The 115343-nt window shown below is 41.9% G+C and carries 99 protein-coding genes (2 of these 99 cut by a window edge); 46 read left to right on the top strand and 53 right to left on the bottom strand.

All coding sequences use genetic code 11. The annotated features are described in order from the left end of the window. Positions 1–355, bottom strand: the 5' portion of a protein-coding gene (locus tag FGG15_RS15060; RefSeq protein WP_138837675.1) for a DUF1697 domain-containing protein. It extends 179 nt beyond the left edge of the window; the window shows 355 of its 534 coding nt (coding positions 1–355); it begins with the start codon at positions 353–355; the stop codon falls past the left edge of the window. A 69-nt stretch (positions 356–424) separates the two neighbouring features. Between FGG15_RS15060 and glpK the strand changes: the two genes are divergently transcribed. Both glpK and FGG15_RS15050 read left to right on the top strand, forming a co-directional pair. Beyond that, on the top strand, positions 425–1921 hold the full coding sequence (gene glpK / locus FGG15_RS15055; protein ID WP_138837673.1) for a glycerol kinase GlpK: 1497 nt from the start codon (positions 425–427) through the stop codon (positions 1919–1921). Between the two features lie 34 nt (positions 1922–1955). Next, positions 1956–2684, top strand: a complete 729-nt coding sequence (locus tag FGG15_RS15050; RefSeq protein WP_138837671.1) for an MIP/aquaporin family protein — start codon at positions 1956–1958, stop codon at positions 2682–2684. 3 nt (positions 2685–2687) lie between these two features. Here the strand turns inward: FGG15_RS15050 and FGG15_RS15045 are convergent, their stop codons facing one another. Beyond that, positions 2688–3962, bottom strand: a complete 1275-nt coding sequence (locus tag FGG15_RS15045) for a BaiN/RdsA family NAD(P)/FAD-dependent oxidoreductase (RefSeq protein ID WP_138837669.1) — start codon at positions 3960–3962, stop codon at positions 2688–2690. Then, positions 3962–4714: a glycerophosphodiester phosphodiesterase gene (locus tag FGG15_RS15040; protein WP_237561831.1), complete on the bottom strand. Its 753-nt coding sequence runs from the start codon at positions 4712–4714 to the stop codon at positions 3962–3964. The genes FGG15_RS15045 and FGG15_RS15040 overlap by 1 nt, the downstream gene beginning before the upstream one ends. A 186-nt stretch (positions 4715–4900) precedes the next feature. Here FGG15_RS15040 and FGG15_RS15035 point away from each other — a divergent pair, with 186 nt between their 5' ends. Then, complete coding sequence (locus tag FGG15_RS15035) at positions 4901–5320, top strand: hypothetical protein (RefSeq protein ID WP_138837666.1); 420 nt, start codon at positions 4901–4903, stop codon at positions 5318–5320. Between the two features lie 52 nt (positions 5321–5372). On the opposite strand, the gene FGG15_RS15030 is transcribed toward FGG15_RS15035, so the two are convergent. The 3 genes from FGG15_RS15030 to FGG15_RS15020 all read right to left on the bottom strand — a co-directional run bounded on the left by FGG15_RS15030 (position 5373) and on the right by FGG15_RS15020 (position 10629). Then, positions 5373–7241: an alpha-amylase family glycosyl hydrolase gene (locus FGG15_RS15030; protein ID WP_138837665.1), complete on the bottom strand. Its 1869-nt coding sequence runs from the start codon at positions 7239–7241 to the stop codon at positions 5373–5375. After that, entirely contained in the window at positions 7238–9541 is a 2304-nt protein-coding gene (locus FGG15_RS15025; protein ID WP_138837663.1) for a glycoside hydrolase family 65 protein, read from the bottom strand. The genes FGG15_RS15030 and FGG15_RS15025 overlap by 4 nt, the downstream gene beginning before the upstream one ends. Before the next feature lie 68 nt (positions 9542–9609). Beyond that, on the bottom strand, positions 9610–10629 hold the full coding sequence (locus tag FGG15_RS15020) for a LacI family DNA-binding transcriptional regulator (RefSeq protein ID WP_138837661.1): 1020 nt from the start codon (positions 10627–10629) through the stop codon (positions 9610–9612). A gap of 375 nt (positions 10630–11004) precedes the next feature. Here FGG15_RS15020 and FGG15_RS15015 point away from each other — a divergent pair, with 375 nt between their 5' ends. Both FGG15_RS15015 and FGG15_RS15010 read left to right on the top strand, forming a co-directional pair. Further along, positions 11005–14118: a SusC/RagA family TonB-linked outer membrane protein gene (locus FGG15_RS15015; RefSeq protein ID WP_138837659.1), complete on the top strand. Its 3114-nt coding sequence runs from the start codon at positions 11005–11007 to the stop codon at positions 14116–14118. A gap of 17 nt (positions 14119–14135) precedes the next feature. Continuing rightward, the gene (locus FGG15_RS15010; protein ID WP_202619562.1) at positions 14136–15704 is read left to right on the top strand and encodes a RagB/SusD family nutrient uptake outer membrane protein; all 1569 of its coding nucleotides are present in this window, start codon (positions 14136–14138) and stop codon (positions 15702–15704) included. A gap of 342 nt (positions 15705–16046) precedes the next feature. Here FGG15_RS15010 and FGG15_RS15005 read toward each other — a convergent pair whose 3' ends face one another. Continuing rightward, on the bottom strand, positions 16047–17699 hold the full coding sequence (locus FGG15_RS15005) for a solute:sodium symporter family transporter (protein ID WP_138837657.1): 1653 nt from the start codon (positions 17697–17699) through the stop codon (positions 16047–16049). A gap of 184 nt (positions 17700–17883) precedes the next feature. On the opposite strand from FGG15_RS15005, the gene FGG15_RS15000 reads away from it, so the two are divergent. Genes FGG15_RS15000 through FGG15_RS14975 form a run of 6 tightly spaced genes read left to right on the top strand, consistent with a single transcriptional unit; the run spans position 17884 to position 30886 of the window. Continuing rightward, positions 17884–21177, top strand: coding sequence for a VCBS repeat-containing protein (locus FGG15_RS15000; protein ID WP_138837656.1), 3294 nt, complete (start codon positions 17884–17886; stop codon positions 21175–21177). 2 nt (positions 21178–21179) lie between these two features. After that, positions 21180–24530 carry a CRTAC1 family protein gene (locus FGG15_RS14995; RefSeq protein ID WP_417936061.1) on the top strand — a complete coding sequence of 1117 codons (3351 nt, stop codon included), beginning with the start codon at positions 21180–21182 and terminating at the stop codon, positions 24528–24530. Beyond that, complete coding sequence (locus FGG15_RS14990; protein ID WP_138837654.1) at positions 24523–27765, top strand: VCBS repeat-containing protein; 3243 nt, start codon at positions 24523–24525, stop codon at positions 27763–27765. The genes FGG15_RS14995 and FGG15_RS14990 overlap by 8 nt, the downstream gene beginning before the upstream one ends. Before the next feature lie 10 nt (positions 27766–27775). Beyond that, positions 27776–29101: a vanadium-dependent haloperoxidase gene (locus tag FGG15_RS14985; protein ID WP_138837652.1), complete on the top strand. Its 1326-nt coding sequence runs from the start codon at positions 27776–27778 to the stop codon at positions 29099–29101. A gap of 29 nt (positions 29102–29130) precedes the next feature. After that, positions 29131–30033, top strand: a complete 903-nt coding sequence (locus FGG15_RS14980) for a GyrI-like domain-containing protein (protein ID WP_138837650.1) — start codon at positions 29131–29133, stop codon at positions 30031–30033. Then, a complete protein-coding gene (locus FGG15_RS14975) occupies positions 30026–30886 on the top strand; it encodes an NHL repeat-containing protein (protein ID WP_138837648.1) in 861 nt (286 codons plus the stop codon). Before FGG15_RS14980 ends, FGG15_RS14975 begins: the two co-directional genes overlap by 8 nt. Here the strand turns inward: FGG15_RS14975 and FGG15_RS14970 are convergent. Beyond that, on the bottom strand, positions 30883–34587 hold the full coding sequence (locus FGG15_RS14970; protein ID WP_138837646.1) for a metallophosphoesterase: 3705 nt from the start codon (positions 34585–34587) through the stop codon (positions 30883–30885). The genes FGG15_RS14975 and FGG15_RS14970 overlap by 4 nt on opposite strands. Positions 34588–34640: 53 nt before the next feature. Between FGG15_RS14970 and FGG15_RS14965 the strand changes: the two genes are divergently transcribed. Next, positions 34641–35831, top strand: a complete 1191-nt coding sequence (locus tag FGG15_RS14965; RefSeq protein WP_138837643.1) for a Pycsar system effector family protein — start codon at positions 34641–34643, stop codon at positions 35829–35831. A gap of 11 nt (positions 35832–35842) precedes the next feature. On the opposite strand, the gene FGG15_RS14960 is transcribed toward FGG15_RS14965, so the two are convergent. After that, positions 35843–38224: a GAF domain-containing protein gene (locus tag FGG15_RS14960; protein ID WP_138837641.1), complete on the bottom strand. Its 2382-nt coding sequence runs from the start codon at positions 38222–38224 to the stop codon at positions 35843–35845. Positions 38225–38340: 116 nt separating this feature from the next. Between FGG15_RS14960 and FGG15_RS14955 the strand changes: the two genes are divergently transcribed. Both FGG15_RS14955 and FGG15_RS14950 read left to right on the top strand, forming a co-directional pair. Next, the gene (locus FGG15_RS14955) at positions 38341–39237 is read left to right on the top strand and encodes a metallophosphoesterase (protein WP_138837639.1); all 897 of its coding nucleotides are present in this window, start codon (positions 38341–38343) and stop codon (positions 39235–39237) included. Between the two features lie 265 nt (positions 39238–39502). Continuing rightward, positions 39503–40144, top strand: coding sequence for a hypothetical protein (locus tag FGG15_RS14950; protein ID WP_138837637.1), 642 nt, complete (start codon positions 39503–39505; stop codon positions 40142–40144). A 107-nt stretch (positions 40145–40251) separates the two neighbouring features. On the opposite strand, the gene FGG15_RS14945 is transcribed toward FGG15_RS14950, so the two are convergent. From FGG15_RS14945 to FGG15_RS14935, 3 genes are read right to left on the bottom strand one after another with little or no spacing between them, the layout of a single operon-like run. Then, a complete protein-coding gene (locus FGG15_RS14945) occupies positions 40252–42402 on the bottom strand; it encodes an acylase (RefSeq protein WP_138838327.1) in 2151 nt (716 codons plus the stop codon). Positions 42403–42429: 27 nt separating this feature from the next. Further along, positions 42430–42639, bottom strand: coding sequence for an alkylphosphonate utilization protein (locus tag FGG15_RS14940; RefSeq protein WP_138837635.1), 210 nt, complete (start codon positions 42637–42639; stop codon positions 42430–42432). A gap of 43 nt (positions 42640–42682) precedes the next feature. Beyond that, positions 42683–43738, bottom strand: a complete 1056-nt coding sequence (locus FGG15_RS14935; protein WP_138837633.1) for a TPM domain-containing protein — start codon at positions 43736–43738, stop codon at positions 42683–42685. Between the two features lie 128 nt (positions 43739–43866). Between FGG15_RS14935 and FGG15_RS14930 the strand changes: the two genes are divergently transcribed. Then, complete coding sequence (locus FGG15_RS14930; protein ID WP_138837630.1) at positions 43867–45603, top strand: ABC transporter ATP-binding protein; 1737 nt, start codon at positions 43867–43869, stop codon at positions 45601–45603. Between the two features lie 63 nt (positions 45604–45666). On the opposite strand, the gene FGG15_RS14925 is transcribed toward FGG15_RS14930, so the two are convergent. The 7 genes from FGG15_RS14925 to trmB all read right to left on the bottom strand — a co-directional run bounded on the left by FGG15_RS14925 (position 45667) and on the right by trmB (position 50515). Next, positions 45667–45999 carry a 2Fe-2S iron-sulfur cluster-binding family protein gene (locus tag FGG15_RS14925; protein ID WP_138837628.1) on the bottom strand — a complete coding sequence of 111 codons (333 nt, stop codon included), beginning with the start codon at positions 45997–45999 and terminating at the stop codon, positions 45667–45669. A gap of 2 nt (positions 46000–46001) precedes the next feature. Continuing rightward, the gene (locus FGG15_RS14920; RefSeq protein ID WP_138837626.1) at positions 46002–47060 is read right to left on the bottom strand and encodes an NAD(P)/FAD-dependent oxidoreductase; all 1059 of its coding nucleotides are present in this window, start codon (positions 47058–47060) and stop codon (positions 46002–46004) included. A gap of 70 nt (positions 47061–47130) precedes the next feature. Beyond that, entirely contained in the window at positions 47131–47370 is a 240-nt protein-coding gene (locus tag FGG15_RS14915; protein ID WP_138837625.1) for a NifU family protein, read from the bottom strand. A 2-nt stretch (positions 47371–47372) separates the two neighbouring features. Beyond that, positions 47373–48512, bottom strand: a complete 1140-nt coding sequence (locus FGG15_RS14910; RefSeq protein WP_138837623.1) for an Mrp/NBP35 family ATP-binding protein — start codon at positions 48510–48512, stop codon at positions 47373–47375. A gap of 269 nt (positions 48513–48781) precedes the next feature. Beyond that, a complete protein-coding gene (locus FGG15_RS14905; protein ID WP_138838325.1) occupies positions 48782–49108 on the bottom strand; it encodes an MGMT family protein in 327 nt (108 codons plus the stop codon). A gap of 105 nt (positions 49109–49213) precedes the next feature. Continuing rightward, entirely contained in the window at positions 49214–49843 is a 630-nt protein-coding gene (locus FGG15_RS14900) for a LysE family transporter (protein WP_138837620.1), read from the bottom strand. Positions 49844–49846: 3 nt separating this feature from the next. Further along, positions 49847–50515, bottom strand: a complete 669-nt coding sequence (gene trmB / locus FGG15_RS14895; protein WP_138837618.1) for a tRNA (guanosine(46)-N7)-methyltransferase TrmB — start codon at positions 50513–50515, stop codon at positions 49847–49849. Positions 50516–50594: 79 nt separating this feature from the next. On the opposite strand from trmB, the gene FGG15_RS14890 reads away from it, so the two are divergent. Continuing rightward, positions 50595–51707 (top strand): glycosyltransferase, encoded by a 1113-nt coding sequence (locus FGG15_RS14890; protein ID WP_138837616.1) that lies wholly within the window; start codon positions 50595–50597, stop codon positions 51705–51707. On the opposite strand, the gene FGG15_RS14885 is transcribed toward FGG15_RS14890, so the two are convergent. Next, positions 51632–52687: a sensor histidine kinase gene (locus FGG15_RS14885; protein WP_138837614.1), complete on the bottom strand. Its 1056-nt coding sequence runs from the start codon at positions 52685–52687 to the stop codon at positions 51632–51634. The genes FGG15_RS14890 and FGG15_RS14885 overlap by 76 nt on opposite strands. Further along, positions 52687–53373, bottom strand: a complete 687-nt coding sequence (locus FGG15_RS14880) for a response regulator transcription factor (protein ID WP_138837612.1) — start codon at positions 53371–53373, stop codon at positions 52687–52689. Before FGG15_RS14880 ends, FGG15_RS14885 begins: the two co-directional genes overlap by 1 nt. 181 nt (positions 53374–53554) lie before the next feature. Here FGG15_RS14880 and FGG15_RS14875 point away from each other — a divergent pair, with 181 nt between their 5' ends. The 6 genes from FGG15_RS14875 (at position 53555) to FGG15_RS14850 (ending at position 61837) form a co-directional block, all read left to right on the top strand. Further along, positions 53555–56494 carry a TonB-dependent receptor gene (locus FGG15_RS14875; protein WP_138837610.1) on the top strand — a complete coding sequence of 980 codons (2940 nt, stop codon included), beginning with the start codon at positions 53555–53557 and terminating at the stop codon, positions 56492–56494. Between the two features lie 51 nt (positions 56495–56545). Next, complete coding sequence (locus tag FGG15_RS14870) at positions 56546–58651, top strand: hypothetical protein (RefSeq protein ID WP_138837609.1); 2106 nt, start codon at positions 56546–56548, stop codon at positions 58649–58651. Between the two features lie 139 nt (positions 58652–58790). Continuing rightward, positions 58791–59873, top strand: coding sequence for a thrombospondin type 3 repeat-containing protein (locus tag FGG15_RS14865; protein WP_138837607.1), 1083 nt, complete (start codon positions 58791–58793; stop codon positions 59871–59873). A gap of 142 nt (positions 59874–60015) precedes the next feature. Beyond that, positions 60016–60324: a T9SS type A sorting domain-containing protein gene (locus FGG15_RS14860; RefSeq protein ID WP_138837605.1), complete on the top strand. Its 309-nt coding sequence runs from the start codon at positions 60016–60018 to the stop codon at positions 60322–60324. A 143-nt stretch (positions 60325–60467) separates the two neighbouring features. Next, complete coding sequence (locus tag FGG15_RS14855; protein ID WP_138837602.1) at positions 60468–60791, top strand: T9SS type A sorting domain-containing protein; 324 nt, start codon at positions 60468–60470, stop codon at positions 60789–60791. A gap of 59 nt (positions 60792–60850) precedes the next feature. Then, the gene (locus FGG15_RS14850) at positions 60851–61837 is read left to right on the top strand and encodes a long-chain-fatty-acid--protein ligase (RefSeq protein ID WP_138837600.1); all 987 of its coding nucleotides are present in this window, start codon (positions 60851–60853) and stop codon (positions 61835–61837) included. Here the strand turns inward: FGG15_RS14850 and FGG15_RS14845 are convergent. Both FGG15_RS14845 and tyrS read right to left on the bottom strand, forming a co-directional pair. Continuing rightward, entirely contained in the window at positions 61834–62208 is a 375-nt protein-coding gene (locus tag FGG15_RS14845) for a hypothetical protein (RefSeq protein ID WP_138837598.1), read from the bottom strand. The two genes, FGG15_RS14850 and FGG15_RS14845, sit on opposite strands and share 4 nt — an antisense overlap. A gap of 55 nt (positions 62209–62263) precedes the next feature. Further along, entirely contained in the window at positions 62264–63559 is a 1296-nt protein-coding gene (gene tyrS / locus FGG15_RS14840) for a tyrosine--tRNA ligase (RefSeq protein WP_138837596.1), read from the bottom strand. 85 nt (positions 63560–63644) lie between these two features. On the opposite strand from tyrS, the gene FGG15_RS14835 reads away from it, so the two are divergent. Next, positions 63645–64643, top strand: a complete 999-nt coding sequence (locus tag FGG15_RS14835) for an NAD-dependent epimerase/dehydratase family protein (protein WP_138837594.1) — start codon at positions 63645–63647, stop codon at positions 64641–64643. On the opposite strand, the gene FGG15_RS14830 is transcribed toward FGG15_RS14835, so the two are convergent. Genes FGG15_RS14830 through FGG15_RS14820 form a run of 3 tightly spaced genes read right to left on the bottom strand, consistent with a single transcriptional unit; the run spans position 64640 to position 67138 of the window. Beyond that, entirely contained in the window at positions 64640–65071 is a 432-nt protein-coding gene (locus tag FGG15_RS14830; RefSeq protein WP_138837592.1) for a DUF4296 domain-containing protein, read from the bottom strand. The genes FGG15_RS14835 and FGG15_RS14830 overlap by 4 nt on opposite strands. A gap of 2 nt (positions 65072–65073) precedes the next feature. After that, positions 65074–66408: a dihydroorotase gene (locus FGG15_RS14825; protein ID WP_138837590.1), complete on the bottom strand. Its 1335-nt coding sequence runs from the start codon at positions 66406–66408 to the stop codon at positions 65074–65076. 1 nt (position 66409) lies between these two features. Continuing rightward, positions 66410–67138 (bottom strand): polyprenol monophosphomannose synthase, encoded by a 729-nt coding sequence (locus FGG15_RS14820; RefSeq protein WP_138837588.1) that lies wholly within the window; start codon positions 67136–67138, stop codon positions 66410–66412. A gap of 121 nt (positions 67139–67259) precedes the next feature. Between FGG15_RS14820 and FGG15_RS14815 the strand changes: the two genes are divergently transcribed. From FGG15_RS14815 to FGG15_RS14805, 3 genes are read left to right on the top strand one after another with little or no spacing between them, the layout of a single operon-like run. Beyond that, positions 67260–68930, top strand: a complete 1671-nt coding sequence (locus FGG15_RS14815) for an ArnT family glycosyltransferase (RefSeq protein ID WP_138837586.1) — start codon at positions 67260–67262, stop codon at positions 68928–68930. Next, the gene (locus FGG15_RS14810) at positions 68917–69573 is read left to right on the top strand and encodes a DUF4271 domain-containing protein (RefSeq protein WP_138837584.1); all 657 of its coding nucleotides are present in this window, start codon (positions 68917–68919) and stop codon (positions 69571–69573) included. The genes FGG15_RS14815 and FGG15_RS14810 overlap by 14 nt, the downstream gene beginning before the upstream one ends. Positions 69574–69579: 6 nt before the next feature. After that, positions 69580–70323, top strand: a complete 744-nt coding sequence (locus FGG15_RS14805) for a uroporphyrinogen-III synthase (RefSeq protein ID WP_138837582.1) — start codon at positions 69580–69582, stop codon at positions 70321–70323. A gap of 55 nt (positions 70324–70378) precedes the next feature. Here FGG15_RS14805 and pckA read toward each other — a convergent pair whose 3' ends face one another. Beyond that, positions 70379–71995 (bottom strand): phosphoenolpyruvate carboxykinase (ATP), encoded by a 1617-nt coding sequence (gene pckA / locus FGG15_RS14800; RefSeq protein ID WP_138837580.1) that lies wholly within the window; start codon positions 71993–71995, stop codon positions 70379–70381. A 72-nt stretch (positions 71996–72067) separates the two neighbouring features. Continuing rightward, positions 72068–72451, bottom strand: coding sequence for a DUF423 domain-containing protein (locus tag FGG15_RS14795; RefSeq protein ID WP_138837578.1), 384 nt, complete (start codon positions 72449–72451; stop codon positions 72068–72070). A gap of 79 nt (positions 72452–72530) precedes the next feature. Here FGG15_RS14795 and FGG15_RS14790 point away from each other — a divergent pair, with 79 nt between their 5' ends. From FGG15_RS14790 to FGG15_RS14770, 5 genes are all read left to right on the top strand, one after another. After that, complete coding sequence (locus tag FGG15_RS14790) at positions 72531–73904, top strand: saccharopine dehydrogenase family protein (RefSeq protein ID WP_138837576.1); 1374 nt, start codon at positions 72531–72533, stop codon at positions 73902–73904. 47 nt (positions 73905–73951) lie between these two features. After that, positions 73952–74422: an Lrp/AsnC ligand binding domain-containing protein gene (locus tag FGG15_RS14785; protein WP_138837573.1), complete on the top strand. Its 471-nt coding sequence runs from the start codon at positions 73952–73954 to the stop codon at positions 74420–74422. A 7-nt stretch (positions 74423–74429) separates the two neighbouring features. Further along, positions 74430–75350: a lipid A deacylase LpxR family protein gene (locus FGG15_RS14780; RefSeq protein WP_138837571.1), complete on the top strand. Its 921-nt coding sequence runs from the start codon at positions 74430–74432 to the stop codon at positions 75348–75350. Positions 75351–75359: 9 nt separating this feature from the next. Further along, positions 75360–75737 carry a hypothetical protein gene (locus FGG15_RS14775; protein ID WP_237561830.1) on the top strand — a complete coding sequence of 126 codons (378 nt, stop codon included), beginning with the start codon at positions 75360–75362 and terminating at the stop codon, positions 75735–75737. Between the two features lie 125 nt (positions 75738–75862). Continuing rightward, positions 75863–76381, top strand: a complete 519-nt coding sequence (locus tag FGG15_RS14770) for a ferritin (RefSeq protein WP_138837569.1) — start codon at positions 75863–75865, stop codon at positions 76379–76381. A 69-nt stretch (positions 76382–76450) separates the two neighbouring features. On the opposite strand, the gene FGG15_RS14765 is transcribed toward FGG15_RS14770, so the two are convergent. From FGG15_RS14765 to leuS, 3 genes are all read right to left on the bottom strand, one after another. Further along, positions 76451–77152, bottom strand: coding sequence for a zinc metallopeptidase (locus FGG15_RS14765; protein WP_138837567.1), 702 nt, complete (start codon positions 77150–77152; stop codon positions 76451–76453). A 105-nt stretch (positions 77153–77257) separates the two neighbouring features. Continuing rightward, positions 77258–77512 (bottom strand): SemiSWEET family sugar transporter, encoded by a 255-nt coding sequence (locus FGG15_RS14760; RefSeq protein ID WP_138837565.1) that lies wholly within the window; start codon positions 77510–77512, stop codon positions 77258–77260. A gap of 37 nt (positions 77513–77549) precedes the next feature. After that, the gene (leuS, locus tag FGG15_RS14755) at positions 77550–80351 is read right to left on the bottom strand and encodes a leucine--tRNA ligase (protein WP_138837563.1); all 2802 of its coding nucleotides are present in this window, start codon (positions 80349–80351) and stop codon (positions 77550–77552) included. Between the two features lie 88 nt (positions 80352–80439). Here leuS and FGG15_RS14750 point away from each other — a divergent pair, with 88 nt between their 5' ends. From FGG15_RS14750 to FGG15_RS14730, 5 genes are all read left to right on the top strand, one after another. Then, positions 80440–81318, top strand: coding sequence for a cell division protein FtsX (locus FGG15_RS14750; protein ID WP_138837561.1), 879 nt, complete (start codon positions 80440–80442; stop codon positions 81316–81318). Positions 81319–81327: 9 nt separating this feature from the next. After that, positions 81328–81591 carry a DUF3098 domain-containing protein gene (locus FGG15_RS14745; protein WP_138837559.1) on the top strand — a complete coding sequence of 88 codons (264 nt, stop codon included), beginning with the start codon at positions 81328–81330 and terminating at the stop codon, positions 81589–81591. Between the two features lies 1 nt (position 81592). Then, complete coding sequence (locus tag FGG15_RS14740) at positions 81593–82387, top strand: undecaprenyl-diphosphate phosphatase (RefSeq protein ID WP_138837557.1); 795 nt, start codon at positions 81593–81595, stop codon at positions 82385–82387. A gap of 47 nt (positions 82388–82434) precedes the next feature. After that, the gene (gene truB, locus FGG15_RS14735) at positions 82435–83133 is read left to right on the top strand and encodes a tRNA pseudouridine(55) synthase TruB (RefSeq protein ID WP_138837555.1); all 699 of its coding nucleotides are present in this window, start codon (positions 82435–82437) and stop codon (positions 83131–83133) included. A gap of 77 nt (positions 83134–83210) precedes the next feature. Next, positions 83211–83930 carry a hypothetical protein gene (locus FGG15_RS14730; RefSeq protein ID WP_138837553.1) on the top strand — a complete coding sequence of 240 codons (720 nt, stop codon included), beginning with the start codon at positions 83211–83213 and terminating at the stop codon, positions 83928–83930. Here the strand turns inward: FGG15_RS14730 and FGG15_RS14725 are convergent. From FGG15_RS14725 to FGG15_RS14700, 6 genes are all read right to left on the bottom strand, one after another. Then, on the bottom strand, positions 83913–84545 hold the full coding sequence (locus FGG15_RS14725; protein WP_138837551.1) for a thioredoxin family protein: 633 nt from the start codon (positions 84543–84545) through the stop codon (positions 83913–83915). The two genes, FGG15_RS14730 and FGG15_RS14725, sit on opposite strands and share 18 nt — an antisense overlap. A gap of 127 nt (positions 84546–84672) precedes the next feature. Further along, on the bottom strand, positions 84673–85572 hold the full coding sequence (locus FGG15_RS14720; protein WP_237561829.1) for a YitT family protein: 900 nt from the start codon (positions 85570–85572) through the stop codon (positions 84673–84675). 9 nt (positions 85573–85581) lie between these two features. Beyond that, positions 85582–86994: a TolC family protein gene (locus FGG15_RS14715; protein WP_138837549.1), complete on the bottom strand. Its 1413-nt coding sequence runs from the start codon at positions 86992–86994 to the stop codon at positions 85582–85584. Next, positions 86978–88330 carry an HlyD family secretion protein gene (locus FGG15_RS14710; protein WP_138837547.1) on the bottom strand — a complete coding sequence of 451 codons (1353 nt, stop codon included), beginning with the start codon at positions 88328–88330 and terminating at the stop codon, positions 86978–86980. Before FGG15_RS14710 ends, FGG15_RS14715 begins: the two co-directional genes overlap by 17 nt. A 4-nt stretch (positions 88331–88334) precedes the next feature. Beyond that, positions 88335–90002 (bottom strand): peptidase domain-containing ABC transporter, encoded by a 1668-nt coding sequence (locus tag FGG15_RS14705; RefSeq protein ID WP_138837545.1) that lies wholly within the window; start codon positions 90000–90002, stop codon positions 88335–88337. Beyond that, positions 89999–90679 (bottom strand): TetR/AcrR family transcriptional regulator, encoded by a 681-nt coding sequence (locus FGG15_RS14700; protein WP_138837543.1) that lies wholly within the window; start codon positions 90677–90679, stop codon positions 89999–90001. The genes FGG15_RS14705 and FGG15_RS14700 overlap by 4 nt, the downstream gene beginning before the upstream one ends. A gap of 145 nt (positions 90680–90824) precedes the next feature. Here FGG15_RS14700 and FGG15_RS14695 point away from each other — a divergent pair, with 145 nt between their 5' ends. From FGG15_RS14695 to FGG15_RS14675, 5 genes are all read left to right on the top strand, one after another. Next, the gene (locus tag FGG15_RS14695) at positions 90825–91166 is read left to right on the top strand and encodes a hypothetical protein (protein ID WP_138837541.1); all 342 of its coding nucleotides are present in this window, start codon (positions 90825–90827) and stop codon (positions 91164–91166) included. 33 nt (positions 91167–91199) lie between these two features. Then, complete coding sequence (locus FGG15_RS14690) at positions 91200–91583, top strand: hypothetical protein (protein ID WP_138837539.1); 384 nt, start codon at positions 91200–91202, stop codon at positions 91581–91583. Between the two features lie 270 nt (positions 91584–91853). Next, the gene (locus FGG15_RS14685) at positions 91854–92417 is read left to right on the top strand and encodes a DNA-3-methyladenine glycosylase I (protein ID WP_138837537.1); all 564 of its coding nucleotides are present in this window, start codon (positions 91854–91856) and stop codon (positions 92415–92417) included. Next, entirely contained in the window at positions 92404–92988 is a 585-nt protein-coding gene (locus FGG15_RS14680; protein WP_138837535.1) for a hypothetical protein, read from the top strand. Before FGG15_RS14685 ends, FGG15_RS14680 begins: the two co-directional genes overlap by 14 nt. Continuing rightward, positions 92969–93658: a DUF2490 domain-containing protein gene (locus tag FGG15_RS14675; RefSeq protein WP_138837532.1), complete on the top strand. Its 690-nt coding sequence runs from the start codon at positions 92969–92971 to the stop codon at positions 93656–93658. The genes FGG15_RS14680 and FGG15_RS14675 overlap by 20 nt, the downstream gene beginning before the upstream one ends. Here FGG15_RS14675 and aat read toward each other — a convergent pair. Genes aat through FGG15_RS14660 form a run of 3 tightly spaced genes read right to left on the bottom strand, consistent with a single transcriptional unit; the run spans position 93647 to position 96106 of the window. Next, positions 93647–94309, bottom strand: coding sequence for a leucyl/phenylalanyl-tRNA--protein transferase (gene aat, locus FGG15_RS14670; RefSeq protein ID WP_138837531.1), 663 nt, complete (start codon positions 94307–94309; stop codon positions 93647–93649). The genes FGG15_RS14675 and aat overlap by 12 nt on opposite strands. Positions 94310–94345: 36 nt before the next feature. Further along, on the bottom strand, positions 94346–95722 hold the full coding sequence (locus FGG15_RS14665; protein WP_138837529.1) for a short-chain fatty acid transporter: 1377 nt from the start codon (positions 95720–95722) through the stop codon (positions 94346–94348). A gap of 6 nt (positions 95723–95728) precedes the next feature. Next, a complete protein-coding gene (locus tag FGG15_RS14660; protein WP_138837527.1) occupies positions 95729–96106 on the bottom strand; it encodes a DUF3127 domain-containing protein in 378 nt (125 codons plus the stop codon). Positions 96107–96229: 123 nt separating this feature from the next. On the opposite strand from FGG15_RS14660, the gene FGG15_RS14655 reads away from it, so the two are divergent. Together FGG15_RS14655 and FGG15_RS14650 are read left to right on the top strand one after the other, a co-directional pair. Continuing rightward, positions 96230–97378, top strand: a complete 1149-nt coding sequence (locus tag FGG15_RS14655) for a sensor histidine kinase (RefSeq protein WP_138837524.1) — start codon at positions 96230–96232, stop codon at positions 97376–97378. A 5-nt stretch (positions 97379–97383) separates the two neighbouring features. Further along, positions 97384–97734, top strand: a complete 351-nt coding sequence (locus tag FGG15_RS14650) for a hypothetical protein (RefSeq protein WP_138837522.1) — start codon at positions 97384–97386, stop codon at positions 97732–97734. On the opposite strand, the gene FGG15_RS14645 is transcribed toward FGG15_RS14650, so the two are convergent. Together FGG15_RS14645 and greA are read right to left on the bottom strand one after the other, a co-directional pair. Further along, positions 97727–98119: an HIT family protein gene (locus FGG15_RS14645; RefSeq protein WP_138837520.1), complete on the bottom strand. Its 393-nt coding sequence runs from the start codon at positions 98117–98119 to the stop codon at positions 97727–97729. The genes FGG15_RS14650 and FGG15_RS14645 overlap by 8 nt on opposite strands. Positions 98120–98195: 76 nt before the next feature. Next, positions 98196–98672: a transcription elongation factor GreA gene (greA, locus tag FGG15_RS14640; protein WP_138837517.1), complete on the bottom strand. Its 477-nt coding sequence runs from the start codon at positions 98670–98672 to the stop codon at positions 98196–98198. 185 nt (positions 98673–98857) lie between these two features. Here greA and FGG15_RS14635 point away from each other — a divergent pair, with 185 nt between their 5' ends. Then, positions 98858–99295: a Rieske (2Fe-2S) protein gene (locus tag FGG15_RS14635; RefSeq protein ID WP_138837515.1), complete on the top strand. Its 438-nt coding sequence runs from the start codon at positions 98858–98860 to the stop codon at positions 99293–99295. Here FGG15_RS14635 and FGG15_RS14630 read toward each other — a convergent pair. Together FGG15_RS14630 and FGG15_RS14625 are read right to left on the bottom strand one after the other, a co-directional pair. Then, positions 99292–100287 carry a Gfo/Idh/MocA family protein gene (locus FGG15_RS14630; RefSeq protein WP_138837513.1) on the bottom strand — a complete coding sequence of 332 codons (996 nt, stop codon included), beginning with the start codon at positions 100285–100287 and terminating at the stop codon, positions 99292–99294. The genes FGG15_RS14635 and FGG15_RS14630 overlap by 4 nt on opposite strands. A 46-nt stretch (positions 100288–100333) precedes the next feature. Further along, complete coding sequence (locus tag FGG15_RS14625; RefSeq protein WP_138837511.1) at positions 100334–102556, bottom strand: TonB-dependent receptor; 2223 nt, start codon at positions 102554–102556, stop codon at positions 100334–100336. Positions 102557–102922: 366 nt separating this feature from the next. On the opposite strand from FGG15_RS14625, the gene FGG15_RS14620 reads away from it, so the two are divergent. After that, positions 102923–105385, top strand: a complete 2463-nt coding sequence (locus FGG15_RS14620; protein ID WP_138837509.1) for an ATP-binding protein — start codon at positions 102923–102925, stop codon at positions 105383–105385. Here FGG15_RS14620 and FGG15_RS14615 read toward each other — a convergent pair. The 7 genes from FGG15_RS14615 to FGG15_RS14585 form a co-directional block, all read right to left on the bottom strand. Further along, positions 105360–106706, bottom strand: a complete 1347-nt coding sequence (locus tag FGG15_RS14615; RefSeq protein WP_138837507.1) for a sigma-54-dependent transcriptional regulator — start codon at positions 106704–106706, stop codon at positions 105360–105362. The genes FGG15_RS14620 and FGG15_RS14615 overlap by 26 nt on opposite strands. Positions 106707–106839: 133 nt before the next feature. After that, positions 106840–107145 (bottom strand): hypothetical protein, encoded by a 306-nt coding sequence (locus FGG15_RS14610; protein WP_138837505.1) that lies wholly within the window; start codon positions 107143–107145, stop codon positions 106840–106842. Between the two features lie 661 nt (positions 107146–107806). Then, positions 107807–109345, bottom strand: a complete 1539-nt coding sequence (locus tag FGG15_RS14605) for a DUF4301 family protein (RefSeq protein WP_138837503.1) — start codon at positions 109343–109345, stop codon at positions 107807–107809. Next, on the bottom strand, positions 109342–109908 hold the full coding sequence (locus FGG15_RS14600; RefSeq protein ID WP_138837501.1) for an AAA family ATPase: 567 nt from the start codon (positions 109906–109908) through the stop codon (positions 109342–109344). Before FGG15_RS14600 ends, FGG15_RS14605 begins: the two co-directional genes overlap by 4 nt. Further along, positions 109863–110501: a nicotinamide riboside transporter PnuC gene (pnuC, locus tag FGG15_RS14595; RefSeq protein WP_138837499.1), complete on the bottom strand. Its 639-nt coding sequence runs from the start codon at positions 110499–110501 to the stop codon at positions 109863–109865. The genes FGG15_RS14600 and pnuC overlap by 46 nt, the downstream gene beginning before the upstream one ends. Next, a complete protein-coding gene (locus FGG15_RS14590; protein WP_138837497.1) occupies positions 110485–110745 on the bottom strand; it encodes a YkoF family thiamine/hydroxymethylpyrimidine-binding protein in 261 nt (86 codons plus the stop codon). The genes pnuC and FGG15_RS14590 overlap by 17 nt, the downstream gene beginning before the upstream one ends. A gap of 45 nt (positions 110746–110790) precedes the next feature. After that, entirely contained in the window at positions 110791–111432 is a 642-nt protein-coding gene (locus FGG15_RS14585; RefSeq protein WP_138837495.1) for a 4'-phosphopantetheinyl transferase family protein, read from the bottom strand. A 74-nt stretch (positions 111433–111506) separates the two neighbouring features. Between FGG15_RS14585 and ahcY the strand changes: the two genes are divergently transcribed. After that, positions 111507–112823, top strand: coding sequence for an adenosylhomocysteinase (gene ahcY / locus FGG15_RS14580; protein WP_138837493.1), 1317 nt, complete (start codon positions 111507–111509; stop codon positions 112821–112823). 74 nt (positions 112824–112897) lie between these two features. Here the strand turns inward: ahcY and FGG15_RS14575 are convergent, their stop codons facing one another. After that, positions 112898–114790 (bottom strand): M61 family metallopeptidase, encoded by a 1893-nt coding sequence (locus tag FGG15_RS14575; protein ID WP_138838320.1) that lies wholly within the window; start codon positions 114788–114790, stop codon positions 112898–112900. Positions 114791–114875: 85 nt separating this feature from the next. Then, positions 114876–115343, bottom strand: the 3' portion of a protein-coding gene (locus tag FGG15_RS14570; RefSeq protein WP_138837491.1) for a LytR/AlgR family response regulator transcription factor. The gene runs 288 nt beyond the window's last position; only the last 468 of its 756 coding nucleotides appear in the window; its start codon lies beyond the right edge, outside the window; it ends in the stop codon at positions 114876–114878.

Raw genomic sequence — 115343 nt, 5'->3', positions numbered from 1 at the left:
AATTAAAGCTATCCATTAGATCTTTCTCTGGTTCGGATTTAAGTAACACAAAATAGAGGCTTTTTTCTTCTTCCCCTGCGTAGGGATTTTGATCTATGATGCGTTTTAATTCCTCCTTGGTAAGTACCAAGGTAGGAACATCAAATCCAAAATGTTTTAGGATTACCTTATGCACTTCAATTTCCACCGCCTTTGCCGTAAGACCATCCTTCTTGCAACTTAAATTCCCGCTTTGAATATAGGTTTCAACATCCTGAAATCCAGATTGGGTAAGACATTGCCTTAAGTCTGCCATTTTTATTTTCTTTTGACCACCCACATTGATTCCCCTAAGGAGTACGATAAAAGTTTTCATCTTTCTTAATATGCATTTCGAAACTACACAGATTTATTTTACTAAATTGAGGGGCATCAAAAAAAACTTATGGACCAATATATCTTAGCCCTAGATCAGGGAACAACAAGTTCCAGAGCCGTAGTGGTTGATCAGCAGGGTACCATCGTAGCTGCAGCCCAAAAAGAATTTACACAGATTTTTCCAAAACCAGGTTGGGTGGAGCACGATGCCAAGGAAATCTGGGCTACGCAAGCCGGCATGGCAGCAGAAGCTGTTAGCCAGAAGGGATTGAAAGCGGAACAGATTTCGGCCATTGGAATTACCAACCAACGCGAAACCGTAGTGGTTTGGGATAAGCAAACAGCTGAGCCAATTTACAATGCCATAGTTTGGCAGGACAAACGAACGGCAGGATATTGTGACGAGCTAAAGTCCCAGGGGAAATCGGAAATGATCAGAAACAAAACAGGATTGGTCATCGATTCCTACTTTTCCGGCACCAAGGTGAAGTGGATTTTGGATCATGTTGATCGGGCTAAGGAAAAAGCAAAATCGGGAGATCTGTTAATGGGTACCATTGATACGTGGCTCATTTGGAAAATGACTGAAGGCAACTTGCACATTACCGATGTAACCAACGCTTCACGTACCCTTTTGTTCAATATCAATACCATGGATTGGGATGCAGAACTATTGGAACTCTTCGGAATTCCGAAGGAAATGCTGCCCAAGGTAAAGCAGTCCAGCGAGGTATACGGGTACACCAGTCCCAACTTTTTCGCTTCCAAAATTCCGATAGCCGGGATAGCTGGTGATCAGCAGGCCGCTTTGTTTGGGCAAATGTGCACCCAGGAAGGTATGGTGAAAAACACCTATGGAACAGGTTGTTTTATGTTGATGAACATTGGGGACAAACCCATTGTTTCCAAAAACAATTTGCTGACTACGGTAGCTTGGAAAATTAATGGGAAAACGACCTATGCACTAGAAGGTAGTGTCTTCATTGCCGGTGCAGTGGTGCAATGGCTTCGTGATAGTCTCAAAATCATTAAGACCTCTTCCGAGGTGGAACAATTGGCGGGTTCCGTGGTGGATTCTGACGGCGTATACCTTGTTCCCGCTTTTGCAGGTTTGGGGGCGCCCTATTGGAACCAACATGCCCAAGGTACGGTATTCGGGTTAACCCGTGGCAGCACGGATGCCCATATTGCCAGGGCCGCTTTGGACTCCATTGCTTATCAGACCATGGATATTCTAAGGGCCATGGAGGCTGATTCCGGGATTACCATAAATGAACTAAGGGTTGATGGAGGGGCAACGGTCAACAACCTTTTGATGCAATTCCAAGCCGATGTACTGGATACGGTTACGGTAAGACCCAAGGTGGTTGAGACCACGGTAATGGGTGCAGCCTATTTAGCTGGATTGGCGGTGAATTATTGGAAAAGTCCCGAAGAAATTCAAGATATTTGGCAGACCGATGTTCATTTTAAACCTTCAACAGAACGGGAAACCATTGACCAAAAAATCAAAGGCTGGTACAAGGCCATAAAAGCTTTGGAATATTGGGCAAACGAAGCTTAAAATTCAATCCTAACAAATAACCAACCCACTTAATATGACTCCTTTTATTTCTGAAATTGTTGGAACCTTTCTACTAATCTTAATGGGATGCGGTGTTAATGCCAACGTATCCCTACAAAAAACCTATGGTAGCGGTTCTGGATGGATTGTAATTACCACTGGATGGGCATTGGCCGTATACACAGGTGTAGTGGTAGCAGGCCCCCACAGCGGTGCACATTTGAACCCGGCCGTTACAGTTGGTTTGGCCCTTGCCGGGGAATTTTCCATTTATGATGTTCCTAGTTATGTGTCTGCTCAAATGATTGGGGCTATGCTGGGAGCCTTTACCGTCTGGTTATTAAATAAGAAGCACTTTGATGCTACCGAAGAAGGTGGTACAAAACGTGGTGTTTTTTGTACCGCGCCAGCAATTCCCAATACGGTACTAAATCTTTTTAGTGAGCTTATTGGCACTTTTGTTTTAATATTCGCCGTGCTTTATTTCACGGATGCCATAAATACTTCGGATAGCACTATAATTGGTCTTGGCTCTCTTGGTGCCCTACCTGTTGCCTTGATTGTGTGGGGTATAGGCCTTTCCTTGGGAGGTACTACGGGCTATGCTATAAATCCAGCCAGGGATTTGGGCCCGCGAATTATTCACGCATTGGTTCCCATAAAAGATAAAGGATCCTCTGGTTGGGGCTATTCATGGATACCCATTATCGGTCCCATTTTGGGAGCAGCTGTGGCAGCCGGATTGGCCATAGCTCTCGCCTAACAGCTATTTTTTGGAACCAATGGCTTGGGCGGCAATATAAGCCCCAGTCCAGGCATTTTGAAAATTAAAGCCACCGGTAATGGCATCAACATTGATAATTTCTCCAGCAAAGTAAAGGTTGGGGTGTATTTTGCTCCCAAACGTTTTAAAGTTGATTTCTTTGAGATCAATACCACCAGAAGTAACAAATTCTTCCTTGAACGTGCTTTTACCAATAACTCTATAGGTACCCTCTGTAAGTTCCTTGGCAAGACTTTGTAACATTTCCTTGGTCACCTCAGCCCATCTCACGTTGGTCTGGATTCCTGCAGCATGAACCAACTTGGCCCAAAGCCTTTTGGGAAGATTGACAGCCCTTGTACGAATTACGGTTTTTCTCGCCTCCACTTCCTTGATTTCCCTAAGAAATCCTTCCATGGAGCCCAAGGTGTATTCCGGAGTCCAGTTAATTTTAATCTTAAAGTTATATTGATATTCATTCAGGATGTTGGCTCCCCAAGCGGATAATCTTAATATGGACGGACCACTTAATCCCCAGTGGGTCACAAGCACATCGCCTTCTGCTTGTAAAACTGGTTCTTCCCTAGGAGCACTTTTTAAATTTAGTCCCTCCTTGGAGGAAAATATCTTTTTAGGAGGCACCTGTACAGAAGCAAAAGTACTTACTCCTTGGATTTCGGCCAATCTGGGATCTCGAACATTAAAGGTGAACAAGGATGGAACCGGAGGAATAATGGTATGTCCCAAATCTTCCAAAAACCTCCATGCCTTGAGACTGCTCCCCGCAGCGACCAACAGGTTTTTACCTTGGTAATGTTTGTTCATTGTGGTCACCTGCCATCTTCCATTATCTCGAAGTTTTGAAAGTTGCTTTACCGCGCTATTTTTAAGTACTTGCACGCCCAATTTTTGAGCTTCGGTAACCAAACAATCTATAATGGACTGGGAATCATCACTAACCGGAAAAACCCGACCATCCTCCTCTATTTTGAGCGGTACTCCTCTTTGTTCAAAAAAATCCATGACATCACCAGGTCCATGAACATGGAAAGGACCCAATAGCTCTTTTTTGCCTCGTGGGTAGTTTAGAACGAGTTCGCTTGGAGAAAATTCGCCGTGGGTTACATTGCATCGTCCACCCCCTGAAACTTTTACCTTGGAAAGCACATTCTTTCCTCTTTCAAAAATGGCAATTTTTAATGTAGGGTCAATTTCTGCAATATGAATTGCAGCATAGAAGCCAGCGGCACCCCCTCCAACAATGATTACATCGAACATTAATGTACCCGTTCCGGATAATTTGTGATAATGCCATCCACCCCAAACGTCTTCATTTTCACAATATCCGAAGGTTCATTTACCGTCCAGGTATATACTTTTAATCCCTCATCCTGCATCTTTGATGTATTTTCTTCTGTAAGGGATTGAAAATTGGGATTAATGGCAACCGCATTTAATTCCTTGGCCACGGGAATCGCTTCCAAGGGATCGTCCTCTGTTAAGATCGCAATCTGCACATTCGGGTTCAATCTTCTAATTTCCCTTAACTCATCCCATCTAAAACTGGAAATAAGGATATTATTGGCGGCCCAACCTCTTTCCCTTATGTAATAGTCGGTAATGAAGTTTACCCGATCGGCGGTATCTGCTCCCTTCAATTCTATGTTGAGTGCCACCTGGTTATTGATAAGTTTGAGTACATCCTGAAGCATTGGAATACGATGATTGCCTTCCAGGATAAGCTGTTGCATATCCACAACATTATATTCTTCTATGTTACCTCCCCCATTGGAAAGTCTCTCCACCCTTTCATCATGGAAAACCACTATCTCACCGCTCTTAATCTTGAACACATCAATTTCAATCATATCCACCCCCAAATCCAATGCTTTTTGCACAGAAGCCAAGGTGTTTTCCGTTTCGTGGCCCATGGCTCCCCTATGACCAATGACCAAGGGATTGGATTCGAACATTCCGCAACTATTGATTAGAAAAATTGTAAAAGAAAGCAATAGTAAAATTTTTTTCATTCTAAGTCATTTTGGTAGCTAAAAATACGATTTGAAAATGAAATTTAGGCGGTAAATAGGTTCAATAAAATCCTACAAAAAAAACATCGAATTTATGCATTCAATATTGATTGATATCAGTTTTTATCAATATGTTAAATTTATTTTGATATTTTTATCATATTAATAACCAATAAATTAACTCGCATGTTTTCAAAATCCAATTTACTGGCTACGGTGGTAGCTACAATTGTTATGTTTCTGCTTGGATACCTTTTATGGGGAATAGCAGCTGAGAGTCTTATGGATGGTCATGTTGTAACAGACATCTTTAAGGAAGAACCCGATTTTGTTTTTATCATTTTGGGGAATCTTGTTGCTGCATTTGCCTTGAGCAATCTTTATGGTAAATGGGCCAGAGGTCACCACAGCGCCAAAGAAGGTGCGCAATTTGGAGCCTGGATAGCACTTTTTGCAGGACTGGGGACGGCATTGATTCAGTATGCCACAGCCAACATGTTTGATTTAACCGGTCATTTAATGGACTTTGTTTTGGCCTTGGTTTACTTTGTGGTAACAGGTGTGGTTATCGCGTTGGTTTATCAAAAAACATCTGCTAAGGAATAAAGATAATTAACCGACCTCTAAACTTTGGCGGCCCACCTTGTGGGCCGCTTTTTTATTGCACGCTAAAAACATACGACTCCAATGGGGGTAGTTGTAGCCTAACATTGCCTCTTCCTTCCTGGATTGTCAGTGTTGCTTTTTCTTTCCCATACAACTCTTCCTTTAAGAGGTAGGTAGGATTTTCCAGGTGCCACTTGGCAATTACATCCTCTGGAATTTTCAAATCTAGGGTATACGTTTTTACATCGTCAAAATTGGATATGACAATCAATTTCTCCCCATCTTTCCACCGTACAAATGAGAGTATCTTATGATCATATCCTTCCGTATGGTCCTTGTTATAAAAATGGATTTCCTGATAGTCTCCCATCAGGGCATTGCTTGAAATGGTAAAATTGAGCAAGCGCTGGTAAAAGTCTCTCAAGTTTTTCTCATCCTCGGTAAGTTGCCCGCCATCAAAATGTCCATGGTTCATCCATCGCTGATGGTGCGGCACCCCAACATAATCAAAAATGGAGGTGCGACTGGGTTTTCCAAAGCCAGCGTTCTCAGCTCCGGGCTCACCAACTTCTTGTCCAAAATAAATCATTGTTGGAGATGTGCTCAAGGTTGCAGAAACCACCATAGCCGGCTTTCCCATTTGGGCATTTCCAGCAAACTCCGGACTTGCAATTCGTTGTTCGTCATGATTTTCCAAAAAATGGAGCATATGGTGTTCAATATCTGCCATTCTTTTTTGAACTACCGGGATATGGTCTGTCCAGCCATAGCCCTTCATAACATGCTTTATACTATCATACAACTCCACCTTGTCATAGAGATAATCCATTTTTCCTTTATGGATATAATTCCGGTATAAATCTGGGTTGTATACCTCGGCCAACAAAAAAGCGTCCGGATTTTTTGTTTTGATATTGGAATTGAGGTAGCTCCAAAATTCCACAGGAACCATTTCGGCCATATCATAACGAAATCCGTCCACTCCAAAATCCAACCAATAGAGGGCAATGTCCTTGAATTTATCCCAAGAATTGGGGACGGTTTTGTTTTCCCAAAACTGAAAATGTTCAATATATCCTTGTTTTTCCATTCCTGATGGGAGTTCCTCAAAATCCTTGGATCCATCGGGTCGTAAGCCATAATTTACCTTAACGGTTTCGTACCAATCGTTAAAGTTAGGTTGTGCCAGCCGTGAACCGTTGCCTGTCCATTTTGCGGGATTCTCCACAAATTTTCCATCAACCAAAACCGATTCCTCTCCACCAAGAGGCAAATATCCATCCCGCCATTCCGGAACCTTAAAAGTGCTTCCTGGGATGTAGTAAAAATTATTGTTGACATCGTACTCCTTGGAAACATCATCATGGGCTCCAAAATCCATGGTGCCTTCGGGATTGGTCAAACCCTGGTAGCTTCTGGCCACATGGTTGGGAACAACATCTATGATTACCTTCATTCCGGCTGCGTGGGTACGGTCAACAAGTGCTTTGAACTCCTCAAGACGCTTAACTGGATCAACGGCCAAATCCGGATTTACATTGTAATAGTCTTTTACCGCATAGGGAGATCCCGCCCTTCCTTTGACCACATCGGGGTCGTCATTGGAAATTCCATAGGCCGTATAGTCATTGACCAATGCATGGTGAGGCACCCCAGTATACCAAATATGTGTTACCCCTAACTTTCTGATTTCCGACAGAGCCTTTTCTGAAAAGTCAGCAAACTTGCCCACACCGTTCTCTTCCAAGGTCCCCCATGGTTTATTAGTAGTATTGGTATTGCCAAATAGGCGGGTAAAGACCTGGTAAACAACTGCTTTCTTCTTCATTTCTTGTTTTGGATTGGCTTGGTCAGGTTTAGATTCACAGGAAAGCACTGCCCCCATCAGCAATAACAGTACTATTCCCAAGTTGCGTTTCATCCTTCTATCTTTTCGCCCGGAACCAAAGTCACGGGTTTACCGTTTACTTGGATTTTTAAATCGGTATCTCCTGTTAATTCGAAAACTGATCTCGTTTTAGAGACAGAGATGGTAACAATTTGGTTCCTATAGTTAATTTTAAAGGCGTAGGAATCCCATTGCTCAGGAATTTGCGGGTTAAAAGATAGCTGTCCATCCGTTATGCGCATTCCTCCAAATCCTTCCACAATACTCATCCATGTTCCAGCCATTGAAGTAATATGCAGCCCTTCTTCCACTTCCTTGTTATAGTCATCCAAATCCAATCGCGAAGTCCTCAGATAGAACGTATAGGCCTGCTCCATTCTACCCAGCTTTGCCGCCTGAATACTATGGACGCAGGGAGATAGTGATGATTCATGCACCGTAAAGGGTTCGTAAAAGTCGAAGTGCTTTTCCAAAGCTTCCTGACTGAAATGATCTTCAAAAAAATAGAATCCCTGAAGGACATCCGCTTGCTTGATATAGGGTGAGCGCAAAATTCGGTCCCAACTCCATTTCTGGTTAATAGGGCGTTCCGATTTGTCCAACTCGGACACTTGCACCAAATCCTTATCCAAGAAGCCATCTTGCTGTAAAAAGACTTGGTGTTTTTCAGCGTATGGAAAATACATTTGGTCTGCAACCTTGGCCCAATCCGAAGTTTCTTCGGTAGTGATTTTGGTTTTGGCCTGAATTCGTCTATAATCCTGTGGATATTCCTTTTCAACGACTTCAATTTGCTCCAAGGCATAATCCATGCACCATTTGGCCAAATAATTGGTATACCAGTTGTTGTTTACATTGTTTTCATACTCGTTGGGTCCAGTTACACCTAACATGACGTAGCGCTGTTTGTCCTCGGAAAAATTGACACGTTGATGCCAGAATCGGGCAATCCCGATCAGGACTTCCAACCCCATTTTTGGAATATAGCTGTAGTCCCCCGTAAAACGGTGGTAATTGAAAATAGCAAAGCTTATGGCTCCGTTTCTATGGATTTCCTCAAAGGTAATTTCCCATTCGTTATGGCATTCCTCCCCATTCATGGTTACCATGGGATAAAGGGCGGCCCCATTGGTAAAACCAAGTTTTTCAGCATTTTCAATGGCCTTCTCCAGGTGGTTGTATCGATACTCCAAAAGATTCCAGGCCACCTCTTGATTTTTGGTCGCCATATAGAAAGGAAGGCAATAGGCTTCAGTGTCCCAATAGGTGCTTCCTCCATATTTTTCGCCGGTGAATCCTTTAGGCCCGATGTTTAGTCTGGAATCCCTCCCCAGATAGGTTTGGTTCAGCTGAAATATATTGAACCGGATACCTTGCTGTGCCTTTATATCCCCAGCAATAGTGATATCGCTCATCTCCCATATTTTGGCCCATGCCTCCTTTTGTTTTGCAAGTAATGCTTCAAATCCCAAATCGGAGCCCTGTTTCAATACCTTCTTGGCGACATTGACCAACTGGGTTTTATCATGATTTCTTGAAACCGTATATCCCCCTAATTTGGTCAAGGTTATTTTTTCTCCTTTTGCTACTTCCTGTTCGAATTCAATAGAAGCGTAGGTTTCATTTATTGTTCCTGTTTTTGAGTTTACTGAATTTCCATTGTAAGCTGCTTGGGCCTCCATAAAGGTACAAGTGGCAAAATTGGTCTTCATGGTGTGGGCTTCAATAAATGCCTGATTGCCAATGACATCGAGCTTAGTAGTATTCCAAAACTTATCGTCCCAATTACTGTCCTCATTAGTGATTCCGCTGTCCAAATAGGGCACAAACTTGATCTGACAATCCAGATTTACAGGTGCAACCTCATATGCAATGACTCCCAATTCATCCAAATCCAGACTTAAAAACCGGGTTGTCTTAACTTGTAATTCAATCCCGTTGGCCATTTGGGCCACAAAACTGCGCTGGTACCAACCTTCACGCATATTGAGTTCCCTTTTAAAATTCTTTACAGCTTTGCAGGTGTTCAAATCCAGTTGCTCCCCATTCACAAAAACGTCAATCCCTATCCAGTTGGGTGCGTTAAGGACCTTGGCAAAATATTCAGGGTATCCATTTTTCCACCATCCTACCCTGGTCTTGTCGGGGTAATACACCCCTGCTATATAACTCCCCTGAAAGGTTTCGCCAGAATAATGTTCTTCAAAATTGGCTCGTTGGCCCATGGCACCATTTCCAATGCTAAACAGGCTTTCGGATGACTTTACCCGTTCTTTATCAAAGCCTTCTTCAACAATAGACCACGCGTCCGCCTTTATATAATCCTGATTCATAATCTGCGCTGATTAATTGGTAAGTAAAAGTTAGTTTCTAATTCTGCAGCCCTAGAGCAGGTGCAAAATTAGTTAATTGTAGAATCCCTTACCACCAAAGTAGGTTCCAAAATTTTGGTCTGGTAAGTTTCCTCTTCTGCTTCGCTCTCCACTTTTTCAATAAGCATTTGGGCAGAAATCTCTCCCATCTTTTGCCCATGCTGGGCAATTACGGTCAAGCTGGGGTTGGCGTATTCAGACAAAAATCCATCTGTAAACCCAATAAAAGAGATGTCCTCCGGAATTCTTAGTCCATTCCTTTGGGCCAAGCGCATAGTATACACGGCAAAAATTTCATTGACACAAAGAACCGCATCCATTTCTGTGGATTCAAAAAACTGTTGAATGAGCTCTTCATCCATATCCATGCTGGACAACTTAAGGATTCGGGATTCATCCACTTCCAAATTATGCTCGGTTAAGGCCTTTCGGTATCCCTGGGTGCGAGCCTTACTAACGCTTAGATAATCCGCAGTTGTTATGAGTCCAATTTTTTTCCTTCCTTGATCGATCATTTTCTTAGCCGCCATATAGGCTCCAAGTTGATCGTCAATAATCACCTTATCGCATTCTACCTCGTTGGTAATCCGGTCAAATAGCACCACGGGAATCCCCTGTTCCGTGACCTCTTTTAAATGGTTATAGTCATTTTTTTGCTGGGTTTCTGAAGCCAAAGACATGATAAAGCCGTCAATACTACCATTGGCCAACATTTCCATATTGATCACTTCCCTGTCGAAGGATTCGTCTGAAGAACATACAATTACATTGTATCCCCTTGCATTGGCATATTTTTCTATGCCCCTGATTACGGTTGTAAAAAAGTGATGCACAATATCAGGAATGACCACCCCAATATTCTTGGTTCTTTTGTTCTTAAGACTAATGGCTATATTGTTGGGACGATAGTTGTAAAGTTTGGCGAAAGCTTGGATCTTTTCCTTGGTATCCCTACTGATCTCCTCACTGTTCTTCAAGGCCTTTGAAACCGTGGATATGGAAACCTCCAATTCTCTTGCAATATCCTTTAATGTTATCTTTGATTTCAATGCGCGCCGTCTTTTCTTCCCAGTAATTTTTTGAAGTTAGCCAATATACATCAGTTCTCAACTTTAGTCAAACTTTTTTAACAAAATTGACCGCTTGGCCTTAGGTTAAATTTTAACTAAAAAAAGCGCAAATTTCGGTAAAAAATAAAAATAGTATATTAGCTATAGGATTGCATAAACTTCCAAATCTTCAAGGGAAAATTGCGAATTGACTAATTAAAAGATAAAAGCTTTACTAAACTCGCAAAATCCTAAAGTTATTAACACGAAACCGTTTTCGTTGCGAATCATACTCTAGCTAACTACGGATTAACTTTATTTTTATATATGTTTAACAATTGAATTGAAATTAACTAAACTTAAAATTAATTATTTATGAAGATTACGCTACTAAAAAGCATTTTGCTTTCTGGGGCATTTTTATGCTTTGGATTGGCAAAAGCTCAGACGGTATCTGGTACTGTTACGGATGTAAACGGTCCATTACCGGGAGCAAGTGTCCTTGTAAAAGGCACTACCAATGGTACGCAGACCGATTTTGATGGTAATTATACCCTAAGTGGTATTGACGATTCTTCGGTGATGGTGTTTAGCTACATTGGCTACACCACCCAAGAAATTGCCGTAAATGGACAGACTACCATTAATGTTACGCTTCAAGAAGATGCCCAAGCATTGGATGAAGTTGTAATCATTGGTTATGGTACCACTACGGTTAAAGATGCAACGGGAGCTGTGGCATCAGTTACCGCTGAGGACTTCAACGGAGGTGTAATTTCATCTCCTGAACAGTTGATTCAGGGTAAGACCGCAGGTGTCCAGATTACGCAGACCAGTGGTGAACCGGGAGCCGGAGTTGAATTCCGTATTCGGGGTACAAACTCTGTGCGTTCGAACAACAATCCACTTTTTGTGGTAGATGGTGTTCCACTTGCTGGAGATGATACCTCAGCCACCGGACAGGGAAGTTTAGGTTTGGGGTCCAGTGCGGCCAAAAACCCATTGAACTTCTTGAACCCTTCTGATATTGAGAGCATCAGTATTTTGAAGGATGCTTCTGCAACAGCAATCTACGGTTCCAGAGGTGCAAACGGGGTTGTGATCATTACTACCAAGAGTGGTAAGGCTGGATCTGATGGGGTTTTCGAGTTTTCTTCAAGCCTCAGTTTCTCCAAACCTGCTAACGAGTACACCTTATTGAACCGTGAGCAATTCCTGGCTGGTGTTGCACAATTCGGTGGGGTTGCAGCAGATCAAGATTTTGGTGCAAATACAGATTGGCAAGATATCGTGACTAGAAACGCTACTTCTCACAACCAAAACATTTCTTGGTCCAAAAACTATGGCAAGGGTAATATCCGTGCCACTTTTGGTTACCAGGATCAGTTTGGTGTTATTGAAGAGTCTTCCTTGGAAAGAATTACCGGAAGAGCCAACTGGACACACCGCTTTTTGGATGACAAGCTTAGACTTAATGTACAAGCTACTGTATCCCGTGTAAATGATGAATCACCACCAATTTCTGGTAGTGCCGGATTTAACGGGGATTTATTGGGTGCTGCATATTCTGCCAACCCAACTTGGCCCACTGATGTTGATTTTGCTCCGGGTGGAGGTCTTTTAAGCCCTTCCAACTTGTTGCATGTAACACAAAGTACAGCTTTTACCAACAGATTCTTGGCTAACGTTTCCTTGGAGTACGACTTTACTCCAGAGCTAACCGGTAAGGTTACCTATGGTTATGACACTTCAGAGTCTACTAGAAAATCTGGAATTAGCCGTGATGTAGTTGGTTTGTCCAACGGTACAAGTGGTAACGGTCGTGCTGCAGTAAACGACATCAATGTAGCCAACAACCTATTGGAAGCAACATTGACCTATAAAAAGGAATTGGAAAATTCTTTCCTTGATGTTCTTGTAGGTTTCTCTTATCAAGATTTTGGAAGAGATGGAAGAAACATCCAAGGATGGGGATTCAATACTTCCAATCTTGACCGCATGGGAGATGATTTGGAGAGATCTGCCAATACCATTGAATCCAATATTAGTGGAAGATATCAGCAGTACGGTATTGGGACTGGACAAAGTGAGATATTTATAAATCGACTTTTCCCTTCTCCTGTAACTGATAATATTTCTTCTGTACTAATCGATGTGCGTTCTATTTTTACGGACACTTTCGATTTTACGGATGAGCTACAGTCTTTCTTTGGTAGGGTAAACTACAGTATTGCCGACAAGTATCTGTTTACAGGTACGATAAGGGCTGATGGTTCTTCTCGATTTGGTCCGGATAACCAATACGGTTACTTCCCTTCCGGTGCTTTTGCATGGAAATTACATGAAGAGGATTTTATGGGAGATGCGTTTTCAACACTTAAGCTTAGAGTTAGTGGAGGTATCACTGGTAACCAGGAAGGTCTAGGGTTCGGTAACTTCGTTCGTAGAGAGCGTTATACAACCAATCCTGCAGGAGATATTCAGAATGCTGGGGAAATCGCTATCCCAGGTACTCAAGCAGTATCCTTTGTAAATAACCAATTGAAGTGGGAAGAAACACTTTCCTATGGTGTTGGTCTTGATTTTGGATTTAACAACGATAGGCTTTCAGGAACCATTGATGTGTATCGCAAGGAAACAACAGATCTTCTGTTAAGTGTTCCTGCTGCGCAGCCATCTCCACAGCCTTTCTTCTTCCAAAACTTGGATGCAACCGTATTGAACCAAGGGGTTGAATTCTCTATTGCCTATGATTTTGCGCAATCTGAGGACTTTAACTTGAGTACTTCCTTCAACATTTCTTATAACGAAAACGAATTGCAGGATTTTGGTGGTCAAATTCCAGCAGGTACCATTAGAGGTCAGGGACTTTCTTTGGCATTTGCCCAGATTTTGGCAGGCGACCAACCACTATTCTCGTATTTCCTAAGAGAGTTTGGAGGATTTGACAGCAATGGTCAGCCAATTGGTGACGTTCAAGGTTTTGTGGGTGAAGATGCCCTTCCAGATGTTATAGCCGGTTTCTCTTTAAATACCTCGTATAAGAACTGGGATTTCTCAGCTTATTTCACAGGTCAATTTGGGTTCTCTGTATATAACAACACGGCCAACGCATTCTTTACTGCAGGTTCCATTGCCAACGCAAGGAACGTTACTCCTAATGTTTTAACCAGTGGAGAAGCAGGTAATGCTGCCGCTGAGGTATCTACAAGATTTTTGGAAAAAGGTGATTTTGTTCGTTTCCAAAACGCATCCTTAGGTTACAATGTGCCTCTAAGTGGTACAGGAGCAATCAAAAGCCTAAGATTATCTTTAACAGGACAAAATTTGTTCTTGATTACGGATTACTCAGGTTTGGATCCAGAGGTAAGTGTATCTCCAGCAAATAATGGATTGGATTTATTGAATGGTCTACCAACAGCTGGTATAGATTTGACGGCATTCCCAAGACCAAGAACATTCACTTTTGGTGTAAATGCCACCTTTTAATTAAAAAAAATTGAATAATGATGAAAAGAAATCAATTTAAATTATGGCTATTATCCACATTCTGTGTGGTGTTTGCGATTTCGTGTACCGATCTCGAAATTGAAGAATCCGACTCTATCATTGATGAGTCTACAGCCACCGGAGGCATCTTTAATGGTGTTGAAGACCCAGCCGCATCCGTTGACAACTTGTTCAACGGAATGAATAGATTGGGTGACCAGGCAAACTTTTATGCATTGCAAGAAGTAGCCACGGATGAGCAACTGGTTCCTACAAGAGGTACGGACTGGGGTGATAATGGGATATGGAGAACACTTCATGCCCATACTTGGAGTCCTGGGCACCAGTACATTCTTAATGTATGGAACAACTGGAATCAAACCATTTTCTTGGCTTCAGAGGTGATAGATCCAAGAAGTAGTGCTTCCGCTGAAGAAGTTGCCCAAGCTAGCTTTGTAAGAGCTTTTGGAATGTGGGTAATTATGGATATGTACGGACAAGTTCCTTTCAGGGAGCCAGACGAAGGTCCTGAAGTGGACCCAGTTATTCTATCCAGAACTGAAGCTTATGACTTTATTTTGAATGATTTGGATGTTGCCATTGCAGGCCTTCCAAGTGTAGCAGCAAACGATGTTGCCAATCAAAGTAGAGGAACCAAGGCAGCTGCCCGTTTCTTAAAAGCTAGGGTTCTATTGAACTCCGGTGTATACAGTGGTGCGGGAGCTCCAGATGCTTCTGCTCTTAGCGAAGTTGTTTCCCTTGTTGATGCCATCACGGGCGAAGGTTATGCCTTACAAGATGGTTATTTTGATATTTTCAAGGAAGATGCTGATTCCGAAACTATTTTCTGGTTACCAACATCTGTAGGTAACAGAATCTGGAACGGGGCACACTATAACACCGTTGCTCCTGATAACACAGGTGGTGGTTGGAATGGATTTAGCACTTTGGCTGAATTCTACGACATGTTTGAAGGTAATCCAACTACCAACAATGTTGGAGATGGTCAAGAAGAGCGTAGAGGTTGGGTGCCAGATGCATCAAATGCTGATGAAACCAATCTAGGATTCGCATATGGCTTCTTTATTGGACAAGCTTATGATGCTGAAGGAAACGCGCTAAACGATCGTCCTGGTAATCCTCTAGTATTTACGAAGGAATTGCCTGGATTGGTAGGTAACAATGAGCGTACTGGCGTAAGAGTTATCAAGTACCATCCTGCTAACGGATCCTTTACCAACCATGAAATCATCTTCCGATATGCGGATGCCCATTTGATGAAAGCAGAAGCAATCATGAGAGGTGCTGGTGGTGGCGATGCTACCGCACTGGTTAATGAGCTACGCGCATTGCGAGGAGCTACTCCACTAGGATCAGTTACCGAAGCCGATATGTTGGCAGAAAGAGGTAGAGAGCTTTATGTTGAAGCTATCCGTAGAACAGATATGATACGTTTTGGACAGTTTACCAGAGATTGGGAGTTCAAAAATGCCGAATCTGTTGGGGATGACAACAAAAACCTATTCCCAATACCAACCAATGCTTTGCTTTCCAATCCAAATTTGGTGCAGAATCCAGGGTATTAACAATCCAAGTTTAAGTTTATCTTATAGTTTAAAGGCTGCCCTAGGGCAGCCTTTTCTATTTCCCTGTCTATTATTGGTTGAATAGCGCCCCTACTTAGCTAAATGGATCTATGACCAATTGACTCTGCCACTTTTTACAGACAACACAAGGTTGTATTTAAGTATAAAAACAGTGCTTATGGGTTGAGGAGTGACATGCTAGGATTACAACCTAATAACAGAGCTATCAACGGCAAGGCGAATCAGACGAACCAATCAGGCTTTTAAAATAAAGCCCAGCTTACCTATTCTATCAATAAAAGACCCTTCACCAACAACAATTGGCAAAAGGTATGTTACAATCTATTTAGCAAAGTAGATATAGATGCCCACCACGATTACACAAATGGCCAATCCAACTTGCTTCACATGTCGGTAAGGAGTAATCTCCACTTGCTTCGTGTATTCTTGGACAAAGGCTTCCTTCCTTGGATAAAATTTACCGATCAATAGCATTATCCCGGCATTCAATAAGAAAAGAATGGCCATTACATGCAAATAATGGGGATATGCATCTGCTTCGACCAATCGCAAGGCAGCCTCATCCGTAACCCCCGTAGCTTTTGCAACTTCCAATGCGTTTTCCACCAATTTGGGCCCAACAATGAACTGACTGATGATATAAAGTCCAGACCCCAAGAATATGGCAATTTTAGCCGCAATCGCTGGAACTCTTTTGGTCAAGTAGCCTACCACAATGATAGTTAAAATAGGAATGTTGTAGATTCCATTGATTTCTTGCAAGTAGTTGAACAGACTTCCGGCATTGGCAATCAAAGGCGCAATAAACATGGCAGCCAAGGCCAAACAAACCCCAAAGACTTTCCCGTACTTCACTACAGTGGACTCGGAAGCCTCCTTATTGATATGCTGCTTGTAGATATCAATCCCAAATAGGGTGACCGAACTGTTCAAGACACTGTTAAATGAACTCAAAATGGCACCAAAAAGCACCGCAGCAAAAAATCCAACCAAATACTTCGGCAGTACCGCTCCTACCAAGGCAGGGTAAGCAATATCGCTGGACTCCAAGTTTCCATCAAAATAATGAAAGGCAATCATCCCTGGAAGAACTAAGATAAGTGGCCCCAAAATCTTCAAAAACGAAGCTAGAAGTAACCCCTTTTGTCCCTCGGCCAAATTCTTTGCACCCAAAGCCCGTTGTATAATCTGTTGATTTGTACCCCAATAGAATAGTTGCACCAACATCATTCCGGTAAAAATGGTAGAGAATGGCACCTCCTGCCCATGCTCTCCGGTCGAATCAAATCGTTCAGGGTTAGTGGTCATAAGCTCATCCAAACCTTGAAATACACTTCCGTCACCTATGGCCATGAGTCCAAAAATCGGAATAAGGATACCTCCAATCATCAATCCAATAGCGTTGATACTATCCGAAACCGCAACCGCTTTCAATCCTCCAAAAACTGCATATATGGAGCCTATAACCCCAATCCCCCAAATACAAATGATCAAGGCTGTGGTATCCGAAACGTTCAACATTTCTGGAACATTGAACATGCCACTGATTGCTACCGACCCGGAATAGAGAATTACAGGTAGCAAAACCACAACATAACCTGTCAAAAACAATCCTGAGGTAATGGTCTTTGTGGCCACATCAAATCGATTCGCCAAAAACTGCGGGACCGTGGTAAGTCCACCTTTTAGGTATCTGGGCAACAAGAAAATTGCCGCAACAACCATGGCAATCGCGGCCAAGGTTTCCCACGCCATAACGGACAATCCATCTTTATAGGCACTACCGTTCAATCCAACTATCTGCTCCGTGGAAAGATTGGTCAATAACAGCGATCCAGCAATGACACCTGCAGTTAAACTTCGCCCTCCTAAAAAATAGCCGTCAGATGAGGTTTCATCTGTTGAGCGTGTTGCCAAATAAGCAATGATTCCTACGAGTAGCGTAAAGCCTAAAAAAGATAAAATTCCTACCATTACAATTTCTTGGTTTGTTAGTAATCCTTAAATATATTGGATTATTTCTCAATACAATAACCCTCCAATTAAGATTCTTATCAACCGCAAACGTTTTCGCCCCAATTCCACAAAATATTAACTATTGTTACTTCTCTAATTTTCATGGGATTGGTTATCTTACCCGACCTATTAAAATTGATGGATGAAGGGGATTTACTGCCTTTTTGTTGGTTCTTTTTTATTGATTCTTAGTTGCACAGAAAACAATTCGGAAACCCTATTTACAAAGAGGGATGCTGAACTTACAGGTGTTACCTTCAAGAATAGCCTAAAGGAATCTCCCAACCTTAATATTCTAAACTACCTTTACTACTACAATGGTGCTGGTATAGCCGCTGCGGACTTTAACGGGGATGGTCTTGTTGACCTTTACTTTACGGCCAATCAATCCGAAGATCAACTGTACCTCAACAAAGGAGGGTTGCGCTTTGAAAAGACCAATCATATTTCAGGAATCGATAATGCATCGGGTTGGACCACAGGAGTTGCCAGTGTAGACATTAATGGTGACGGTCTGTTGGATATCTATGTTTGCAAAGTGGGCAATTACCACATTTTGGAAGGACATAACCTGCTCTATGTCAATCAGGGAAATGATGTGAACGGAGTGCCACTTTTTAAAGAGGAAGCACAGAAGTACAACCTTGACTTTTCAGGCTTTTCTACCCACTCTGCTTTTTTTGATTACGATTTGGACGGGGATTTGGATATGTACCTTTTGAATCATTCTGTGTATCCCAATAGGGCCTATGGGCGGGGATCTCAACGCAAGCTTGTAGATTCCCTTTCAGGAGATAGATTGTATGAAAATATAGGGGGAAACTTTGTTGATGTCAGTGCCAAGGCCGGAATCTTCCAAGGCAAAAGTGGTTATGGATTGGGTCTGTCCATCAGTGATGTGAACAACGATGGCTACCCAGACATCTATGTTGGAAACGATTTTTTTGAGAACGACTATCTCTATATCAACCAACAAGATGGCACCTTCAAAGAATTGATTTCTTCCGACGATAAAAAATTGGGCCATACCACCCACTTTTCCATGGGTAATGATATAGCCGATGTCAACAATGATGGGCTTACCGATATTTTGTCATTGGACATGCTTCCAGAAAACTTGAAGACTTACAAGACATCCGGATTGGAATACAGCTACCCTATTTACCAGCAGTATCTTAAAAATGGCTACGCACCGCAGTACATGCAAAACACCCTGCATCTCAACTTGGGAAACTCAAATTTTGCAGAGATTGGAAACTTAAGTGGCCTGTCTGCCACAGAATGGTCTTGGGGAGCCCTTTTGGCCGATTTTGACAATGACGGGCTCAAAGATGTTTTTGTTTCCAATGGCATAAAAGGAGCTACCAACGATATGGATTTCATCAATTTCATGTCCAACGAAAGTATCCAAAGGCGTATTGACCAAGGGATGTTACAATCCGATATGCCATTGATCGAGGAAATCCCCGTGAAGAAAATCCCTAACTATATTTTTAGAAATCGCGGGGAAGCCCAGTTTGAGAACCTGACCAAAAATTGGATTGGGGTTGAGCCCTCCTTCAGCAATGGAAGCATTTATGCCGATTTGGATAATGACGGAGACTTGGATCTTGTGATCAATAATGTGGATGAGGAAGCATTTATTCTTGAAAACACCAGTCTACAAGGTAACCATTTGACTTTGGAATTGGATGCAGGGCCAAAAAACAAGTTCGGTTTGGGAACAAAGATTATAGCCTTTTCAGCATCCCAGACGGTGACCCAGGAAAATTTCATCTCCAAAGGATATTTGTCCGCCGTTCCCCCTCGCGTGCATCTCGGTTTGGGCAAAGATTCCGTAATAGATTCCCTTCATGTTATTTGGCCTGGCGGCGCCTATAAAACCCTCTACAATGTATCCGTTCCCAACCAAATCACTGTGACCAAAAACGATTCGGTTGCCAACTACTATGACAACATATCGCAGCTTGGGCAACCTTTATTCAAACCCATGGATTCCCTGATTGACTTTGTCCATACGGAAACAACCTCTTTGGATTTTGACAAGGAGCCCCTTGTTCCTTTTGCAAGCTCCAATGAAGGACCTGGGATAGCCATTGCCGATGTTAACCAAGACGGATTGGAGGATTTTTTCATAAGCGGCGCCAAAAAACAGGCCTCTACGCTATACCTTCAAGATGAAAGCGGAAGTTTCAGGTCACACCAACCAGAATTTTTTACAACGCACGCTACTAACGAAGATACTTCACTCACCTTTCTAAATGCCAACGACGATGCCTATCCTGACCTGCTCGTGGTCAGTGGAGGTAACGAATACAAAAGCGGAATGCCGCTACAACCTAGACTGTACCTTAACGATAAAGGAAAGTTTCATCTGGATCATGGGCTTTTGCCTTTGATGGAAACCAATGCGTCCAAAGTGATCGCTGAGGATTTTGACGGGGACGGTAAGGAAGAAGTTGTTATAGTTTCTGATCAAGTACCGTCCGAATACGGTAAAACTCCCAAGCAGTTTTTTCTCAAACGTGATGACACAGGAAAATTCAAGGACGTTACCCACGCAATCATTCCGGAACTGGAATATTTAGGGAACATCAAGGACATATTTGCAGCTGATGTGGATGCCAACGGATATTTGGATCTTGTGGCGGTAGGCCACTGGATGCCCGTTTCTATTTTCTTAAATGATGGAAGTACTTTCAAATTGCAAAAAGATAACGGCTTGGAAAACACCCACGGTTGGTGGAATATGGTCAAAGCGGAGGATCTGGACGAGGATGGGGATTTGGATTTGATCGGTGGCAATTGGGGCCTTAACAGCAAGCTTAAGGCCAGCAGGGACAAACCAATTACTTTGTACACCAATGATTTTGACGATAATGGCAGCATCGAACCCATTGTGACCTATTATCATAAGGACACTGAAACGCCATTCGCCTCCAAAGATGAATTGGTAAAACAAATGCCCTTTTTAAACAAGGAATTTTTACTGTACGAGTCCTTTGCCAATGCCTCCATCCAGGATTTATTCGGGAAAGGCAAGCTCGATGATGCCGGAAAAAAGCAAGTATTTGAACTGGCCAGCTGCTATTTTATAAATGATGGAAACGGGCAGTTTACCAAAAAGGAATTTCCAAGTTTGGTACAATCCTCTTCCATTTACGATATTGGGCTGGAAGATGTGACCGGCAATGGACGCAATGAATTGATAATCTTGGGCAATAACTATGAAATAAGTACACAATTGGGAAGATTGGATGCTTTTCATGGACTAATTTTGCAGCAAGGTGAAAATGGAAATTTTAAATATGTAAAACAAAGTGGTTTCAATGTTTCAGGAGCCGCAAGAACGATGAAAAAAATCACCATGGGTAAGGACACGATTTTTATCATCGGAAGAAATAACGACGCACCTATATTTTTGGCTAAAAAATAATTATGATGAAGATGAAAGCGCATGTGTTTAAACTAGCTTGTATAGCTATATTGACAATTTCATGTACCTCCAAGGAAGAAACAACTTCTAAGGAAATAGAACCCTTATTTACGTTGCTTCCTTCGGCTGAAACCGGACTGAATTTTGTGAACGAGGTTGAGAACCAGAAGAACTTCAACATATTTAAATACCGGAATTTCTATAACGGTGGTGGGGTTGCCATTGGCGATATCAACAATGATGGGTTACCGGATATTTACCTAACAGGCAATATGGTTCCCAACCGTTTATACCTGAACAAGGGCAATCTAAAATTTGAGGATATTTCGGAGACCGCAGGAATTATGGGTAACAAACCCTGGTCCACCGGAGTTGTCATGGTAGACATCAATCAAGACGGGTTTTTGGACATTTACGTTAGTAATGCCGGAAATCTTGAGGGTAATAACCATGATAATGACCTTTATATCAACAATGGGGATTTGACCTTCACGGAAAAAGCCCACGAATACAATTTGGCCAAAACCGGCTTTACTACCCATGCTTCTTTCTTTGATTATGATAAGGATGGAGATCTAGATGCCTATATTCTCAATAACAGCAATATCCCGGTTAGCAGTTTGGGCTATGCGGAACAAAGAGAGACACGTGCACAGGATTGGGATGGTGTACCCCATATTTTTCGAGGTGTAGGCGACATGCTACTTCGTAATGACAATGGAACATATGTCGATGTTAGTCAAGATGCCGGTATTTATGGTAGTTTGATAGGATTTGGTCTCGGTGTATTGGTCACAGATTTCAACAACGACCTTTATCCCGACATCTATGTCTCCAACGACTTTTACGAACGGGATTATCTATATATCAACCAAAAAGATGGAACCTTTACCGAAGAAATAAAGGACTGGACTTCCCATTTGAGCTTATCCGCCATGGGTATTGATATTGCCGACATTAACAACGATGGGCACAATGACATTTTTATTACCGATATGCTCCCCGAGCCCGAAGAACGGGTGAAATCTGTAATGGAATTTGAGGGGTACAATATTTTTGAGTTAAAACAGAGCAAGGACTTTTTTCAGCAGTACATTCAAAATACACTACAGCTCAACAACGGGGATGGCACCTTTTCTGAGGTGGCCTATTATAGCGGGGTTGATGCCACGGATTGGAGTTGGGCAGGACTCATGTTTGATATGGACAATGATGGTCTCAAGGATATTTTCGTTACCAATGGGATTAACCATGACCTTACGGATTTGGACTTTGTGGACTTCTTCGCCAATGAAATCATCCAAAAAATGGCCTTGACCGGCAGAAAAGAATCCATTGATTCCATTATCAATAAAATGCCGATCAAACCCCAACCCAACTATGCCTATAAAAACAATGGGGATATCACCTTTAAAAATGCCAACAAGGAATGGGGGTTTGAATTGCCAACTAGATCCAACGGGGCTGCCTATGGGGATTTAGACAATGACGGGGATTTGGATATGGTCATCAACAATGTGAATACAGAGGCATTTATCTACCGCAACAACGCAGGCTCACAGCTGGACCATAACTATATCCAACTTAAGTTAAAAGGACCAGCCAGCAATCCTTTTGGGGTTGGAACATTGGCTAAGTTCTATTTTGATGGAAATATCATCAACCAAGAACTTATTCCATCCAGAGGCTTCCAATCCTCCATGGATTATACCATGACCCTGGGCCTTGGGAAATCTGAAAAGTTGGATTCCATCAGAATTGTATGGCCGGATGAGCAAACACAGCTTTTGGAAAACGTTGCACCTAATCAAGTGGTTTCCTTGGATCATGCGGAGGCCACTACACAATACGTCATTCCAAAAATAGACGCCAAACCTACCTTTATCAGCGAATTGGAAACCAGCAACTTGATGGCCCACCAAGAAGATCATTACAATGATTTTGATTACGAAGGATTAATCTACAAGAAGCTGTCCCAAGAAGGCCCGTCGCTAGCCGTAGGTGATGTAAATGGTGATGGCAATGAGGATTTCTTTATTGGCGGTGCACATAATCAGGCTGGGGTTGTCTACCTACACCAAGGTGAGGGCAAGGCAGTTCCAAAAAACTCCCCGGTTTTTGAAAAAGATAAAATATATGAAGATGTAGCTGCTGCTTTCTTTGATGCAGATGGTGATGGAGACTTGGATCTAATGGTAGGTTCCGGTGGTAACAGGGTAGGTGTTGAAAGAAACTACAAGCCGAGGCTTTATATCAATGATGGCACTGGAAAGTTTTCAAAATCTGCACGTGATCTTCCATCTACATATAAGAACATAGCGACGATTGCTCCTTCTGATTTTGATGGAGATGGGGACATTGATGTATTTATTGGGTCCCGAAGTGTGGTTGGGGTCTATGGAATCTCTCCAGACCACCTATTCCTCGAAAATAAGGGGGAGGGGGTCTTTGAGGACAGCACAGAACGTTATGCGTACGATTTAAAAAACGCCGGCATGATCACCGATGCCAAATGGGTCGATATAAATGGGGACGATAAAAAGGACTTGGTGGTTACCACAGAATGGGATGCGCCAAAAGTGTATAAGAACACGGGCAGGAGGCTTACCCAGATGAGTTCTTCCTTGGACAGTCTTTATGGCTGGTGGAACACGGTGGAAGCCGCAGATTTGGACAAGGATGGAGATTTAGACCTCATTTTGGGCAATCAAGGCCTTAATGTTCATTACAAACCCCTATCCGAGGAACAACCGATGAAAATCTGGATTAACGATTTTGATAATAATGGCACTATTGAGCAAATTGTCACCCAAAATTACAACGGAGGAGATTACCCCATTCATCAAAAAAGGGAGTTGACCGAGCAATTGGTTTCCTTGAAAAAGGAAAACCTTAAGGCTTCGGACTATGCTTCCAGAACTATCTCTGAGCTATTTCCAAAGGAGATTTTGGACAAGTCCATTGTAAAACAGGTTACTACTTCAGCCTCTGTTATCGCCATTAATGACGGAGATGGCAAGTTCACCATCCAACAACTTCCGCCACGAGCCCAACTATCGTGCATTTGCGATATTACCTGTACTGACGTGAACAACGATGGACATTTGGATTTGGTCATGGCGGGAAACAATTTTGAGTTTAAGCCCCAATTTTCAAGGTTGGACGCCAGTTACGGAAACCTACTACTCGGCGACGGGGAATTAGGATACGAATGGCTTAACTACGACGAAAGTGGCTTTAAAATCAAAGAAGAGGTTAAATACCTCAAACAACTAAAAGATGCCCAAGGCCGAAGATACTTGGTGGCTGCAATCAATAACGAGAAACCCAAGATATTCGCTATCAATGAATAGATTTCTATTACCCTTTTTTGGTGTTTTGTTGTTGGCAGGCTGCGGAAATGAAGGAAGCCTTTTTAAAAATCCTGACCCCAAAGATTTGGGAATCACCTTTTCAAATACCATCCAAGAGTCCGAAAACCTGAGTATTCTGGATTACCTGTACTTCTATAACGGAGGCGGGATTTCCATTGGAGATATCAATAATGATGACTTACCGGACGTTTTCTTTTCTGGAAACCAAGTCAAGAACAAACTCTATTTGAACAAAGGAAACCTAGAGTTTGAGGATATCTCCGAAAGTGCGGGGGTTGAAGGAAACAGCAGTTGGAACACAGGAACGGTAATGGGCGATGTGAATGGGGACGGCCTTTTGGACATTTACGTATGCGCCGTGGTTGGCATCAATGGTTTTGACGGATACAACGAGCTTTATATCAACAACGGGGACAATACCTTTACCGAAAGTGCGGAACAATATGGGCTTGACTTTGACACCTATAGCTCCAATGCCGCTTTCTTGGATTTCGATTTGGACGGGGATTTAGATCTATATCTGCTCAATCATGCCGTACATACCCAAAACTCGTATGGGAAACATGAACTTAGGTATGATCGAAATTATCAAACCGGGGACAAGCTATTAAGAAATGACGATGGTCAATATGTGGATGTCAGTGAGGAAGCTGGGATATTCGGTGGCGTAAATGGATATGGACTAGGTTTGGCCATTTCCGATTTTAATCTGGATGGTTACCCCGATATTTACGTTGGCAACGATTTTCATGAGGACGATTACTACTATCTGAACAATGGGGATGGCACTTTTACCGAAAGTCTAAAGCAGTTTTTTGGCCATACAAGCCGATTTTCCATGGGTAATGATGTGGCGGATATCAACGGAGATGGACGACCAGACTTGATTTCCCTGGATATGCTGCCCGAAGATGAAGTGGCACTTAAATCCTCTGAGGGTGATGACAACATTCAAACCCAAAAATTGCGCATAGAACGATACGGTTACCACTATCAGTTTACACGAAACATGCTCTATGTGAACCAACCGGATGGTAACTACGCGGAAACTGCCCTTCTCAGTGGCGTTGCGGCAACAGACTGGAGTTGGAGTGCGCTCTTTGGAGACTACGATATGGACGGATTTCAAGATCTCTTTGTTTCCAATGGAATTCCGAAAAGACCCAACGATCTGGATTTTATCAAGTTCGTTTCCAGCGAACAGATCCAACAAAAAATGGACAATACCAAGCTTGTGGATCAAGAAGCCTTGGAACTTATGCCCTCCGGAAACGTAAACAACTACATTTTTAAAGGTAACCCAGACATTACTTTTGAGAATATGGCTGGGGATTGGATCACCAAAGATACCCTCATGTCAGGGGCTACCGCAATGGGAGACTTGGATGGAGATGGGGATTTAGATCTCATTTCCAACAACATCAATGGCCCAGTTTCCGTCTACATCAACAAACAGAATAGTGGCGCTAATTTTTTGAAGATAAAGCTGGATTACAAGGAAAAAAACATCAAGGGATTCGGAACCAAGGTGTACTCTTATCACAACGGAGAACTTCAGTACAAGGAACTGTTCCCATCCCGAGGATTCCAGGCTTCTTCTGAGCCTATTATCCACTTCGGATACGGCAAGGCCCAACAGGTAGATTCCTTAAAAATAATTTGGCCGGATAGGACATTCCAGATTATTGAGAAACCTATTCTCAACCAAACCCTGACCATCAGACAAAAAGATAACAGACCATTTGAATACGATGGATTAAAGACCGGAGCTAAACCTTTTTTTACAAAAGAGCCGGGCAATTTAGGCTTGGATTTTACACACGTTGAAGACAATTACACGGATTTCAATCGTGAAAAATTGATTCCCTACCAAGTTTCCGATAGGGGGCCTGCGCTTGCCTTGGGCGATCTGGACAATGATGGCAAGCAAGATATCTTCTTCGGTGGATCCAAATTTGCGCCAGCTCAGATTTTTGTTCAACAGGACACCGCCTATAGTAAAAGAAGCTTTGTAAATATAGAAGCGGACTCCTTGATTGAAACCGTTTCTGCCCAAATTTCCGATTTCAATAATGACCAAAAAAATGATTTGTTTTTGACTTCAGGAGGCGGGGACTTTTTTGGTAAATCAAACACCCTATTGGATGCATTCTATATCCAGACCGATACCACTTTTGCCCGACAACAACTTCCAGATATTTTTCAGAATTCCTCTGTTGTAGTATCGCATGACTTTGATCAAGATGGAGATTTGGATGTTTTTGTTGGAGGACACACCATTACCTCCAAATTTGGCACAGAGCCCCGTTCCTATATTTTGGAAAACAAGGACGGTAGTTTTGATTTTTATCCTGGATTTGAAGAAGAGCATTATAAGGGAATGGTCACCGATGCTCTTTGGGACGATTTTGACAAGGACGGCGCTATAGACCTGATTATCATTGGGGAATGGATGTCTCCAAAATTCCTGAAGAACGAAAATGGTACATTTAAGGAAGTTGGAAATCTCAACCTAAATGGACTTTGGCAAAGCATTACCCCTTTTGATATTGACGCTGACGGCGATATGGATTATATGTTGGGCAATTGGGGTTCCAACACCAAATTTAAAGCGTCCAGCGAATTTCCGATGAAGCTCTTTGTCCATGATTTTGATGCCAACGGACAAACCGAAACCATTACGGCCTTGGAAAAAAATGGCATATATTATCCCTTGGAAACCTTGGACGGATTGGCTTCCCAAATAGTGTCATTGAAAAAACGATTTACAAGCTACAAATCCTTCGCGGGCATCGCCATGGATGGGCTGTTTCCCAAAGAGATTTTGGACAAAGCCCAGGTCTTGGAAGTACATACGTTAGCCTCCGGCTATCTTAAAAATGAAAACGGAATATTTACATTCGTTCCTTTTGATGTTGAGCTTCAGCTAGCTCCTATTATGGACTTTGTAGTGGATGATTTTGATGGCGATGGCGCTAATGAAGTGTTGGCCGGCGGAAACTATTTTGGGGTAAAACCCTATCACGGCCGATTGGATTCATTCCCAGGTGCTTTGATAAGTAACGAGGAGGAAGTAATTTTGGGGAATGAACTGGGATTGGATTTCAGTAAAAAATCCATTCGACACTTAAAAACACTAACCTTAAACAATACAAAATATCTGTTAGCGGTCTTCAATGATGATAGAGCGCAAGTATACAGACTTAATAATTAACTTTGATACCATGAAAGGAAGATTTGGAGCACTACTATCCCTCACCTTGGTAATTTTCTCTTGCGCCAAAAAGGAGGAGGCCATAACAATATCACCAGAGGACTATCACAATTCAGTGGATAAGGTTACCGAAGTCATGATCCATGATATTTTCTCTCCCCCTGTGGCAAGCAGAATTTTTGCATATCCCAATGTTGCAGCCTATGAGATATTGGCCCAAAAATATGAGGACTATAAGTCCCTATCGGGTCAAGTCCGTGATTTTACAGACATCCCAAAACCGCAGGATGCTTCCAACATCAATTATGAGCTTTCAGCATTGATTGCCCACATGGACATGAGTAAAAGGTTGATTTTCTCAGAAGAAAAAATCGAGATGTATCAAGACAGCTTATATGCCCTTTGGACGGACAAAAATGAACGCGTTTTCAATGCGTCCAAAACCTACGGGCTACAAGTAGCTGATCATATTCAAGCTTGGATGGACACAGACAACTATAAGCAGACCAGGACCATGCCCAAGTTCACGGTTAATTCGGATGACCCTTCACGTTGGCAACCTACCCCACCTGCATATATGAGTGGTATTGAGCCTCATTGGAACAAAATCCGTCCGTTTGTAATTGATTCTGCAGGTCAGTTTAAACCCACACCTCCTCCTCCCTTTTCCATGGAGGAAGGTTCTGATTTTTACAAAGAAGTAAAAGAGGTATATGACATTAGTCAAGAGATTACGGCCAAAGGAGATGAATCTGAGGAAGTGGCCATTGCCCAATTTTGGGATTGTAATCCCTATGTCTCAGTAACAAGGGGGCATTTGATGTTCGCCACAAAGAAAATCACCCCGGGTGCCCATTGGATCGGAATTACCAAAATAGCAACTCGCAAGACCAATTCTGACTTCGCTAAAACAGTCTATGCCTATACACAGACATCCATTGCCATTGCAGATGCGTTCATTAGCTGTTGGGACGAAAAATACCGAAGCAATCTTATCCGCCCTGAAACATTGATCAATGAGCATATTGATGACAGTTGGGAGCCCGTTTTGCAAACCCCACCGTTTCCAGAATATACTAGTGGGCATAGCGTGGTCTCTGGCGCCGCTGCCGTAGCCTTGACTGACATTTTTGGGGACAACTTTGCCTTTGATGACGATACTGAAGTTCCTTATGGATTACCGGTTCGTTCGTTCAATTCGTTCCGTGAGGCTGCCAACGAAGCCGCTATTAGCAGAATGTATGGGGGAATCCACTACCGGGCTGCCGTGGATGTTGGTGTAAAACAAGGAAGGGACCTAGGCAAGTTCGTAGTTGATAATCTTAATATGAACTAACTCTTGTTCCAGTACAAGAGGATGCGGATATGAAGAAATTTCTTTGGTTCTTTTTGGCGGTCATTGTAATGGCTTTGGTATGGTATCTCTTTCTTAAGCCTTCGGACTATACCATACGTTTTGAAGTAAAAACTTTCCCGGGAGCTATCAATCAGACCATCAAATATTGGGACAAAACGTTGGATGCAGTGACTCCGGCAATGCAAGAGGGCAGTATCTACGAGGTGCATCAAAAATTACGATTTAACGACTCCATTCACTCCTATGCTTGGGAAATAGTTCCCATAAACGATTCGCTCTCCAAGGTCATTGTTAACGTCAGGGATGAGCAACATAGCTTGGCCAATAAGTTGCAAGTTCCTTTTTCGGATACCGATTTTGAAAAACGATCTAGAAAAACGGTTCTCGACCTTATGGAAAACATTGAGGACCACATCAATAAGTTTAAGGTCACTATTGTTGGGGAAGACGAAATTCCTGAAAAATACTTTGCTTATGTTCCGGTAGAAGGAACCCAAATTCAAAAGGCACGTGGCATGATGCAAAATTTGTCTTTTGTAAGTCAAGTTATCTTGGAAAACCAAGCGCAGCTCAACGGCCCACCCATGATTCAGGTTACCGATTGGAATATGGAAACGGACAGCCTTAAATACAATTTCGGACATCCAATCATTCGCTCCGAGAAACTCCCCATAGATACCGAAATACAGTACAAACGTATTTTCAAAAAACGAGCCCTAAAAGCCGTCTATCACGGAAATTATATTACCTCCGATAGGGCTTGGTATGCATTGTTGGACTATGCCAAAAAGAACAATATTGAGGTTGAGCCCAATCCGGTGGAAGTATTCTTTAACAATCCCAATATGGGAGGTGACGAGCTGGAATGGAAAGCAGAGATTTACATGCCCATCAAAGAAAGTAATGAATAGGATTCCATTTATATTACTTCTTGCCTTCCTGCACTCCTGCGCGCAAAAACCTTGGTATGGTGATCTCACCTATTTGGGCAAACTTCCATCAAAACTCAATGAAATCTCCGGAATAACAACAAATGATGGGGAGACCATTTGGGCTATTGAGGACAATGGCAACAAAAACCAAATATATGCGGTAAACCCAGAGGCCAATTTGATAAAGCAGTTCAAGATTGATAATGCCAAAAACCACGATTGGGAAGATTTGGCCAGAGATCCTGAAGGGAACATCTATATCGGAGACTTTGGAAACAACAACAACGAAAGGGAAAATCTTAGGATTTTAAAAGTCCCGAATCCTGATCAGGCCCAGGAGGGAAAAATCAAGGTGGAAAAAATCAAATTTCATTATCCGGAACAAAAGAAGTTTCCACCCAAAAAATCCAAGTTGCATTTTGATTGTGAGGCCTTTTTTTACCATAACAACTTCCTGTACCTCATCACCAAAGATCGTGCAAGACCCTACTTGGGAAAGGCCTATATCTATAAAGTACCAGCCGAAAAAGGCGATCATGCAGCAGCATTGGTTGGAGAATTTGTTTCCTGTACAGATCCATTATTCTGCTCGATTACCGGAGCGGACATATCCCCTGATGGTACAAAGATAGCCCTACTGGGTTCCGGCTTTATTTGGTTGTTCACAGATTTTAATTCGGATGACTTTACCCAAGGGAAATTGCAGACCATAGATGTGTTGCACAGGACACAACAAGAGTCCATTTGCTTTAAGGACAACAACACCATCCTGATAGCTGATGAGCAGTCCAAGACCAAAGGAAGAAACCTGTATTCCTATACCTTGGACTAGAACCCGAACCCAAGACCGAAGGCGAAACGCATTCCATCCGAGCTACCAAAAACACCAATATTGGCTGATAATATCCCTGCACCATTGACAAAAAATCCACCTCCATAGGAATTGTGCCATTTATCAGAATCTTCTCCAGGGAACCACACCCGACCGTAATCAAACCCACCAAATATTCCTGGAGTAACCGGAAGCACCCCGGCTTTACGTTTCCTAAAGCTCAATCTTAAATCCGTATTCTGGTAGAAGGCAGATTTTCCGGTAAATCGCTGGAACCTGAAACCGCGTAGTCCATCATTGGCCCCAATACTGGCTCCTTGATAAAACTCAAATTCATCACCAAAATTGATATGCCCTTTAACTTTTGTAGCCAGTACCAATCTTCCATTGGAACACAATTTATGATCCATGGATAAACTCGGAATCAGATACGTAAATGACCTTCCAGATTCCGTGAGGTTGGTTCTGAATCCCCCTTGGAGCGAAATGCTCATCCCCAAGGTTGGAAACGCTTCACTATCTGCATTGGAGTAGCTATATCCGGCATCCACCCCAAAAAAGCTTTGCTCATTTTCCTCCCCATTGGCCACATAAAAATCATTGATGAACCTGTCTTCCGTTTCTTCCACCTCATAGTCTTCGTAGGAAACTCCCAAGCTCACCTTGGACCCCAACCTACCACGCCACACCAAGGATGGTGACAGTTTGATGGTACTTAGCTTCACTCTGTTAAAGTCCAATCCCAATGGGTGGTCGTCATCCAGATTTTCCGTTTCGTTCCCAAAGCCAAAAAAGTTGATCGAAAAGTTGGGGCTGGTGAATCGGGCATCCAATTCCAAGTTTACTCCTTCCAATACGTTGGCAAACTCCCCTTTGTATCCAAAATCGAAACCGCTGGTGGCAAAATAAAAAGCTCCATTAAAAACGTGTTGCTGAGTAAAAGGGTTTTGCCTGAAACCATTGTGGGTGTACGTATTCGTGAATCCGATTCTAAAACCATCATCGGGGTTAAACCCAATGGTGGGTAAAAATTGGTTGTTACTGGCCTTTATCTTTAAAAAATCGTAGGTGTTAGTATCATAGTCATTGATCCTATGGATATTGCCCCCAAAAGTTTCGTCATACGTGTTCTTTTTGCTCTTGAAGTCGTACGTATGCACTTTTTTTGAACCTTCGGCTACTTTGTAGATATCGTTGTTTTGTCCTCCTACCAACCTAAGTTTAATATCCGAAGTGGCCGTATTGATGTCAAAAACATCATCATCATCCAAGGCATATACCCAAACTTCTTTGGTGTATTTGGGGCTAAAGGTTTTTTGAAAAAATAAATCTTTTCGCTCCCCATTCTTTATGCGATAGGCCCTTACCTCCAAGTTCCCATCTTTGTCAGAAGCAACCTGAAAATAATCATCTTTGTCAGTACCGGTAACTACACTATACTTGTTGATCACTCCAAAGTATTCTCTAGCCGTATCTTCCAAACTCGCTTTTCTGGATAGCAGTTTTTTCTTGATTTGATTTACGGTTTCATCTTGCACTTCCTTCGGAAAATGGGACAAAGATTCGTCGATTACGGCTTCTGTTACACGCTGTTGGATGTATTTGGCCTCTTCTACCCATTGCTCCATAGTTGTTTCGGAAAGCAAGGCCATGTCCAAAGCAAACGTCCTTGGGGAGGACGTAAACCCTTTTACACTACGGATTTCTTCCCCAAAACCTTCAAAAATCCGTAAACCTGGGACGGTTTTGGAACCAAATCCCATTACAAATCCATCCCCCCAAATGGAGTAGGCCTGATCCCTGTCCCTGGGTATGGGTCTGTAGATTTTCTTCCCCTCTTCACCATCAAATTCGGCCCAGCGCCATTGGTCCACATGTCTATCCCAATCCCCAATTAGCATATCAAATAGGCGGGCGCGAACATATGTTTCTGCGTCCAAGCTATATTTTTCATCCTTGCGCAGCTTTTGGATAAAATCATAGGTGCTCTCTATTGCCTCCGTTTTACCAAAACTCTCCAAATCATGCCCCTCGGATACGTGCTCCTCAATCATGACAAGCTCGTTACCAAATTCTCTGTTAAAGTCACCCAAAGCGTTTTGCTTGGGGACATAAAATAGTTTGGGATTGGTATGGTACAACCCAACTGCATCTGAAAGTGGTCCCAAGGTAAAGGGAGCATACGGGTGGGCACCAGTATATAAATCCAAAAGAAGTCGTTCTAAGTAAGAATCCTTAAATTTTCCTATTATATACTTCTCTTGAAAGGCAATGGCCTGCAAATAGCGTTCCGCGCTTTTTCTAAGGTCGCGCATCACAAACTGCCTCCCATCCTTATGTTGGAGCCGTAGGGAATTGGATTGATTGCCACCTCCTTTTCGTACCACAGTCAAACCACCATAGAGGGTATCCAGTAAAACGGTTGGTGCCTCAACCGGAGTTGCATAGTACTTGCGGTAACGCTCTCCCCATAACCATTTATGAAATCCGCTTTTGTCCACTTCCTCATCGGTGTACACGGTGGCTTTTTTAACTGCTGGAAAATTGTTCGAATAATCGGGTTTATCCCCAGTGCGGTTGGGTGGAAGTACCTCAGTTTGATACAGTAGTCCTTCCGTAGGTTCTGCACTGTGAAAATCCACATGGGAAGACCCATCCTTAAAAACTTTCAATACCGCATATCCCATTTTTCCTGTAGAAAACTCACTCCCGTTAGCCAACTTGGTCGCTCCTGTTTTTGCCCCAGAACCGCTCACAATTTGAGGAATTCCATCTTCCACAATGTATTGGAGTGTGTGTTCATGACCTGAGACAAAAATAACCTTGTTCGAAAATTGGGATAGCGTAACTATTCTGTTTTTCAGGTGATTATATATTTTATTGGATTGGTCCTCAACAGTGGCTCCTGAGGTTCGTCTGAGCAAATTGATAGCGGTTCCTAAAACAGGAAGGGGGATGTTGCCATCTGGGGAAATATGTTGTTTGAACGAAAAATATCCTCCATGCGATCCATAGGTGTACATTGGATGGTGCATGGCAATGATGGTTGTTTTGTCCACATTTTTCTTGATCAAACTTTCCAGCTCCTCAAAAAAACGGGTACGACTCTTGATTTCACAATCATCATTCATTGTTGGGTGTTTGTCCCAATCCGCAAGGTACCATTCCGTATCAATGGCGATGACCAAGATATCATTTCCAATTTCAATTTTTTCAATAGGACAACCATTGTCAGGGAGAAAAACCTTCTTGCTGTTCAAGGCTTTCTGAATGTACTTCTCCTCCCGTTCCAATCCTTTGAGCCCATCACTGTACCAGTCATGGTTGCCTGGAATAAACACTGTTTTTCCTTTAAATTCCTCAACCACTTTGAGCTGTGCGTCTAGATGGTTTTTGGCCAATGCATGGCCCTCTGGATCATCTTCCTTATCTGGCAATCCTGCCGGGTAAATATTGTCTCCCAAAAAAATAACCGTACTATTTTTATCGGCTTGGGTCAACTGCTGCTTTAAAGACTTTAAGGCGGGATTAAGCTCACCCCGTGGCGATTTTCCTGCATCACCAATCAAGTAAAAGCTATGTTCAACTTCCTTGGTTGTACCTTGAGTATCCTGAACAAATGGTGAAGCGTATTTTGCTTCGTAGGTAGCACAACTCGATGCCAAAATCAGCAAGAGGATAAAAAAGTAATGTTGTTTCATATCACTGAGGTTGATGCCAAAATTTTGTATTTTGGGTTGTTCAAATAATTGTTATGTCGGAAATTGTAGAAAAAGCTGAATCCTTTGTTACCGAAATTCTGGAGAATCAACTAGACCCAAAATTTCTATACCACAACTTGCGACATACGCAGCGTGTAGTTAAAAGTACTAAAGAATTACTCAATTTCTACAATCTTGGATCGGCGGAGGAGGAAAAGCTTTTATTGACGGCTTGGTTCCACGATACGGGCTATACCAATGGTTCCAAAGACCATGAAGAAGCCAGTTGTAAGATTGCAACAAACTTCCTAAAGCAGGAAAACTACAATCCAGAGGACATAGAACAGATTTGTGCAGCCATTTTGGCCACTAAAAGGTTTCATCAACCTGTCAATCTTAATGAAGAGATCATTAGGGATGCAGATGCCTCGCATTTCGCCCAGAAAAGCTACTGGGAAACCACTGATTATTTAAAAGAGGAACTGAAGGAGCTCGGTATTGCAGATTACTCCAATAAAGAATGGCGCGATCTCAACATCAAAATGTTCCGTAACGAACATCAGTTCTATACCGATTATGCCAAGGAAAATTGGGATGAGGGAAAGGAAAAGAACTTGAAACAGTTGGTCAAGGAGAAAAAGACCGAAAAGGAAATCGCAAAAAAAGAAGCTCTAAAAGCCAAATACAAAAGTGAAAGTCCTGATCGCGGAATTCAGACTTTGTTTAGGGTCACCTTAAAAAACCATCTTACCTTAAGTGATATAGCCGATACCAAGGCTAATATTCTCCTATCTGTAAATGCGATTATTATCTCTGTTGCCTTATCCAATCTTATTCCCAAACTGGACAATCCTTCCAATGCCTATTTGATATACCCCACAGCCATATTTATTACCTTCAGTGTGGTTTCCATGGTATTGGCCGTGTTGGCCACCCGTCCCAATGTGACCAGTGGGCAGTTTACCAAAAAGGATGTGGCGGACAAAAAGGTAAACCTTTTGTTCTTCGGTAATTTTCACAAAATGAGCCTTGGAGATTATGAATGGGCCATTCAAGAACTGGTCAAAGACAAGGAATATATTTATTCTTCATTGACTAAAGACTTGTATTTTCTTGGGCTTGTATTGAATAGAAAGTACAAGATTTTACGACTCACTTATACCATTTTTATTGTTGGTATTGTCGTCTCTGTTATTGCCTTTGCCTTGTCCTTTAATTTCTTGGGCGGAACAGAAAGGTTGTAATCCATTAAAATTTAGGATTTCAATTCTTCCATAAGGTCTTCGTAGGTATATGTCCTCTCGGATTTTTTATCCTTGTCCCCAGAGTATAGAATCTCTGCACGAATAGCCTTTAAGCCAGTCACCCCTTGTAAGCCTTCCAACTCCACAATTTCTATGTTGTTGGTAAAATAGCCTTTGGCCTTCAGGAACTTTATGTAACGCATATATTCCTTTTCGTCCTTGCGCTGACTATAGACAATAGCCAATTTACCTTTCTGCGTTAACCGCTCATTGGTTCCTTTGATATAGGATTTATCAATCCGCTTTTTAATGATTTCATAACGGGCATTGTAAGTGCCATCCACATCAAATCGTTTTTCATCCATTCTAAAGCGAATGGCCAACGAGGTACTGTATACCAGGATCAAAGAAGCCACATCCAGTTTCACTGGCAAGATGGGCTTAAGCGCGTAATATTTGTCTTCCATATCGCACATCACCTGCAACTGCCACAAACGAAGGTTGCTCAAATAGAGCTCATCAAATTTTCTGTCATGGGCAATGGAGCTTCCTATATACATATTATGCTCTACACCATCCGTTTTGTAGCGTTCAAAATAGTGTGGGAACATTTCTTGGGCCTCAAGCTGTTTTTTGTCCAATAAAGCCGCCAATTGCATATTGGCTTCCATCACGCTTTGATCGTAATTACGGCGGTGATCGTAATAGGATTCCGTTTCTTTGTCAATACTTTCCTCATACTTTTGGATGTAGGGTGCCACATCCTTATCCGTTTCCTTCAAATGCTTGAAAACTGGATTGACTTCTTCCTTGACGAAGTCAAAAATTGCCTGCTCCGTATGGGTATACAGGGCTTCTTTCACTTCTTCCAAATAGGTGTTTACCCGGAACATCAACTCCTCGTAAATTGGAAGTTTGTGAATCTTAAAGGCTACCTCCAATACTTCATTGATCTCCGACAACTGGATCATCAAGTCTTTTTGGATGGAGAAGTTCCGTTCTTTGGATGACTCTTTAATATCTACCTGACCATACAGGGGATAAACATCCTTAAAGACGATTTCCTTAAAAACTGCCTGGTTCCCTACCAATTCATCGGCCATAAAACGTTTGGCCTCCTCCTGGAATTTCCAATACACAGAAGAATGCACTGTGGTACATTCGTGCTGGATAATGGCATCTACCAGATTTTCTTCTTCCTCTATAGAACGAACCACAGCGGAAACGATAAACGGCATCACGTCATCCAATTTGTTGGCATTGACACTATTTAGCTCGTTGACCGTATTGGATACCAATTCCAGAACCCCCAAGAGAACACCATCATCAATGATAGGCGCCAAGATGGCACTTTTAATACCTTGCTCGTGTAAATTTTTATAGGGTTGGCCTCCTTCAGATAGGTTATAGTATTTTTCTACATTGGATATGGCATAATAACCTGTTTCCTTACCTATCAGCGTATGCTTGGAGTGATCACAGAGTAGATTGTCGCAAGACTCCATTTTCTTGCCCTTAAGGATATAGCTCTCAATTCCCTTCCCATAAATTTTAAGGAAACGGTTGGCCTTGGAATCATATCCAGTAAAACCAACATTGATGTGCTTCAGGTTGAACAATGACCTAAAGGTATCCTGAAAACTTTCCATAAAGTCTTCATTTCCCCTTTTGTTATTTCCGATCAAGGTGGATTTGATTCCAGAGATGGAATGTTCCGCGGTCACGTCGAACATGTTGGAAATCACAAACCCCTTGGATATGAAGCTTCCTGGCGGAATTTTTTCTTTCCAAAGCTCCACATTGTCAAAATTAGCCAATAGCTCATCCACATCTTCTTGCGTCAAATCCTTGGCTTTTTCTGTAGGAATGATTTCCATAAAATCCGCATTGTACAGGATTCTATAGTGGCGCATTACGCCTTTGGCATCCGGAATATCATAGAAAAGTGGACGTCTAAAGTCCATTTTATATCCGTAATGAAAGCCAAGTACCACCGTACATTTCATGATATAGCTAACATCCATGGGCAAGTTTCGGATTTCAAGTTCAAATCCCTTACCTGCTTCCTTCAATATCTTTTTGAATCTTTCGGACGAATTGAAAATATTGTTTTCAAAAGGAGTGGACGCCGTTTTAATCTCATTTTGGGTGAGTACCGATGAAAACGTATCCTGAAGTATGATGCCAATAATATCCTTGTGCTTATCCAACAAGGAGAGGTCGGTGAATCCATCACGAAGTTCAGGAAAAGGAGCCTGTGCATCAAGGATATATTTAGCCCTTTCTGCCAAGTGCTTATCCTTGCTTTTTAGCTGCTCGTCATAATGCCCCAAAAGCTTGTTAAAGCTTACCAGATGGTGCATTGGGCTTTCTTCATTGTATTTCTGCTTCATACGCCTAATTAGTCGAGTTTTGGAATGTAAAGTTACAAAAAGTAAAAATGCCCCTCTGTTAAGGGTTTCTTTATGTTATTGTTCTCTTTTTTTGGATATTTAAGGAAATTTGACCCATGTCCTCCAGAACTCGGCTTAATAGGGCGTACAAAAATGCCAAAACCATCGCTTTTGATGATACTTCCAAGTTCATCTTTTTTAGTGATTGCCATAGGGGGGACAACAGTTTTGCCGACGATTTTGCCAACAATAGGAACATCTACTTCCATGCGCTGAACCATTACTACCAACAAGGGTTTCAGTACTGCGAGTTGGGAGATGGGGACGAACTCTGGGAAAACTTGCATTTTGAGGTCGTTTTTGAGGCCCATAAGAACGTTTATCAGCTCCTTCGACAATTTCATTTGGAAAACCGACTCCACATGGTCTGGGGAAATCACGACATGGTCTACAAGCAAAAGAATTATGTGGACAAGCACCTTTCCAGCTATTTTGAGCCTATCGAGGACAAGGACAAGGAGCTTTTTGAAGGAATCACCTATCACGAAGCCCTCGTTCTAAAACATCGGCAGAACCAGCAAGAACTCTTTTGTACTCATGGTCATCAGGCAGATTGGTGGAACTATGTTTGCTGGAGGTTTGGACGCTTTTTGGTTCGAATCTTATGGAAGCCACTGCAAGTAGTGGGCATTCACGACCCTACCAGTCCGGCAAAAAACTACAAAGAGTTGATTCGTATCGAAAAAAGAATCAAACGCTGGATCTTGGAAAACAACCTCAGGATTACCATTGCCGGCCACACCCACAGACCCCGTTTCCCAGAACCTGGGCAGATTCCTTTTTTTAACGATGGAAGTTGCGTTCATCCAAGGAGCATCACCGGTATAGAAATTGAGGAAGGGAAAATTTCTTTGATCAAATGGCAGATTGCAACCAAACCTGACGGCACCCTTCAAATTGTTCGCGTATTGCTAGAAGGGCCTGAGAAATTGGTGGATTATATAGACCAATAGTCAAAGTTCTGGCTCCGCTTGGCCCCAAAACGCTTTAAAAATTGTCTTTTTTTCATCACCAAAGAATTGAAGAGTATATATAACTCCTTGCTAATGAATCAATTTACGATTTATAACCTTTAAAATGAACATCTGGCACCAACCACATTTCAGAATTATGGGTGCAAGTTGACATACATCGAAATATCCCCACATTTAACAGCGATTTACCAACTATTTGGCAGGGTATTTGTTAACTTTAAGAAAAGTTATCGACCAAGTTGCTATGAAAAAATTGGTTTTTTTCTGTTCTTTTTTTGTCTTTGGTTTCCTCATGGTCAGTGCCCAAGGAGATATTCCTACGACCAAACCTCTCAAAATTGGGGAACGCAACAACTTGGACATTTTACCTAGTAATCAAGGTACCTCCCTCAGGATTCCATCCGTTTTGGATGAGAGTTTAACATCCAAAAATGATAAGCCCGGGGTCAAAATGCTTCCTGACCGTGAATTGGTCCAGGCAGGTTATGGGCTTAAAATTGATCCCAAAGTTGGAGAAAAAGAAAAAAAGGGTTCCAAAGAGCATTTTGGTGACCAGTATTTGGGCGATATAAAGACCAAAGCCAAATTTGTGGGTATTGTGTGCCGTGATCATGAATATGTGGATGGTGACCGCATTAAAATTCTGTTGAACGGCGAAATCGTCGAATACAATATGCTGCTTTCCGGTTCTTTTAAAGGGGTCAATATTGATTTAATTGAAGGCTTTAATAGGTTGGATTTTGTGGCGCTCAACCAAGGTTCGTCAGGGCCCAACACTGCCCAAGTAGTCGTTGCAGATGAAAAAGGGGAGGTCATTCACAACAATCGCTGGAACCTATCTACGGGATCCACCGCCAGTCTTATTGTTATCAAAGAGGAGGAATAACATTAAGCTTAAGCTCAAAAATCAAGTTCAAGTTCAAATACAAAGCACAAGTTCAAGTTCAAGGCACCTCTTGAATCTTGGTTCTTACCTCCTGCATCCTTAAGAAATTAAGGTTTTTCTCCCGGCTTATATGTGCTTACTGCCCTTTGTAGTACATCCTCCTTGTAATAGGCAGCATCTTTAAAATCCATATCAGCATAGCGTCGTGCCTGATCATCAAAATGTGGTGATTCTGGATCTCCGCTTTGTCCTCCGGCCAACATGGTCTTGGCTTTCACCTTATCCCCAAACTCCACGACCGCTACAAAACTATTGCCTCGGGTTCCGTAGATTTTCTTGGTGTTGTTATCGTATCTGGCCCCATATGCTGCTAGGGCGCCCCATCTTCCGCTAGCCAATCCGATTGGAATACTGGCTTGCCCATCATCAAATGCTTGACGGATGTCCCCATTCAGGCGCTGATACCTATTTACCTCTCCCCATAGGGTATTCCAAGTTCCAAAATCACTGTTCAATCGTTCCACAGTTTCTTGGAACAGCTTCAATTTTTCCTCATCTGGAGATTCCGAGCCCCAATATTGTACCAGCTGCATGGCATATAATTCCTTCGGTCGCTCTGCTTTTTGGTAGCACAAGGTGCCATAATAATGGGACAAGGTCATCCCTACAGAAGTCACGGAAGTTCTGAAGTCCCATTGTCTTAAAACTTCAATCGGCTCCTTCAAAGCTGGATTTGGTTGTGCATCATAGGCCTTGATCAATCCGGGAATCAATGCTTCAAAAGCTGGCAAATATGGATCGTGGGCCAGTTCAATCAAATTATCCAAGGTGAATCCGCTTCTATCCGTCAACAAATCAATAGCGTGGATTCCCCTGAAATTTTCCTGGTCCCTAGACATATATTTGGGATAATCCTCCGGTTTTGGACTGTTCTCCAAAGCGGCTGTGTACGGCGTGGAATTACAATTTTGAATCCAACCATTGTCCGGATTCAGCACCAAAATGTTTTCATCCACGGTGTGCAATCCCTTCCAATCTGTTTTAGGGTTGCTACCGTCCACAGGTTTGGTAAAATCAAAAATGGTATCCCTTTTTGGGATAAAATTTCCATGGAAATAAGCAATATTCCCCTCTGCATCGGCATAAACGGTATTGTTGCTGGAGTTGGTTCGGATGTCCATCATCTTCCGGAAACCATCATATCCATTTTGCTTGCTGCGAATGTAAGACTGTTCCAAGGCCTTTACGGGTTCCCACATCATGGCCGAAGTAGTCCACTGACCGTCTACTGCATGGGTAATGGGTCCATGATGGGTACGGTACATGGGAAAGGACTTCTCTTTTATCCTATTCCCTTCCTTGTATTTTAGAACGACATCCGTTTTTATAACCGGTCGTAATTCTTCTCCATATTGATAGAACAAATTCCCATCGTTCTGAACAATTGTTTCCTTGAACTCGTCCATCACATCCGTGTAGGTAGATGTATGCATCCAACCTGTTTTTTCATTGAAACCTTGATAGACAAAAAATTGCCCCCAGGTTACAGCACCATACGCATTGAGTCCTTCCTCACTGACCACATGTACTTCGCCTCTAAAATAAAATGACGTATGGGGATTGATCAGCAATAAGGTATTTCCGGATTCCGTTAGATTTCCAGATATAGCAATTCCATTGGATCCTTGTGGTTCTGCCATTTCTTCTTCCTTCTGAATCTTTAACTGCTCCATCTCCGGCAATGCCATTCCGCTTTCGTAAAAGGCTTTTATTTTTTGGATGGAAATCCGTTCAATGTCACCCCCAATAGATCCCTCACTAAAATACATGGGCATCCAAGGTTCAAAATGGGAAATCAATCGAGGTTTTACTTCTGGATGGGTATGCAGGTAATAGTTGATGCCGTCCGCAAAGGCATTGCACAATTCCTTGAGCCACTCCGGACTTTGCTCATAGTTCTTGACAGCTTCCTCTTTGGTCATGAACAATCGGGCACGCAGGTCGCTGTATAAGGCTACCTCACCCTCAACTTCTGCCAATCTTCCCGTGGCCCAGATATAATTTTGCTCAACCCGGTTAAAATCATCTTCACATTGGGCGTACAGCAGTCCAAAAACCGCATCTGCATCCGTTTTACCATAGATATGGGGTACACCAAAATCGTCCCGTATTATGGTAACGTTTTCTGCTTGGGCTTCCCATTTTCCAATTTCAGGGGAATGCTCTTGTTTGCAAGAAGCAAAAAACACGAAGATCATTCCCAAGACGATATTTCTAACCATTACTTATGCTTTCTTTATAAATTGAGTCTTTAACACGATGTGGGACTTCCCTATTCTGCATTCCACTTCCTGTGGACTATTCGTCAAACGGATATTTTTAATTAGGATGCCCCGCTTCAAGGTTTTGGACATCCCTTTAACCTTTAGGTCTTTGGTGACATGAACATTATCTCCGTCCTCTAGGATATTTCCGTTACTGTCTTTGGTTTCCATACATCCATTTTTAGGAAGTGAAAATACAGGAATTAAAGTTGATTTACCAACTTCCACTGGCACCGCCTCCGCCTGAGCTTCCCCCGCCTCCTGAAAAGCTACTAGACCCTCCGGAGGAAGACCCTGAACTGGATCCAAAGGAATGCGAACCCGACGAAGAAAATGTCTTTCTCATATAGGTTGAGTCGTTCTTATACAGGGATAACTTAAATCCATCTTTGCCTTTGATCAGAATTTTTACAATTGCCAGAGTCATAGTAAACAGAAAAAATCCACCAATGACCCAATAAATCCATGAGAAATCATCCAACATAGTTTCGTAGTTGTCCCAATGGATTCCCATATCGAAAATCATAGTGGCAAAAAACAAAGGCATTCCAACAAAAACCAATGCAAACAGCATTGGGAGAATCCCAAAAAACACCATGAAAACCCCTTGTAAAAGTCCCAATTTACCAATCATCATTCCCCGAAACATTTCCACAATCCCGGAATAGGATTTGTAAAAAAGAAACCCTCCAGCGGCAACAAATATGGATAAAAACAGCCCCATAAAAAGCTTTACCCACCCATTCATATCTCCTTCCGAAGCTATTTCCTGCTTAAATTCCTCAAGGGCCTCCGGTTCGTTTAAAAAGGTGATGATTTGAGTCGTGGCAAGATCTATCCCAGTAAAATAGTCCTCCTCCTTAAACTCAGGTATCATCGTATTTCGAATAATCCTTGAGGCAACGCCATCCGTTATGTAGGGTTCCAATCCATAACCCACTTCAATTCTAACCTGACGGTCATTTTTTGCAAAGACGATCAAAATGCCATTATCCTTGTCTTTTTGGCCCAGTTTGTTCTGATTGAAAGTCCCAAAGGCGTATTCTTCAATGGTTTGGTTTCCCAATTCTTCAATGGTCAATACCACCAACTGATGGCTTGTCTCCGATTCAAAGTTGGTGAGCTTGCTCTTTAAGTCCTCGATTTCCTGGGACGTAAAAACTCTAGCGCTATCGGTAACAATTTGATGGAGTTCCAGATAGTTTTGCTGGGCAGCACAGCAAAGGGAAACAAAGAGAGTTAGCCCTATCATTGTGTGTTTCAATGCCATAAGTACATCCTTGAAATATCTAAATATACTATATGTTAAGCGGTAATGACCGTCGGCGTTAATTCTTTTTTAACGCTTTAAGATGCTGGTATAAATTCAATTAACTTGCATTGACTTTAATTCTCAAAATGTCAGATAAAAAAGTAAGTATTCTCACCGCTTTTAAGACCATCATTTGGCCCAAGCGAAATCTGGTTTTTATTGGATTGGTATTGATTGCCATAAGCAAGGCGGCCAGTTTTGTAGCGCCTATTGCCTCCAAATACTTGATTGATGATGTCATTGTCAATAAGGACATTGATTTGCTCAAATACCTTGTTGCAGGAGTTATGTTGGCCATTTTTGTCCAATCGGTAACCTCCTTTCTGTTGACTCGCATCTTAAGCGTGCAGGCACAATATTTAATCAGTGAGTTGCGTGCCCAAGTTCAAAAAAAGGTCCTGGCTCTTCCCATCCGGTTTTTTGATAACACCAAGTCCGGCGCATTGGTCTCCCGGATCATGTCCGATGTAGAGGGGGTACGAAACCTTATTGGAACAGGATTGGTACAATTGGTTGGTGGTGTAATCACAGCTATAGTATCCTTGATTCTTCTATTGGATATCGACGTCCATATGACCTTATTCACTTTCATTCCACTCATCATCTTTGCGGTTATTGCCTTAAATGCATTTAAAATCATCCGACCCATTTTTAGGGATCGAGGAAAAATAAATGCCGAAGTCAAGGGTAGACTTACAGAAACCTTGGGCGGGATTCGAGTCATTAAGGGGTTCAATGCTGAAAATCAAGAACAACAAGTTTTTGAAGCCGGAGTGGATCGCTTGTATCAAAATGTAAAGAAGAGTTTGACCACAACGGCCTTTATGACCAGTTCCTCCACATTTTTGTTGGGTGTTGCCACAACTAGTGTAATGGGTTTTGGCGGGTATAAGATCATAGAAGGCACCCTTACCATAGGTCAATTTGTAGAGTTCACCGTGCTTTTGGGATTGATGATAGCGCCCATTGTTCAAATGAGCAATATTGGAAGCCAATTAACCGAGGCCTTGGCAGGATTAGATCGTACCGAAGAGCTCATGAATACCGATGAAGAATCCCAGATTGGACAAAGGGTGATTGAATTGGATTCGATTGTTGGGCACATGAATTTTAAGAATGTATCCTTTTCCTATGAAGAAGAGAAGGAAGTTTTGCACAACATAAGTTTCGAGGTAAACCCAGGGCAGGTAGTTGCTTTGGTGGGCAGTTCGGGTTCTGGTAAGTCGACCATAGCTGGGTTGGCGGCCAGTTTTCTAAATCCAGACTCAGGAACCATAACTATTGATGGAAAGGATTTATCCAAGGTGGACTTAAAAAGTTTTCGGCAACACTTAGGGGTTGTTCTTCAGGACGACTTTTTGTTTGAGGGCACCATTCGGGAAAACATACTTTTCCCAAGACCCAATGCCTCCGAAACTGATTTGCAAAATGCCATTAAAGCAGCCTATGTGGATGAATTCACTAATCGATTTGATGAAGGATTGGATACCCTGATTGGGGAACGCGGTGTGAAACTCTCCGGTGGTCAACGACAGCGTATTGCCATTGCCCGAGCCGTGCTGGCCGATCCCAAAATCTTGATTTTGGACGAAGCCACTTCCAGTTTGGACACCGAATCCGAAGCATTGATCCAAAAAAGTTTGGCAGAGCTCACCAAGGGAAGAACCACTTTTGTGATTGCGCACCGTTTGAGCACAATCAGAAAAGCAGATCAGATTTTAGTGATTGAGAACGGGCATATCATGGAACAAGGCACACATGAGGAACTTATTGCTGCAGAAGGAAGGTATTACAACCTCTTTACTTATCAAGCAAGGATTTAATGGAACTTTTAAACCTGGCATTTGATGATTCTTCGCCATGCTCAGAATGACAAAATGCCCAGATTATTGCTCCTCGGGAGCGAGTTCTACTTCTAAACCTTCAAGTTCCGGGCTAATATGGATTTGACATCCTAATCGGCTGTTGTCCTCCACAAAAAAGGCCTCCGCCAACATGGCTTCTTCGTCATCCGATTTTTCAGGTAGCTCATGATCCGATTTTACATAGCATTGACATGAGGCACACATGGCCATTCCTCCACAAATACCAATGGTTCCTTCTGGAGCAAGTTCATAGGTGCGAACCACTTCCATAAGGTTCATGTTCATATCTGTTGGGGCATCTACCTCGTGCAGCACCCCGTCGCGATCAGTAATCTTAATCTTAATATCTGACATTCTTACTCAATAGCTTTGACCACCGCTTTTGGTGCTTCTTTTTTACTTCCATCAAAACCAGTAACGCCACCCACCGTGGTATATTTCATTACGTATTTCTTATCTGGATGGATTCTTTGATAAGCACTCTGACACATTAGGGTAGCCTCGTGGAATCCGCATAAAATCAATTTGAGCTTTCCAGGATAGGTATTAATATCCCCGATAGCATATATTCCTGGAATATTAGTTTGGTAATCCAAGGTATTGTCCACCTTGATGGCATTTTTCTCAATTTCCAATCCCCATTCTGAAATCGGGCCCAATTTAGGGGAAAGTCCAAAAAGGGGAATAAAATTATCAACCTCCAGATCAATTTCCTCTGAATTATCCGTTTTTCTAACAACAATACCACTCAACTTGTCATCACCACGTAGTTGAACCACCTCTGCCGGGGTAATCAAATTGATTTTTCCCTGATTTTTTAACTGTTGCACTTTTTCAACGGAATCCAATGCGCCTCTAAATTCGTTGCGTCTATGGACCAAGGTAACTTCCGATGCCACATCCGCCAAGAAAATGGACCAATCCAAAGCGGAATCACCACCACCAGCAATCAGTACTTTTTTATCCCGATAAACCTCTGGTTCCTTGATCATATAGGCAACCCCCTTATCCTCAAATTTTGAAAGATTATCCAACAGGGGTTTACGGGGCTCAAAGCTTCCCAATCCACCAGCTATTGCAACTATTGGTGCATTGTGTTTGGTGCCTTTGTTGGTAGTGACCACAAAACTGCCGTCCTCCAGTTTTTCAATTGCATCTGCCCTTTCTCCTAAGGTAAATCCAGGTTGAAAAGGTTTAATCTGATCCATTAGATTATCGACTAATTCTCCCGCCAGCACTTCAGGAAAGCCTGGAATATCATAAATGGGTTTTTTGGGATAAATTTCCGCGCATTGCCCCCCTGGCTGCGGAAGCGCATCAATCAAATGGCATTTAAGTTGTAACAAGCCTGCTTCAAAAACAGTAAAAAGACCCGTAGGTCCCGCCCCAATAATCAATATATCGGTTTTAATCATGCAGTAATGGTATTTGGATATCCGTGCAACTTAGGGTTTAGGGAAGAAAAGAAATATGACTTCTGTCAGACTAGCCCACATTGATAACTTCCTCAATTTGAGGGGCATATTTTTTAATGGTCATTTCCACACCACTTTTCAAGGTCATTTGGTTCACGCTGCAACCAATGCAATTTCCTTCAAGCTTCACCTTTACCGAACTATTATTGTCTATGGAAATCAACGAAATATCACCCCCATCGCTTTGAAGAAAAGGTCTTATCTCGTCCAGAGCTTTTTCTACGTTACTTTTTATTTCTTCTGATGTCATGCTCATTTCTTTTTAACGGCAGCACAACCCGCCATTGTTGTAATCTTGATTGCTTCCGTGGGTGGAAGATCGGTGTTCCTATTCACTAATTCCCGAACCACATTTTTTGTCAATTCCTCAAAGGCTTCCTCAATTGGGGTAGCCGTCTGCATAGCCGCGGGTCTTCCAACATCACCGGCTTCCCGAATACTTTGTACAAGTGGAATATCCCCTAAAAACTTGACGTCCAAATCTTCCGCCAAATTCTTGGCCCCATCCTTACCAAAGATATGATATTTGTTATTAGGCAGTTCCGCCGGGGTAAAGTAGGCCATATTTTCCACGATTCCCAGTACAGGTACATTAATGGCCTCCTGTTGGAACATGGCCACACCTTTTCTAGCATCAGCAAGCGCTATTTCTTGTGGCGTACTTACCACAACCGCACCGGTGACCGGAAGCGATTGCATAATACTTAAATGTATGTCCCCAGTTCCCGGGGGAAGATCCAAGAGCAGAAAATCCAACTCGCCCCAGTGGGCATCAAAAATCATTTGGTTCAACGCTTTGGACGCCATGGGTCCTCGCCAAATCACCGCCTGGTTAGGCTGGGTAAAAAAGCCGATGGACAAAAGTTTGACCCCATAATTTTCTATAGGTTTCATCTTGTTCTTGCCATCAATATTGACCGATAAGGGTTTTTCCGTGGCTACATCAAACATAATAGGCATGGAAGGCCCATAAATATCTGTATCCAACAGTCCCACCTTGAATCCCATTTTGGCCAAGGTTACGGCCAAATTAGCAGTTACGGTCGATTTTCCAACACCTCCTTTGCCAGAGGCCACTGCAATTATGTTTTGAATTCCGGGAATGGGATTCCCCTTAATTTGATTGACCTTGGGTTTAGTAGGAGCATCAACCTTTAGGTTGATTTTTATTTTGGCCTTTTCATAAACCTCTTTATGAATGATCTTCAGTATCTCTACTTCAGTTTTCTTTCTCGCCTGAAGACTTGGGTTTTTAATGGTTACATCTACCTCCACCTCGTCACCAAAAACCTGTACATTGGTAACAGCACCGCTCTCCACCAGATTCTGTCCTTCCCCAGGAGCAGATATCAGTTCCAAAGCCTTAAGTATGTCTGCTTTTTTCAACTTCATTGATCTTATTTTGATTGCAGTCGCTTAAACTGATTCTAAATTACAAAGATACGCCATGGCGCTTAGACTAAGAAGTTTAGATATTGAAATAAAAGATGGTGGGATAGGTAGGATTAATAGCTGACAGGAAATGGAAAATGGAAAATGGAAAATGGAAAATTGGTGTTTGGTGTTTGGTGTTTGGTGTTTGGTGTTTGGTGTTTGGTGTTTGGTGTTTGGTGTTTGGTGTTTGGTGTTTGGTGTTTGGTGTTTGGTGTTTGGTGTTTAATTCAAATCAATTCTTTAGCTGGATCCCAAAAGTACTTTTGAAAGTCTACAATTTGGTTGTCCTTGACCTCAACGCCTTCATTTTCCAAAAGTTGTTGCATAAGGTTGGTTCCATCAAAATGCTGTTTTCCCGTAAGCACACCAACTCGGTTTACCACTCGATGCGCAGGAACTTCCTTGGCTCCGGAGTTGTTCATGGCCCAACCCACCATTCGGGCGCTTCGGGCAGCTCCCAAGTATTTGGCGATGGCCCCGTAGGATGTGACCCTTCCGTAAGGAATCAACTTGGCCACTTCATATACTTTGTCAAAAAAGTTTTTCTCCTCCATCATTATATGATCAATATTCAAATGGTTTGACACAAATTACAAGAATTTCACAAACCTTGACAATGTTATAGAAGGTTCAATGCAACCGCCTAAGGGAATATGGTGCTACTTGTAAAAAATCCTAAACAAGGTAATCACTAACAAAACTAACATTAAGGCACTGAGAATATAGTTGGAGTTCTTTGAAAAACGGTTGGTTTTTCTTTCCAATTTATTAAAATAGAAGGTATACAAATAGAGCACTGAAAATGTTCCCGTTCCTGCCGCCAAAACAAAGGTCACAATGTCGGCGGCTTCAAACTTGATCCAACCTGCCTCGTTCCACATCGCGTTAAGCCCACTATAATAAGGGATGGTCAATAGATTAAGTGCGGCCAATAAAACCCCTTTAAAAAAGCTGTTTTTTTTGCTGAAGTTGACGTCTGTGAGTTGTTGCTCTTTTTTTCTTTTGGCCACCACAAAAAAATAGATGGCAAAAAAGGCAAATACCAGGATAGCAATCTTTAATAGTATATCGATTACCTCGGGATTTCGATATAAAAATTTGGAAATCAATACGGCTATATACGCCTGAACCATGATCATGGAAGAAACTCCGAGACTAAATATAACGCCATTCAGTTTCCCCTTTTCCACGCTGGCCTTGGCTGCATTCATATTGAGCAGACCTGGGGGTACCGTTGCCATAAATGCCGCAGAAAAAGTGGCAAAAAAAAGAATAAGTATATGCGTCATTGGTTAGTTGATCCTAAATTGGATGTAGGTTATTGGCTTTCCTTTTTCAAGATACTGATTTTCATAGAATGTTTGAATTTCCGTAACCTCTGGGGGACTCCCTGCATTTTTATAAACATCGTGGTTGGAATATACAATTTCATGCCCAAGGCCCTGCAAAAGACCTAAGGTATACCCATGCATAAATTCACTGTCCGTCTTCAGGTTCAACAGCCCTCCATGTCTCAAAATCTGTTTGTATTTCTTTAAAAATTCTGGGTTGGTCATTCGATGCTTGGTTCGCTTGTATTTGATTTGCGGATCTGGAAATGTAATCCAAATTTCGTCCACTTCATGCGCTCCGAATAGTTGATCCACCAATTCAATTTGGGTACGAAGGAAGGCTACATTTTGAATTTCTTCTTGGATCGCCGTTTTGGCACCTTTCCAAAAACGCGCCCCTTTTATATCAATCCCAATAAAGTTTTTATTCGGATTTCGCCTAGCCAGTTCAACAGTGTATTCTCCCTTCCCACAGCCTAATTCCAATACAATCGGATTGTCATTTTTAAAAAACGATGTCCATTTTCCCTTCCATCCAAACCCTTCCAAAATTTCATCCCTTGTGGGTTGGATTACATTGGAAAAAGTCTCGTTTTCCCTAAAGCGTTTCAGTTTGTTCTTACTTCCCACGGTGCGTTTGGGTAAAATTTAATGTTTTGGCAAAACTAAGGAAATCCAAAGGCAAATTGCGTTTCATTTTTTTGTATTCATGCAAAGTTCCAAACGTATATTGGTGGCCCCACTCAATTGGGGACTTGGCCATGCCACAAGATGTATTCCCATAATCAATGCGTTGTTGGCTGAAGGACACCAACCTTTTATAGCTTCAGACGGTGTAGCTCTTGCTTTGTTACAAAAGGAGTTCCCAAATTTACCTACTTTTGCTTTGCCCTCCTACAACATCACCTATGCCGAAAAAGGGAAGAATTTCAAAATTAAAATGATATGGGATTCCCCCAAGGTCATTAAGGCCATGGCAAAGGAGAAAAAAGCCGTGAAAAAATTGGTAAAAGAACACGGTTTGGATGGAATTATTTCGGACAATCGTATGGGTGCCTATTTTAAAAAGGTGCCTTGTGTTTTTATTACCCATCAGCTTAATGTACTGTCTGGGAACACTACCTGGATGAGCACGAAAGCCCATCAGAAAGTCATTAAAAAGTTTGATGCATGCTGGGTTCCCGATGTAAAGGGTAAACCGAATCTTACCGGAAAGTTGGGGCATTTGAAAAAGGAGAAGTTCAACATTGCCTATTTGGGCCCTCTGAGTCGGTTTGAGAAAATGGAAACCGAAATGAAGTATGATCTTATGGTTCTTCTCTCCGGCCCGGAACCCCAACGCTCATTTTTAGAGGAAAAAATCTTGAATGAACTTCAAGGGTTTGAAGGCAAGACTCTATTTGTCAAAGGTAAAATTGAATCTGACCAGATCAGGGAGGAAATCCATACCCAAAAAGGAGTAATCACCTTGTTCAATTTTATGCAGAGCATCGAATTGCAAGTTGCCCTGAACCAAAGTGAAAAAGTGTTATGCAGGTCAGGATATACCACCGTGATGGATTTGGCCAAGCTGGAAAAAAAGGCCTTTTTTATCCCCACTCCAGGACAATACGAGCAGGTTTATTTGGCCAAACGATTGCAAAAACAGCAATTGGCCCCTAGCTGTAAACAAGATGATTTTAGATTGGAAATGCTCAATCAAATAGAAGATTTTGAAGGGCTGAATCACTTTGAGACTTCGGTGGATTACTCTGAACTCTTTAGCGTTTTTTCCAAGGTAAAAGAAAACTCGGAACCCACTTCCACTTCGCTTTCTACATAAATTTTTTCATCATGGGCCTCAATGATGTGCTTTACAATGGATAGACCAAGTCCCGAGCCACCCTCGGCCCGACTTCCGCTTTGATCTACCCGGTAAAACCGTTCAAACAGGCGGGGAATATGCTGTTTGGGAATTCCTTCCCCATTATCCGTGACCCGGATGATAACCTTATTTTTAATCAAGTTCTCCACGCTCACTTCTGTGGTTCCGTTAGGGTGGCCATATTTAATGGAATTGACCAATAAATTGCTCACCACTTGCTGAATTTTCTCCTTATCCGCATTCACAAAAATGGGCTGGGTATATTCCATATCAAAAGTGAGCGTTATCTCTTTTTGGGCCGCCTTCATTTCCAAAAGATCAAACACATTTTGAATGAGTTCGATAATATCAAAATCCTCACGTTCCAGTTTTAGGTCTCCCACCTCCAACTTGGTTATAAGGTCCAGGTCTTTAACAATGTAAATCAATCTTTCCACCCCTTTGTTGGCACGGGTCAAATATTTTTCCCTGATTTTTTTGTCGTTCATGGCACCGTCCAAAAGGGTAAGGATATAACCTTGCACCGTGAACAGAGGGGTTTTCAATTCGTGTGAGACATTCCCCAAGAAATCTTTGCGATATTCCTCCCTAATTTTTAAGGTATCAATCTCAATTTTCTTGTCCTGGGCAAACTTCTCTATCTCCTGGGTGAGGGTTTTCATGCTGGTGGTTACGGGCTTGGAGGAGAAAGTTGTGGATTCCAGTAAGGATACATCATCATAGATTTTCTTAATCCTCCGGTAAATAAATCGCTCCACCCTAATTTGTATAATGGAAAAGCAAACCACAAAGCACAACAGCGCAAAGAGAATGGTAGGTAACCAGCTAAATTGATTTGAATAATAAAGAATCCCCCCGAAAAGTAATGTGAGTACTGGGGTAATCAGCAGCGAGGATTTTATGGCAAAAGTGAAGGACTTCCTGAGTTGTACGGCCATTATAGGACAAACTTATACCCTACGCCCTTAACGGTTTTAAAGTGCTCATCCCCAATTTTTCCACGTAGCTTTCTTATATGTACATCTATGGTTCTACCGCCAACAACCACTTCATTGCCCCAGACCTTATCTAAAATCACCTCCCTTTTAAACACCTTACTGGGTTTGGAGGTTAGAAGTGACAATAGTTCAAATTCCTTTCTTGGGAGAATGATTTCTTCGCCATTGTTGATGATCTTGTATTCCTCCCGATTAATGATGATGTTACCTACCTTGACAATGTCCTCGGTTTCGGCCTTCTCCTCTTTTAATCTTCTTAAAAGGGCCTTCACCTTGCTTACCAAGACTTTTGGTTTGATAGGTTTGGTAATGTAGTCGTCCGCTCCAGCATCAAAACCAGCAACTTGGGAGTAGTCTTCTCCACGAGCGGTTAAAAAGGTGATAATAGTATTTTCAAGACCTGGGGTATTACGGATGATCTCACAAGCTTCAATACCATCCATTTCAGGCATCATAACATCCAAAATGATAAGATGTGGAGTTTTCTTTTTGGCCTTGGCCACCCCCTCCACACCGTTTTTGGCGGTAAAGACTTCGTACCCTTCAGCAGCAAGATTATAGCTCACAATTTCCAGTATATCTGGCTCATCATCAACGAGTAATATCTTAATGTCCTTGGTTTTCATGGGATGGTATTTAATATGTTAATCATCCAAATGTAAAGATAATACTATAACCGCATAAATGCTTAACGTTCATTTAATGTGGTAACATTATTGTAACAATTATCAAAAAAACACTTAACACGCGGGTAACATCGCTTTTACAGCACAGGTCTTTCTTTGCGCCATCTAGATTTAATACCTAATGAAATATATTTTATTGATTTTCACACTGTTTGTAGGGTTACAAATTAGTGCGCAAGAGACCACGGGAAGCATCGTGGGTAAATTAACAGACAAAGAATTAAATAATGAGCCTTTGGCCTTTGCCAACGTGCTAATCAAAGGTACTACTCTTGGTACCACATCCGATTTTGACGGGCTTTACGAGATTGCGGGAGTTGACCCTGGAACCTACACCGTTGTCTTCAGCTATTTGGGTTACGAAACTGTTGAAATTCCAAATGTAGAGGTGGTTGCCGATAAGGTTACCAACATAGATGTACCTATGAGTGCTTCTGGTTTGGCTTTGAACGAAGTTGTTGTGACTACGGTTGCAAGAAAGGACTCCCAAACGGCTCTATTATTAGACCAAAAAAGAGCGATAACGGTAGTTGAGAGTATTGGTGCACAAGAACTGGGCGATTTGGGTATCTCTGATGCCAAAACTGCAACAACCAAAATTTCCGGAGTGACAGAAAGTGAGGCTTCGGGTGACATTTTTGTCAGAGGGTTGGGGGACAGATACCTGTCCACAACATTAAATGGTCTGCCTATTCCCTCCGATAATGTGGATAGGAAAAACATAAACTTAGGCCTGTTTCCTACTAGGGTTATCCAAAACATTAGTATTAGCAAAACCTATTCGGCCAAAACCTCGGCCGATCAGGCCTCTGGTAATATCGATATTGCCTCGAGAGAACTAGTTGGAGCTTCAGAGCTTAGCATAGGCGTTTCCGGTGGATTGAATACATCTGTATATCAAGATGGAATTAATGACAACTTTTTGGTGTCTCCAAATTTAGATGATGAAACCACTTTCGGTTTTTACGATTCAAATAGAACGCTTGTCCAGCAATTGACAGAGCAATCTTGGGATCCTGCTACCAAAGAAAACCCCTTGAACTATGGAGTAAATCTAACCTTTGGTAAAAAACTTTTTGATAATAAGCTTTCTTTCATCCTAACAGGGTCGCATAATGAAAGCTTTAGACATAATGAGGGTGTCTATCAAATCTTGGAGTATGGTTTTGTTCAAGTTGGTGCGTCAGATTACACAAAATACGAGTCCGAAATCACCAATACCGGTTTATTTGATTTAACCTATTATATAAACGACAAGAACAAACTAAAATCCACTACCACTTTTCTTAACACTTTAAAGGATGAAGTTGTAGAATTTGGCAGAAATGGTGAGGCACAGGTAAGTGATGATACAGGAGCATTTGGGAGTTTTGGGATTCCATTGGAATTTGTAAAAGACCAAAACACCAAACAAACCCGCCTATTGGTTACACAACTTTTAGGTGAGCACCAACTTTCAGACAACAATCAATTGACTTGGGCAGGGGGTTATAATTTGCTAAATGCCGATGAACCCAACCGTATCAGAAACCAAGTGTTCTTTGATGCTTCCCCTGAAACTTCAGTGGCCTTAAACTCACAGGGTGGTTTTAATCAAAGAAAAGCAGCGCAATTGATTGAGGATATTGAGTACAATGGATATATAAATGACATAATCAATATTATAAAGGAAGAGAATGAAGAAGGAGATCCCGGTAAAACGTTTGATGTTGAACTAGGTGTCTTCTATCGAAACAAAGAGCGTGATTTTAGCTCTGAGTTTGTTGGGGTTACTGAATCCAATAGTGTTGACAGGTTTAGTACAAGAACCAACAGCCTGGATAATTTGAACGGCATATTAAATACCCAAAATTTTGCCAACGGTTCCTTACAAGTAGTTCGGTTAAGTTCAAACGCCAACGGGGAAACCAAGGATGTTTATACTGGAGAATACACTTCTCAGGCCGCTTATGCCAATTTCAATGTACAGCTCGACAAGCTTGGGGTAAACGCAGGATTGAGATTCCAAAAAGATGAGATATTTGTCAGCTATGATGTAGGGGGTAGTGGTACAAGGATTGTTGGAGATACCCAACAAGATTATTCAAAGGTTTATCCAAGTTTAAACCTAAAATATACCATTAACGACAAACATGCCTTAAGGTTTGCAGCAAGTAGGACCATTACATTGCCGGAATTTAAGGAAATAGCTCCCTTTAGGTATGTTGCACCATCGGGTCAGGAAGTTACCGGTAACGCAGATAATCTTACAGCGTCTTTTACCAATAATTTTGACCTTAAATGGGAATTCTTCCCTTCAAACGATCAGCTGATTTCCCTGGCGGTTTTCTATAAGGATATTACCGACCCTATTAACAGAACCGTACAGCGTGGGGGTGAAAGTATTTGGACTTATGAAAATACAGGTGAAAAAGCTGAAGTTTATGGAATTGAACTGGAGAGCAAAATCAACTTGATCAAGCCCACCCATGATGAAGTAAATGATGTTGATTCAGGTTTTGATCTAAGTCTTGTTTTCAATACCACACTTATGCACCATGAACAAGATTTGAAACTTGTTCTAACAGACGATGGGGCAAGTGCAACGGATTTCTTCAGATTCGGAACCAATACTTCAACTGGCCTGCAAGGAGCTTCGGATTTTATTGTCAACACCAACTTGAACCTTAAAACAGCTGGTGAAAATCCTTTTGGAGCATCGCTTAACGCCAATTACGCTTCAGACAAAATTTTTGTTTTGGGTAGTGCCGAAGGGTTTAACATTTATGATTATTCCTATAACGACAACATTGTTGAAAATGGCTTTGTAGTATTAAATGGTAGGTTAAGCAAAGATATTGGCGAGCATTGGCAGCTTTCCTTGACAGGACAAAACCTATTGAACCCTGAAATCAAGAGAACCCAAGGTGTTTTGGATAACCGAAATGAAATTCGGGATTTCTCATCCGATATAAGTGAGCGATTAGGGCCCAATGCGCCGCAAAGAGTAATCCGTACAGAAACGGTAAGATCCTATAAACTGGGCAGCACAGTAAGCCTGGGTGTGACCTATAATTTTTAATTGAATATTCAACTGGTAACAATAACAATTTAAACTTCAAAAACCTTAATTATGAAAACGAAAATCTTTAAACTTTCAATAGCATTTGTAGCTACATTTGCACTAGTGCTTGCCGGCTGTAGTAGCGATGACGGCGGCTCTGGCCCAACATGTTCCGATGGTATTCAAAATGGTACGGAAACAGGTGTTGACTGTGGCGGTACTTGTGCTGCTTGCCCAGTTGAGCCAACTTGCGATGATGGTGTACAAAACGGAGACGAAGAAGGTGTTGATTGCGGCGGTTCTTGCCCTAATGCCTGTACCGATGCTACAGACTTGACATCCCTTAGTCCAATTACAGAGGATTTGGAACTTGACCCTAATCTTGCGTATACCTTGGATGGTGCTGTAAGCGTTGAAAATGGTGCTAAATTAACTATACCTGCCGGTACTACGATTACAGCTTCAGCTGCCTCCGGTGAGGAAACAAGTACTTATATCGTAATCCAAAAAGGTTCTTCTATTGATATCCTTGGTACTTCTTCCAATCCTGTTGTAATGACATCCAACAATGAAACTCGTGGTGACTGGGGTGGGTTGGTAATCCTTGGTGACGCGACCACTACCAAAGGTACCGATGCAACTGCAGAAGTTGGTAATTTCATATACGGAGGTTCCAATGACACGGACAACTCTGGTACCATCAACTACTTAATCATTAATTATGCTGGTGCGCAGATCAATCCAGAATCCCAATACAACGGTCTTACACTTTATGCTGTAGGTTCTGGAACAACAATCAGCAATGTTGCCATATTGAACGGTACCGATGACGGTGTTGAGTTCTTCGGAGGTACAGTTTCTGCTTCCAACTTCTACTTGGAAAACAATGATGACGACGCCATTGACTGGACTGAAGGTTGGAGCGGTACATTAAGCAATGCTTATGTATTACATACTAGAGCCGGTTTCTCTACAGCCGTTGAAGCAGATGGTGATAACAATAATCCTACATTGGAAAACTTAACAATTTTATCAACTCAAGGCGGTACTGCGTTACAGTTCAAAAAAGAATCTGGGGCAACCATCACTGGTCTTTCCATATCTGGATACGAAACCATCTTGGACTTTAGGGATGGTGGTGCTGTTTCCAATGTACAGATTGAAGGTGCAGATTCCGATCCTAATGAACTATATGCCAACCTCGCTACGGTTGACATCAACATGTTCTCTTGGGCCACTGGAGAAGACATCACTACTTCTGCAAACCTTCAGGGTAGCGTTACTTCCGATTTAACTTTAAACGCCTCTACGGCCTATACCTTGCAAGGAACTTTAAGTGTGGAAGCTGGTGCTAAGTTGACTATCCCTGCAGGTACAACCATTACCGCTGACGTTCAGGCGGCAGGTGCGACCAGTACTTACATTGTTGTTCAGAAAGGGGCTATGATTGACATTCAAGGAACTGCTGCCAACCCAGTGGTAATGACTTCTAGCGGTGAAACTGCTGGTGATTGGGGTGGATTGGTAATCGCTGGTGATGCTACAACGACCAAAGGTACAGATGCCACTGCAGAAGTTGGTAACATTATTTACGGTGGTTCCAATGACACGGATAACTCCGGTTCCATTGATTATTTGATCATCAACTACGCTGGTGCACAGATCAACTCTGAATCACAGTACAATGGTCTTACACTTTATGCCGTAGGTTCCGGAACTACTATCTCCAACGTGGCTGTTTTAAATGGTGCGGACGACGGTGTTGAGTTCTTTGGAGGTACAGTTTCTGCTTCCAACTTCTACTTGGAAAACAACCAGGATGACGCTATCGACTGGACAGAAGGCTGGAACGGTACTTTAACAGATGCGTATGTCCTGCATACTGAAGCTGGTTTCTCCACTGCTGTTGAGGCAGATGGCGATAACAACATGCCTACTTTGGCCAACTTGACCTGTGTTTCCAGTCAAGGCGGTACTGCATTACAGTTCAAAAAAGAATCTGGTGCTGCAATCACCGGTCTTTCTTTGAGTGGATATGCAACCAACGTTGACTTTAGAGATGGCGGTGCCACTACAAATGTTACTGTTGACGGCGTAACCATCGATGTGAATGCTGCTTATGACGATCCAGCAACCGTTGACGTAGCCACATTTGATTGGGCAACAGGAAACTAGTTAGCTTTTAAAATTATACAATCAAAAAGCCCCGCTTCGCGGGGCTTTTCTTTTTAACGAATTTAACTTTAAGGTAAAAATAGCTTTCCTTTTTCGTAAGGTTTTTCCTCTAGTTTCATACTGTCTAAAAACCATGTACATGAAAAAAATTACACTATTATTTTTGGCTTTTGTTTTACCTCTAGCCATCTATGCCCAAAGCTATAGATACCATAAAGTAAGAGATTTGGGAACTTCCTATTCCCAAGCAAATACAAACTTCTGTAACAACACCTTGGGGCAGGAAATTAAACTTAACATCTACATATCAAGCACCTTGACCGTCGGCAATATCTACTTCATTGAAGATATTGATGGTGTGGACAGATATGTCAAGGTTACGTATAGTCACTACAAGTCCAATCAGGATGCTGACGAGTTTGTGGACGGCACCAACATTGGCGCACCCATAACCTTCACTTGCGTGGTGGATTCGGATGGGGATGGTGTTCCCGACAATCAATATAATTGCCCCAATGAGCCCGGACCCAGTTCCAACAATGGTTGTCCTACGCCACCTAACATTACATTGATAGAAGCGGAAATAACCCAATCAGGGAACACTTGGGATGTATTTAATAATCAGTGGCCTCTTATTGAAATGAATTGGTCTTCATTTGGGAATCCTAAAACCACTTTTAGATTCACTATTAAAAATAGTGGAGGTACAGATTATAGCCATGGAAATCGCCAAATAGATGTTCACATGTCAGACAAAGCTGTCTTAGGCACTGGTCCCATCCAATTGTTTAACTTTTACCATGCTAGCTTTAGCCCCATTGCCACTAACGGAGAACTTAACATAAACTTTGACAGAAATTTTTCAGCGGCCCCCAACCCAACTACTGGGGCGTTTGCATTGTTTGAGAACAAGACCTATTACTTTCACTTTTTAATAACCGTAGATGCCTCCGCCCCACCGCAGAGACACTATGTGTTTCCATTTAAGGTAAACCGATTGGATATAAACAATCTTACATTTGATTTATCCTCTCTTCCCGAAGCTCCTGCACCAGATCCATATGTGATTGCCATCTATGATTTCTCAGGACAAAAAGTATTGTCCAAAGAGGTAACCGGGATTGCCGAAGAAAACGAGATACTATTGAATCTACCTACCACCGGAATTTATATTGTGGAAAGCAATGGGGAAACTCGTAAAGTCCACATCAACAGTAATTAAGCTTCTAAAATACTTTAAAAAGCCCCCATATGGGGGCTTCTTTTTGCACTTCATCGAAAAGTGTGGGTTTTTTCCTTAGCCAATTCCCAATCGGAAACCAATTTATTTATATTTGTGGCATAGCCTTTGTAACCAATACTTTATGAAGCACCTTTACCTCGTCTTTTTCTTTTTTGTTTGTTCCCTTGGATTCGCCCAGAGTTCCCAAGCAGGTTCGGATATTGACGGGTTTAAGTTGTACCCCAATCCGGTTACCTATGGCAAGGTCTATATTGAGACCACCCAAAATGCGCCCAAGAAAATTCTCATTTTTGACGTTTTGGGCACCCAAGTACTTCAAACCACTATTTTAGGAAAGGAACTCAACCTGTCCAATCTGGACAAAGGAGTGTATATCCTAAGGGTGTTTGAGCATAATAAAGTGGCCACCAGAAAGCTCATTATCAAGTAGTTTTCGCAATTTTAGGCTGCATTTCATCGGGCACACATCAAAATAACCCACTTTCCCAACACATTTCCCTGTTTCACAACATTTTATAGCCAGTATTCCTTTGTTTATCTACTTTTATACTGCTTATACCCAAATCAGCATGTATGAAGAAAATCTACTTTATTCTCATTATGGCTTTACCACTTTTCTCTTTCGGGCAGGAATTGGTCAGTGTAAACACTGAACAGGTACAGGAGCTTCAGGGATTTAAAATGTATCCCAATCCCGTTTATGGGGACGAGGTCTATGTTACCACTGCCACCAACGGTACCAAGCAAATCAAAATTTATGATGTATTTGGCGAAGTAGTGCTAACTGACAGAATCTCCACCAATACACTTAATGTATCCCGTTTGGTCCCAGGCGTTTATGTACTTCAAGTAACGGAAGACAAAAAAACCATGACACGAAAACTGGTCATTAAATAGCCGCAACTTATACCGCCCTTCTTTAGAAGGGCATTTTTTTTGGGTACTTTTATGGCCCAATGAATAGTTCGCTATCCCAACGTATTTTTTCTATTGCTACCGATGCGGAGTTGGAGGCATTGGCCCTGGAAATTTTTGGGTTTCAACATCAAAACAACAAAGTCTATAGAACGTATTGCGAGCATTTGGGCAAATCGCCGGACAAGGTGCGCTCCATCGCAGCCATCCCCTTCCTACCTATCGAGTTCTTTAAGTCATATACCATCACATCTTCCAACAAACCCGAAGATGCCATTTTTGAAAGCAGCGGAACTACCGCATGTTCCACGAGTAAACATTATATCTCCGATATAAGTCTCTATCAACAAAGTTTTAGTGCTGCATTTCAGGCTTTTTATGGGGATGTACAATCCTATTGTGTTCTTGCTTTACTTCCCTCATATCTAGAAAGAGAGGGCTCATCTCTGGTTTATATGGTCAACGATTTGGTAACGAGATCTGGACACCCCGATAGTGGGTTTTATCTCTATGAACTTTCAACACTAAAAGAAAAACTAATGGAACTGGAAGCTTCAGGAACCCAAACTTTGCTCATTGGTGTGTCCTTTGCCCTGTTGGATTTGGCTGAACAATTCCCAATGGATTTAAAACATACCACCATCATGGAAACCGGAGGAATGAAAGGACGAAGAAAAGAACTAATTCGGCAAGAATTACACGGAATATTGAAAGATGCTTTTAGGGTTGACACCGTCCATTCCGAATATGGGATGACAGAGCTATTATCCCAGGCCTATTCCAAAGGCAATGGGATTTTCCTAACCCCTCCTTGGATGAAAATTTTGACTCGGGATACGGAAGACCCCCTGAGCTTGCAATCCCATCAAAAAACTGGGGGAATAAACGTGATTGACTTGGCCAATATAAATTCTTGCTCCTTTATCGCAACCCAGGATTTGGGTAAAACTTATGCCGATGGATCCTTTGAAGTGTTGGGACGTTTTGACCATTCTGATATTAGAGGCTGCAATCTAATGGCACTTTAGTTTTTCGAATAATAGTAGGTAATCTCATCGTCAGCAATCTGAGGATTGTCCACATAGGTTAAAATTAAGGAATCCCCGTCTTCTTCATAGGTGTACTCCCTCCCCTCAATGCCTATTACTGATCCATTATCCGTAAATGGATAGGTTCCGGCAGGGGCTATAAATTCAGAATCCCCAGTGTTTTCAATGGTAACCATTCCAGAATCTTCATCAAAGCGAATGGAATGCACACTAAAATCGAAATCCTCCCCAAAAAAGCAAAAGCAAACCACATTGTCCAAAACCCACTTGTCATCACTTGGATTGATATCATCATCAGAAGTGCAACTGGACAGAACCAGCATAAGAAATGCAAATAGGAAGTTCCGCATTACAAAAGAGATTGATTCTATTTGAAGATGAAAATATCCCGGAACGTTGCGTGGCTTATTCCGCTACAAGAACAAAGTAATTCTTCTTCCCACGTTGGAGCAATACAAATTTGTCGTTGATCAAATCCGCGACAGATATAAGGTAATCTTCCCTTACCTTTTGTTTGTTCACTGAAATGGAATTCTGCTTCAATTCCCTGCGTGCCTCCCCGTTGGATCCCAAAAATCCCGTCTTGGCCGCCAAGGCTCCAATCATATCCAAGCCAGGTGTCAGCTCACTTTTGGAAACGGTGGCTTGGGGAACTCCATCAAACACATCCAAAAATGTTTTTTCATCCAAGGTCTTTAGATCCTCTGAAGTAGATTTTCCAAAAAGAATATTACTTGCCTTAATCGCATTTTCCAAATCTTCTTTGGAATGGACCATAGTGGTAATTTCCTCGGCCAACTTCTTTTGCAAGGCTCTTAGATGAGGTTCCTGTTTATGGGTTTCCACCAGCGTTTCAATTTCCTTTTGGGTCAAAAAAGTGAAGATTTTAATGTATTTCTCGGCATCGTCATCCGAAGTGTTCAACCAATACTGATAAAATTTATAGGGAGAGGTTCGTTCTGCATCCAGCCAGACATTCCCACCTTCCGTCTTTCCAAATTTGGTGCCATCGGCCTTGGTAATCAAAGGACAGGTTAAAGCAAAACCTTTTCCGCCACCAATCCTTCTGATCAGCTCGGTTCCGGTGGTAATATTGCCCCATTGGTCACTGCCCCCCATCTGAAGAGTGCAGTTATGGTGTTGGTACAAGTATAAAAAATCATATCCTTGAACCAATTGATAGGTAAATTCCGTAAAGGACATCCCCTCCTTGGCATCGGAAGAAAGTCTCTTTTTTACAGAATCCTTGGCCATCATATAGTTTACCGTGATGTGCTTGCCTACGTCTCGGATGAAATCAAGAAAGGAGAAATCCCTCATCCAATCGTAGTTGTTTACCAAGACAGCGGCATTAGGGACATCACTGTCAAAATCCAGAAATCTTCCCAATTGGGATTTGATGGCTTCCTGGTTGTGTCTTAGCGTGGCTTCGTCCAAAAGGTTGCGTTCGGCAGACTTTCCTGAAGGATCACCAATCATTCCGGTAGCTCCACCAACCAAAGCAAAGGGCTTATGTCCGGCCAACTGAAAATGGCGCAGCATCATTACACTGACCAAATGACCGATATGTAGAGAATCCGCGGTTGGATCTATACCTACATAGGCTGCCTTCATATCCTCCATCAAATGCTCTTTGGCTCCGGGCATTATATCATGAACCATTCCCCTCCACTGTAGTTCCTGCACAAAATTCTTTTCCATTACCATTGCTTTAGCATAGCTGCAAATATAAAATGAAGATCTTACTTACTTCAATAAATCCAATGCAAATAGGTATTTTTATCCTATGATTTTGGTTACAGGAGGTACTGGTTTAATAGGCTCCCATTTGCTATTCCAATTGGTGCAAGATGGAAAGTCCGTAAAAGCCACCTATCGCACCAAAAAATCCTTGAAAAAGATTTCCAAGGTATTTGACTACTACACGGAACATCCAGAAACGCTATTACATAAAATTACTTGGGTTCAAGCTGATATTACCGATGTAGGTACATTGGAAAATGCTTTCAAAGATGTCACCCAAGTTTACCATTGCGCCGCATTGATCTCTTTTGATCCCAGGCAGCTGGACCAGCTCATACAAGCCAATTCCGAAGCTACAGCCAATATGGTAAATCTTTGCATTGCGAATGGGGTGAAAAAACTTTGTTATGTGAGCTCTATAGCCGCGATTGGCCCCAGTGTCAAAGGCAAGATGGCAACCGAGGAAAACGAATGGAACGATACCAAGGTTTCGGTCTATGGCCTTACCAAGCACGATGCGGAATTGGAGGTGTGGCGCGGGAGTCAAGAAGGTTTAGCAGTAGTAGTGGTCAATCCTGGAGTGGTTCTGGGCCCCGGATTTTGGAAATCCGGTAGCGGTTCTTTCTTTACCTATGCCCAAAAAGGTAAAAAGCATTTTATTCCCGGGGGAACTGGTTTTGTATCGGTCAATGATGTCACCAGGGCCATGACCCAATTGATGGATTCGGGCATACGTAATGAGCGATTCATTTTAGTGAACGAGAACCTGACCTACTCCGAATTTTTTAAAAGAATATGTGGTCGTTTGGGTGTTACTCCTCCAGACAAGCCCATCCCTTTTTGGATGCTGGAACTGTTTTGGCGTTTGGACGGATTACGGAGCAAACTTAGAGGAAAAAGGCGACGACTCACGAAAAATATGGTCAAGGGCATGTATCGAAGGGAAATCTACAACAACACCAAAATAAAAAAGGCTTTGGATTTTACGTATGACAATCTGGACGAAACCCTGGATTTTTGTTGCGAGAAGTTTAAATCCTAGTTCACTTCTTGCTCCTTCTTGGAAGTCTTGGCAAGGTTGGTGGAATCCCGTTTTTGTTTTCGGGCTTTTCGAACACTGTCATTCTTTTTCTTGGAAACCCCTTCCATGGCATTTTTTCTTTTCTCCAAAATGGCATCCACTTCCTCATAAATGGCCTGGTATTCCAAGGGCACGGAAGCGTAGTATAAATCACTCTCCACAAACTGGAGACTATCTATTCCGTGTTTGTCGTACAGGTAGTCCATGATGGTGATTCCCTTGTATTCCAAAATGGGTTCCAAATTGTCGCCCCCAGCTTTGAGCAATGCCAAATCATGGAAGATTTCAACCATTTTTTCCTTGGGAATCAGGTTTTCCGGTTTTTCAATCACTGCTTCCCCACATGCCAACAGTAGAAACCCAAAGCAGCAAAGAAATAAACGCTTCATTATCATCTATTGAAAGTTAACCTTTTAGCCTTGCGTTCGGTGCTAAAATTACCTTGGTCAAATGCCAAATGTCCATTGACAAAGGTCCGTACTATCTCAGAACCAAAAGTAACACCTTCAAATGGAGACCAGCCACATTTGTAAAGAATATTGGATTTTTTAACCGGATTTTGTGAATTTCGGTTCACTTGTACCAAATCGGCATAGTAACCTTCCCGAATAAAACCTCTTCGGTCCAAATCAAAAAGCTTTGCCGGATTGTGGCACATTTTTTCCACCATTTTTCCTAGACCTATTTTGCCTTCCTCTTCTTTTTGCAGCATGGCCAAAAGTGCATGCTGCACAAGCGGCCCTCCTGATGGCGCTTTGGTGTACGGGTTATTTTTTTCTTCCAAGGTATGCGGGGCATGGTCCGTGGCCACAATGTCAATACGGTCATCCAATAGCGCTTCCCAGAGTTTTTCCCTGTCCGCTGCCGTCTTGACGGCAGGATTCCATTTGATCAAGGTGCCCTTTTCTTCGTATTCCTCATCTGAAAACCACAAATGGTGAATGCAGACCTCCGAAGTGATTTTTTTGTCTTCCAAAGGAATGGTATTGGTAAACAAATCGGTCTCAATTCCAGTTGAAACATGGAAAACATGAAGTCTAGCCCCAGTTTTTTGGGCTAAGGCAATGGCCTTCGAAGAGGAAAGATAGCAGGCTTCACTACTTCGGATAATGGGGTGGAGTTTTATGGGAATGTCATCCCCATATTGCTGGGTGTAATGGGCCATACTGGCTCTAATGGTGCTTTCATCCTCGCAATGTGCAGAAATCACCATTTCCGTGTTTGTAAAGATCTTTTCCAAAACCTCTTCGTTATCCACTAACATGTTACCCGTGGAGGAGCCCAAAAACAATTTCACTCCTGAACAAGCATTTTTATCCAGACGTTTCAATTCCTCCAGATTGTCATTGGTACCCCCAAAAAGAAAGGAATAATTAGCAAAAGAATCCTTTGCCGCAACGGCAAACTTTTCTTCCAGTTTCTCAATTGTTGTGGTCTGAGGATTGGTATTGGGTTGTTCCATAAAGGTAGTAATACCACCCGCAATGGCCGCCTTGCTTTCCGTGGAAATGGAACCTTTATGGGTAAGACCCGGTTCCCTAAAGTGCACCTGGTCGTCAATGATTCCGGGAAGCAACAGGTCTCCTTTCAAATCAATCACCTGGGCATGTTCGTCTGAAATATCTGAATCAATACGGGAAATCAACGCTCCATCCAAAAGTATGTCAGTCTCAAAAATCTGGTTTTCATTGACAACTTTGGCATTCTTTAGTAAGGTCTTTGACATGCTAAAAACTCTTTTTGAAAAATATACTTCTGAACTTCATGGCTATAACTCCAAAAATGGCCTCCCTGACTATGGAAGAATTCATCTTGGATTTACCATTGACACGATCTGTGAATATGATAGAGACTTCTTCGATCTTAAATTTTTTGAGATAGGCGCGGTATTTCATTTCAATTTGGAAAGCGTAGCCTATAAACCGTACCTTGTCCAAATCAATGGTTTCCAACACTTTTCTATGATAGCAAACAAAACCGGCTGTGGGATCGTGCACTTTCATTCCGGTAATAATTTTTACATAAAAGGAAGCGCCGTAGCTGAGTAATATCCGAAACAAGGGCCAATTCACCACATTGACGCCTTTTTTGTATCTGGATCCAATGGCAACATCCGCACCGTTTAAGCACGCTCTGTGCAATCGGGAAAGATCGGCAGGGCGATGGGAGAAATCCGCATCCATTTCAAAAATGTAATCGTAATCCCTTTGCAAGGCCCATTTGAAACCATGAATATAGGCTGTTCCCAGTCCAGACTTCTCTTTTCGGACTTCCAGGAACAGGCGCTCAGGAAATTGCTCTTGAAGTGCGCGTACGTTTTGTGCAGTGCCATCAGGAGAATTATCGTCCACAACCAATACATGGAAGTTCTTTTTAAGATCAAAAACCGTTTTTATGATAGCCTCAATGTTCTCAATTTCATTGAAGGTGGGTATGATCACAATGCCATCTACCATTAGCGCGCAATTAGGGTGTAAAAATAAGCTTTTCTGCTTAGCGGTAGACCATAGTTTTCGTACTGTTCCGATTAGGGTATTTACCTTTATTTGTACCTTTGGCCCATCTAAACTCCAATTGATGACCCAAAAGTTTCCCAGGTTGTTTTATCTTCTTCTGGCCGCTCTTTTTGTTCTCAATCTCATTCAAGCATCCTTTACGGAACTCATTTTTGACGAGGCTTATTACTGGTATTATGCCCAAAATTTGGATTGGGGGTATTTTGACCATCCGCCCATGGTGGCCTTCCTCATCAAACTAAGCAGCTTGTTCTTTGATGGCGAATTGGGGGTTCGTTTCATAAGTTGCGTACTCTCTGCTGGCACCTATCTCGTATTATGGTCAGCTATTGACCATCCCAAGAAAAAGGATTATGTGTTGCACTTCTTCCTGCTCCTTTTCTCAATGACCTTGATGAACGCCTACGGTTTCTTTACCTTGCCTGACACTCCGTTGCTCTTCTTTACAGCCCTGTTTCTTCTGCTGTATAAAAAGTTTCTGGAAAAACCCTCCATTTGGACAACTATCGCATTAGGCTTGGTCATGGCGGCTTTGATGTACAGTAAGTACCATGCCGTTTTGGTCATCCTCTTTGTTTTTCTGTCGAATATAAAACTGGTGTTCAACGGAAAAGCTTGGTTAGCCGTGGTGGTGGCTTTATTGTGCTATGTTCCACATTTTATGTGGTTGTTTGAGCACGACTTTGTTTCCATTAAATACCATCTTTTTGAAAGGCCCAATCAAGCCTATTCTTTTGAAAAATTCACTTTGGGATACATCCTTAATCTTGTGGCTATTTTTGGACTCTTGTTCTATTGGGTATACTATGCCCTGATCAAGGATAAAGACTCTGATAAATTTTCAAAGGCCCTTCGCTTTCTTACTTACGGGGTTATCCTGTTCTTTTTTGTATCCAGTTTTAACCGAAGGGTACAGACCCAATGGGTTATCATCATTTCCATTCCCTTGGCCATCATTGCTTTTAAACATTTGATTGAAAATGCCAAAAGCCGTAAATGGATATTTCGAATGGGCATTGCAAGTGCCATTTTAATGTGCTATGCCAGGGTCTGGTTGGTTCACCAACCTCTTTTACCCATAGTGTATGAAGCCCATGGGAATAAGGCTTGGGTTAACGATCTGGATTCCAAATTAGGGGATGCCACGGTTGTGTTTGAGAATTCTTATCGCAGGGCTCCCATGTATGAGTTCTATACTGGAAAACCCTCATTTTCATTGAACAATGCCTTTTACAGAAAAAATCAATATTCCATTGACGATTCCGAGGAAAGGGTGAGGGGTAAAAATATTGCCATGGTATCCATGTACCGCAAGAGTGGTGATATCTCTTACCTCAACGCGAAGGGAACTCAATTTTTTGGGGTGTTTATGGATGATTTTTATTCCCTCCGTAAATTGGCATGCATTTCGGAACAAAACCCGGAGAACGGGAATTGGAGTCTAAAAGTCTTTAATCCCTATCCTTTTGATGTTGCCTTGGACAGTTTGAGGTATGCTATTGCTTACACCGACGATTATAAGAAGGTAAAGGGTAGTGTCCCGCTTAAGGTAGAACCCGTGAGCCCGAAACAAACAATTGTTAAGTCGAAGGATACGGTTTACTATAAATTTCAATTCCCAAAGTCCGAAAAACTGGAAAATGCGGGCTATTTTAGAATTGGTTTGGGGTACGGAAGCCTAATCCCTGGACTGAATGGAACACCTATAAAAATTGAAGATGGAACCCATTAGCAAAACGGTCGAATCATTGGATTGGATGAACATAGTGTTATTTTTTAGCATGGTGGTTCTTGCCTTGGGAAAATATCTGTTTCAAAACAAGTTCCTGAATTTCATGATTCTTCCGTTCAACAATAAGTATGTAGTCCTTTATAATAAAAAGGGGAGACTTTTGAATTGGTTCCATATTTTATTGACGATTTTTCAATTGATCAATTTATCCCTCTTCCTATTCTTGATACAAAAAACCTTTTACCCAATTGCTCCCGAAAATTATCTGTACAGTTTCTTCATCATATTTGGTGGTGCCTTGTTGTTTCAGTTACTAAAAATGTTGCTGCAACTTGGGAAAGGGATTGTTTTTAATACCCAGGGAATGGTCACGGATTTACTGTTCAACAAAACTTCCTACCTCAACCATAGTAGTCTGGTTATGTTTGTGGCCAACATTGCATTGGTATACATATATAAGGACTCCCAGATTGTTATTTATGCGGCTTTAATCTTAATTATTTCCATTAATGCCATAGGAATCTTCAAGCTGTTGAAGAACCATCAAAAAGTCATAATTTCCCACTTTTTCTATTTTATTTTGTACCTTTGCACACTCGAAATTGCGCCCCTAGTAATAGTTGGAAGCTATCTTAAAGATTGAAAGCTTATGAAAGTAAAGACAATTTTGGTTTCCCAACCAGAACCCAAAATAGAAAATTCCCCCTATTCACGACTCATCGAAAAAGAAAAAGTAAAGGTAGATTTCAGACCTTTTATTCATGTTGAGGGAGTTCAGGCAAAGACCGTAAGGCAGCAAAAAATTGATCTCAACAATTTTACCGCCATCATCTTGACCAGCAGAAATTCTGTGGATCATTTCTTTAGAATAGCCGAGGAAATGCGATTCAAGGTACCGGATACCATGAAATACTTTTGTCAGTCCGAAGCTGTGGCTTACTACCTTCAGAAATATGTGGTTTATCGCAAACGGAAAATTTATGTGGGTAAGCGAACCTTTCCTGAATTGGTTCCTCTAATCAAAAAATACAAGGACGAAAAATTCCTTTTACCTTCATCGGATACCTTAAAAACCATTGTTCCACAAGCTCTTGACGAATTGGGTGTGGATTGGAAAAGAGGAATTTTTTACAAAACCGTTATCAGTGATCTTTCCGATCTTAGGGATGTTTACTATGATGTTTTGGTATTCTTTAGCCCATCAGGTATTGAATCCTTGTTGAAAAACTTTCCCGATTTTGAACAAAACAATACTCGAATTGCGGTATTTGGAAATAGCACGGTAAAGGCAGCTACAGAAGCTGGTCTAAGAATAGATATTCAGGCACCTACTCCTGAGACGCCATCCATGACTATGGCACTTCAGAAATACATCACCAGTGTGAACAAATAGAAGAATTCTACATTCTTAACATAAAAAAAGCCCCGATAAATCGGGGCTTTTTCTTTTAGAAGGCATATCGCTGAGGACCTCCTCGTCTTATCTCTTCGCTGGCATAGGCCTCAAACTTTTTAAAGTTTTCCCGAAAAGCATTGGTCAGCTTAAAGGCTGTTTTATAATAAGCCTCATCATCGTTCCAGGTCGCCCGCGGACTTAATACACTAGTAGGTACTCCAGGACATTCCCTGGGTTGTGCAACACCAAAAACGGAATGAATGTGATACTTGTCATAGCTATAAAGACCCAACTCACCGCTTAGAGCTGCACTGATCATGGCACGGGTATATTTCAGCTCCATCCGTTTGCCCACCCCATAAGGACCTCCTGTCCATCCAGTATTGATAAGCCAAACATCCACACCTGATTCTTGCATTTTCTTGCTCAACATCTCAGCATAAACAGCTGGGTGCAAAGGCATAAAAGGGGCTCCAAAACAGGCCGAGAAAGAAGGTTGGGGCTCAACCACCCCTGCTTCCGTTCCGGCCACTTTTGCCGTATATCCAGAAATGAAGTGGTATGCCGCCTGGGCGGGTGTCAATTTTGAAATCGGAGGCAAAACCCCAAAGGCGTCGGCTGTTAAGAAGAAAATATTCTTAACATTCTTTCCGATGGAAGGTTGCTGGATATTTTCAATATGATAAATTGGATAGCTTACCCTTGTATTCTGCGTGATGGAGGTGTCTGCAAAATCAACAACTCCTTGGTCATCCAAAATCACGTTTTCCAAAATGGCACCTTGCTTAATGGCACCATAGATTTCAGGTTCCTTTTCTGAAGAAAGATCAATGACCTTGGCATAACATCCGCCTTCAAAATTGAACACGGTATTTTCAGCCGTCCAACCATGCTCGTCATCTCCAATCAGTTTACGATTGGGATCCGTAGAAAGCGTAGTCTTCCCTGTCCCGGACAATCCAAAAAACACGGCTGTATCCCCATCGTCTCCCACATTGGCAGAACAATGCATTGGTAAAGTGTTTTTAAAGACCGGTAGAATGAAATTCAATGCAGAAAAAATACCCTTTTTGATCTCTCCTGTATATCCAGTTCCACCGATTAAGGCTATTTTTCTGGAGAAGTTGAGAATGGCAAAATTATGTTGTCTTGTGCCATCAATTTCAGCATCAGCCATAAAGCCCGGTGCGTTTACCACGGTCCATTCAGGATCAAAAAATTCCAATTCCTCTACCGTTGGTCTTATAAACATGTTATACGCAAACATGTTTGACCATGGATACTCGTTTATTACCCGAATGTTTAGCTTATAGTCATCCTCTGCACAGGCATAACAATCCCGAACAAATAGTTCCTTTTCGTTTAGATAATTAATGACCTTGTCATATAATTTATCAAATTTCTCCGGTTCAAATGGGATGTTGATGTTCCCCCACCAGATTTTTTCCTCGGTGATGTCGTCTTTAACGATAAATCGGTCCATAGGAGACCTTCCGGTAAACTCTCCCGTATTGACCGCCAGGGCCCCGGAAGAAGCTTCTTTTCCCATTTTCTTTTCTATCGTCAACCCGTGTAACTCTTTGGGCGACAACTGATAATGCACATTGTTGTGCGCTATTCCATACTGCTTTAACGAAATCGATTTCGTAACTGGTGTATAGGTATCCATTTTGATGTTTTAAAATTGGTACAAAGCTAGAAAAATCTAACTGCTACCAAACCAATTTTGTGATTAATTCCCTTATTTTATAGCCAAAACAAAGTAAGCCAAAATACCCCATGCAAAAATGAGAATTGTGCCCCCTAGAGGAGTCAATAGCGCAAGGGTTTTGAAGTCAAAAGCCACCAAACTATTAATGGACAATAAATAGATGGATCCTGAAAACAGAATAACCCCAATCACAACCAGCCTGAAAACCGTTTTTTGCTTTTTAAGATCTAATGCGTTCCATGTCCCTAAGAAAAGAAGAAAAAGTGCATGGTACATTTGGTAGCGTACCCCTGTCTCAAAACTATCTACCGCATCCTCTGATACCAATCTTTCCAATCCATGGGCGCCAAAAGCACCCAGAACTATAGCGACTAAACCCATGACAATTCCACCCAACAATATTGTTCTGTTCATAACTTTATAACTATGTTTTTTTAGAAATATAACAATTTGATACCTTAGTAGCCGTTTTAATCAAAAGTAACCAAATCGTATGGTCCGAACTATTTTGGTCGTTGGAGCTGGCAAGTCTACTTCGTATTTGTTGGATTATCTGCTTAAAAAGTCAACAGAGGAGCAGCTTAGGTTGATTATTGGCGATCTACGTCCAGAAAATATCCCAGGTGAAATTGCATCCCACCCCAATTGCGATGTCATCCAACTTGATATCCTTAATGATGATGCCAGAAAAAAAGCCATCGAAGTTTCCTCATTGGTAATTTCCATGCTTCCGCCTCGTATGCACATCAAAATTGCACAGGATTGTATCGTTTACAAAAAACACTTGGTCACTGCTTCCTACGTTAGCAAGGAAATTGAGGCGCTGGATGCCGAAGCCAAGAAAAATGGATTGGTCTTCATGAACGAAATAGGCTTGGATCCCGGCATTGATCATATGAGTGCCATGGAGGTGATAGACCGTATTAGGGACAAGGGTGGAAAAATGCTGTTGTTCGAATCTTTTACTGGAGGTCTTGTTGCTCCGGAAAACGACTCCAACCTTTGGAGCTATAAGTTCACCTGGAATCCACGTAATGTGGTGGTGGCTGCACAAGGGGGTGCAGCTAAATTTATCCAAGAGGGATCTTACAAGTATATACCCTATCAGAAAATTTTTAGAAGAACAGAGTTGGTTGAAATTGAGGGCTACGGCGATTTTGAGGTATACCCCAATAGAGATTCCCTCAAATATCGGGAGGCCTATGGCTTAGAAGATGCCTTGACTCTTTTTAGAGGCACCATGAGGCGCGTTGGATTCTCCAAGGCATGGCATATTTTTGTAATGCTGGGCATGACGGACGATACTTATGTAGTAGAAAATTCCGAAGGGATGTCGTATCGAGAATTTGTGAATCTGTTCCTTCCTTATTCGCCAACCGATTCTGTGGAGTTGAAGTTACGTCACTATCTCAAAATAGACCAAGACGACATCCGATGGGGAAAATTGCTTGAACTCAATCTGTTTGATGATTCAAAGAAAATCCCCTTAAAAAATGCCACTCCAGCCCAAATGCTACAGTACATTTTGGAAGATAGCTGGACCTTAAATCCAGACGAAAAGGACATGATTGTGATGTATCACAAATTTGGATACGAATTGGACGGCAAAAAGAAGCAACTGGATGCCAATATGGTGGTGCTTGGCGAGAACCAGACCTTCACCGCCATGGCCAAGACGGTGGGCTTGCCAGTTGCCATGGCAGCACTGCAAATACTAAACAAAAAAATTGTCACTCCTGGCGTTCAAATTCCCATTGCCAAGGAAGTATATCGTCCTATACTTGAAGAGCTCAAATCCTATGGCATCCATTTTAACGAGTACCAGGTGCCCTATTTGGGGTATAATCCAGACTCCATAGGAAATTAGGCTTTTGTTGTTTTTAGGTATCTTTAGTTTCGAATAAGAAGCTTTTGATGAGAAACACAAACAAATCCGTTAAGATTGACGGTATAGATAAAAAAATCCTAAGGTTTTTGATGGAGGATGCTCGCAAGCCTATTTTGGAAATTGCCAGAAGTATTGGGATTTCCGGGGCAGCAATTCACCAGCGTCTTCGTAAACTGGAGAGTTCGGGACTTTTATCCGGTTCCAAATTTGTTATCAATCCTAAGGTATTGGGTTACACTACCATGGCCTACATCGGAATTTTCCTAGATAAAGCCATGTCCAATCCGCAAGCTGTGAAGGAGCTTGAAAAAATCCCTGAAGTACTGGAATGCCACTACACAACTGGAAATTGGTCCATCCTCATTAAAGTTTTGTGTAAGGATAATGAGCATTTGATGACTGTACTCAATAAAAAAATCCAACAAATTGAAGGAGTGTCCCGGACAGAAACTTTTATTTCACTCCATCAGCAAATCGACAGACAGATTTCCATTTAGGTCATCCATGAAACAATTTCTGATTGCTTTATTATTGGGACTCTCCATGTTCTTTTCCCATGCCCAGCGTAGTTACGAACCTAAGGTGTATTCGCACCAGATACAGGTGCAGCATGATAATGACTTCCTGGCATTGACAGACCGTTACTACTCTTCCGGACTATTTATATCGTATCAAAAGCTGCTCTCGAAAGGGATTTTTGGCGAGGACGAACAACTTGGTTTCAAACTAGGACAGGAGGTCTACACACCATCGCAAACCCAAAGCACCAATACAAGCGTGTTCGACAGGCCTTATGCCGGGTTTTCAGGGTTTTGGACCAACTGGTCCCTAAGCAAGCAAAATCAGCTGTTTGAGGTGGAGTCCCTTTTAGGTTTTGTGGGGCCGGATTCTGGGGCGGGAGGATTGCAGCGTTGGTACCACAGGGCCATTGCCATTTCGGATTCGCCCATTTGGGTGGAGGAACTGCGCAATAGTTTTCACACCAATCTATATTTCACCTATACCAAGGAATGGGAACTTGCTCCCAACCCTTTTGGTATTAGGTTGGCCACACAACCACAACTGGCGGTTGGATCCAGGGATGTTTATGCCAGTGGGGAGGCCATTTTTCATTTTGGTAGACGTAATCCGATAAGTAAGAGCATTGCATTCAACCGATTGGGCAGCAACGCCAGGGAAATCTACTTTGCCCTTAGGTTCATGTACAGACAGGTCTTTTACAATGGTTTGATAGAAGGTAATTTGTTTGGTGACAATTCGCCCGTATTAGGTGTTTCAAAGAACAGCCTCCTCCGGATTGGGTTTGATTTCAACCACCGCTTTGATATGCATGATTTCCGCTTTGGGATTCGATACAATACGCCAGAAACCCCCAGCTCTAAATCCCATGCCTATATTGTGCTTGCCTATAGCCGCAGTTGGTGAAAGGAAATTATGCTTCATATAGAAGTATTTGTATTCAATCTAAATAAAGATTACTTTTGCTCTTCCATGAAGGTAGTGTACCAATCCACATATTATACCTTGTACCAATCTGAAAGCCAGCGTTGCTTTTATGTTGATTTTGTACAAAAGACCGTACAAATGTCCTTTTGCCAACTATTGGCTCTTCGACATAAAGTACTGTCCATCCCCATTGAAGACCACTTTGACAGTGACCTGAACAAGCACGGTTTTGAACTTTTGCAACTCTGCAACAAAGAACACCTCTTCATTCTCAATACCTTGGAGGTATTGGATTTAAAATCACTTGTTGAACAAGGGTTTGTTTTACTTGGCGTATCCGCCAAATCGGAAGCCCTCTCCGTATAGTCTTTGGGTAGCTTATTTTTATTCAATCTAAAACTCCTTATAAATAAAGGACTTGGCCCATTGGCTAGGTTAATTTCCATACTTTTATAGTAGGAGAATGAATTATTGACGATAAATCTATTGAGATGAAAGATATAGCGAGACAAGCAATGAGCATAAAAGTGGAATCCATGGATTTGCTCAACAGCCAAATTAAAATGGAAGCACATGCTTCGGCCACCTATTTGGCCATGGCTTCATGGTGCGAACAAAATGGTTTTTTTACCAGTGCCAAGTTCTTTTTCAAACAGGCCGAGGAAGAACGGGAGCACATGATGAAAATATTCAATTTTTTGATTGATGCAGGTGGAAGTCCCTATTCACCTGAGGTGACCAATATCAATCACGACTACTCCTCCATTGTAGATGTTTTTGAGCACACATTAGACCATGAAATAGCAGTGACCAAATCCATTCACAATATTGTGATGAAAGCCAGAGAACTAGGTGACCTCACTACCGAAAGATTTTTGGACTGGTTCGTTATGGAACAGGTGGAAGAAGAAAACACGATCCGTGATATTCTGGATATGATTGCAGTGACCGGCACCGAAGGTGTAGGATTACAAGTCATTGATGATCATGTTGGGAATTGGATCAATTAACTAAATAGTCTACCAAAAAGAAAACGGAGCCAAATGGCTCCGTTTTTTATTTTATGTTTTTGCAAAAGGTCAATCCCTTCCTCCAAACACTTGGAAAGCCCAATACACCAAGGAAGCCAAGGCTCCCAAAGCCGCTACCAAATACGTTCTTGCCGCCCATTTTAAGGCATCCTCAGCCCCAGCAAATTCCTGTTGGCTCACCATATTCTTTTGTTTCAACCAGGCCAAAGCCCTGTTACTGGCGTCATATTCCACCGGAAGGGTGATAAAACTGAAAATAGTGGCCATTCCCATCATCACCAAGCCTGCAACCGCAATATAAAATCCAAGTCCGCCTGCGGCTCCTGTTGCTGCCATAAGGGCTATACCACCAAACACAATCCATGTGGACATTCCTGAGGTAACACTTACCACGGGAACCAGTTTGGACCTCATGGTCAACCATTCATAAGCCTGGGCATGCTGAACCGCATGGCCAACCTCATGTGCCGCCACAGCTGCAGCGGCAGCGTTTCTTTGGCTATATACGCCCTCACTCAGGTTTACGGTTTTGTTTTTCGGATTGTAGTGGTCTGTCAGCATTCCTGCTGTGGAAATAACCTTCACATCACGAATACCGTGATCATCCAACATCTTCTGTGCTATTTCCGCTCCGCTCATTCCGTTGCGAAGATGCACTTTGGAGTACTGCTTAAACTTGCTTTTTAATCGGCTGCTTACAATCCAACTGATCAAAGCTATTCCACCGATTAATATATAGTATGTCATCATAGTTTCCTGTTTTTAGTCTTATAAAGATATCAACTCTAAAGCAAAAATCCAGCCAATCCAAAAAGCTGTCATTTTACTGACAAAATGTACATTGGAGACAAAAAGTTATTTATGCCGCAGCTTGAGCATCAACATACAAACCACCAAAATGCCTGTAACAGCATTGGCCAAAATAATGGCTAAACTATTGTGGTAAATTCCATAATATAACCAAAGTATGGTTCCAATAAGGAACGCCCCATACATGGTAAATGAGATGTCCCTGGTTGATTTGGTCTTCCAAGTTTTGTACACCTGTGGAACAAAGGCGCTAGTGGTCAGGCTGGCTGCGACCAACCCAATGATTTCAATGGTATCCATTGTTGGTTATTAGGATATGGGCTATCCAGAACTATGGTTAACCCACAATATTTACAATCTTGCCCGGCACAACGATTACCTTCTTGGGCTCCCGTCCATTCAATTGGGCCTGCGTTTTTTCATGGGCCATGACCACCGCCTCTATTTCATCCTTTCCCATATCTAACGGTAACTCCAACTTAAATCTCATCTTGCCATTAAAGGAAATGGGATACTCCTTGCTGTTTTCCACCAAATGCTTTTCATCAAACTTTGGGAATGCAGCTGTTGAAATGGATTCCTGATGTCCCAATTTTTCCCATAGCTCTTCCGCAATGTGTGGGGCATAAGGTGATACCAAAATTGCCAAAGGCTCTAAAATAGCCTTGCTCTTACATTTTTGTGCTGTTAGCTCATTCACACAGATCATAAAAGTAGACACTGAGGTGTTAAAGGAAAAGTTCTCTATATCTTCTTCTACCTTTTTAATGGTCTTATGTAGGGTTTTGAGGTTGTCAGCCGTGGGTTGCACTGCCTCCTCCATGTTTGCGTATAACTTCCAGAGCTTTTTTAGAAACGAATGCACTCCTGTTATTCCAGCGGTGTTCCAGGGTTTGGATTGCTCCAAGGGACCTAAGAACATTTCATACAGTCGAAGGGAATCTGCTCCATATTCTTCACAGATATTATCTGGGTTCACCACATTGAACCATCTTTTAGACATTTTTTCCACCTCCCTGCCAACAACATACTTGCCATCCTCCAAAATGAATTCAGCTTCTTTGAATTCAGGTTGCCAATTTCGTAAATCTTCAACCCTGATTTCATCCGAAGTGTTCACCAAATTAACATCAACCCTCAACTCTTCTACTTCATATTCACTTTTCAAGCCAAGAGACACATATTTGTTTGTGCCAGAGATTCTGTATACGATTGCACTTGTCCCCGTAATCATCCCCTGGTTGATCAGCTTCTTGGCATATTCCTTTTTGGGAGCAATTCCCATATCAAACAAAAACTTCTGCCAAAAACGGGAATACAACAAGTGTCCTGTAGCATGCTCACTCCCTCCAATATACAAATCCACATCCTGCCAATATCCAATAGCTTCTTCTGAATAAATCGCCTCATTATTCTGCGAATCCATATAGCGATTGAAATATTGTGAACTCCCTGCCCAACCCGGCATGGTGTTCAATTCCAGCGGGAAAATCGTTTTATCATCAATCAATTCGTTGGCCACCACCGTGTTGGTTTGGGTATTCCATGCCCAATGCGTGGCATTGCCCAAAGGTGGCTCCCCTGTTTCTGTGGGTAGGTACTTTTCCACCTCAGGAAGTTCCAAGGGAAGATGTTCATCAGCAATCATCTGGGGCATTCCGTCCACATAATAGACCGGAAAAGGTTCTCCCCAATAGCGTTGTCTGCTAAACACAGCATCCCGAAGGCGATAGTTTATTTTGCCCTCTCCCTGTCCAATTTTTTCCAATTCGTCAATGACCTTTCTTGTTGCCTCTTTAAAATTCAGTCCGTTCAAAAAGTCAGAGTTGCCAATAATGGTATTGGCCTTATCGGCAAAAGCCTCTTCGGAAATATCCGCTCCATCAAAAATATTAGGAATGGGAATATCAAAATGTTTAGCAAAATCGTAATCCCTTTGATCCCCACATGGTACCGCCATCACCGCTCCGGTACCATAGCTGGCCAATACGTAGTCCCCAATCCAGATAGGAATGGGTTCTTTGGTAAACGGATGCTCTGCATAGGCTCCGGTGAACACCCCAGAAATGGATTTTACATCGGCCATCCGATCCCTTTCAGAACGTTTTGCTGTTGCTTCCACATAGGCTTCCACTTGAGCTTTTTGTTCTGCCGTGGTAATCTTAGCTACGAGTTCATGCTCTGGGGCCAAGGTCATAAAACTGGTTCCAAATATGGTGTCTGGGCGTGTGGTGAATACCGCAATCTTATAATCCTCGTTTTGTACGTTGAATTCGACATGCGCGCCCTCAGAGCGACCAATCCAGTTGGTTTGCGAATCTTTTAGCGGTTGGGGCCAATCAATGCTGTCCAATCCATCCAATAAACGTTGGGCATAAGCGGTAATCCGCATGCTCCACTGGGTCATTTTTTTACGGATCACGGGATGTCCTCCTCGTTCCGAAATCCCATTCACAATCTCATCATTGGCCAAGACCGTTCCCAAAGCTGGACACCAGTTCACCTCGGTATCCGCCAAATACGTCAATCTATATTGTAAAAGTATTTCCTGCCTGGTCCTATCCGAAAATCCTGCCCAATCCTTAGCTCCAAATTCTTGTACGTCGTCATCACAAACCGCTTGGACTTTGGTATTCCCCTCTTTCTCAAAAATGGAAACCAAAGTAGAAATATCTTCGGCCTTATCGGATGTTTTGTTGTACCAAGAATTAAACAGCTGGATAAAAACCCATTGGGTCCATTTGTAATATTTGGGATCCGATGTTCGCACTTCACGACTCCAGTCAAACGAAAACCCAAGTTGGTCCAACTGCTCCCGATATCTTTTAATGTTGGCCTCTGTGGTTATGGCGGGATGCTGACCTGTTTGTATGGCATATTGCTCCGCGGGAAGACCAAAGGAATCATAGCCCATGGGATGCAGCACATTGAACCCATTATGCCTTTTGTAACGCGCATAGATGTCACTGGCGATATATCCTAGGGGATGTCCAACATGTAGCCCAGCTCCAGATGGATAAGGAAACATATCCAAAACATAGTATTTGGGCTTGTCGGAATTGTTGGAAGCTTTGAACGTCTGGTTCTTGGCCCAGTATTTTTGCCATTTGGCTTCTATCTCCCTGAAATTGTAATCCATGGTCTTCGCGTCATTTTCGAATTGCAAAAATAGCTTTAATCCCCTAATTACGATTTACTTTTCTATTTTTACATACTGATTTTCCTATATGAGCCAATATATTGAACGATATCAGCGTAGAAGGCTAATTTCCTCTTACTTTTCTGTGGTTTTGAGCATTGCTTTGGTGCTATTTTTAGTAGGGGTTTTAGGACTGCTGGTCCTGAACACCAAAAAACTCGGGGACCATTTTAAAGAACAGATTACTATTTCCGTGTTCTTAAAGGATAATGCCAAACCTGTAGAAATTGAGCAGTTGCAAAAAAGCTTGGCTTTGGCAGACTATACAAAATCTGCCCATTATGTTTCCAAAGAAGATGCTGCGGAACAATACAGCGAGGATATAGGGGAGAATTTTGTGGAATTTTTGGGCTATAACCCGCTAAAAAATTCGATAGACGTCAACCTCAAAGCAGATTTTGTCTCTCCCAACCAGATAGAGGAAATTGCATCGGATATCAATACCAAAACTTATGTGGAAGAGGTGAGCTATGACAAACCACTGATTTCATTGCTCAATGATAATGCCCGTAAAATCAGTATTTGGATTTTGGTGGCAAGTGCTTTATTTACCGCTATAGCGGTCTTATTGATCAACAGTTCCATTCGGCTTTCCATTTATTCTAAACGATTCATTATCAAGACCATGCAAATGGTTGGAGCTACGAAAAAATTTATCAGAAAGCCCTTTATCTGGCAAAATATAAGATTGGGGATGTTGGGAGCCACTTTGGCGCTGATTGCTTTAGGAGTGGTTCTGTACTATGTGAATACAAATTTCCCTGAGTTGAATATATTCCAGGACGTTCTGATTCTGGTCCTCTTATTTGGCGGAGTCTTTGGTTTGGGAGTCATAATTTCTTGGGGCAGCACCCATATTGCCACCCAGCGTTTTCTAAATCTGAGAACGGATGATCTTTATTATTAACTTTACGGCATGAGTAAGAAAAATAAGCAAACCCCTAACACTAGCAGGCAGTTCATCTTTCAGAAAAAAAACTATGTATTTCTTTTCATAGGTCTGGCTTTTATTGCCCTTGGATTTATCTTGATGAGCGGTGGTGGCAGCGACGACCCCAATGTTTTCAATCCTGATATCTACAATTTTAGAAGAATACGCTTGGCACCCACTTTGGTGCTCATAGGTCTTGGAATACAGGTCTATGCCATTTTGTTGAATCCTAGCAAAAACAAAAAATAGTTTGGAGTTAATCGATGCGATTATCCTTGGAATTATTCAAGGACTTACCGAGTTTTTACCTGTATCTTCAAGTGGACATTTAGAATTGGGCAAAGCCATTTTGGGCGCGGAATCACTTCCGGAGGAGAGCTTGTTATTTACCGTGGTGCTCCATTTTGCCACCGCACTGAGTACCATAGTTGTTTTTCGAAAAGATGTATGGGAAATTATTCGAGGCCTTTTTCAATTCAAATGGAATGAAGAAACCCAATTTTCCTTGAAAATTATCATTTCCATGATTCCTGCTGCGCTTGTTGGCTTTTTCTTGGAGGACTTTCTAGAGGTCTTTTTTGATGGCGCCATCATCATTGTGGGCATAATGCTACTGATTACCGCCATCCTTTTATATTTGGCCGATTTGGCCAAGACTACGGACAAGGGTGTGTCCTACCGCAGTGCCTTTGTGATTGGTATGGCGCAGGCCGTTGCCATCTTACCAGGTATTTCAAGAAGTGGAGCCACCATCTCTGCAGCCGTGCTTTTGGGTGTGGACAAGTCCAAGTCAGCTCGATTTTCTTTTTTGATGGTAGTACCGCTGATTTTGGGAAAAATGGCCAAAGATATTTTAAGTGGCGAGATAGATTTTGCAGGAGATCAGGCCGTTGCTATGGGCGCAGGTTTTATTGCCGCATTTATCGCTGGTTTGGCTGCCTGTACCTGGATGATTAAATTGGTTCGGCAAAGTAAGCTTACCTATTTTGCCATTTATTGTTTCATCATAGGGCTTATTGCCATTGCCTGGAGTATTTGGGGATAACCTTTCCATGACGATTCTTACCTTTAGTCCCAAAAAGTTATAGGGCATTGAAGACCAAAGAAGATTTCTTAAACGGGCAGATATTGCTCATAGACAAACCACTCGAGTGGAGCTCGTTCCAAGCTGTGAATGCCTTAAAGTGGGCCATTCGGAAGAAATTTGACCTAAAAAAAATAAAGATTGGCCACGCCGGCACCTTGGATCCTTTGGCCACAGGCCTATTGATTATCTGCACCGGAAAATTCACCAAAAAAATTCCTGAGCTCCAAGGACAGATCAAAGAATATACGGGGACATTTACTTTGGGCGCCACAACCCCATCCTATGATATGGAAACCGAAGTAAACCAAAACTTTCCCATTGATCACATTACGGATGAACTGCTCTTTGATGCCACAATCGGCTTTTTGGGCGAAATCGACCAAGTGCCTCCTGTATTCTCTGCCTTAAAAAAGGATGGTAAACGGCTTTATGAGTTCGCTCGAGAAGGAAAGGAAGTGGAAATTAAGTCTCGAAAAGTTGAAATCCACACCTTCGAAATAACCAAGATTCATATACCACATGTGGACTTTAGAATAGTTTGTAGCAAAGGCACCTATATCCGGTCCATGGCCCATGATTATGGTAAATCCGTGCAGTCTGGAGCCTATCTCTCGGCTCTGAGAAGAACCAAAATAGGTGATTTTAACGTAGATAATTCCGTCACGCCAATGGTTTTCAAGGCAAATCTTGGAATGGAAGGATAAATTTCTTTCCCGATTCCAGTAGTTTCGGCAACCCTTGGTGTAAAATAATTTTAAAAAAAAGCGGTTATAATAAGACCATGAATCTGAACAGAAACCAGTTATCGTTTTTAATAACTTTTTTCTCCATGTCCATTATCGTTTTGTTGCTTTTCAACATTCATTTGGGCGGGATGCAAGAGGAAGAATATGTTATTGAAATGAGCTTGGATGATGAAGATATCGAAGAGTTGCTGAAAGAGGAAGAGGAGCGCTTGGAGGAGCTGGCCAACAACGAACCCATAAAGAGCCATATGGCCTTTAATGAAACGGCCAAACCTACCATAGGCAACCCGGAGCCTCTAAAAACCCTTGAAGAACTCATGGAAGAAAGGGCCTTGAACAGTGAAGAAGGCGAATTTTCGGAAGCTGATGCAGATTTTGCCAACCAACTTAAGGAATTGGCTGCAAAACGGGAGGAAAAAAAAGAGCTGCTTGGTGAAAGAGAGGCTCAAAAAGAAGAATTTACCAATTATTTAAAGGATAGGCGCACTTCAATTTCATTTTCATTGGTTGAGCGAAATGCGTATTCCTTGCCTCCACCCATTTACACCTGTATTGAAGGTGGAAAAGTGGTCATCAATATAAAAGTGGATAGTAACGGCTACGTTACCGAAGCTGATTTTAACGATAGTAGCTCCGGCACCACTAACTACTGCCTTATTGAAAATGCCATTACCTATGCGCTAAAAGCACGGTTTAGCCCAGATTCCAAGGCTCAACAGATTGGTACCATTACCTATTTATTCCAAGGGAAGTAATTCCAATAAATCGCTTAAAGTGTTTTGCCCTTTGTCCTTGTTGTACCAAACCTGAAGATCTTGCTTAAATTCGGATGTAAGTGATCCGTGCTCTTTTTTGAAGTCTTCCACCATTTGGGTCGCGATGCTGGGTCTAGGACCCCATTCCCCAACTATTGCATCAGCGTCCTTGTCCAAAATAACAAGCTTTGGTATGGATTGTGAGCCATTGGTCAGGAATTGATTCATTAAATCTAGATGCTCATCCCGAAGCACAACTTTAAATTCGATATTCGGATTTAGTTCCGCAATCTTGTTCATTACTGGAAGACTGGGTGCAGCATCCCCGCACCAGCTTTCGCTCAAAACCAGAAAAACAAGTTTGGACTTCACTTCTTCAATCCTCTGTTGCGCTTCTTCTGATATTTTGATGGTCTTATCCCACCGCTTCATTCGGCGGTCGTTGAGTTCGGTATAATTGATCAGGGATTCCAGTTGCTCCGGTCCTGTGGTTTGTCCATTTTTGGCCAATTGCTCCACCATGCTGCGATAATCCCCATATTCCATCCCCTTTGAAATTCCTTCGCGGATAAGTTCCAATGGGTTCCTCTGTATTTTTGCTTCAGCTACTTCCATTCCTTTTTTGCTTCAAAAATAGCCCCCATAAGAGACTAAAAATCTGATATTTGTCATTGGTTGGAAAATGGACTAAAAACTAACAAGCTTGTTTCAATCCAAAAGAAAGGCTACAATTTTGGTATTACTAAGAATCGAGGAACCTCTTTTTGACCATGCCACCGCGCGTATCATTGATACTGCTCATCACCACAAAAGCCGAATTGTCAATTTTATCAATCTCGCTATGTAATTTTCGAATCTCCAATCGAGTGATAACCGTATAAATCACGTTGTACTCATTTTGTTCTCCCTGGCTTCCATATCCTCCTTTAGCTTCATAAATGGTAAGTCCTCTGCCCATTTTCTCCACAATCATTTTACGGATTTCCTCACTTTTCTTTGAAATGATGGTTACCCCAGTATATTCTTCAATTCCTTCCACAACAAAATCAAGGGTTTTGGATGCAGCCAAATAGGTGAGCATGGAATAAAGTGCCGATTCAATGGAGAGTAAATATGCCGCAGCGAGAAAGATGATGACATTGACCAGAATGATGATATCCCCAATTTTAACGCCCCATTTTCTACTTAGGAAAATGGCCAAGACCTCCGTGCCATCCAAAACACTTCCCCCTCTTATAGACAGTCCAATTCCCGCCCCAAGGAAGAATCCCCCGAAGACCGCTACCAATAATTTATCCTGTGTCACCTCTGGGAATTGAATCAAAACCAAGGTAAGTGCCAGACCCAAAATTGCTATGGCCGTCTTTAAGGCAAATTGTTTGCCAATGACCTTGTACCCCATAAAAATAAAAGGAAGGTTTATAAGGACAATCAAAATCCACAAGGGTGCAGCGGTCACTTCAGAAACCAATAGTGAAATCCCGGTTACTCCCCCATCTATAAAAACATTGGGCAAAAGGAAACTCTCCAAGCCAAAAGCAGCGGCAAAAATCCCCATCAAAATGAAAAAAGTATCCTTCAATAATCGTTTGGAGTCTCCTTTGCTTCCCTGTACCGCCAACATGCTTTTTTTTCGTGCCATGACTAAGATTTATAACTCAATAGGATTGATGGCCAAACTTTTAAAGAGCTTTGCTTTAACATAAAAGAACATATTCTGTAATTCATTTTGCTTTAGCTGGGCATCAATCAGTTTACTTTCCCTTGAATTGATCAAGAATACGGAACTTTCTCCAACGGAGAACTTTCTTTCCTCAGCATTCAGTAGACTTACATAGTTGGTAACTATGTCCATTATGAGTTGATTCTGCAAGACATAAGAGTCCAGTTCCTGATATAATGCAGTAATCTTGTTCAATAGCTCAACTTGAGCATTGTCCCGCTCAAATTGTACGTCCCTCAGCTTGAACTTTGCAAGCTTCAATTCTCCCCTTTCTTTTCTAAGAAAGAGTGGGAATCTAAAGCTAACTCCACCTTTAAAATTGTCCGTGATTAACGAATTGATCTGTTCCGGTGATTCGGTCAAAAAATTGTATTCCACATCCAATTTAGGCAACAATTTGTTAGCTTTCAACCGCTTGTCCACTTTCATTCCGCCAATCTTGAATTCAAGTGACCGTAACTTGGGATGGTTTTCCAAGATCAAGCTGTCCAATCCCTGTCCAGCAATTTGTAATGTCGCATCCATTTTTGACGCTACCTGAACATCCGGAATCACTTCGGGTTGCAGTTCAACTGGAACATCATTGATCCACAGAAAATTGGATAATTCTAGGGAAGCTTTCATAAGCTTCACCTTGGCCTGTTCCCGACCCAAAACCCTATTTTGAAGCCCAATTTTAGCTTCAACGGTATCAATTATGGCCATGTCTCCAGCCATGGCACGGCGTTTAATCCCATCCAACCTCACATCGGCATTTCTTACGAAATCATCATAGACATTATAGTCCAAATAAGCCCTTAACCAATCGAAATATGCCAAGGAAGCCTTGTACAAAATCCCATTCACCTGAAGATCTTGGTCAGCCTTGGATTGCTCCCTAAAGAACTTGGCCTTGCGTAGGGTGGCCATTCGATCATTGATCCAAAATCCCTGACCCAAAGACATGGTTACCCCGGCACTATACAGCCCATCCATGGGGAGGGTTTCATCTGGATTGATAAAACTTCCCTGATTTTGCTCGAAATTTCCTTTAAGTTCTACCCCAAACCAGGTTGGAATCTTGAAGGTGGTATTCAAACGATCCCAGTATTCCGTACCCTTGAATTCCTTTTTAGCGTAATCTACTTTAATTTTGGGGTCAAAACCACCTCTTGCGCGCATTAAGTTGGCCTCTCCAATTGCAATGTTCAATTGTGCCTGCTTGGCTATGGGATGGTACTTTTTTACATACCCCAAATACTCTCCAAAATCGAGCACAGGATTATAATCTTGTGCTTTGGTACCAAGGGTGAAAAAAAGGCAAATCCACAAATAAAATCCAGGACTACTTTTTACCAGCATCGGCCACTTTGTTTTGCGGTTGATAATAATTGGGCGGGAATCCATTGAGCTGTCTCCACAATTCGAACCAAATGGGCACATCATTCAAAAGGGCAATGGTGTTGGCTCCAGAGCCTACGCGCAAAGCCTCTGGCCATTCCCCATCCTCATTGTCCGGTGCCAGAAGTACCCTGTATTTTCCGTTGTCACTGATAAAAGTTTCAATAGCCACCACCTTGCCGCCAAAGGTTCCAAAGGATACATTGGGCCAACCGTTGAACACGATGGCAGGCCAGCCATCAAACTGTATCCTTACCTTTTCCCCAATATGGATCAAAGGGAGGTCTATGGGCTCTACATAAGTCTCAACGGCCATGTCATATTTTGCCGGCATAATGCCTACCAATCGATCCCCTTCCTTAAAGGTCTCGCCAATTCCTGATTGCAACGCCTTGTTTATGAATCCGCTTTGTGGTGCCCTGATGTACATCATGCTGTTACGGATTTCATAATTGGTATACTGGTTTTCAAGCTTGGTCACCTGCGCTTCGGAATCAAACTGATTGGATTTCGCGGTAAGCATATCGCTCCTTGCTTTGGAAATTTTGTCCGTGAATTCCGCTTGCACCCTGTTGATTTCAACTTGGGTATTGATGACCTCATTCTTACTGGTTAAAAGCTTATTTTCTTGGGAAATCAGCTTGGCTTGGGTCTCCTGTAACTTCAATCTTTTTTCCTCCACATCCGTCAATGCTTTCAGACCTTCCTTCTCCAGCTCAGCTATTCGGTTGTATTGACGCTCGGCAATGGCGATATTGGTTTTGGCCGCCTCAAGATCTATACTATCGCTCTGCACTTTTAGCCGGGATTGCAACAGTTTGTTTTGTGCCTGTTTCAATTTCAGTTGACGCTCCGTGCCAAGGGCCGCAATTTGTTGGTTAAGAGCCTTTACTTTTTCCTGATAGGAAGTTACGGCCATAGATTTTGCCTTGATCTGCTTGCCTGTTCGGGCTACCAAATTAGGATCAAAATACTCGCTCTTAACCTCAGAAATGTAAAGAATGGTATCTCCTTTTTCCACAAAATCCCCTTCCCTAACATACCATTTCTCAATACGGCCAGGTATGGGCGATTGAATAGTTTGTGGACGCTGATCCGGTTTCAGAGTGGTTAAATATCCCTTTCCTGATATGGTCTGTGTCCACGGAAGGAACATTACGATCAAGGTTATTAGGGAGAACACGGCGAGCAAGCGGTTAAAATGCTTGTTGTGCCTTCTTCCAAAGACTTTTTGGGCAGCTTTGTAACCACTCAAATCTACCTTTTCGTTCAACTTGTTGGGTGATATATTTAGCATGCTTCTATCTTTCGTTGATCAATTTTCCTTTTTCCATGGTGATGATTCTGCCACACCGCTGTGTCCATTTTGGATTTTCACTTACAATGACCAAGGCCCATCCATTGGCTGGATCCGTTAAGAAATCCATGATCTTTTCTGCCTCTGCTTCACCAAATTGGTCCAAAGGGTCTTTGAGCACCAACAATTTTGGTTTTCTGACTATGCTTCGGGCCAAGACTATCTTCTTGGAAACCGCATAGGGAATCTGTCTCCCTTCTGGGTAAATGATGGTATTCAATCCTTGAGGCTGCTCTTTGACAAACTCTGTTAGGCCGGTATTTTCAAGAGCCCAATACACATCATCCCTGCTTATGGATGAATTCCCGAAAGTGATGTTGTTCAACAAAGTTCCTTCAAATGGGCTTTCTTCACTGAGGGATTGCCCCAAATTTGATCTATAATAATTGAGATTCATTCCCTGCAATGCCACATTGTTCACAAAAATCTTTCCCTCGTCAGGTTCCAAAATACCCGCAATCAAACGCAATAAGGTTGATTTTCCCGATCCACTGGATCCCTGTAGTAAAATGGTGCAGGACGGGGTTATGGTCATGGAAACATTGTCCACAATCTTTTTATCTCTTTCCGGAACGTTATAGGACACTTCATCCAATTCCAAAACAAAACCCTCATCTTCACCAAAAGGTTTCTCGCCGGTTTGGGGCTCCAATTCCTTGTCAACGACCTGTCCCAATTTTTCCAAGGAGGTCAGCAAATCGTAAAAGGTCTCAAGACCCAAGATCATTTTTTCTACAGAACTGATCACCAATATGATGATGATCTCGGCAGCAACAAACTGACCTATATTCATTTCTTGGTTCAATACCAGCAGTCCTCCAATCAGAAGCAAACCGGCAGTAACCAGCACTTTAAATCCTATCATTTGGATAAACTGCAGGACTAGCACCCTAAAATGTCCCTCCCTAGCATCCAAGTAATCTGCTACCAAAGTATCATTCTTGTCAACCGCATGGCTGGTTTTTCCTGAAAGTTTAAAACTTACAAGAGTCCGGGCAATTTCCTGAATCCAGTGTGCTACTTTGTACTTGTTTTTTGATTCGTCCAAGCTGGTATCAAGGCCCCGTTGGGCTGTAAATTTGAAGACCACATAAATCAACAACACCAAAAGCAGGCCGTATAGAATAAAAAACGGGTGGTAGAACGAAAGCAGCAATAGGCCAAATACAATCTGCAGTAAGGCCGCTGGAAAATCGATAAGTATTTTGGACAATCCCTTTTGTACGGTTAGGGTATCAAAAAATCGGTTGGCTAACTCAGGCGGATAATAATTTCTGAGTTCGTTCATCTTAATTTTGGGGAATCTGTATGCAAATTCAAAAGAGGAACGGGTAAAAATCTTTTGTTGGACGTTCTCAATGATGCGCATCTGCATCAACTGCAAGGTACCTGCAAAGGCCACGCCCAAGGTGACCAAAATCACCAGGACAATCCATGAGGTGCTCACCTGTGCTCCCTGGATCAAATTGATAATGGCCTGAATCCCCAGCGGTAGTGATAAGTTAACCACCCCGGCAAAAATGGCGTAATAAAAAACTTGAAGTATGTCCTTTTTATCCAATGCCAGCAACCCCATTAAGCGTTGCCAAGCGGTTAGAACTTTTTCTGTCATGCTTTGGGGGTTAAAGTGCGGAAAACTAAATCGGTAAAATATTGGGTAGGGGTTACGTTGTCATCACAATCCGTAAGATTGGGAAAATGCTCCTTCAAAAAATATTGATGCAATGACCCCTCCAAAATGGTGCTAGCCAAACTTGAAGGGTAGGGATAATCCTTGTCCACCGTAATAATCATTTCATGTAAACGTTGCACCAATCTTTTATAAATAACAAAGTAGCCCTCCTTGTTTTCCAGGTCCACCTCCTTGGTCAAATAGGATTTTGAGTACTCATTGATAACAATCTTATTGAGCAGTACCTCATTGACATGTGAAAAGGTAACGTCCTCTTTTACGGTTTGGGTAAGGATTTCAATAGCCCTTCTTAATTTCTCTGTAGGATTCGGAATGCCATTGGTGGCAAAGACCATTTTGTATTCCAACCAGCCCCAATACCACGAAGCCAAATAGAGTAGTAATTTGTGTTTGTTCTCAAAATACCGATATACCGAGCTTTCATTGGATTGAATTTGTTCGCCGAGTTTTCGAAAGGTGAAACTTTCAAATCCCATTTCATGAATCATCAAAATGCTCTGCTCCACGATTCTTTTTCCCAAATCTGAAGATTCAGGGTCTTTTAGATAGATTTTCTCGTTTATTCCAATTTTAATTGATCGCATTAACCGCTCCATAGGCTTTGCATTATTTGATTTAGGTTTCAAAAATAAAAGTAATACTATCAATTTATAATAGTTTAACACTCTTTAACAATAGTGTTTATATTTTTATGGCGATTAATTCTATCTTTAACTTGAAAAAAATGGGAAATAAATTGCTATGAAAAGATTATTACTTTTATTAAGCCTGCTTCTTTTTGGCTATGCTGCCAGCGCACAGCAAAACCAATTTAGCATGCAGGTAATGCATTTCAATGAAAGTCGTGGAGATTTTGAACATGGAAAACTGTTGGAAATCCCTTATTCCAAAATGGTGCTTGTGGAGAATTCCCTGAATTCTTCGTCGGGATTTGGCCTACAGCTCAATTTCCACGGACATAGAGTAACCGTAGATCAAATGGAAACCATGGCTGACGGGAGTGTTCAAGTGGTTTTACGGCGGGAAGACGGTAGAAATTTTTACGGTTTTAAACCTACAATCAAAGCCATTTTGGTACGTTAGCACGGCTAAGAACTAATTGTAAACCTGACTGATATGAAACAATTTATTTACACTTTGGCCTTCACATTTATTTGTGTAGGCATGCACGCTCAAGAACGGTATGTGGATCAAATTGAAATTGGCGATGAGATAATTCTGGGAAATCCTTCGGGTAGCCACTACAAATTTGTGGATGTCCCCCGTAAGAACTTTATCATCAAAAGAGGGGGTATTGCAGATTTGTCAACCTTAAACAAAACCACCGTTACCATTACCGAAATTTTTAATGGTAAGGAACCCAAGGTCACTTTCAAGCGCAAAGACGGCAAGAAGTTTTTTAGAATCTACAAAACCATGACCGCTGACTTTGACAAGGCCGTAGCTTCTGGAGAATTAAAGATGATTCCTGAAAAGGGCAAAGCGGCTATTGTACGGTAAAGGGTTATCCTATGATGAAAAAGTGGCAGATACTGTGGTCCAAATCCAGTTCAGAGGGGATTGAGGACAAGGCAAATACGTCCCATCTGCTGATTGATGGGCAGTTTGCCCATTGGTTTTTTGGCCAAAGAATATCACATTGGGCATGCCCCTATATCTTTTCGTTATCCAATTGTTTTAAAATCCACTGGCGAAATGAATCTTGTTTTACCCCAGCTTTACTTTCCATAAAAAATTCAATTTCCCCTATCTTTAAACAAAAACCTATTTATGGCTAAACATCGATGTGGTTGGTGTGAAGGGGATGAGCTGTACGAAGCCTACCACGATCAGGAATGGGGCACTCCAGTTAAGGATGACCCTACACTTTTTGAGTTTTTGGTATTGGAAACGTTTCAGGCGGGACTAAGCTGGATTACCGTTTTGCGAAAACGGGAAAACTTCAGAAAAGCTTTTGACCAATTTGATTACGAACAAATTATCCATTATAAACAGGATAAAATTGATGCCCTCCTGGCCGATTCTGGAATCATCAGAAACAAATTGAAAGTCCACGCCACTGTTTCCAACGCAAAAGCTTTTATGGACGTTCAAAAGGAATTTGGAAGCTTTAGTGACTACATTTGGAGATTCGTGGATGGGAAAGCCATTAAAAACAAATGGGACAATTATAAAGATTGCCCCGCTACAACCCCGCTTTCAGATGCTATAAGCAAGGATTTGAAAAAGCGGGGATTCAAGTTTGTGGGAAGCACGGTAATTTATGCTTTTATGCAGGCCACTGGAATGGTCAACGATCACGAGATGGGTTGCTTTAGATATGAAGAAGTCTAGATTTATTTTGCTCGCTATTTTCTTGGCCGCGGCCTTAAACCTGTCGGCCCAGGGTAAGTATGAGCAAGAAACCAGGATTCCAAGAGCACAATTTCCGACCAATGCACTTGAATTGGTTTCCCCCTATCTAAAAGATGCAAAAAGAGTCCGGTTTTATCACGAACAGGATAGTACCAAAAGAAGTTATGAGGTAAAATTTAAGAACCGAAAACTCCACTACAGCATAGAATTCAATGAACAAGGACTTTTGGAAGATGTTGAATTTATCATCCAAAAAAATGATCTCCCAGAGGACAGTTGGAACAACATTACCCATCAGCTGACCTCCAAGTTCAAAAAATTCAGAATCAAAAAAATACAGCAACAGTATCCTTGCCAGGATTGCGATTCCAAAGAAGTAATACAACAGGCATTTCAGAATTTAATTTTATCCTACATCAATTACGAGTTGGTTTTTGCCGCCAAGGACAAGCAACAATTCAAGACTTATGAAGCTTTGTTCAATTCCGAAGGAACTCTGCTAAATTTACGTCAATCATTCACATCCAACTATGACCATATCCTCTACTAAATGGCCTATTGGATTGGTGCTTTGTCTGTTGCCCTTGCTTTCTTTGGGGCAAGGGGAATTCACAGGATTCTGGCAACCCCAGATGGCTGTAAATTATAAGGTTTCTGGAACGTATTCACATAATCTCTCCCTTGCTCACCGTATTTATTTTGTGGACGAAGGTGAATCAGGCTTTAGGGGCAGACATCTGGATTTGGTACATTTTTCCAAATTGGAGCTTAGTGATAATCAGAGCATTGCCCTTGGTATTCAGTATCGATACAGGGATCTATTCGAGCAAAATCCCAACGAATTAAGGCTTGTCCAACAATATAATTTTACCCAAAAACCTTTAGCGGTTCGTTTTGGACATCGCTTCCGATCAGAACAACGAATCACCAAATTGTTGACCGTTCATCGTTTCCGTTATCGATTTGCAGTGGACTTTCCTTTAAAAGGTGAAAAATTGAACTTGGGGGAGCCTTTTCTAGTCATCAGTTTAGAAGGTTTGGCCAGTTTTGCCAAAAGTTCTTCGCCAGAATATGATGCCCGTATCACAAGTCAATTGGGATGGAAATTTGACAAAGGTTTTAAACTTCTTGTGGGCACGCAGTATAGAGCTGAGAATTATACCGCTACAAAACCGGATCATATCTTATTTCTGCTCACCGGTGTGCAATTATCCCTTTAGGCGGCCCATAAAATCCGACCTGGAAATGAGTTCCGCCCCAAGGCTTTCTAAATGTGGAGTATGTACTTGGCAATCTATAAGCTTGTAGTTTTTCGCTAGACAATCCTCTGCCAATTTTACAAAGGCAAATTTGGAAGCGTTGGAGGTTAGGCTGAACATGCTTTCTCCACAAAACACATGACCCAAATCCACTCCGTACAGTCCTCCTACAAGGGTGTTTTCCTGCCAGACTTCCAAAGATCGGGCAATACCCCTTTGAAATAATTCCATGTATGCCGACTTCATATTTGGAGTGATCCAAGTCCCTTCCTGATCCTTTCGTTCCACCTGGGCACAACAATCCAAGACCTGTTCAAAGCATTGGTTCTGTGTCAAAGTAAATTGCTGGCTCCGCATGACCCTCCGCATACTCTTGGACACTTTTACCTTTTGGGGGAAGAGCACCATTCTAGGGTCAGGGCTCCACCAAAGAATCAGCGCATCCTCATTGAACCAAGGAAAGATGCCATTTTTATAGGCCAACAAAAGGCGCTCTGGCGACAAATCACCACCAACGGCCAAAAGACCATCGGCACTGGCCATCTCCACAGGTGGAAATTCCAATTTATCACCTAAAAAGTGTAGTGGGATGTTGATTCCATCCTTTTCCATTTTTCAAAGCCGTTTTCTATAAATTTAATGAAAAGTTTACCAGATCAAAAGTCCTGCAATGTAGATTAGGGATCCCACAAACATGAAAATTAGAGTGTAGGGCAGGATCTCTTTGGCCTTCAACTTGGTAATTCCCAACAGTGGTAGTGCCCAAAAGGGTTGCAGCATATTGGTCACCTGATCTCCATAGGCCAGGGCCATAATCGCTTTGGGCAAGGGTACACCCAGTTGTAGGGCGGACTCTAAAACCAATGGTCCCTGAACAGCCCATTGACCACCTCCGCTTGGCACAAAAATATTGACCAAGCCAGCGCTGAGAAAAGTAAATATAGGGAGTGTTGTTTCTGTACTAATGGATACAAAAAAGTCAGAGATCCCATTGATCATTCCGCTATTGGCCATAATGCCCATAATTCCAAAATACAAGGGAAACTGTATCAGAATTCCAGCAGTATCCCCAATGGCTTCTTCAATAGCGTTTAAAAAGCTCTTGAAGCTTCCATGCAAAATTATGGCCAATCCCAACATGAAAAAATTGAGCATATTAGGGGTAATATTCAATTTTCTAAGGGCGGGAAGGTATTGAATTAAAAAAGTCAGTAAAATCAAAACCCCAAAAATTGAAGCTGCTATTCTGGAATAGTCCAACTTTTCCGCTCCTTCCAAGTTTTCCTTTTGGATGGACTGAAACTTATATTCCTTCAGGCTCATTACGGTAGGTTTGGCTTTTTGTCCTAGAAAATGAACAGTCAAAGTGATGGCACTTACTACTATGACAAACAGGGCCAGGTTCCAAGGATTAAAAACTGTGCTGGAGGTTGAAATCAATTCTGGCAATTGTTCAAAAAGTGCATTGTTGGAAACATTTTCCATCAATTTCCTAAGATGCCCAGCTTCGGATACTTTTATTGGGGCGGATCCGCTAATGCCCCCATGCCAAATCATTAATCCACCATAGCCGGCGGCCCCTACCAAAGGATAATTGATTGGAATATTGTTGGCCTGGGCGTACTCGCCCACTTTTCTTGCCAAAATGGCTCCAAAAATGAGCCCCAGTCCCCAATTAAAAAAAGCAACCAGCATGGTAGGCAGAGCTACCAAAACTGCGGCATTTGAAGTAGATGTAACCAGTTTTGTAATCCGGAGGATGAGTCGCTCCATGGGTTTGCTCAGCACCAACACATGGCCCAATACCAAAATGAGCATCATTTGGTAGGCAAACACCAAAAGCCCATTGTTCCAAACACCGTCTTCCCAATAGGATAGGATAGCTACTATGTGGCTCCCTTCTGAGCGGTTCTCGGTAAAACAAAAGGCCAAGACCATGGTCAGCATGGTCAACAGAATGGCAATGGTGAACGGCGACGGCAAATACCGTCTAAAAATGCGTTCTATTACCTGGGTAAGTGCCAAAATGGGTTAGAATGGCAAATCGTCGTGATCTTCCTCGTTTAGGTCATCAGCAGGTTCAAAAGCCTCCATGGGTGGTACAGGTGGCATATCGGCAGAAGGTTGGGCAGTTTCCAAATTTTCAACACGCCATCCTTGAATGGAATTGAAGTATTTGGTTTCTCCTTGAGGATTTACCCATTCCCTTCCTCTTAGATTGATACTGATTTTGACCTGTTGCCCAACACTATAGTTATTCAGTAGATCGCATTTGTCCTGTACAAATTCCACCAAAATATGCTGTGGATATTGTTCTTCGGTGGTTACTACAATTTCTCGTTTCCTAAAACCGTTATTACCGTAGGTTTTGGTTTCATCAATCATTTTAATTCTTCCCTGAACTTCCATATATGCTATTTTCAATAAGCTCCAAAAATACATAAAATGCCTCCTAATAAAAATGATCTGTACCACCGAACTATCAACAAATTCTCTCTTTTCTTCTATCTTTAATCAGAATACCACCAAAGCATGAACTTCAGCCCCAAAAACAAAGCGTCCAATATCACCCTGCTGATTTCCGCTTTTGTCATTGTAAGTCTCATCCTGTGGAATACTAATAGTTTTTTCAAAAAATTTAAGGAGGAGGAGCGGTTGAGAATGGAAATTTGGGCCACCGCCCAGCTGGAGCTGATCCAATCTTCCGTGGATCAGGAGCAGGGCAATCTAACTCTAAAGGTTTTGGGCAACAACACCTCCACCCCTATGATTTTGGTAAATGAAGAAGGGTCTATAAAAACGCATAATATTGCGCCTGAAAGTGCATCGGACAGTACCTACATCCAACGAAAAATTAGGCAATTCGCCAGTGAAAATGAACCTATTCACATTGTTCAGGAAGGGGAGCTTTTGGAAACTTTATACTATGGAAATTCTGAGGTATTGAACAAGTTGAAGTATTATCCTTTGGCACTATTACTGATAATTTTCCTGTTTGGTGCGGTTATTTTCTTCTTCTTTAAGACCAACAAAGCTTCGGAACAAAACAAATTATGGGCGGGCATGGCCAAGGAAACCGCACATCAGATAGGGACTCCCCTTACTTCGCTTTTGGGATGGAATGAACTATTGAAATCCGAAGACATTAATCCTGACATTACCAAGGAAATTGAAAAGGACATTTTCCGTTTGCAAACCATTACAGAGCGGTTTTCCAAAATTGGATCTACCCCAGAATTAAAAGAACACGATATTGTATCAGAGACTGAAAAAGCATACCAATATCTTAAACGAAGAAGCTCCAAATTGGTTCATTTTGACTTTACCTCTGATATTGAAAAGCTTCCCGTCATGCTGAACCCTCCCCTCTACAATTGGAGCATTGAAAATTTGGTGAAAAACGGAATCGATGCCATGAAGGGTAAAGGAAACATCAGCATTCAAATTGAACATAAGGGCCAGAACGTTCATGTTTTGGTCTCGGACACCGGACATGGAATTCCTAAAAGCGATTTCCAGAATATTTTTAGCCCGGGCGTAACTTCCAAAAAAAGAGGTTGGGGCCTAGGGTTGTCCTTGGTAAAAAGAATTGTGGAAGAATACCACAAAGGAAAAATTAAAGTACTTTCGTCAAATAAAGAAGGAACAATCATGCAAATTTCCCTCAAAGCAAATGTTTAGATGCCATGGCAAAAGAAAAACAAATTGCGATAAAGGAAGCTGAAATTACCAATAACTGCCCCGAATGTTTTAACCAGCAGCTTAAGCTTACCTTCTATCAGAAGCATACGTTCAATCCTTTTTATCACAGGACTACGGATGTGGTTACCCACGAAATAAAATGTAAGAAATGTTACTCCATTATCTATCCCGTGAATTGGACGGAGGATATTGAGCGGGTGTTTGACTATTACAACAAACTGGTTCAACCGGACCGTGCTCAGGTGCGATTCACCACCCTGTTCTTTATCTTACTGATTTTGATTTTGGCTTTAGTGGCCGGTGGAATCTATTTAAGGATGGAGGGACTTATTTAAGGGCTCCGCTAATTTGTTCTGCCACCTTTTCAAACTCTTTAGGAGTCAACGATTCCTTGTATTGAAAGGTTGCGTTTTTCATGCTTTGTAATGGAATTAAATGTACATGTACGTGTGGTACTTCCAACCCAATTACACTCATACCTACCCTTTCGCAAGGAACCACTGCTTCAATGGCCTGGCCTACTTTTCTGGAAAAAGCCATGAGTTTTAGGTAGGCTTCCTCATCCAAATCCAACAATCTATCCACTTCTTTTTTAGGCACGCACAAGGTATGGCCTTTGGCATTGGGGTTGATATCCAAAAATGCAAAATTGTCTGCGTCCTCGGCAATTTTATAACAGGGAATCTCCCCATTGATGATTTTGGTGAAAATACTGGGCATTAGGTTTGGTTTTGTTTGGTTTGAAATAAAAAATCCCGTCAAAGGACGGGATTAAAATTATACAATTAAATGTGTTTTATTCTCGGGTGATTTCCAAAATATCAAACTTTAACGTTCCATTGGGCACTTGGATTTCGGCCACTTCTCCAACAGACTTCCCCAACAATCCCTTACCTATGGGTGAGGTTACGGAAATCTTCCCTGCTTTCAAATCAGCCTCACTTTCCGCCACCAAGGTATATTTCATCTCCATTCCATTGGTCTGATTCTTGAGTTTTACCGTGGACAAAACCAACACCTTGGAGGTATCCAATTGGGATTCGTCAATCAAACGGGCATTGGATAAAGTTTCTTCCATTTTGGAAATCTTCATTTCTAAAAGTCCTTGAGCTTCTTTGGCTGCGTCGTACTCAGCGTTTTCAGATAAATCTCCCTTATCCCTAGCCTCTCCAATAGCTTGTGATGCCTTGGGGCGTTCCACATCTTTAAGGTGATTTAGTTCTTCCCTTAATTTTTTTAATCCCTCAGCTGTATAGTAAGATATTTTACTCATATCGTCATTTTTTAATGCAAAAGAACATTGAGGAAAATGTGTTTATTTTCCCAATGCGCTTCTTCGGTACAAATACAAAAAATCCTCAACTGGAACTACATCAAGCATAGTTTTTGCGAGGATTTAACGCAAATATAGGCAATTTTTGACCAATTTTGTCGCTGTAATACCATCAAATCCTTGCTATGAAGTACATCTGGGGCTGCCTTTTGCTATTTTTCCTAATCTCCTGTGAATCTGATCCCACCAATCGAAATCCTTATTTACAAGAGATCAATTTCAGATTTGATCTTAATCTAAATCTACCCTTATACAATGACCTGAATAACATTGGCAATCCTGTTTACGTAGGAAATAACGGAGTGGGAACCCGGGGAGCTTTTGTAATGCGCACCGGACTCGACACTTTTTTTGCTTTCGAAGCCAGCTGTCCCAACCATACCCCAAACAGTTGCTCCACAATGACCATTGATGGTCAGAATGTGACCTGCTCCTGTGAAGATTTCACCTATAGTCTGTTCACAGGTCAGCAATTGAATAGACCAGACGATGGCACCCGCTATTATGATCTGTTGTTCTATAGAGCCACACAAAGTGGAAACGTTGTGACCATATCCAACTAGTTCCCCAAGATTTTGTCCATGACCCAACTGGTGTGAAGCCCAGAATTTCCTTGGGATGGGTGTTTTGAAATCCCATTAAGGTGATCCTGAATGTTTTGGACGTGGTATTGTTGAACGTGTTCTGGATTTGGGATTTCCAATTCTATCTTTTCGGAACCGTTTTCTAAAATCAATGGTGCCTCGTCCAACACTGCAAAGGTGATCTTTCCTTCGGAACCAAAAATTTCAACCTTGTCTTCCCGGTGATAAGAGCCAAAGTTCCAAACCCCAGCTCCGGTTACGCCGTTTTCATGAATCCAACTACCTGTTATATTGTCGTAGGCGCTGTACAGCCCCAATTGGTTGACGGCTAAACCCTGGGCATTTATGATATCCCCCAATAAATGGACAAATAAGTCCAAACCATGACTTGCCAAGTCATCAAAATAACCTCCGGGGGCTACTTCATTATCTGTTCTCCAATTGTAATTTCCATTTAAATCAATTTCAGAAGGCGGCTTGGTTTTCTGCCAATGGATATGTCTTACCTCTCCAATCTTTTCTTCATCCAACCATTGTTTTATCTGATTGAACCTTGGCAATGATCTTCGATAATAGGCTATAAAAAGTGGCAAACCCTTTTCCTCAAATGCCTTATAAATGGCCAGGCTGTCCGCATAGGAGGGCGCCATGGGTTTTTCAATACAGCAAGGTTTTCCGGCCTTGGCTACCAAAAGAGCGTATTCTTTATGTGAATCCGGAGGGGTAGCAATATACACAGCATCTACCTCCCGACTTTCTACGACTTCTTGGGCATTGGTGGTATACTGCGGAACACGATGTCTGCGGGCATAGTCCTCCACTTTTTCGGCATCCCTACGCATGACCATGACCACTTCAAAATCTTTGGCCATTTGATAGGCTGGAACACTCTTTATTTCGGCTACACCACCGCAGCCAATCACACCCCATCGAATCGGGGTCTTATTGAAAAATGAAAGGGATTCTGTCATAATCATAAATGTACAGAATCCCTTTCTCAATTGTATTTGGTTCTTTTTAGAAATTCACCGTGGCTCCCAACAAAAAGTGGATTCCTGCCTGAGGGTAAAAACCGGCCCCTTCTATAGTTGTAATGGTTCCGGGATTCGAAAAGTCGTCATCGTAGGTAAAGAAATACCCATTGGAAACTATGTCCGCATCAAAAATATTGTTCACCAAACCGGAAAGCACTATGCTCTTCACAAAGGAATTGGTCTCAATCACGTACTGGACGTTCAAATCCGTTTGGGTGTAATTGTCCAAGGTTGAAGCTTCGGAATCAATATTTCCCATGTACTGTTTCCCTACAAATTTGCTGAGCAAGGAAACTTGTAGCTCTTCCGTTGGCATGAAGGCAAGGATGTTACCTGCTACGAGATTGGGCGAGTAGGCAATTTTGGTGTTCCCCAAATCTTGGAGCACTCCATCCCTTTGGAAAACAAAATCCACATTTCTGTTATCGCTCAAAGCAATGTTGGGTCGGAGGGCCCATTGATCACCCAACGCTATGGTGGCATCCAACTCCAGGCCCAAACGGTAGCTGTCCCCAACATTAGCCCTTAATGGGGCGCCTACATCGTTCAATTCGCCTGTAAGTACCAATTGATCTTTATAGCGCATATAGTACGCATTTGCGTTCAACTGAAAATTGGGCGAAACATAGCGCCACCCCAGTTCAAAATCGTTGAGCTTTTCAGGTTTTGGACTTCCATTTTCGTAGTCGTTCCGGTTGGGTTCCCGATTTGCCCTGGCATACGACAGGTAAAAGTTGTGGTTTGGGTTTAAATCGAAAGTAATCCCCGCTTTTGGGTTAAAAAAGTTGAAGGTATCATCCACCAAGCCAGTATCTTCTCCATTGGCTTCATAACTTACTCCCCGGTATTGGACATCTCCAAACACGGACCATTGGGAATCCAACTTATAATTGGCCTTTACGTAGGTGTTGAAATCCGTTTTGGTTGAGTTGTCATCGTAATAGCGGTCCCGGATGCTGCTATTCCCAGCAAACCTGGCCCAAATGACCTCCCCAAAATGATCTCCTTTATAAACATTGTATCCTCCCCCAATGATAAGATTTAGATTTTCTTTTTGGTGATTCAACGACACAACGGTTCCATAAAAATCATTGTCCAACCATCTTCTTCGGATTAAATCCGTGGTGTTTACTGTTTCCCCATCCACCGTAATGGAATCAAAGCCATAAGTATCAAAGTCGTCATCTTCCCTAAACTGCTCAAAATAGCCTCTACCACGAGTATAGTGCAAACTAAAATTGGCATTCCAATTGGAGTTCAATCTCTCGTTCCAGTGCAGCTGAAAATGATCTTGCTTGTAATTGTCCTCTTCCCGATCATAAAATTGGGTAACCCCATTCCTATCGGTGTACCTTCCGGCAGGATTGAAAGTTCTGTTCGAGTTAAGTGTGGCCTCATCTATACCGAACCACGCTTGGTAGGTGACCTCGTGCCCTCCAAATAGCAAAGCCTTAATCAAGGTATTATCATCCTTGTATGCTCCTTGAAGAAAGTACGAATCCAGCTCAGAACTTGCCCTATCAATATAACCATCCGAAGTTATCCTGGACAATCGTCCAGAAAGTTCTATGTGGTCATTGATAAGTCCTGTACTGAATTTGACATTGTTTCGCAGCGTGTTAAAACTTCCTATGGACGAAGAGATTCTGCCATAGGCTTCTTCTGAAAATGCATCGGTAAGAATGTTCAAACTGGCACCAAAGGCACCTGACCCATTGGTTGATGTACCCACACCACGTTGCAATTGCAAACTTTCCGTAGAAGAGGCAAAATCGGGCATATTTACCCAAAATGTACCATGTGATTCGGCATCGTTGTAAGGCACTCCATTGATAGTTACGTTCACCCGAGTGGCATCACTCCCCCTTACACGAATACCTGTGTATCCCACACCGGCTCCAGCGTCTGACGTTGTGACCACAGCAGGGAGGTAATTCATAAGGATTGGAATGTCCTGTCCCAAGTTTCGTGGAGCAAGTTCTTCCTGATCTAAATTGGAAAACGTAATGGGAAACTCCTTGGTGACCCTAACGGCCTGTACCAATACCTCATCGAGGACGATTTTTTTCCCTTCCAGGGAATCTGTCGGATTTTGTTGTGCACTTGCAGAAAGTGCCAGCCCGAAAAGGGCCAAAGTTGAAAATAGTGTTTTAGCGCAGCGCCTTATGTGTTTTTTTGGCTGTCGCTTTGAACAAAATGGTTTCATTCGTAAAAAAAGTTTACGAATAAAAGGGGCCATTATTCTGGTTAAAAATTGATTTGTGTTTCTAAGGAAACATAGAAATTCCAAGATGCGCTTAGCGCAATCCCTTGGCAGCATTACCCGCCCAGGTTCATTGGGTATAATCTCAGCCTTACAAGTTGCGAGTTATTAATTTTTGAGTTAAGAATCCAGTATTTTAAACACCCGTACTCTTAACTTTTAACTCTTAACTAGGAAAGCACCCCTTTGAGATAGGGCAAATGTAGCACCTCCAACTAATTTATCATAGTAAAAAAGTAACATAATTAACACTTTTTGAAGAACCGGGACCCACCCAATTTCCCGTATATAATTAGTTAACACCATGGAATGCCCCCAAAGTCTAAAAATAGATTCACATTAAAGCTCCTATCTGGTTATGTTGTACTAGGTAGTCTGGTAGTCTTAGGTGCCCTTTTTATCTATTCTGAGTTTAGCTCCTATTTAGACGCTCAGCATAAGGAAACTGGTGATGATAAATTATTGCAGACCAATCAACTGCTAACCGCCCTGTATGAAGCGGAGAACTTATCCAAATTAGCTTTGCAGGACAGAAAAAAGAGGACATTTCTTTCTTATGCGAAAAAAGTGGATTCCATCCACATGATTTTGGAGGGTCTAAAGGTGATGATTCAGAAAGATATTCAAATTAAAAAACTGGACAGTGTTCAGGGCCTACTTCAACAAAAAGTCTACAACAATGCTGAACTGCGGAAACTTAAGCAAAGAGAAAACGACCAAGCGCCAATCGACTCCATACTTATCGCTTTGGGTCGATTGGAAATGGATTTGGGCAGAATTACCCCGGAACAATTAGTGCCCAATTTTTATCAACTTCCGTTAGCCACCCAAAATTCAATTAAGGACTATGTGGTAATTCTCAACCGAAACATTCCACGAAACACTTCGGAAGTAACAGATGGATCTGATGTCGATTCCATTCTCAATTTCTCCATATCCATCCTGCACAACGCCAAGAAGGAACATTCAAAAATTGAGCGTTCAATGCTTCATAAAGAGCTTCAAATCCACAAGAATGACCTAGAGCTTTCCCAGAAACTCAGAGAGATTATTGCCTCCATTGAACAAGATATATTCCAGGATACACAAAACGAGAACTTTGGAAGACAGCGGATGCTCAGGCGAAGCACTCAACTGGCTTGGATTGTGGGCCTGTTGGGTCTGTTGACTATCGTTCTTTTTACATTCTTAACTGCCAATGATTATTGGAAAGGCCAATTGTACCGCGAACGATTGGAAAAAGAAAAAAGGTTTTCGGAGTCCCTATTGAAGAGTAGGGAACAACTTATTTCGACAGTAAGCCATGACCTGAGGTCGCCATTGAACACCATTAAAGGTTATACGGATTTATTGCAACGAGAGTCAGAAAACCCACTGCAGCTTGGCTACTTCAAACAGTTGAAATCAGCTTCCGAATATGTGGAAAATCTCACCAATGACCTTTTGGATTTCTCCAAACTGGAAGCTGGAAAGGTTGAGATTGAAAACAAACCTTTTATTCCTGGCAAACTTTTAAAGGAGCTAGTTCAGGGTTTTAAAGATCTTGGGTCTTCCAAAAATTTGCCTTTGCTGTTACAATTGGATGAATCAACATCACAACCATTGCTTGGGGATTCTTTTAGAATACGTCAAATAGTTACGAATCTTATTGCCAACGCCTTAAAATTTACGCATAAGGGACATGTGAATATCAAAGCCTATTTAGCTACTGAAAAAGGGAAAAGGTATTTGAAAATTGAAGTAATCGATACGGGTATTGGAATTAGCAAAGATCAACTGGATTCGATTTTTATGGAATTTGTTCAAGCGGATCCTGATCAACCCGACAAACATAGTGGATATGGTCTTGGTTTGACCATTTCCCAAAAACTGGCCTTTCTTATGGGAGGCACCTTGACCGTTGAAAGTGAAATAAACAAAGGCAGCATTTTTACGCTCAAGCTGCCTTGGAAACCAAGTCACAAAAAATTTAAACCGAACAAAAAATCACTGGAATTTCAAAATGGAGAAACGGTTCGTTTAGTGGTAATTGACGACGATGTTACCCTTTTGTCCCTTATCTCGGAAATCTGTAAAATTCACAAAATTAAATGCCATACGTTTTCATCATTTAAAGCATTCAGTATTGCTCCACCAGTTGATTATACGCATATCTTGACTGATATTGAGATGCCCGAGCATGATGGATTTTCAATCGTAAAAACACTTAAGAATGGTTCTATGGATAGCTACAGCGGCCAACCAATTATCGCCATGACAGGACGGAGAAATCTAGACCACCAACAATTTGAAGAAGCTGGGTTCAGCAAAATTTTACGAAAACCTTTCTCCAATCATCAGCTATTGGAGGTGTTGTTCCAATTTTCCAACTTCAATTTCCAAAATTTTGGAGCACACATAAAAGAGCAAGCAAGTTCCAAGGATCTCTTTTGTACAAATAGGATAAACTCTTTTGTTGATGACACCAAAGCCTTACATGAAGTGCTTACCTCATTTTTGGAAGGGACCCATGAAAACCTTAAACAATTAAATAATGCTTCCATAAAGAAGGACTTCAAATCCATTGAAAATATTGCCCATAAAATGCTTCCTATGTTCCATCAACTGGAGATTTATTCAATCATTCCAATATTGGAAGCTCTGGAACAGGCAGAATCCCGTTATTCTGAGGCAGAATTGAAAGAAGTTATAACCGCTTTGAAAACGGGTTTTTTGTTGGTTATAAAACAAATGCAAGCCTATTTGGTTACACTTTCAGCTGGTATCGCTTGATTTTATTATACAAGGTTTTACGCGTCATTTTAAGCAGTTTGGCCGCTTCACTTTTGTTGAAATTGGTTTGCTTCAATGCACGCAGAATCAATTCTTTTTCAAATTTTTGTTTCGAAAACTCCTGGTCCTCATCTGAATGATTCGAAGCATGCAAAGTTGATGGCAGGGCATTTTCTTGAATCAACTCCCCTTTTGTAAAAAGCACTCCTCTTTTTACCACATTTTTAAGTTCCCGAAGGTTCCCCGGCCAATGGTATTGCAGCATTCGCTGTTTCACTAACTCTGAAAAACCCTTAACCGTTTTACCAAGCTCGGTATTCGCAATTTCCAAAAAGAAATTCGCAAAAAGGACTAAATCTTCACCGCGATCTTTCAAAGAAGGAAGTTCTATGGTAAATTCATTTAATCTATGGAACAAATCTTCTCTAAAATTTCCCTGGCCCACCGCTTCAATCAGGTCTTCGTTGGTTGCAGCCAGAATGCGCACATCAACATCAATTTCCCCGGTACTGCCCACACGCTTAATCTTGCGTTCCTGAATCGCCCTTAGCAATTGTATTTGACTTTCATACGATAGGTTGCCGATTTCATCCAGAAATAGGGTTCCGCCATTGGCTGCCTCAAAAAATCCAACTTTGTCTTCAATGGCTCCCGTAAAGCTGCCTTTTACGTGTCCAAAAAACTCACTGGATGTCAATTCTTTGGGTATCGCACCGCAGTCTACCGCAATAAAATTATTGCCCTTCCTGCTACTGGATTTATGAATCGACCTAGCTGTTACTTCCTTGCCTGTGCCGCTTTCTCCGATAAGCAAAACAGACATATTTGTAGGGGCTACCAAGGAAATATACTGCTGTAATCTCAAAGACGCCTCGCTTGTTCCGGTAAGATGCGATGCATCACGCTTCAATGGGTTTCCATTGTTTCTTTTCAGTGAAACTGGAATGTTGTCCCTTACTTTATCGGAAGCTAATGCATTTGTGATGACCTCTAACATGCGTTCAGGAGTAAAAGGTTTGGCGATATAGTCAAACGCTCCCCTTTTCATTGCCTTTACCGCAGTTTTTACTTCTGCAAAGTGTGTCATCAGTATGACCTGAGTCTGAGGATGCTTCTCCTTTATTTCAGAAAGAAAGGAAACCCCATCCCCCTCCGGCAGTCTAACATCGGAAAGGATTAGGTCAAAATTGTCTTGGTCAAGGGCAGCCTTAGCCTCCTTTAAATTGTAGCTTGGGGTAACATCAAAAAGATGTTTAGCCAAGAACTTTTGAAGCATTTGGCTAAAAGCAGTGTCATCTTCAATGATTAAGATTTTGGGCATATCTCAGTATCTGATATACGATACCGAAGTGTTTTGAGACTTTGAAACTTTGGTAAAAATTTCACAAAAAAGAGGCCCGCAATTGCAGGCCCCTCTCTAACCAAACTAACCTAACACGTTAATCAAACTCGGCCTATAGCTCTATCCAATTGCCCTCGGCATCTGCATAGACGGTTCCGGAGGCACCATCCTTTAAGGACAGTTCCAATTTGAACTGATTAGATTCATTTTTATATGCTTTGTTAATGGTAGCGGTCGGGTAATCTTTTTTCACAGCGGTTATAACTGCGGCTGGGAGGTCGGCAACATCAATTTCTTGAAAATCCTGGATTAGGGTGGCCTCTGGAGCAACAGCTTCGGCCTCGTTCATGGATACATCTTGGGCCATTGCGCTTAAACCAACAAAGGACAAAACAGTAGCTAAAATCAAATTTTTCATGGTATTCTATTTTTTAAAATTATACGTGCTACCTCTAATGAAAAACTGATGCCAAAACGTTGCGTTTTAATGATTTCATTTTATAAATCTGATTATCAATGCTTTAAAGTTTTAAAGCTTTTTGAAAGGGTGTGTAATTTTGTATACCTTAATGCTTAGGGTGCATACTTTTTACACAAAAAAGGCTGCCGAAGCAGCCTTAGAATTGCCAACCTATCACCGCCCCATACTACGAAGAGATGTGATTATTGGCGTTATGGACAACGCATGGTTAGTGTTTGCATAGCATTATCCCTTTTTTTTGATTTTGTTTGATCTGTATTCCTTTCGCAAATAGGGTACCACCAAGACAATGGCTAGAAGGAATGACAGTATACTCAATGACAGGACTATGGTATATAGCATTTTTAGCTTTTCTAATTTATGGGACACCAATTTTTAAAATAGGTCACAAAAAAAGGTCGTACTACGTACGACCTTTTAACCAAATCAACCAACCAAAAAACTAAGCGTCCAAGCTTAGTGGTACTTAATATTTTCCAGAGCGTTAGTTGCTCTCCTTATACCCTTGTACTTATAGGACACTATTTTTCTTGCAAGGTCACATCGGGTCAAAAAAAAGCCCCAAAATTGGGGCTTTACCTTATAAAATCAGCATGTTTTATGCTTGATGCGTCGGTTTTAAAAGATCATTTACCGTTTTCACCGGATTGAAGGTCACAAGAGGCACTTCAACAAAAAGCGTATTCCAAAACGCCATAGCCCCATTCCAAAGTCCAGGAAGTTCCAAGGCTTTGAGGGCTTTGCCCTCTTTGGTCTTTTCTGTTATAAAACCCTGTTTTTCATCCACAAATTCAAGTAGGTTAAACTTTTCTCCTTTATAATTGCGGACTCCACATACCAAATCAACGGGATTAAAGTGGGTTGAATTCTTCAAAATGGAAGCTTGTTCGGTATTGGCCATATCTATTTGGGCCGATTCTATGATTTGAAGTGATACTTTACCTTGATCATCCTTAATCCAAAACGGACCTCCACCAGGTTCTCCTTCGTTTTTGACCATTCCGCATACACGGATAGGTCTATTGATTCTATTTTTAAGCGTTTCCAATTGCCCTTGGAAATCCAAGCCATTGTAGCCTTCTTCAAAACGAACATTGAGCTCTTTCTCCAAAAATGACTTGATTTCTTCCATCTCTGCACCAGAAACACTTCCCTCATCAAGTTGTTTGGCATATCCAAAGGCCTTATCCTGTACCCTTTTCAAAACTCCGGCCAGCATCTTCTTGCTATTTGAAACGGCCTCCAGATTTTGATCAATGACCACATTATCAATGTTCTTTATAAAGATGATATCCGCATCCTGATCATTTAAATTCTCAATCAATGCCCCATGACCTCCAGGTCTAAACAAAATACTGCCATCACTATTCTTAAAGGGTTTGTTTTCCATGTCAACGGCCACGGTATCCGTAGCAGGTTTCTGATTGGAATACGAAACATTGAATTCCGTATTGGTATTGTTGGAGACCCTTGGTCCTGCCGATGCTTGCTCCGCTTTGAACATCGCGTCATGCTGCTCAGAAATAGTAAAGTGCAAATTTGCTTTCCCGTCAGTTTTAGCATATAACGCAGCTTCTTTTAAGTGTTCTTCAAAAGGAGTTGCGCCAACTTCTCCGTATAGGTGAAACGGAAGCAAGCCTTTAGGGTAAAACCCATAGTTTAAGCCATCCGCCATCAACATTTCCTTGACAAACAGATAGGCTTCCTCGTCTTTGGATGTGGCTTTGCCCTTGATTTTGTCCATGATAACCCTGTAAAACGGAAAGGCTTCCATTGCTTCAATGAACTTTTTCATGGCGTCATCTCCTGTCCTGTGCAAATAGGAGTTCAAAGATTCTTGAGACGGGTTAAAGGCATCCAAAAAGTTAAATGTGGCTTTAAACATTCTGGACGCGGCTCCCGAAGCAGGTACAAACTTCAAAAGCTCAAGGGCTCCCCTTGCATCTTCAAAGTAGGCAATATTTGCAGCTTGCTCCGTGGCGCTAAATTGCAATATCCCATCAGAAACAATGGCAGCCTTTACCAAGTTCACAAATGGGATTCCCGCTTTAAACGTATCGATTTGGTTATTGACTTTTTCTTGGGAAACACCTTTTTTTTGAAGTTGTTCCAGGTCATTTTGGCTTAGGTTGATCATGCTTTTTGGAGAAGTTTATCTATGTGTTGGACTGCGGCTTTTAGCCTTGTTTTCTTATCTCCCTTCAAGATAACGAAATTCCGATTATATTTTTTCAGGGTGTCGTGGAAATATGCAAACATTCGCTCCCTTTCATTGGGCTTGTCCCGTAAGTCATCTGCTTCCCAAGGCGTGTCAATATAGGTTAGGAAATACAAATCGTAGGTGTTTTCCAAAGCATATTTTTCCAAAATGGGATCACAATAGCCCAAATAGTAAGCTTCTGAGTACACCTTGGTTTCCAACAAATCAGTATCACAAATAAGGACGTCTGATGCTTTTTTGGTCAACTCGTTTTCCAGTCTAATCTGCCCTTCTGCAATGGGCAATAGATCCTTGGGTTCGCAAGTTTTCCGTTCGTTGTTCCATTTGTTCTGCAAATATTCTCGGGCATATTCGGGAACCCACACGGTATTGTACTGCCTTGCGAGCTGCTGGGAAAGTGTAGTCTTGCCGGTGGACTCCGGTCCAAAAAGCACTACTTTAACAAGGTCTGAGGGCTCTTGCCCAAGTTTTTCTTCCATGCCTTATAGCCATAAATGGCAATTATGGTTAGCAAAAAATAGAGGAGGGAACTAAAAATTAGTCCCTTATACCAATACAAGGGTACGGTAATGATATCACCTACAATCCAATATACCCAGTTCTCCAGTTTTTTCTTGGCCATTAGCCACATCCCAACAAAGAAAATGGCTGTTGTTACGGTATCAACATAGGCCGTCCATACGTTGAACTTGTCTGCTACCGTATAAACAATAGAGACAAAAATCAAGGTCCCCACAAACAACAGAATTGACCATTTTTTCTCATTTTTTGTAGTCATGGTAATGGGAACGAAATGGGTTTCATCTACTTTTCTAGTCCACAGGTACCACCCAACAATACTCATGATAAAATAGTAGGTATTGATGAGCATATCACCCAGTAAACCATAAAAAAGCAAAATATACGCTGCAATTCCAGTTCCAACAATTCCAGTAGGATAGACCAAGATATTTTCCCGTTTGGAATACCAAACACTAAGCAATGCAAAGACCACACTGATCAGTTCCAATACAACGATATGGGTCGGAACGCCTTGGTATTGCGAAAAAATCCAATCAAAAATGTGGCTCATACCCGCTTCGGTCAGATTTTACAAGCCTCATGCTCAACACCACATGTTCCAATTGCTCAAAGCTTTGCCTTATTTCGGATTGAAGTAAGCCCATCACTTCGTCATAATTCCCATATACTTGGGTGCTTAAAGGGTTTTCAAGAACCTGTAGGCCAGATGCTCTTAGCTTTTTGATAAATGCTATGATGGGTGGTTCAAAATTGTCCTGAAGTGGAGTCAAGGTGAGTTCAACAGAGATTTTCATGGGTAATGCTGAATTTTAAGCAGCAAAGCTAGTAAAAAGACCCCATCAGTTGCCCATCATTTTGTGCGCAAATACACAAGTGAAACCTTCAAACTCCAAAAATTCAATTCCATAATTGGATTTTTTACCCTTGTAAGCAATTTTGGCTACTGTGCGTTTGTCATCAAAGGCAAAATCCATCACATCAATATGCCTGAGAAAGCTAAGCCCCTGTTCCGCATAAATTTTATATAGGGATTCCTTTGCACCCCAAACAATGGTCAGTTTTCTTATAATGGCTTCGGTATTGGCCAAAGTACGGTATTCTTCCAGCGGCGTAAATTTATGGGCTATCCTAAGAATCTTCTCCCGCTGCATTTCAATATCGATTCCTACTTCGTCCGTTTTGCTCAAAATAATCCCTGTAAAATTTCGGGAATGGGTAATGGAAATATGGTTTCCATCATGCAAATGGGGTTTTCCAAAATCGTCGTAGAACATATCGTGATCCTCATATCCGGCTTCTGCCATTAAGTGCCTGATACTCAAAAAAGCCCTGCGATGAAGTTCTGACTTCATGCCATCTACCCTTTTTTGGCAATGCGGGGTAAGTTTTACGCCTTTGGAAAGTTCATCTTCCGGTTCGGTGACCTTCCAAACATATACGGATGTTGTGGGTGAAATGGGTATGGTTTTATATAATGGCACGACTATTAGTTAGGTGATTTCGTATCTTTGCTGACTGTTAGAGCTAAGCTACATAAAGTTAATTAAAATAAAAGATGAGCACAAAGACAATTCCCTATGTACCATTTAAGGTAAAAGACATTTCCCTTGCGGATTGGGGGCGAAAAGAAATTGAACTTGCAGAGGCGGAAATGCCAGGTCTTATGGCGTTGCGGGAAGAATACAAGGACGAACAACCATTAAAAGGTTCCCGTATTGCTGGATGCCTACATATGACCATCCAAACTGCTGTTTTGATAGAGACCTTGGTTGAATTGGGTGCCGATGTGACTTGGAGTTCCTGTAATATTTTCTCTACCCAGGATCATGCGGCCGCAGCCATTGCAGCTGCCGGAATTCCTGTTTATGCTTGGAAAGGTATGACCGAGGAAGAATTTGACTGGTGTATAGAACAAACCTTATTCTTTGGAGAGGACAGACAGCCCTTGAACATGATCTTGGATGATGGTGGGGATTTAACCAATATGGTTTTGGATCAATTTCCAGAATTGGCTTCTGGAGTTAAGGGTCTTTCTGAGGAAACCACCACTGGGGTACATCGCTTGTACGATCGGGTCAAGAACGGAACCCTTCCCATGCCTGCCATCAACGTGAACGATTCTGTAACCAAGTCAAAATTTGACAACAAATACGGATGTCGAGAAAGCGCGGTGGACGCCATTAGACGGGCCACAGATACGATGTTGGCTGGAAAACGTGTGGTTGTTGCCGGTTATGGTGATGTTGGCAAAGGAACCGCAGCGTCTTTTAGAGGTGCCGGTGCTATTGTCACTGTAACAGAAATTGATCCTATCTGTGCCTTGCAAGCTTGTATGGACGGATATGAAGTGAAGAAACTGGAAACTGTTGTTGGCAATGCTGATGTGGTTATTACCACCACAGGAAATAAGGACATTATCCGTGAAGAACATTTCCGTGCGTTGAAGGACAAGGCCATTGTGTGTAACATTGGGCACTTTGACAATGAAATTGACATGGCCTGGTTGAATGGCACCTATGGCAATACCAAAGATGAGATCAAGCCGCAAGTGGATAAGTATACCATTGATGGCAAAGACGTTATTGTTTTGGCTGAAGGACGATTGGTCAACTTGGGTTGTGCAACAGGGCATCCAAGTTTTGTTATGAGTAATTCGTTTACCAACCAGACATTGGCCCAAATTGAGTTATGGAAACACAGTGATAAATACGGTAACGAAGTATATATGCTGCCCAAGCATTTGGACGAAAAAGTGGCAAAATTGCACCTTTCCAGATTGGGAGCGGAGCTTACAGAACTTAGGGAGGATCAAGCAGAATATATTGGTGTTACAGTTCAAGGCCCCTATAAACCAGAATATTATAGATACTAGACCTTTTAAGGTATCGTCAAATAAATAAAAGGCCCCAACATATGTTGGGGCCTTTTTTATCTAGAAAAGTGTTCCTATCCCTTTAACCAAGCATTCCTCAGTTCTTTCTGGGGTTTGGTTGCTTCTGGATTTTCCAATAATGTTTTGGCTTTCGTATAAGAAGGTGTGGTAGTGGTATTTATCAAAACTTCCTCTCCTTCGCGTAAAAGTACTACTTCTATTTCCTTACCAGGTTTCCATGAAAACACCTCACCAAAAACTTGGTTTGCATTGGCCAGGTTTACCTCCGTACCATTGATTGATTTGAACAAATCATTGGGTTGCGCCCCATTCTCGGTCCAGAAACTGTTGTTGGTCACCAAATCATTAAACTTGATTCCACCCTTTTCACGATCGGCACCAACAATCAAGTTCCCCGCATTTTGAATATAATTGGTCTCAACCTTGGCTTCTCCAAAATGAAGTCCCACTTTTTCAAAGAATGCATCATAATCAATGGGCGTTGTGCCCTTTACATGAGTGGTCAAGAATTCTCCAACAGCAGGGTATGTCATAGCTGTAATTTCAGCAACCAGGTTATCATCTGCAAAAGGTCTGTTTTTGCCATACTTTGTGGATAATTCTGCCAGTAGGGAGCGAAGACTTCGCTGACCATTACTGTTCTCCCGCATTAAAATATCAACACACATCCCTATAAGCGCTCCTTTGAGATACACATTGGCATAGTTTTCTTTGTATGGACTTTCCAATATGTTCTCACTCATTTGGGTAAAACTCATGGAATCATCATAGTTGGATCGGGAGCCATTTATTTTTTGGGTCGTTCTGGAAAAGTACTCAGGTTCGTCTATCAATCCTTCATACACCTGAAAATGCTGCGCAAAATATTCGGTTACCCCTTCATAAAGCCATAAATGCTTGCTAAAAGTAGGTTCGTTGTAATCAAAGTAATGAACATCTTCTGAATGGACCGATAAGGGAGTTACAATATGAAAAAACTCGTGCGCCACCACATCAATCATGGACTCTGCCAAAGCCTCTGGTTGCATATTTTCGGGAAGCACAACCACAGTTGAAGTGTGGTGTTCCAAAGCTCCAAATCCTTTTGGTGAATCTTCTTTGTCAGTATCTGACAGGTAAAGCAGAACGTCGTAACGGGGGGTACTGTCCAAGTCGCCCAAATATTCTTTCTGGGCCAACATCATTTTATGGACTGTTTCCTTTATCTCTTTGGCGGTATGCACTCCATTAGGTGAGAAAACGCTTAATACAATTTTGATGCCCCCCACCATAAATTCTTCCACTTCAGTTTCTCCGTACATCATGGGATTGTCCGTTACTTCAAAATAACGATTGGCATAAAAAACTGAAGTTTTGGTCTTGCCATCCTCGCTTTGGGAGGTATTGATTTCCTGCAGTGGCGAAGTATAATTAAAAGTATCCGGAGAGGTAATTCCAATCTCGTAGGCGTTGTTTTTTAGTGAATCAAAATAGCCCACAAAGCCATGGAGGTTGAGCATTACCTGTTTAGGCTCAATATTGGTCCCAGAGGGTGAAAATGGCACTTCGGCCCCTATACCACCTTCAATTTCTTGGTCAAAAGTGTCATTGACCCAATAGGTTATTTTGTTTAGGTTTTGAGCGTTGGAGAATACCCATGTATTGGTGTCTTGTTTTGTTCCTGCCAATTCATTACCATCATAATCCATCCCTTTCAGTCCCTCAATATACCTTCCAAAATCGGACACGGCATAGGTTCCTTGAACTACTCTTGGCAATCTGTAGACCACCGTATCACTCACAAACCTTCCCGGGTCAATGGTAACCTGAACTTTGTCGTTCTCAAGGTTCACCAAATCCAATTGGGCCGTAATAGGGTTTTGGGATGCTAAATCATTTGATATGTTCTTGGTTTTGCAAGACATGACAAGTCCTGACAAGATCATCAGTATAAGATACCTTTTCATCATTTTGCGTTTTTTAGATTAATGATAGGCTAAGATAGTTAGAAAAGCTTTCTGATGATGATTAGTAACCCGGAAGGAATATTTGTTACATATCCAACCACTTTTTAAAGTTGGTGGTCCGCTCCCTGGACACAATGACCTGTTCTTCCTCCTTTGGAAGAAGCTTTAGAAGCAAACGACTGTTGAAGTAACTATGGATTTCGACCACTGCTTTGACGGAGACCATGAATTTGCGGTTGATCCTAAAAAAATGAATGGGATTCAATATGTTTTCCAGTTGGTCTATGGTGTATTCAACAGGATAACTCTGCCCGCCATGGGTATACAAACAAATCATCCCTTCGTGCGATTTAAAAAAGGCAATATCCTCCACATTAAATGACCTAAACTGATTGCCCACCTTGACCATAAACCGATGCTTGTACTCCTTATGGAACAATTGCTTGAGATGTTCCAGATTTTCGGTGGAACCTCGGCCATTTTGGGTCACATTTTTTTTGAACTTCTCCAATGCCGTTTTCAAATCGGACTTAACAATGGGCTTAAGCAAATA

The organism is Flagellimonas algicola (assembly GCF_005937185.1).
Taxonomy (GTDB): Bacteria; Bacteroidota; Bacteroidia; order Flavobacteriales; family Flavobacteriaceae; genus Flagellimonas; species Flagellimonas algicola.
This window is presented reverse-complemented; position numbering and strand designations above follow the sequence as displayed.

Excerpts from the sequence above, each read along its gene's own strand:
- glpK (WP_138837673.1), top strand. The coding sequence starts at position 425 with ATGGACCAATATATCTTAGCCCTAGATCAGGGAACAACAAGTTCCAGA.
- FGG15_RS15050 (WP_138837671.1), top strand. The coding sequence starts at position 1,956 with ATGACTCCTTTTATTTCTGAAATTGTTGGAACCTTTCTACTAATCTTA.
- FGG15_RS15045 (WP_138837669.1), bottom strand. The coding sequence starts at position 3,962 with ATGTTCGATGTAATCATTGTTGGAGGGGGTGCCGCTGGCTTCTATGCT.
- FGG15_RS15040 (WP_237561831.1), bottom strand. The coding sequence starts at position 4,714 with ATGAAAAAAATTTTACTATTGCTTTCTTTTACAATTTTTCTAATCAAT.
- FGG15_RS15035 (WP_138837666.1), top strand. The coding sequence starts at position 4,901 with ATGTTTTCAAAATCCAATTTACTGGCTACGGTGGTAGCTACAATTGTT.
- FGG15_RS15030 (WP_138837665.1), bottom strand. The coding sequence starts at position 7,241 with ATGAAACGCAACTTGGGAATAGTACTGTTATTGCTGATGGGGGCAGTG.
- FGG15_RS15025 (WP_138837663.1), bottom strand. The coding sequence starts at position 9,541 with ATGAATCAGGATTATATAAAGGCGGACGCGTGGTCTATTGTTGAAGAA.
- FGG15_RS15015 (WP_138837659.1), top strand. The coding sequence starts at position 11,005 with ATGAAGATTACGCTACTAAAAAGCATTTTGCTTTCTGGGGCATTTTTA.
- FGG15_RS15010 (WP_202619562.1), top strand. The coding sequence starts at position 14,136 with ATGATGAAAAGAAATCAATTTAAATTATGGCTATTATCCACATTCTGT.
- FGG15_RS15005 (WP_138837657.1), bottom strand. The coding sequence starts at position 17,699 with ATGGTAGGAATTTTATCTTTTTTAGGCTTTACGCTACTCGTAGGAATC.
- FGG15_RS15000 (WP_138837656.1), top strand. The coding sequence starts at position 17,884 with ATGAAGGGGATTTACTGCCTTTTTGTTGGTTCTTTTTTATTGATTCTT.
- FGG15_RS14995 (WP_417936061.1), top strand. The coding sequence starts at position 21,180 with ATGATGAAGATGAAAGCGCATGTGTTTAAACTAGCTTGTATAGCTATA.
- FGG15_RS14990 (WP_138837654.1), top strand. The coding sequence starts at position 24,523 with ATGAATAGATTTCTATTACCCTTTTTTGGTGTTTTGTTGTTGGCAGGC.
- FGG15_RS14985 (WP_138837652.1), top strand. The coding sequence starts at position 27,776 with ATGAAAGGAAGATTTGGAGCACTACTATCCCTCACCTTGGTAATTTTC.
- FGG15_RS14980 (WP_138837650.1), top strand. The coding sequence starts at position 29,131 with ATGAAGAAATTTCTTTGGTTCTTTTTGGCGGTCATTGTAATGGCTTTG.
- FGG15_RS14975 (WP_138837648.1), top strand. The coding sequence starts at position 30,026 with ATGAATAGGATTCCATTTATATTACTTCTTGCCTTCCTGCACTCCTGC.
- FGG15_RS14970 (WP_138837646.1), bottom strand. The coding sequence starts at position 34,587 with ATGAAACAACATTACTTTTTTATCCTCTTGCTGATTTTGGCATCGAGT.
- FGG15_RS14965 (WP_138837643.1), top strand. The coding sequence starts at position 34,641 with ATGTCGGAAATTGTAGAAAAAGCTGAATCCTTTGTTACCGAAATTCTG.
- FGG15_RS14960 (WP_138837641.1), bottom strand. The coding sequence starts at position 38,224 with ATGAAGCAGAAATACAATGAAGAAAGCCCAATGCACCATCTGGTAAGC.
- FGG15_RS14955 (WP_138837639.1), top strand. The coding sequence starts at position 38,341 with ATGTCCTCCAGAACTCGGCTTAATAGGGCGTACAAAAATGCCAAAACC.
- FGG15_RS14950 (WP_138837637.1), top strand. The coding sequence starts at position 39,503 with ATGAAAAAATTGGTTTTTTTCTGTTCTTTTTTTGTCTTTGGTTTCCTC.
- FGG15_RS14945 (WP_138838327.1), bottom strand. The coding sequence starts at position 42,402 with ATGATCTTCGTGTTTTTTGCTTCTTGCAAACAAGAGCATTCCCCTGAA.
- FGG15_RS14940 (WP_138837635.1), bottom strand. The coding sequence starts at position 42,639 with ATGGAAACCAAAGACAGTAACGGAAATATCCTAGAGGACGGAGATAAT.
- FGG15_RS14935 (WP_138837633.1), bottom strand. The coding sequence starts at position 43,738 with ATGGCATTGAAACACACAATGATAGGGCTAACTCTCTTTGTTTCCCTT.
- FGG15_RS14930 (WP_138837630.1), top strand. The coding sequence starts at position 43,867 with ATGTCAGATAAAAAAGTAAGTATTCTCACCGCTTTTAAGACCATCATT.
- FGG15_RS14925 (WP_138837628.1), bottom strand. The coding sequence starts at position 45,999 with ATGTCAGATATTAAGATTAAGATTACTGATCGCGACGGGGTGCTGCAC.
- FGG15_RS14920 (WP_138837626.1), bottom strand. The coding sequence starts at position 47,060 with ATGATTAAAACCGATATATTGATTATTGGGGCGGGACCTACGGGTCTT.
- FGG15_RS14915 (WP_138837625.1), bottom strand. The coding sequence starts at position 47,370 with ATGACATCAGAAGAAATAAAAAGTAACGTAGAAAAAGCTCTGGACGAG.
- FGG15_RS14910 (WP_138837623.1), bottom strand. The coding sequence starts at position 48,512 with ATGAAGTTGAAAAAAGCAGACATACTTAAGGCTTTGGAACTGATATCT.
- FGG15_RS14905 (WP_138838325.1), bottom strand. The coding sequence starts at position 49,108 with ATGGAGGAGAAAAACTTTTTTGACAAAGTATATGAAGTGGCCAAGTTG.
- FGG15_RS14900 (WP_138837620.1), bottom strand. The coding sequence starts at position 49,843 with ATGACGCATATACTTATTCTTTTTTTTGCCACTTTTTCTGCGGCATTT.
- FGG15_RS14890 (WP_138837616.1), top strand. The coding sequence starts at position 50,595 with ATGCAAAGTTCCAAACGTATATTGGTGGCCCCACTCAATTGGGGACTT.
- FGG15_RS14885 (WP_138837614.1), bottom strand. The coding sequence starts at position 52,687 with ATGGCCGTACAACTCAGGAAGTCCTTCACTTTTGCCATAAAATCCTCG.
- FGG15_RS14880 (WP_138837612.1), bottom strand. The coding sequence starts at position 53,373 with ATGAAAACCAAGGACATTAAGATATTACTCGTTGATGATGAGCCAGAT.
- FGG15_RS14875 (WP_138837610.1), top strand. The coding sequence starts at position 53,555 with ATGAAATATATTTTATTGATTTTCACACTGTTTGTAGGGTTACAAATT.
- FGG15_RS14870 (WP_138837609.1), top strand. The coding sequence starts at position 56,546 with ATGAAAACGAAAATCTTTAAACTTTCAATAGCATTTGTAGCTACATTT.
- FGG15_RS14865 (WP_138837607.1), top strand. The coding sequence starts at position 58,791 with ATGAAAAAAATTACACTATTATTTTTGGCTTTTGTTTTACCTCTAGCC.
- FGG15_RS14860 (WP_138837605.1), top strand. The coding sequence starts at position 60,016 with ATGAAGCACCTTTACCTCGTCTTTTTCTTTTTTGTTTGTTCCCTTGGA.
- FGG15_RS14855 (WP_138837602.1), top strand. The coding sequence starts at position 60,468 with ATGAAGAAAATCTACTTTATTCTCATTATGGCTTTACCACTTTTCTCT.
- FGG15_RS14850 (WP_138837600.1), top strand. The coding sequence starts at position 60,851 with ATGAATAGTTCGCTATCCCAACGTATTTTTTCTATTGCTACCGATGCG.
- FGG15_RS14845 (WP_138837598.1), bottom strand. The coding sequence starts at position 62,208 with ATGCGGAACTTCCTATTTGCATTTCTTATGCTGGTTCTGTCCAGTTGC.
- tyrS (WP_138837596.1), bottom strand. The coding sequence starts at position 63,559 with ATGGAAAAGAATTTTGTGCAGGAACTACAGTGGAGGGGAATGGTTCAT.
- FGG15_RS14835 (WP_138837594.1), top strand. The coding sequence starts at position 63,645 with ATGATTTTGGTTACAGGAGGTACTGGTTTAATAGGCTCCCATTTGCTA.
- FGG15_RS14830 (WP_138837592.1), bottom strand. The coding sequence starts at position 65,071 with ATGAAGCGTTTATTTCTTTGCTGCTTTGGGTTTCTACTGTTGGCATGT.
- FGG15_RS14825 (WP_138837590.1), bottom strand. The coding sequence starts at position 66,408 with ATGTCAAAGACCTTACTAAAGAATGCCAAAGTTGTCAATGAAAACCAG.
- FGG15_RS14820 (WP_138837588.1), bottom strand. The coding sequence starts at position 67,138 with ATGGTAGATGGCATTGTGATCATACCCACCTTCAATGAAATTGAGAAC.
- FGG15_RS14815 (WP_138837586.1), top strand. The coding sequence starts at position 67,260 with ATGACCCAAAAGTTTCCCAGGTTGTTTTATCTTCTTCTGGCCGCTCTT.
- FGG15_RS14810 (WP_138837584.1), top strand. The coding sequence starts at position 68,917 with ATGGAACCCATTAGCAAAACGGTCGAATCATTGGATTGGATGAACATA.
- FGG15_RS14805 (WP_138837582.1), top strand. The coding sequence starts at position 69,580 with ATGAAAGTAAAGACAATTTTGGTTTCCCAACCAGAACCCAAAATAGAA.
- pckA (WP_138837580.1), bottom strand. The coding sequence starts at position 71,995 with ATGGATACCTATACACCAGTTACGAAATCGATTTCGTTAAAGCAGTAT.
- FGG15_RS14795 (WP_138837578.1), bottom strand. The coding sequence starts at position 72,451 with ATGAACAGAACAATATTGTTGGGTGGAATTGTCATGGGTTTAGTCGCT.
- FGG15_RS14790 (WP_138837576.1), top strand. The coding sequence starts at position 72,531 with ATGGTCCGAACTATTTTGGTCGTTGGAGCTGGCAAGTCTACTTCGTAT.
- FGG15_RS14785 (WP_138837573.1), top strand. The coding sequence starts at position 73,952 with ATGAGAAACACAAACAAATCCGTTAAGATTGACGGTATAGATAAAAAA.
- FGG15_RS14780 (WP_138837571.1), top strand. The coding sequence starts at position 74,430 with ATGAAACAATTTCTGATTGCTTTATTATTGGGACTCTCCATGTTCTTT.
- FGG15_RS14775 (WP_237561830.1), top strand. The coding sequence starts at position 75,360 with ATGCTTCATATAGAAGTATTTGTATTCAATCTAAATAAAGATTACTTT.
- FGG15_RS14770 (WP_138837569.1), top strand. The coding sequence starts at position 75,863 with ATGAAAGATATAGCGAGACAAGCAATGAGCATAAAAGTGGAATCCATG.
- FGG15_RS14765 (WP_138837567.1), bottom strand. The coding sequence starts at position 77,152 with ATGATGACATACTATATATTAATCGGTGGAATAGCTTTGATCAGTTGG.
- FGG15_RS14760 (WP_138837565.1), bottom strand. The coding sequence starts at position 77,512 with ATGGATACCATTGAAATCATTGGGTTGGTCGCAGCCAGCCTGACCACT.
- leuS (WP_138837563.1), bottom strand. The coding sequence starts at position 80,351 with ATGGATTACAATTTCAGGGAGATAGAAGCCAAATGGCAAAAATACTGG.
- FGG15_RS14750 (WP_138837561.1), top strand. The coding sequence starts at position 80,440 with ATGAGCCAATATATTGAACGATATCAGCGTAGAAGGCTAATTTCCTCT.
- FGG15_RS14745 (WP_138837559.1), top strand. The coding sequence starts at position 81,328 with ATGAGTAAGAAAAATAAGCAAACCCCTAACACTAGCAGGCAGTTCATC.
- FGG15_RS14730 (WP_138837553.1), top strand. The coding sequence starts at position 83,211 with ATGAATCTGAACAGAAACCAGTTATCGTTTTTAATAACTTTTTTCTCC.
- FGG15_RS14725 (WP_138837551.1), bottom strand. The coding sequence starts at position 84,545 with ATGGAAGTAGCTGAAGCAAAAATACAGAGGAACCCATTGGAACTTATC.
- FGG15_RS14720 (WP_237561829.1), bottom strand. The coding sequence starts at position 85,572 with ATGGCACGAAAAAAAAGCATGTTGGCGGTACAGGGAAGCAAAGGAGAC.
- FGG15_RS14715 (WP_138837549.1), bottom strand. The coding sequence starts at position 86,994 with ATGCTGGTAAAAAGTAGTCCTGGATTTTATTTGTGGATTTGCCTTTTT.
- FGG15_RS14710 (WP_138837547.1), bottom strand. The coding sequence starts at position 88,330 with ATGCTAAATATATCACCCAACAAGTTGAACGAAAAGGTAGATTTGAGT.
- FGG15_RS14705 (WP_138837545.1), bottom strand. The coding sequence starts at position 90,002 with ATGACAGAAAAAGTTCTAACCGCTTGGCAACGCTTAATGGGGTTGCTG.
- FGG15_RS14700 (WP_138837543.1), bottom strand. The coding sequence starts at position 90,679 with ATGGAGCGGTTAATGCGATCAATTAAAATTGGAATAAACGAGAAAATC.
- FGG15_RS14695 (WP_138837541.1), top strand. The coding sequence starts at position 90,825 with ATGAAAAGATTATTACTTTTATTAAGCCTGCTTCTTTTTGGCTATGCT.
- FGG15_RS14690 (WP_138837539.1), top strand. The coding sequence starts at position 91,200 with ATGAAACAATTTATTTACACTTTGGCCTTCACATTTATTTGTGTAGGC.
- FGG15_RS14685 (WP_138837537.1), top strand. The coding sequence starts at position 91,854 with ATGGCTAAACATCGATGTGGTTGGTGTGAAGGGGATGAGCTGTACGAA.
- FGG15_RS14680 (WP_138837535.1), top strand. The coding sequence starts at position 92,404 with ATGAAGAAGTCTAGATTTATTTTGCTCGCTATTTTCTTGGCCGCGGCC.
- FGG15_RS14675 (WP_138837532.1), top strand. The coding sequence starts at position 92,969 with ATGACCATATCCTCTACTAAATGGCCTATTGGATTGGTGCTTTGTCTG.
- aat (WP_138837531.1), bottom strand. The coding sequence starts at position 94,309 with ATGGAAAAGGATGGAATCAACATCCCACTACACTTTTTAGGTGATAAA.
- FGG15_RS14660 (WP_138837527.1), bottom strand. The coding sequence starts at position 96,106 with ATGGAAGTTCAGGGAAGAATTAAAATGATTGATGAAACCAAAACCTAC.
- FGG15_RS14655 (WP_138837524.1), top strand. The coding sequence starts at position 96,230 with ATGAACTTCAGCCCCAAAAACAAAGCGTCCAATATCACCCTGCTGATT.
- FGG15_RS14650 (WP_138837522.1), top strand. The coding sequence starts at position 97,384 with ATGGCAAAAGAAAAACAAATTGCGATAAAGGAAGCTGAAATTACCAAT.
- FGG15_RS14645 (WP_138837520.1), bottom strand. The coding sequence starts at position 98,119 with ATGCCCAGTATTTTCACCAAAATCATCAATGGGGAGATTCCCTGTTAT.
- greA (WP_138837517.1), bottom strand. The coding sequence starts at position 98,672 with ATGAGTAAAATATCTTACTATACAGCTGAGGGATTAAAAAAATTAAGG.
- FGG15_RS14635 (WP_138837515.1), top strand. The coding sequence starts at position 98,858 with ATGAAGTACATCTGGGGCTGCCTTTTGCTATTTTTCCTAATCTCCTGT.
- FGG15_RS14630 (WP_138837513.1), bottom strand. The coding sequence starts at position 100,287 with ATGACAGAATCCCTTTCATTTTTCAATAAGACCCCGATTCGATGGGGT.
- FGG15_RS14625 (WP_138837511.1), bottom strand. The coding sequence starts at position 102,556 with ATGAAACCATTTTGTTCAAAGCGACAGCCAAAAAAACACATAAGGCGC.
- FGG15_RS14620 (WP_138837509.1), top strand. The coding sequence starts at position 102,923 with ATGCCCCCAAAGTCTAAAAATAGATTCACATTAAAGCTCCTATCTGGT.
- FGG15_RS14615 (WP_138837507.1), bottom strand. The coding sequence starts at position 106,706 with ATGCCCAAAATCTTAATCATTGAAGATGACACTGCTTTTAGCCAAATG.
- FGG15_RS14610 (WP_138837505.1), bottom strand. The coding sequence starts at position 107,145 with ATGAAAAATTTGATTTTAGCTACTGTTTTGTCCTTTGTTGGTTTAAGC.
- FGG15_RS14605 (WP_138837503.1), bottom strand. The coding sequence starts at position 109,345 with ATGATCAACCTAAGCCAAAATGACCTGGAACAACTTCAAAAAAAAGGT.
- FGG15_RS14600 (WP_138837501.1), bottom strand. The coding sequence starts at position 109,908 with ATGGAAGAAAAACTTGGGCAAGAGCCCTCAGACCTTGTTAAAGTAGTG.
- pnuC (WP_138837499.1), bottom strand. The coding sequence starts at position 110,501 with ATGAGCCACATTTTTGATTGGATTTTTTCGCAATACCAAGGCGTTCCG.
- FGG15_RS14590 (WP_138837497.1), bottom strand. The coding sequence starts at position 110,745 with ATGAAAATCTCTGTTGAACTCACCTTGACTCCACTTCAGGACAATTTT.
- ahcY (WP_138837493.1), top strand. The coding sequence starts at position 111,507 with ATGAGCACAAAGACAATTCCCTATGTACCATTTAAGGTAAAAGACATT.
- FGG15_RS14575 (WP_138838320.1), bottom strand. The coding sequence starts at position 114,790 with ATGAAAAGGTATCTTATACTGATGATCTTGTCAGGACTTGTCATGTCT.